Consider the following 109,659-nt stretch of genomic DNA (forward strand, 5'->3'; position numbering starts at 1 on the left):
GTGGGCATGGCCGGGCACTCGATCGGCGGCGCGAGCACGTCGTGGACCATGGTGAAGGACCGGCGGGTGCGGGCGGGGGTCAACATGGACGGCACGTCCTTCGTGCCCGTCCCTGAGCAGGGACTGAAGCGGCCGTTCATGCTGATGGGCGCGGGCGACGAGCACGAGCCGGGCGGCAAGGACACCACCTGGGGCCCGCGACTGGGCCCGCATGACCGGCTGGAAGCGCTGGATCACGCTGGAGGGCGGCGACCACGGCTCCTTCACCGACTACGCGATGATGACCAAGCAGTCGGCCAGGGAGCTGGAGGTCACCCGGGCCTACGTGGCCGCCTTCATGGACCGGCACCTACGCGGGGACGACGAGCAGTTGCTGGACGGCCCCTCCGAGACCTACCCCGAGGTGAAGTTCCGGAAGTGAGCCCGCACGCGTGCCGGCCGGGCAGACCGACCCCCACCTCGTCCATGAGCCGCTCGCAAGCCCCCTCGCCACAACACCACCACCCGCATCGCCGTGGACGCTGGAGGATTCCGGGCCGGCAGTGCCAGCGCCGGCCCTGCGAGGGCGAACCGTGACCCCCTGGTCCGCGCCACGGGGTCCCTGTGAGCTGCCAGGCGCACCCGATCCTCCCATCGCTTCTGCGATGCAGACGACCATTCAGTGGCCGCATATGCCAGGAATGCCGGAAGAAGAGCGAGGGCGCCACCGAGGCCGATCAACGGCCCCGGAGGCCAGAACGAGTCCATCAGGTCAGGAAACGAACGCCCCTTCGGAGGGCCGGGCCAGGCGGTGCAGCCAGGCGCAGGCCGATCACGGCCGCGAGCACGAGCTGTCCGCCGCCGGGTGGCCTGCGGCGAGCCTTCCCCAGCTTCCCCTCCGAAGAGCCGTGGATGATCTCCGCCGAGCGCTACCACGCGGTCCTGACACCGCTGATCATCCTCACCGGGGAGTGAACCGCCACAACGGCATCGTGGAAGGAGACACCGTCCACATCCTGAAGACGCTCATCCCCGAGATCGGCCCGTTCCACGCGGACGGCGGCTTCAAGGACGTGTGCCGTACCGACGGAGCTTGGCACTGACCGTCGCCCCGCAGGCGTGCGCCAGTCATGGCAGCCGTCGGCTCCAGCGCCCGCGACAGCGGCGCGGAGGCGTTCGACGCCACACCCCCTTGACGCGCCCGGAGCGGTCGGCCGCTGTGGCGGTGCGTCGCTCAGACCCAGGTGTAGTTCTGATCCGTGACGGCCGGCAGGTGGGGCCGGCCGGGATGGGCCTGAGGGGTGGCCAGGGCGCTGACGGCGGGCCCGATGAGAGGGAACAGCGGCAGGTCCTCGGCCTTCCTGTAGTCGACCCATTCGATGATCCCCGGTTCGCTGCTGCCGTCGGGCAGTTCGTCGTGCTCCACCGTGGCGAGCTGGGCGCGCACATCCGGCGTGATGTGGCAGCGGAAGATCAGGTGGATCTTCCGGGCCGGCGGGGTGGGGCCGGGCCGGGTGACCATCTGGTCCTGGATCCAGCAGAGTTCGGGTGGGGTCGCCTGGTCGAGGTCGAGCCGGAGTTCCTCGGCGAGTTCCCGGCGCAGGGCCTCCAGCAGGTCTTCCCCCGCGTTCACGTTGCCGCCCGGGGGCGTGTAGTGCGAGCCGGTGGGCCGGTCGCGGCGGATCAGCGCGATGTCGTCGCCGCAGAACACGAGGGCGCCGGTGCGGATTCTGACGCGGGAGAACGGCGTGGTCGGGTCGGTCATACGGGAAGTACTGCCCCGTGGGCGCGCCGGGACTGACCGCCCTCGACCACTTGTGGTCAGGCGGTCTCGGCGCGGCCGAGCCAGTCGTCCACGACGTCGATGGCGACACCGGCGAGCCCCGGACCGTAGGCGGCGGCGTCGGCGCGAACGCGGTTGGGGTCGATGCCGGCGGCGGCCAGCTCGTGGGCGTGGCCGATGAGCCAGGGTTCCAGCCGGGTGTGGTCGGCTTCGAGGTGGAACTGCAGCCCGAGCACCTCGTCGCCGAGGCTGAACGCCTGGTTCGGGAAGCCGGGCGTCTCAGCCAGCCGTGTCGCGCCCGGAGGGATCGCGAACTGATCGCCATGCCAGTGCAGCACGGGCACCCCGTCGAGGGGCGCGAGTGCCGAGTCGCGCCCTGCCGGGGTCAGGGTGAGGGGTCCGTAGCCGATCTCCTTGCGGCCGGTGGATCGCACCTCGGCTCCGAGTACGTCGGCGATGAGCTGCGCGCCGAGGCATACCCCGAGTGTCGGCCCACCCGCGCGCAGACGGGCGGCGATGGCCTCCTTCTCCGCTTCCAGGAACGGGTACGCCGCCGTCTCGTACACGCCGATCGGCCCGCCCAGCACGACGACGAGGTCGGCTCGCAGCAGGGCTTCCGGGGTGATCCGGTCGATTCCGGCGTCGAGATGGGAGGTGCGGTACCCGCGCGCGTTGAGCAGCGGGGCGAGCAGCCCGAGGTCCTCGAAGGGTACGTGCCGGATTGCCAGGGCGTTCCCGGTCATTCGCTGTATCTCCGTTCTTTCTTCTGCTCGGCCGGTGTCGTCGGGTTCCTCGCGCGGCTACGCGCGTGCGTGATGTCCGGTGCTCAGCCCGGGGTCGCGACGGAGCGGGCGCGTAGCGAGCGGCAGACCTCTTCCGCGGCCGCCGTGGTCGCGTCGATGATGGACGCGCCGTGGTGAAGTTCGCGGACGAGGGAAGCGGCGAACACGTCTCCGGTGCCTTTCGCCGCGGTGTCGACGCGCTCCTCGATCACGACGGTGTGGTCCTCCGGAGTGACGACCAGGTTGATGACCTGTTCGGTCACGTCGGCCCGCTCGGGTAGGTCCGCGCCGGTGACGACGACCCATTCGCCCCGGGGCCCGAGCAGGCCGCGGGCCAGCTCGGCGAGGGAGGACTCGTCGAGGTCTCGGAGGGGGTGGGCGGGCAGCAGCCGGTCGAGCTCGTACAGGTTGGGTGTGAGGCCGTTCGCCAGTGGAAGCAGCTGGTCGCGCAGAGCGTCGGCCACGTGATGGTCGGTGTACGCGCCGACGTCGTCGTCGCCCAGGGTGGGGTCGACGACGACTCGGAGGCCGGGTCGGTGAGCCAGGAGCTCGCGCAGCCATTCGGCCACGACGCGCACCTGTTCGGGCGCGGCGAAGTACCCGGTGCAGATCGTCCCGGCCGCCTCGGCGACGCCCAGCGCGGTGAGGTCGTCGAGGGCGGACGCGAGCCAGGACGACGGGACGGTGTGGGTGTGGACGCTGCGGTACGACGGCAGGTTGCTGAGCAGGGTGGTGGGCACGGTGGCGACCCGCAGCCTCGCGCCCGTCAGGACCGGTAGTGACGCGTTCGTGCCGACCGTGCCATAGGCGAGCTGGGAGCCGAACACGATCACGTCGACAGGGCGAAGATCGAGCTCCCACCGTTCGCTTGTCCCTTTCACGGGCTCCTCGGTGGAGCTCACGTTGTGCCTCGGGGAGGTGTCGTCCTGCACCGTGTCATCCGATCCCCGCCGCGCCGGGCCAGTAGTCGCCCGCGGGGGTGGCGCGGGCGCCGAAGATCGCTTGGCCGACGCGGACGACGGTGGCGCCTTCTTCGATCGCGACCTCGTAGTCGCCGGACATGCCCATCGAGAGCTCGCCGGGGCCGATGAGGTCGGGATCGGCTTCGCGGGCCCGGTCTCTGAGCACGCGCAGGAGCGTGAAGCACCGGCGCACCCGTTCCGTGTCCGGGGTGAAGATCGCCAGGGTCATGAGCCCCCGCACCCGCAGGCTCGTGTAGCGGGGCAGGGCCGCCAGGAAGCCTGGCAGTTCCTCGGGCTGGATGCCGTACTTCTGCGGCTCGGCGGAGGAGTTGACCTGTACGTACACGTTCAGGCCGCGCCCGAGTGCCTGGAGGCGCCGGTCCAGCGCCTCGGCGACGCGGATGCTGTCGAGGGCCTGGAACTCGGCGGCGTAGGCGGCCACCTCCCGTGCCTTGTTCGTCTGGAGGTGGCCGATGATCGACCAGGTCACGTCGAGGTCCGCAAGGGCCCGGTGCTTGCGGGTGGCCTCCTGGACCTTGTTCTCTCCGAGCTGTCGGCAACCGGCCCGCACCGCCAGGCGGATGCGTTCCTCCGGCACGGTCTTGCTCACCGGCAGCAGGCGAATCTCGGAGGCGGAGCGGCCGGACCGCTCGGCCGCGGCGGCGATGCGCGCCCGGACTGCGGCGATGTTCCGGGCGAAGTCGTCGACACTGTTCGCCGTGGCGTGGGGAACACCGGCGACCTCCTCATTTGGCATAGGTCAAACCTTAGCATAGGCTTATGCCGAATTCCGTGGGGCTCAGGAAGGAAGGGTGGCCCATGAGCGGCCAGATCTCAGGTCACACCGCGAGCGACATCGCGGCGAGCGTCCGTCGCCTGGTCGACAGCGGAGCCCTCGTCGCGGGTGACATGCTGCCGTCGGTGCGTGAGCTCGCCGGGCAGCTCGGGGTCAACCGCAACACCGTCGTGGCCGCCTACCGGCAGCTCGTCCAGGCCGGGGTGGCCGTCACCCGCGGACGGGGCGGGACGTCGATCGCACAGCCGGCCGTGATCGCCCAGGAGGGGTTCGCGTCGAACACGGTGCTGCGCGACCTGGGCAGCGGCAACCCTGACCCGCGGGCGCTTCCCGATGTCGCGTCGGCGCTCGCGTCCATCTCGGCGACCCCGGTGCTGTACGGGCAGGCCGTCGCCGACCCCGAGCTGGCACAGTGGGCGACGCGGTGGCTCGCCGCGGACCAGCCCAGGGAGTTCGGCCTGCAGGTGACCTCCGGCGCCGTGGACGCCGTGGAGCGCCTCCTGGCGCAGGCCCTCACGCAGGGCGACGCGGTGGCACTGGAGGACCCGTGCTTCCTGACCAGCGTGCACACCGCCCGACTGGCGGGCTACCGGACCGTGCCGGTGCCGGTGGACGACGAAGGAATGACCGCCGACGGCCTGCGCGCGGCTCTGGCGGCGGGCGTACGGGCCGTGGTGTGCACACCCCGCGCCCACAATCCCACCGGCACGGCTCTGACCGCCGCCCGTGCCGCCCAGCTCCGCGAAGCGCTGGCCGAGCACCCCTATGTCCTGGTGATCGAGGACGATCACTTCTCCCTGCTGTCCTCGTCGGCGTATCACACCGTCATCGGCCCAGCGCACCGGCGCTGGGCGCTGGTCCGTTCGGTCTCGAAGTTCCTCGGCCCCGACCTGCGTCTGGCTCTCGTGGCCGCCGACCCGGAGACCTCCACCCGGCTCTCGGCGCGGTTGACCCCCGGGACCATGTGGGTCAGCCACCTGCTCCAGCGGCTCGCCCACGGGCTCCTCACCGATCCGGAGGCACGGGAGCGGATCGCTCGCGCCCGAGAGCACTACAGGAGTCGTAACGCATCGTTCGTCGCCGTCCTCGCTCAGCGGGGCATCGCCGCCCAAGCCGCCGACGGGCTGAACGTGTGGGTCGACGTGAACGCGGACGCCCGATCAGTGGCCGAACAGCTCATGCGCCGCGGCTGGCTGGCCCGCACCGGCGACGAGTTCGCCCTGAACCGGGACGGGCCCAGCGCCCGGCACCTGCGGTTGACCGTGCACGACCTCGACGAGACCGCGACGCAGAACCTCGCCGACGACCTGGCCGCCGCGATCGCCGCTCTGCCCCGCCTGACGGGCGCGCACGCATGACCCAGGCGCTCACCGCGCTGTACGACCTGCGCGGATCCGTCCAGGAACGCCCGGTTGAGCGGGTCGCCGGATTCCGCGCCGGGCGCGTCCGTACCCGCTCAGCACGCCATCACCGCCGCGCCGCGCCAGGACGGCGCCTTGCCTGCCCCCCTCGTGCCGGGAGGACGGCTGCGTGAGCGGCGAGCCGCCGCGGCCGGGACCGACCCGATCACCTGCGCATCGCGACGCGATCGGCCGCCTGGGTCGGTTCCCGGCCCACCACACTCCGAAACCACACACCACACAGAACAGGCGTGACCGCCCACGCCACGCCGCCGCCGCCACGACAGGAGAACCCGCCATGTCCGTCCTCGACATCCCCGACACCGCCGTGGAGCCGGAACCGCTGCTGCGCACCGAGATCCCCGGCCCACGCAGCCGCGAACTGCACGCCCGCCGCGTCGCCGCGGTGTCCCGCGGCGCCGGCTGGGCGCTGCCCGTCTACATCGACTCCGCCGAGGGCCCGTGGCTCATCGACGTCGACGGCAACCGCTTCCTCGACCTCGGCTCAGGCATCGGCGTGACGACCATCGGCCATCGCAACCGCTCGGTCATCGCCGCAGCCGCCGAGCAACTGGAGAAGGTCACCCACACCCTGTTCACCGTGACCCCCTACGAAGGCTACGTCCGCCTCGCCGAGCTGCTGGCCCAGAAGACCCCCGGCACGCACGCGAAGAAGAGCCTGTTCGTCAACTCCGGTGCGGAGGCCGTCGAGAACGCGGTGAAGATCGCCCGCAGACACACCGGCCGCCGCGCCGTCGCCGCCCTCGACCACGCCTTCCACGGCCGTACGAACCTCGCCATGGCCATGAACCACAAGGCCGTGCCGTACGCGACGGGCTTCGGCCCCCTCGCCCCCGACGTCTACCGGGTGCCGAACTCCTACCCCTACCGCGACGGGCTGAGCGGTGAGCAGGCGGCCGCGCGGACCATCGCCTACCTCGAACAGCGGATCGGGGCAGCGGACCTCGCCGCCGTCATCGCGGAACCGATCCAGGGAGAGGGCGGCTTCATCGTCCCTGCCGAGGGCTACCTGGCAGCGCTGCAGGAGTGGGCGACCGCGAACGGGGTCGTGTTCATCGCGGACGAGATCCAGTCCGGGCTCGGCCGCACCGGCACCTGGTTCGCCGCCGAGCACTTCGGCCTCGTGCCCGACCTCGTGCTCACCGCGAAGGGCATCGCCGCGGGGCTGCCCCTGGCCGGGGTCACCGGCCGCGCCGAGATCATGGACGCGGCGCAGCCCGGCGGTCTCGGCGGCACCTTCGGCGGCAACCCCGTCTCCATCGCCGCGGCCCTCGCCGTCTTCGCCGAACTGGAACGCGGCGACCACTTCGCCGCTGCGCAGCGGATCGGCGCGACCCTCCGGAAGGGCCTGACCGCGCTCGCCGCCCGCCATCCCGTCATCGGGGACGTCCGTGGCCACGGCGCGATGATCGCCTTCGAGCTGAGCGTCCCCGGCACCAACGAGCCCCGCCAGGGGCTCGCGCCCGCGGTCGCGGAATCCGCCGCGCAGCGCGGAGTTCTGCTGCTCACCGCGGGCAGCGACGGCAACGTGATCCGCTTCCTGCCCACCCTCGCGACGACGGACGCACAGTTGGAGCACGCACTGACGATCATCGACGAAGCCCTCGCCGCCCACGCCTGACCGGAGCGGCAGGACCGGGTGCCCGCGGCGAAACCGCGGGCACTCTCCGGTGGAGTGACCGAGAGGCAAGGTAACGACTTGCAACGCCGTGCACGCGGGTTCGACTCCTGCCTCCACCTCAAACCCGGCCACTGAGCCGTTTCCCTCCTGACGGCGGCGAGCGTCGAGGCTTGCAGCGGGCGGGCGGGCGGGCGGGCGGTGCGGCCGGACGGCGGCGCCGCCCGCTCCCGCCCTAGCGGTCCTCATGCCGTCGGATGAGGCTCCCCTCCCCGTGGTGGGCGGGGGCGGGTGGCCTGCCGCCGCGGTCGGCGCGTCTGTTTCTGCGGGGCCAGGTCCTGATCCGACGTCTCGGGACGTTCGGTGCGGATCGGGTTGCCGCGTACCAGTTCGTCGTGGATGTGCCAGCGGGCGGTGGTGACGGCGCGCTCTGCCGCCTCGTCGCCGTGTTCGACGCGCTGTCGCAGCAGCCGCATCGCGATGCGGCGGTTGAGGCTGAACTGCCGCTCGGTGTCGACCACGATGACGATCCCCGTGGGCCGGTGCGTCGCCCGTACGGCCGTGCCGGCCTTGTTGCGATGTTGACCGCCGGGGCCGCCGGTGCGGCAGGCGACGACGTCGACGTCCGCTTCCGCGAACGTCGTGCGCGGGGCGTCGACCTGGCACGGCCGGGCGATGACGTACCAGTTCTTCCGGCCGGTGCCGGCCCGGTAGGGGCTGGGGGCCTGCCAGCACAGGGTTCCGGTCCACGAGGCGGCGAACGCCTCGGCGCCGTCTCCTGCGATTCGGATGAGGACCGATCGGTAGGTGCCGGCCCGGTCGCCGGGAACCGTGTGGGCCCGCTGGATCTCCAGGCCCTGCCGGGTGGCGTCGCCTTCCAGGCGGTGCAGCAGCCGAGCCAGCGCCCACGCGCACTCCTGCGGGCCGCGCCCGGCCGACAGGAGCAGGTGGACGGTCACGGCCGGCCTCGCTTGCGGCGCTGGTCGCGGTGGTCCCGCTGGGGGGCCGGTCCGAGGTCGGGCGTCTTGTAGGTGACCAGAGGGATCGTGGTGGCCACGGGTGTGGCGAGGTCGTGGTGGACGAGGTCGGCGATCACTTGCTCGATGCGCTTGTAGGCCGTCGGCGCCTCCTCGAAGAGGAGCTGGCGGTCGCCGCACACCACCAGCGACCCCATCGGCGTGCGGCGCAGCTCTTCGACCGTGTGCTTGGCCCGTCCGCGGCGCAGGGCGTCCGCGCGCGACATCTTGCGGCCCGCGCCGTGCGCCACGGAGTGGCCGGCGTCCGGCCCGGCGTGGGCGGCCACCAGGTAGGAAGGGGTGCCTCGCGTACCGGCGATGAGCACGTCGCGGCCGTCACCGGGCGCCGCCCCCTTGCGGTGCAGGTAGCTGCCGTCGCGGAGCTCGACCAGGTTGTGGCACTGGTCGAGGATCGGCTCGGTGGGCTCGGCCCCCAGCGCGTGGGCGACCCGGGCGGCCAGCAGCCGCCGGTTGAGCGACCCCCACCGTACGGCCTCGTCATGCATCGCCAGGTACGCGCCGGGATCAGGGGCGGGACCAGCGCCGTGGACCGCGGTGTGCTCGCGCAGGATCCGTTCGCCCAGCCCGCGGGAACCGCTGTGGACGATGAGAACCAGGTCGCCGGCGGCGAGGCCGAGACGGGCGGCGTGGCCCGGCTCGAAGACGGTCCCGACCCGCGCCAGCTCGACGAAGTGGTTGCCCCGGCCGACCGTCCCGAGGCCCTCGACGTGACCAGCGGGTATGCCGTCCTGCGCGACGGCCCAGGCGGGATCGTCGGCATCCCGTTCAGGGTCCAGCGCGCGGTCGAGGTCGGGGAACCGGGCGGCGAGCTTCTCGGGTACGGCGCGCTTGAGCTTGACGGGGAACACGGCGATGCCGCAACCGATGTCGGAGCCCACCAGGAACGGGTACAGGACGGTCGACGCCATGGCGGCGCCGATGGGGGCGCCCTTGCCTGGGTGCAGGTCCGGCATGGCGGCGACGTGCGTCATGCCGTCGAGCGCGGCCACCTGATGGCACTGCGCGACGGCATCGGACTCGATCCAGCTTGCGGGGGAGGCGAACACGGTGACGGTGGCCGACCCCGTGGCCGGAGGGGACGGCGGCAGGAGCTCCTGCCGGGAGTGTCGCTCAGACAAGGACGCTCTCTTCGCTGAAGAAGGGTATGGGCGGGCGGCATCACGGCACGAGTCGGCGCCGTGGCATCTCGAAGCAGCGGGGTGCTGTCCGTCAGAGCCTCATGGACACAACGTTCTCTGAGCTCCGCCATGCCAGGCAAGCCATTTTCCGCCGTACGGACCTGCACGGCCGCGCGGCCACCGGCACGGCTGCGCAGATCGGGTGTCTGGGGCACTCGCTTAGGAGTGCGGTGAGCCGGGGGAGTGGCGGGCGCCGGTTTCGGGGATTCCGATCGCCCGGAGGGGAGGGCGGTCGTCTGGTTGTGCGGGTCAGGGGTGGCGGAGGGCTGTCACCAGGCGGTCGAGGCCGGGCTCTCCGGACGCGTGGTCGAGGGCTGTGGAGAGGGCGTGTTCGTACGTCGAGGTCGCCTCGGACTTTCTGGCGCGGCCTTCGTCCGTGATCACGCTGTAGACGCCGCGCCGGTCGTCCGGGCACAGGTCCCTGCGGGTCAGCCCGGCCCGTTCCAGCCGTCCGACGAGCCGGGTCACCGAGCTCTGGTTGAGTCCGAGCAGGTCGGCGAGGTCCTGCATGCGCAGTTCGCCGCCGGGCGCGTCCGACAGGTGGCACAGGGCGCGGTACTCCGACAGGCCGAGCCCGTGCCGCTGGAGCGCTACGGCGAGTTCGTGCTCCACCCGGGCGTGCAGCCGCACCACGCCGACCCAGACCTCGTCGTCCCTGCTGCTCATGACTGCGTACCTCCCGCGTTGACAGCCACCCTACATGCATGTACAGAATATGCATGTACAAGCAAGTAAATGAAGGGAACCGGCATGGCCTGGATCCACCTGCTCGTGGCGGCCGTCTTCGAGGTCGTCTTCGCGCTCGCCACCAACGCGAGCGAAGGCTTCACCCGGCTCGGGCCGTCGCTGCTGACGGTGGCCGCCGCCGCGGGCGGCATCTTCTTCCTCAGCCTGGCGCTGAAGACCCTGGACGTCGGCGTCGGCTACACCGTCTGGACCGGCATCGGCTCGGTGGGCACGGTCGTGTTCGGCACGCTCGTCTTCGACGAGCCGCTCGGGCCCATGAAGATCGCCGCGTTCGTCCTGATCATCGGCGGTGTCATCGGGCTGAAGCTCGCCGACCGCCTGACCGCCGCGCCGGCACCCGCGTCGCCCCCGGCGTCCTCGTCCGCGGCGACATCCTCGTCCTCGTCCTCAGCGGCGTCCTGACCGGCGGTCTGACAACCGCCCCGCCCGAACCGGAGAATCCCCATGGCCTGGATCTACCTCGGCATCGCCACCGTCTTCGAGATCGCCTTCGCCCTCGGCACCAACGCCACCCACGGCTTCACCCGCCTGTGGCCCTCGGTCTTCACGCTGCTGGCCGCCGCCGGCGGCGTCTTCACCCTCAGCCTGGCGCTGAAGACGCTGGACGTCGGCGTCGGCTACACGATCTGGACCGGCATCGGCTCGGTCGGCACGGTCCTGCTCGGCGCGCTGCTGTACAAGGAGCGGATCACCCCGCCCAAGCTCGCGTCGTTCGCGGCGATCATCACCGGCGTCGTCCTGCTCAAGCTGGCCTCCGGCGCCTGAGCGGCACGGGCGCGCGGAGACGCGGAGACCCGGAGACCGCGGAGACGCGGAGAGGCCCCGCGGCGCGTGGCGCCGCGGGGCCGGGCCGGGCTCGCCGGTGCCCGTCTAGTAGATGCTCACCCCGTAGGCGCTCAGCGCCTCGGTGACCGGCTGGAAGAACGTCGTGCCGCCGCTCGAGCAGTTGCCGCTGCCGCCCGAGGTCAGGCCGAGCGCCGTGCCGCCGGAGAACAGCGGGCCGCCGCTGTCGCCGCCCTCGGCGCACACCGTCGTCTTGATCATCTCCCGTACGGTGCCCTCGGCGTAGTTGACCGTGGCGTTCAGCGCCGTCACGGTGCCGCTGTGCAGGCCGGTGGTGCTGCCGCTGCGCTGCACCGACTGGCCGACGTACGCGTTGCCGGCGCCGGTGATGTCGCGCGAGCCGCTGTAGAGGTTCACGCTGCCCGGCTTGGCGATGCTCGTGTTCGTGTAGCGGACCAGGGCGTAGTCGTTGCCGGGGAAGCTGCTGCCGGAGACGGTGCCGAGCACGGTGGTGCGGCTGGAGTTGGCGTACCAGGTCGAGGCGATGTTGCCGCAGTGCCCGGCCGTCAGGAAGTAGTACGTGGAGCCGCTCACCACGTTGAAGCCGAGGGAGCAGCGGTAGCCGCCGCCGTAGATGGCGTCGCCGCCCTGGATGAACAGCTGGAACCTGCCCGGCTCGTTCTCGACGCGCACCGCGGGCGAGGCCTCGCTCGCCGCCGCGCCGAGCTGGGCGGCCGACTGCTGGTTGGCCTGCTGGACGGCGCCTTCGACCTTGCCGCGCGCGCCGCCGCCGACCGTGCTGTCGACCCACACGACGACCTGGTTGGCGGCGGGGTCGACGGCCCACGCGGTGCCCGGCACCCGGGCGGTGCGGTCGAGCTGCGCCATGAGGCCGGCCAGGTGCTCACCGCTGCGCGGCACCACCTTCGGCACGGCGCCGGCGTCGGTGACCGCCTGCGCGTCGGCGGGGTCGGTGATGGTGACGACCATCTTGCCCTGGGCCTGGTCGAAGTACGACCCGGCGGTGCGGTCGCCGAGCCTGCTCTCGGCCGCCGCCGCGGCCGCCGCTGGGTCGGCGCCGGGCTGCGACGGGGGCGGCGACGCCTGGGCGGGTGAGCCCAGCAGCGCGCTCGCGAGGAGCCCGGCGGCGGCGATCAGACCTGCGCGCCGGGTGCCTAATCCACGGATGCTCACGGAAAGCCTCCTGGGGGGTGGGGGTGACCTTCCGCAAATATGAACACATTCGCCGACAGGAGCAAGACCTTTCCGACTGCTTTTTTGACTACAAGTCATGACCGATGTAGAGGTCGATTTCCTGGCGAATGGGATCTCCTATCGGATCGGCTCCCGCCCGTTCTACGCCGAACCGACCGCGCTCATCGCGGCGCGGCCGCCGGCCTGGCCGCGTCCAGCGGAACGCTCTCCGGGCGCAGCGTACAGGGCGAGCATCAGCAGCAGGAGCGGCTGGGAGGCGAGGTCGCGCCGCGCGTCGAGCGCCGCGCGCCGCCCCGCCTGGCGTCTTCCCCCACCCTGCCGATGTGCGTGACCGGCACGTCGTGACAGGGGCGGCGTGGTGGACCGGGCGGGGCAGGTTTCGGGGGCGCTGGGCGGGAACGGGGAGACGACTGCCCCCGACTGCCCCCGTATCGCGAAGGAGAGGATGTCACCGTGAACGCTCAGCAGGACGTCATCGACGTGCTGGTCACCGACCACCGCGAGGTGGAGGAGATGTTCACCCGGCTGGAGGCACTGACCGGCACCGGAGGTGAGGAGGCCAAGCACCTGGCCGAGAAGGTGGTGATCGAGCTGGTGCGCCACTCGGTGGCCGAGGAGGAGTACCTGTACCCGGCGGCGCGCGAGCACGTTCCGGGCGGCGACGAGGTCGCCGACCACGAGATCAAGGAGCACGCCGAGGCCGAGCGGACCATGAAGGACCTGGAGCGGCTGGAGCCGGGCGACGCGGAGTTCTGGCCGACGGTGCACCGGCTGATGGACGAGATCCGCCACCACATCCGCGAGGAGGAGGGCGACCTGTTCCCGAAGCTGCGGCAGGCGTGCACGCCGCAGCAGCTCGTCGAGCTGGGGGAGAAGGTGACCAGGGCGAAGAAGCTGGCCCCGACCAGGCCGCACCCGTCGGCGCCCGACACGCCGCCCGCCAACAAGCTGCTCGCGCCGGGCGCCGGCCTGGTGGACCGCCTGCGCGACGCCCTCACCGGCCGCGGCCGTTCCTGATCCCCGCTCCCTCCGCCGCCGGCGGCCGCCCGGGGGCCTGCCGCGGTCAGGGCGGGGGCAGGAGGTGGCGCGACAGCCAGGACACCACGGTCCCGACGTACGAGACCCGGTTGGACGTCCGCCGGATCTCGTGCCCCTCGTCCGGGAAGATCAGGTGGTCGCACGGCAGGCCGCGCGCCGCGGCCGCCGCGATCACCTGCTGGGCCTCGTGCAGCGGGACGTTCGTGTCGCGGGCGCCGTGCACCACGAGCAGCGGGGCGGTGATCCGGTCGAAGGCGCGCAGCGGCGACAGCGCGCGCAGCAGGTCGCGGTCGGCCTCCGGGTGGCCGTACTCGCTGACGGCCGCGGCGGCGATCCACGGCTCCGTCCTGGCGTAGAACGTCTCGAAGTCCGCGATGCCGCACACGTCCACGCCCGCCCGGAACATCCCCGGGTGGGCGGTGAGCGCGGCGAGCGTCAGGTAGCCGCCGTACGACCAGCCCATGCAGGCGATCCTGCCCGGGTCGGCGGCGCCCGTGCGGACGAGCGCGGCGACGCAGTCGGCGACGTCGTCGATCGCGCGGAAGCGCAGCGCCAGGTCGTCGGCCTCCCGGAAGGCGCGCCCGTAGCCGGCGGAGCCGCGCACGTTCGGCGCGAGCACGCCGATCCCGGCGGCCAGCAGGTTCTGGTAGAGGGGGTTGAAGGCGGGCCGCTCCTGGTCCTCGGGGCCGCCGTGCAGGTGCACCGCGAACGGCGCCGGGCCGCGCGCGCCGGGCGGCCGGTAGAGCCAGGCGGCCAGTTCCAGCCCGTCCCTGGCGCGGATCCGCACCGGTTCCGCCCCCGCCGCGCCGGGCAGCGGCCCCGCGCCCGCCACCCGCGCGCAGCCGCCGCCGTCCAGGTCGCACACGAGCACATGGGACGGCTCGGTCGGGCTCTCGGCCGCGAGGACGGCCAGGGAGCCGTCCAGGGACGTCCGCACCGAGGTGACGACGTCGGCGGGCGGCGGGGGAAGCGCCCTGGCCCGCCCGGTCTCCGTCTCGACGACGGCCAGCTCGGAGCGGCCGTCCACGTTCCACACGAGGACGGCCCTGCGCCCGTCGGGGCTGAGCGAGAACCGGTCCAGCTCGGCGTCGGGCCGCTCGGCCAGCACCGCGGCCTCGCCGCCCGCGGGCACGGCGACGAGCGCGGCCCTGTCCCGCCCCGCGTCCGACAGCAGGTACGCCACGTCGCCCAGGGGCGGCAGGGCTCCGTGGTCGGTCGTGCCCGGCAGTCCGGGCAGCAGCTCCCGCTCCTCGCCTGGCGGGTGCCCGGAGGGCAGCGCCGCCAGGGACATCCGCCTCCTGCCGCGCGGCCCGCGCCGCAGCAGCACGGCCGCGTGGTCGCGGCTGGCGGCGGCGGGCCACAGCAGCGGGCCCGCGGCGACGACCTGGCGCGCCCCGGTGGCGGCGTCGGCGAGCACCGCCTCGGTGCGTCCCTCCGCGGAGGTCTCGGCGAGGAGCAGCACGTCGCCGCGGTGGGTCCAGCGCACGAACGACGCGGACCCGCCCGGGGGCGCGGCGAGGGGGCGCAGGTCGCCGCCGTCGGGGCGTACCGTCCAGACCTGGGTGTGCTCGCCGCCGCCGGGGGCCACCAGCACCGCCAGCCGCTCGCCGGTCGGCGACCAGCTCACGTCCGCCACCGGCTGCGGGCCGGTGTCCACGGGGTGCGCGGGCGCGCCGCCGGCGAGCGGCGTGATCCAGACACGGGGCGAGCCGTCCTCGTCGCCGACGTAGACGACGGCGTCGTCGCCGGGCGCGAGCGCCGGTCTGCGGCAGCTCCACGCGGTCAGCGCCGCGTGGGCGGGCAGGCGGGCCCCGCCGGTCAGCAGCTCCGCCATCACACCCCGTGGGCCTGCAGCCACAGCTCCAGGAGCCCGATCTGCCACAGCGTGCTGACCCCGGTCGGCGTCCTGTGCCCGTCCGGTTCGGCGAGCAGCCGGTCCACGCACTCGCGGCGGAACAGCCCGCGCGCGGCGGGGCCGGTCAGGGCGTCGCGGACGAGCTCCAGCACCGGCCCGTCCACGTGGCGCACGGCGGGGACGGGGAAGTAGCCCTTGGGACGGTCCACGACCTGCCCGGGCAGCAGCCCGCGGGCGGCGTCCTTGAGCACGCCCTTGCCGCCACCCGCCAGCTTCAGCTCGGGCGGGCAGGCCGCGGCCAGCTCGACCAGCTCGTGGTCGAGGAACGGCGTGCGCGCCTCCAAGCCGTGCGCCATGGTCATGTTGTCCACCCGTTTGACCGGGTCGTCCACGAGCATGGCGGTCGTCTCCAGGCGCAGGACGGCGTCGAGCGCGGTGTCGGCGCCCGGCCGGTCCAGGTGGCCGCGGACGAACGCGCCGCTCGCGTCGTGACCGGCCAGGTGGGCGGGGGCGACGACGCCGGCCAGCTCGGCGTGCGGCCGGTCGAAGAACTCCCTGGCGTACACGTCGGCGGCCCGCTCGCGCGGCACCCCGGCGAGCGGCGGGAACCAGCGGTAGCCGGCGAACACCTCGTCGGCGCCCTGCCCCGACTGCACGACCTTCACGTGCCTCGCGACCTCCCGCGACAGCAGGTGGAAGGCGACGCAGTCGTGGCTGGCCATCGGCTCGCTCATCGCGTGCACCGCCTGCTCCACCGCGGACGCCACCCGGTCGGCGGGGACGCGGACGCGCTGGTGCTTCGTCCCGAACCGCTCGGCCACCAGGTCGGAGTAGGCGAACTCGTCGCCCTGCTCGCCGCCCGCCGCGTCGAACCCGATGCTGAACGTCAGCAGGTCGTGCTGCCCCTGCTCGGCCAGCAGCGCGACGATGACGCTGGAGTCGAGGCCGCCCGACAGCAGCACCCCCACGGGCACGTCGGCCACCATGCGCCTGCGCACGGCGGCGCGCAGCGCGTCGAGCACCGCCTCGCGCCACTCGCCCGCGCCCATCCCCGCCGCCCCCGGGACGGCGTCGCGGGTGTGGGACGGCTCCCAGTAGCGCACGTCCGCGGTCGTCCCGTCGGCCTCGACGGTCCGTACGGTGGCGGCGGGCAGCTTGCGCACGCCCGCGAGCACGGTCCGCTCGCCGGGCACCAGCGAGTGGAACGTCATGTAGTGGTGCAGCGCCACCGGGTCGACGGAGGTGTCGACGCCCCCGGCGGCGAGCAGCGCGGGCAGCGTGGAGGCGAAGCGCAGCCGCCGGGCGTCGCGGGTGACGTACAGCGGCTTGACGCCGAGGCGGTCGCGGGCCAGCGTCAGCCGCCCGGTGCCGCGCTCGTGGACGGCGAAGGCGAACATGCCCTGGAAGCGTTTGACGCAGCGCGGCCCCCACCGGTGGAACGCCTTGACCAGCACCTCCGTGTCGGACGTGGACGCGAACCGGTAGCCGGCGCGGCGCAGCTCGTCGCGCAGCTCACGGTAGTTGTACAGGCAGCCGTTGAAGACGGCCGCGAGGCCCAGCGCGGCGTCCACCATCGGCTGGGCCGCCTTGTCGGACAAGTCGATGATCTTCAACCTGCGGTGCCCGAAGGCGACGGGGCCGAGCGACCAGTGGCCGGACCCGTCGGGGCCGCGCTCGTGCATCGTCTCGGTCATCCGGGCGACCGCGCCGATGTCGGCCGCCTCGCCGTCGAACCGGATCTCGCCGCTCACGCCACACATACGTCTCCTCTGGAGTCGGTCGGTCAGCCGGATCGGCCCGGTCGGGCGCTCAGGCGGCGCGCGGGCAGGGGGAGGGGGAGTGCAGGGTCGGGCCTCCCGCGGGCCGGTCCCAGCGCGCGGAGCGGGTCTCCTCCAGCAGGACGTCCACGACGTCGGACAGCCGTCCGCGCCGGGCGAAGGCCAGCCGCTGCCGGTGCGCCGAGCTGCCGCGCGCCAGCGCCTCCGCCGTCAGGGCGCGGATCAGCTCCCAGTCGCCGGACGCCTCCAGGTGGGGCCGCAGGTCGTCCAGCAGCCGCCGGATGACGGCGGGGGCCGGGCGCGGCACCCCCTCGACGGGGTCCACCAGCTCGCCCTCCAGCCCCGACCTGGCCGCCTGCCAGGTGGCGGCCCGCACCGCCGCCAGGTGCACCTCCCTGTCCGGGTCGGCGCGCACCGCCTCCAGCTCCCTGGCCACCAGCGCCCGGTACAGCCCGGCGATCAGCACGATGTCCTCGACGCGTGGGCAGGAGTCGCAGATGCGCAGCTCCACGGTGGGCGCGTGGGACGAGGGGCGGATGTCGAAGTAGATCATCCCGGGGTCGGCGATCACGCCGGAGCGGATCAGCCCCTTGATCATCTCCTCGTACTCGGCGGCCGAGCGGAAGCGCGCCATCGGGCCGGCGGTGGGCCAGCGCTGCCACACCAGGGTGCGGTAGCTGGCGTAGCCGGTGTCGGAGCCGTCCCAGAACGGTGAGCTGGAGCTGAGCGCGAGCAGCGGGGGCAGCCACGGCCCCAGCCGGTGCGCGACGGCCACGGCCAGGTCGCGGTCGGCCACCTCGGCGTGGACGTGGGTGCCGCAGATGAGCTGCTCGCGGGTGAGGAGCTGGAAGTCGGTCAGCATCTGCTCGTAGCGGGGGACCGGGTACACCTTCAGCTCGTCCTTGTCGACGAGCTGGGGCGTCCCGGCCGCCATGATGCCCAGGCCCAGCGCCTCGGCCTGCCTGACGGCGGTGCCGCGCAGGTTGCACAGGTCGCGGGCCAGCTCGTCGAGGGTGAGCCAGGGGTCGCTGTTCGACTCCAGCATCGACCGCTGCAGCTCATGGGTGAAGCGGCCGCGCGGCAGCGTTTCGAGCAGGAGGTCCGACCGGGGCGCCAGCCGCCGCGTCGCGGCGTCGACGATGTGGAACTCCTCCTCCACGCCGACACGAATCGCTCCCATGGACCCCGGCACACCCACCACTCCCAACTTATGCGTATTTATCCAGATTTAGGGCTTATGCCCGAAAACGTATGTTCTGCACCTAATAACGGTTTTGCTCGGACCGTACGGGCGCATGACGACCCCGGCCCGCCGCCCTGTCCGGCGGGTCGCTCCTCACGTGGCGCTAGTCCTCCTCGCGGACCACCCGGACGGTCCTCAGCGAGCCGTCCATCGCGTCGGGGACCACCATCCCGGCGTCCACCCCGGTCCTCAGGTAACGCAGCACCGCCTCGTCCAGCCGCTCGCCGGGCAGCGCCGCGGGCACGCCCGGCGGGTACGGCGTCAGTAGCTCCGCCGTGACCCGGCCCGCCGCCTCCTCCCACGGCACCTGCTCCGCCGGGCCGAAGAAGGCGTCGCGCGGCGGCATCGCCTGCTCCAGGCGCAGCTCGGCGGGGCCGGGCACCTCGACGGCCGCCCGAGGCAGCTCGTGGGCGTGCTCGACCAGGTCGCCCAGCGCCTCCAGCAGCCGGCGCGCCGTCCCCTCGTCGTCGGCGTGACTGAGCTGGACGCTGATCCGCCGGTGGTCGGAGACGTGCAGGTTCACCCGGTGGCGCTCGCGCAGCCAGTCGGCCATCGCGTAGCCGGCCCTGTCCAGGGCGCTCACGTCGATGATCACCTGAAGCGGGTCCATGTCGAAGGCGCGGCCGGGGCCGCAGAAGTCCTCGCGCCCGTGCGCGCGCAGGCCGTCGAGGTCGCCGACGGCGGCCCTGACCTCGGCGGCGAGGGCCAGCGCCCGGTCGTACAGCTCCTGCCCGTGCTCCACCATCTGGCGGCGCCAGCCGTCCAGCGCCGCGTGGACCAGCACCGACGGGCTGGTCGTGTCGAGCAGGTCGGCGCGCGCCTTCAGCACTCCCGGATCGACGAAGTCGCTCTTCAGGTGGAACACCGACCCCTGCTCCAGCCCCGAGCCCATCTTGTGCACCGACGTCACGCAGAGGTCGGCGCCCGCGTCCATCGCCCAGCTCGGCAGGTCGGGGTGGAAGGGCAGGTGCGCGCCCCACGCCTCGTCCACGATCAGCGGCCTGCCGTGCTCGTGGCAGACGCGCGCGATCGCCGAGAGGTCCGCGCACGTCCCGTACGGCGACGGGCTCGTCACCAGCGCCCCCTTGGCGTCCGGGTGCTCGCCGAACGCCGCCTCGAACGCCGCCGCCGCGGGCGGGTGGGCCAGGTGCAGGCCGGGGTCCCAGCGCGGCTCCACCCAGACCGGGCGCACCCCCGACAGGATCAGGCCGGACGCCACCGACTTGTGCACGTCCCGGCCGATGAGCAGCTTCTCGTGCGGCCCCGCGACGGCGAGGATCGCCGCCTTGACCGACAGGGAGCTGCCGCACGTCGAGAAGAACGTGTGGTCGGCGTCCACCGCGTCGGCCATCAGCTCCTCGGCCCGCCGCAGGACGCCGCGCGAGCCCCTGCGGTCGTCGAGGCCGGCCGTGGCGAGCACGTCGTTGAGGAAGACGGACTCGCCGAGCACGGCGCTCACGCGCGGGTCCGTCCCGCGCCCCTGCTTGTGCCCGGGAGGGCCGAAGACGAGCTGGCCGGTGCGGTGGTAGTCCAGCAGCGCGTCGAGCACGGGCGCCTGAGAGTGATCCATGCCCTACGCTTCCCGCCCCGTTTGACGGGAAACGCCAGTGTTGCGGTAGGTTCTCCTGTCAACCAGCGAGACGGGAGCGCGCCCTGTGGAGAACGGCTACACGGCCGGCTGGCCGGGGATCATGCGCGGCGCCGGCGCCTACGACGACGAGGCCACGCACGCCAGGGAGGTGCTGCGCCGCGTGACCGAGGCGTTCGCCAGGGCGGGCAGGCCCATGGGGCACGACCACTACGGCGCCGAGCTGGAGAAGAGTTTCCCCCAGCTCAAGGCCGACGTCATCGACGCCTTCCACGCCCACATCGCCGACCTCGACCGTACGCGCGACGGGCTGCGCGTCACCGCGGCCGGCTACCGGGCGGCGGACGCGCCGGAAGCCTGACCGCCGCGGTGTGGCTGGACGGCGTGCCCATCCCGTCCTGGGCGCGCCCCTGGGTCGGCTGGGTGGTCGGCATGGACTGGCCGCAGGCGCGCGAGGCCGACCTGTTCGCGCTCGCCGACGAACTGGTCGCCGCCGCGCGTGACATGGCGCGGGGCGCGCACGGCGGGCGGCTCCCCGGGGAGCCCGACCCTGCCGTCTGGGACGGCGAGGCGCTGCGCGCGTTCGCCGCGTACGTGAACGACCGGATCGGCGGCGGGCGGGCCGACGTGGTCGCCCGCCTCGTGCGGCTGGCCGTCGCGCTGAACGACCTCGGCGTCCAGGTGCAGTACACCAAGCGGATGATCAAGCTCTCCGTGCTGCTGCTGGTCGTCCAGATCGGCTGGCTGCTGTGGGCGCTGCTCACGCCGGGCACCTCGGGAGTGGCGTTCAGCGCCATGGTGCTGCGGGCCCGCGCCGCCAGGATGACCGTCAGGCAGCTCGGCAAGCGGCTGCTGTTCAACATCGCCCTGTTCGGGGCGCTCATGGGCGGCATGGACCTGTACCTCCAGGCGAGCCAGCGCCGCAGGGACGGCATCGACGTCGGGCAGCTCCTCGGCTCCGTCGGCACCGGCATGCTGACCGGGGCGCTGCTCACCGGCGTGACCTGGCTGCGCCCGCCCCGGTCGCTCCTCGGGCTGATGGGGGAGTCCGCCCTGGCCGGGGGCGCCGCCACGCTCGTCACGCAGGTCGCCTCGGGGCAGCCGCTCGACTGGGAGGCGGTGCTGAAGGGCGCGACGGCGGGCGGCATCGGCATGGCCGACGCGCACTGGGCGAGCTGGGGCGGCGCCCCGGCCCACCACGCCTCCTCGGGCCCCGGCGGCGCGCCCGGCCACGGCGCCCCCTCCGGCCCCGACGGCGCGCCGTCCGGTGCGTCGTCCGGTGCCTCGCCCGGCCCTGACGCCACCAGGCTCGCGCGGGCGCTGCCCTCGCTCGACGACCTGCCGCCCGAACCGTCCGGGCACCTCGACGCCCTCCTCAACCGCGACGGCGGCGGCACCGGCGCCGTGGGGGAGCCGGTCAGGCTGCCGCTGCCCGCCGGACGCGAGACCGTCAGGGCCGAGCTGATCGACGGCCGGCACGGCGCCGAGGTGGAGAAGGAGTTCTCCGGCGCCGAGCGGCGCGACAGGGAGCACTTCGGCTCCAAGCTCGGCAGGGCGCTCGGCGCGGACGTCGCCCCCACAAGGATCACCGGCGACCGCACCGTACGGGTCGGCTGGGTCGGCGGCGAGGAGCCCGTGATCGTGCGCCGCCCCGGCGGCGCCTGGGAGGTCCCGGGCCACGACACCACCCGGCACGGCGTCCTCATGGGCGCGCTCGACACCGTCACCTCCAACCACGACCGGCTCGGGAACGGGCCGGGCGGCAGCGGCCTGCGGGTCGAGCACGGCGTGCTGCGCGGGTTCGACCACGACAAGGTCCTCGAACACGTCCTGCCCGACACGGCGAACCCGATGGTGCGGCACTTCTTCCGCGAGACCGAGCCCGGCGGCCTGCCCCGTTTCGTGGACAACCCGCTGCACCCGCGCGACATCGAGGTGCTGCGGCCCCGTGTGGAGACGGTCCTGCAGGAGATGCGGGCCGCCGGGCGGGGCGACTGGGCCGCCAACGCCGCCTACCTCTTCGGCAAGATCGCCGAGCACGCGAGCGGCCCGGTGCCGATCCTCGACGCGCCGCCCGGCGTCCCGCTGGCCTTCTCCGACGCGCCCACGGCCTTCACCGGCCTCGGCGACCGCGCCACCGTGCCCGCCGCCCCGTCACCCGACCCGGGGATCCCCGGCGGCGCCCCGCACGAACCCACCGGTACCCCCAGCGGGGTCCGGGCGCGCCCGCCCGACCCCGACCCCGACACGAGGACGCCGCACCGCCTCGTGTACCCGGAGCGGGAGCTGGCCGTGCTGCGCGACGGCCGCGCCTACGCGGTGGACCCCGGCTCGGCGCTCCAGGCCAGGCAGTGGGCCCACCTGCGCGCCGACGCCCCCGTACGCGTCCTCGACCGCCGCACCGGAGTCCCCGAGGTGGACGGCGCCGCGCACGTCGAGGTCCGCCGCTTCCGCCTCGACGCCGGGGACGTGACCGAGCTGAGCGTCCGCGTCCGCCACGTCACCGCCCCCGGCCTGGACGAGGGCGCGCTCGCCCTGCTGAAGCGCCGCGCCGCCGAGGCCGCCGACCTGTTCTTCAACCACCGGCACCGCCTCTCCGACGGCAGCCAGCTCCACGTCAGGCTCACCTTCGAGGAGGTGGCGAACGCCGCCCCCGGGGCCGACGGCGTGGTCACGTTCGCGCCGGGTCACGGCAGGTCGGACGCCCTGACCTGGCACGCGGCGGAGGCGCCGGACACGCTCGCCCACGAGATCTCCCACCTGCTGGCCCTGCCCGACGAGTACCGGCACCCGGGCGAGCCCGGCAGGAGGACCCCGACCTCCGCGGCCGTGCCCGGCGACCCCGGTCTCATGGGCGACGCGCTGCGGCACCAGTGGTGGGCGTCGGGGGAGCTCATGGCCGACCGCGCGGGCCGGCCGGTCGTCCAGCTCTCCGGGCTGCGCGACCGCCACCTCGCCGCCCTCGAACACCTGGTGCGGCTGGACGACCCCCTCCCGGCCGCGCGCGGCGAGGCCGCGCCCCGGGGCGGGTTCGCCGAACGCACCCGGGGCGCCGAGCGTCTCGTGCTGCCCGCCGAGCTGCGGGACCTCGACCGCCGCTTCCCCGCCGCGCCAGGGACCGACCCCGTCGGGCACGCCAGGCGGCTGGAGCGCGTCCACCACCTGTTCGGCGGCGAGGACGTCACCTCCGCGCACCTCGCCTACACCGACGCGCTCACCGACGCCGCCGCCCTGCTCTACGGCAAGGACGTCACCGTGCTCGGCCCCCGCGACTTCCTCCGCTTCCACCGCCTGGCCACCCTCCTGGGCGGCACGCCCGACCACGGGATGCCGTACGGGTTCCTGATCAGGGGCATGCTCGGCGACGCCCTGGGCGGGCGCGAGCACGTGACTGCGCGCACCGTCGAGGGCCTGGCCAGGCTGGCCGAGTGGTTCACCGCCGACGGCGGCAGGACGCTGCCCCGCGACAACGGCGCCGGGGTGCTGCGGCGGGCCGCGGGCGAGCTCCTCGGGGAGCCGCCCGGCGCGGAGACCGCCCGCAGGGCCGCCGTCTCCTTCGCGTACGCGGGCGAGCACTCCTACGCCCTCGCCGCCGGGACCGCCGACCTGCGGGCCCTCACCGACGGCCTGCGGAGGCTGCGGGCGTCGGGCGGCGAGGTGAGCGGACCCGACCTCGCCCACCTCGCGGACCTCGCCCATCCGCCCGGCCCCGCCGTCCCCCGCGCCTCCCCTGACGGCCCCGGCCGGGGCCCGCTGGCGCCCGACCCCGTCACCCGGGCCGCGCTGCGCGAGGGGCAGAACCACGCGTACGCGCTCGACCCGCGCCACGCCGTCCGCGCCGAGGCGTGGGAGCAGGCCAGGGCGGACACCGTCCCCGAGCAGGTCGAGGGCGGCCTGCCCGGGGCCGCCGACGTCGAGCTGCGCAGGATGTGGGCGCGCGGCCCCGACGGCACGCTGCGGCCGGTCAGCGAGTTCACGGTGACCGTCCGCTACCAGGCGCAGGCAGGGATGACGCCGGACGAGCTCGCCGCGCTCAGGTCCGACGTGCGCGACGCCGTCGACCTCCACTTCAACCACCAGCACACGCTGCCCCTGGACGGCTCCCAGCTGCACGTACGGGTCGAGTTCGAGCCCGCCCCGCCGGGGACGCGGCCCGAGCAGCGCATCGGCCTCAGACGCGCGGACCGGACGCAGCAGTCGGGCACCATGTCGTTCTCCTCCACGTCGCCGCTGGTCACCCACGCGCAGCGGGTGGGGCACATGCTGGGGCTCGACAACGAGTACCGCGTCCACGGCGACGGCAGCAGGCGGCCCGCCACCGACGACGCCCCCCGCGACGCCAGCCTCATGGGGGCCAACCGCCGCGACCTCGCCTACCCCCACGCCCACAGCCACGCGCTGCGCGGCGCGGACGGGCGCCCGCTGCCCGCCCTCGCGGGGCTGCGCGACCGGCACCTCGTCACGCTCGGCGGCCACCTGCTGCGCGGCTTCCCGTCGGCCGTCGAGGTGCCGCTGCACCGGCTCGGCCGCCCCGAGCCGCTCGAACCCTCCGCCTGGCAGGGCCCGGCGCCGGTGGAGCGCAAGGGCCTGCCCAAGCACGTGCGGACACTGCTCGACACCGGGCGCTTCCCGCAGGGGGACCGGCCGCTGGCCGACCACGTCCAGCGGCTCGACAGGGCGGCCACCCTCTTCCTGCTCAGCGGCCCCGGAGGCGGCCTGCGCCTGCCCGACCTGATGCCACGCCACCTCGACTACGTGGACGCCCTGACCGAGACCGGACGGCAGGCGTTCGGCGCGGGGCCCCAGCACCCGTACACGACGCCGGAGCTCACCCGGCTGCACGCGCTGGTGTGGCAGCTCGGCGGCGGGCCGGAGAGCCGCGCGCCCGACGCGGCGTGGCTGCACGGGAGCGTCAACGCCCTGCTCGGGCGCCCGCCCGAGCACGTCGTGACCGCGGCCGAGGTGCGTTACCTCGGCTGGGTCGCCGCGGGCGGGGAGCCCCCCGGGCAGCAGGCCAGGCGCGGCGTCCTGCCGGAGCTCCTCGTCAGGGCCCTCGACGGGTACGAGCACCGGCGGGCGAACCCCCTCCCGCCCGTCCACGGCAGCCGTGCCCGCTCGCAGACGCCCGACCCGCCGCTGACCGTCCGCGCCGCCGTGGGCGAGGCCACGCCCGCGGAGCGGGCCGCGGCGCCGTGGGGCGACCGGGCCGAGGCGGTCGCCGCGGCGTCACCCCGCGACGGGGAGTCGTCGCCGCTGGGCGCCCTCAGGGGCGAGGCGCGGGAGCCGGCGGTACGCGCCTGGCTGGAGCGCGTCACCGCCTTCACCGACCCGGTCACCGGGGTGCGCGGACGGCTCGACGACCTCCGCCTGACCTCCGGACGGGCCGAGTTCACCGTCGCGCTGACCCCCGCGTACGGCGGCCCGCCCGCGTACGTGCGGCACACGCTGGAGCTCGGCCCGGGCGGCCGCGCCGTCGCCACGCACGGCGCGCCGGAGTTCTCCGCCCCGGAACGGCTCGCTCCCATCGAACGCCAGGCCGTGGAGCTGGCCTGGCGGCTGCGCCTGGAGCAGGTGGAGAACCTGCTCGTCGCCGCGGGCGCCACGGAACTGAACGCCCGCCCCCTGACCCCGCCCCGCGCCGCCGCGCCGGGCGCGCGGGCCGGGGAGGGCGGGTGAGGCGTGCTCGCGCGGGTCGCCGGGCGGGGAGGGCGGGTGAGGCGTGCTCGCGCGGGTCGTCAGCCGGGGAGGGTGGCGAGCCCCTGGAGGCCGGCGGCGTAGCCGTCAGGGGAGAGCGCCAGGGGCGTCCAGCCGACGCGTGACGCCGTCAGCGGCTCGCCGCCGGGCAGCCGCCACCGGCGCACCACGCCGTCGTGGCGGCCCGCCAGGAGCACGTCACCGGCGAACCGGAGCGAGACGACCATCGCCGGGCCGCACTCCAGGACGCCCGCCGCCTCCCCGGACCGCGCGTCCCACAGCAGGACCGCCCCGTCGAGCCCGCCCGAGGCGATCAGCGGACGCCCGCCGGACGAGCCGACGGCGAGCGCGTACACCGGGCCGGGGTGCGCGTCGGGCAGCGCGAGCAGCAGTTCGCCGGTAAGAGGGTCCCAGACGCGCACCTCCCGCCCGTACCCGGCCGACACCAGCACCTCCCGCCCCTCCACCCGCCCGGCGGCCAGCGCCGCCACCCCGCCGTCCCGCCCGGACAGGCGGCGCAGCGGGACGCCCGTGCCGGGGTCCCAGAGCCGCACGGAGCCGTCCACGCCGCCGGAGGCCAGCATGCCGCCGCAGAACGCCAGCGCGAGCACCTGCCCGGCGTGCGGCGTGAGCACGGCGGCCGCACGCAGCACCCCGTCGTGAACCCGTACGGCGCCGCCGGCCGTTCCGCACACCAGCCGCGGACCGCCGGGACCGCCGCCGCCCTCCGCGGGCCCGGCGGACGCGGTACCGTCCGGCTCCACCCCGGCCCCGGCCCGCCCCACGCCGTCGAAGGCGAGCGCGGTGACCGCGCCGTCGTCCGAGGACGCCTCGGCCAGCAGCGTGCCGGTCTCCAGGTCCCACACGCGAACGGCGCCGTCCGGCGACCCCGCCGCCAGCCTGCCGCCGCCCGCCGTCACCGACGTGCAGGGCACCGCCAGCTCCCGCACGGGCGTGCCGTCAGGCCGCCACACGCGCAGGGCCTCCCCGGACGTCACCAGAGCCGCGCGCCCCCCGACCAGGGCCGCCGCCAGCCCGGTGGGCCAGGCTCCGCCCACCCGCCAGGCCGCGGCCCGCTCGCCGCCGCCCAGGTCCCGGACCGTCACGGAGCCGTCGAGCGCGCAGGACGCCAGCGCGGGCCGCCCGTCCAGGACGGTGAAGGCCAGCCCCACGACGCTCGCCCCGTCACCTCGCAGGTCGTGGACGAGCGCGCCGGTGGCGGCGTCCCACACCCGCACGACGCCGCCGCGCCCGCCTCCGGCCAGCGCCCCGGAGGGTCCCGCGGCCAGGACGGCTCCCGGGCCGAGGGCGCCGTCGAGGGCGCGCAGCGTCCGGCCGGTGGCGGGGTCCACGAGGCGTACCGCGCCCTCCGCGCCGGCGACGGCCACCGCGCGCCCGCCTGCCGCCTCCACCACGCACACCGCGCCGCCGTCCCGGTCGAGCGGGCCGTACGCGTGCCCGCTCGCCGTGTCCCAGGCGTGGACGCCCCCACCGGCGGAGAAGACGGCGCCGTCGTGGCAGGCCAGCGCGCGCACCGGGCCCGCGTGCCCCGTCCGGGCCGCCTCCAGGCGTCCCGAGCCCAGGTTCCACAGCCTGACGACGCCGTCGTCGCCCGCGCACGCCGCCAGTCCGCGCCGCAGCGCGACCGCCCGCACCGCCGTGCCGGCCGGGATCGGCACGGTCAGCGGCTCGCCCCCGGGCACGGCGTACACGCGCAGCGTCCCGTCCTCGCCGCCCACCACGCACGCCGGACGGCCCCGGAACTCGCCGAACGCCGCCGCCCCAGGCTCGCCCCTGCCGCTCCCGGTCCGCGCCACGTGCCCGTACGCCACCGCGGGAGGCAGCGAACCGGCGCCGCCGCGTACCGCCGCGGCCAGCTCGTCCAGCAGCTCCAGCACGGGCGCGAGCCGGCCGCCTCTGGCGCTCCGCTCGTCGGTGACCACCCGGCCGCCCGGCTCGCGCTCCAGCGACACCGGGACGAACCCGGGCCGGGCCTCGCGGACGGCCACGAACGGGAACCCCGACCCGGCGAGCGCGGACTCGAGGCGCGGCCAGACGACGGGGTCCAGCGTGGCCGTCCAGGTGCCGGGCGGAGCCTGCGCGTGCAGGACGGCCCGCCCGTCGTCGGCGACGGCGAGTTCGACGGTGTTGCCCAGCCGGTAGACGATGCGCGCCACGCCGCACGACTGTAGGCCACCGGCGCCCGCCCCCGGGCAGCGGGAGCGGCGAGCACACAGGCCGGGGGTTTCGAAGCGGCGGCGGCGGGCACCTGCCGACGACGGTGGACGGGCGGGACGGCGCCGAGGCGGAGGTGGTCGCATGCGGAAGCTCGTGGCGCTGGGGAACCCGGCGGCCGGCGGCGTGGACGGCGACGCCCGCCGGGCGGTGCTGGAGGTCCTGCGGGGCGGCGCGGACGTCGAGGACGTCGTCTTACGGAGCCCCGGCGACCTGGACGCCGCCCTGGACGCGCACGCGGACCGGGTCCCGGTGGTGCTGGGCGGCGACGGGACGTTGCACGCCGTCGTCGCGGCCCTCCTGCGGCGCGGCGAGCCGGCCGCCAGGCCGGTCGGCCTGGTCCCGCTGGGTACGGGCAACGACCTGGCCCGCGCCCTGGGCGTCCCGCTGGAGCCGAGGGCGGCGGCCCGGATCGTCCTCGACGGCCGCGAACGGCCGCTCGACCTGCTGGTGGACGAGCGCGGCGGCGTCGTGGTGAACGCCGTCCACATCGGCGTGGGCGCCCTGGCCTCGGAGCGGGCGGCGCCGCTCAAGCCGGTGCTGCGCCGCGCCGCCTACCCCGCCGGCGCCCTGATCGCCGGGGTCAGGGGGCGCGGGTGGCGGCTGCGCGTGACGGTGGACGGGCAGGTGGTGGGCGACGGCCGGCGCAGGGTCCTCATGGTCGGCGTCGGCAACGGGACGTCGATCGGCGGCGGCACCCCGCTCATGCCTGGCGCGCGGCCCGACGACGGCCTGGCCGACGTCGTGGTCTCGTACACGGTGCCGCCGTGGTCGCGCCTGGCGTTCGCGCTGCTGCTCCGGCTGGGACGGCACCAGCGGCGCGACGACGTCCTGACCTTCCGCGCCCGCGAGGTGCGGGTGGAGGGCGAGCCGGCGCCCGCGAACGCCGACGGCGAGCCGCACCCGCCCGCGCCCCGCCGCTCCTGGACCGTCCACCCGGCCGCCTGGCGCCTCATCGCCCCGGTCGAGTAGAGGGCGCGTCGTGCCGGCGGCGGCGGTGGTAGCAGACGGCGGCAGTGGCGAGCGCGGCGCCCCAGAGCGGCCAGAAGCACTCAGGCAGCCAGGCGCCCCACTCCGCCAGGGAGAACCGGCCGGCGACGGTCCAGCGGACGTAGGTGAGCCCGGCCACGGTGATGATGATGGAGACGAACCCGGCGGGGACGACCGCGAGCAGCGGCGGCACCCGCCTGCCCCGCAGGCCGGGGATCCAGCGCGGGAAGACCTCGCCCCACCGCTGGACCAGCCCCAGGGTGAGCACGCCGCCGAGCGCGCCGAACGTCGCCAGGTAGGCGCCCGCCAGCCACAGGCCGTCCTCGCCTTCGGCCAGGAACTCCTCGCTCACGCCGAGGGGGACGCCGAGGGCCCACGCCCACCGGGTGGCGCAGTACAGCAGAGGCACCGCGACCGCCACGGCCACCGCGACGCGCCCGCGCTCCGGGGTGAACCAGCTCCCGCGCTCCTGACCCCGGGCGCGGGCCAGCGCCGCGGCGGCCAGCAGCAGGCCGCCCAGCACGCACACGAGCTGGTTGAGCACCGGCCACGGCCAGGCGTCGGCGAAGGTCGCGCCGCCGAGGCTCCAGCCGAAGGCGGGAGCCGCCAGCAGCAGCGGCGTGTACGCGACGCCCATCATCAGCCGGGAGTCGGGGATCACCAGGACGAGGAGCGCGGCGATCGGCCAGGCCAGGAACAGCGGGGCGCGGCGGCTGCTCCGGCGGGTGAGGGCCAGCGCCGTGCCGGCGGTCAGCAGGCCGAGAGCGGCGACCGCCCAGCCGAAGCCCGGCGCCGTCCAGGCCAGGATCGACAGCGCCCCGTCCGGGTCGGGGTCGGAGGCGCCCCACGGGTATCCGGGCGCGCCGAGCGCCCACGCGGCCCCGAGCGCGCCGTAGGCGAGCGCCCACAGCGCCGCCGCGTACGCCGGCCGGTGAGAAGGGGAGATCGTCATGCCATCAGCCTTCCGGCGCGGCGGGAGGGCGGGCCAGATGCCGTTCGGCACCCTTGGCGGCCGGAGCAGGTGCCGTCCGGCACCCCTCGGCGCGGCACCCGATGCGCGTATCGTCGCCTGGGTGAGCGTGATGGGGGTTCTCGCCCAGATGTCGGCGGTGGCCGCCGCCTGGCTGGCCGCGGCAGGGATGTCCTGGCCTCGGTCCCGGCCACGGCTGTCCCGGTGGGCTCTGCCGGCGGCGGGCGTGTCGGTGGCGGTCACGCTGGCCCAGGTGGCCGGCTGGGTGCCACCGGTGCCCGGGTCCGACCTGCTGGGCATGACCGAGAGCGTGGCGCTGATGGCGCTGACCGGCCTGGTCGCCCGCCACACGCCGGTCCGGATGGCCCTCGTGTCCGCTCCGGTGGCGGGCCTGGCGGCGGCCACCTGGCCGCTGCGCGTGTTCACGCCCGCCTCGGCGCTGGAGGGGGTGGGCGTGTGCGCGTTCTGGGGGCTGGGCGCGCTGCTGGCCGCCGCCGTCGGCGCCTACCTGCGGCTGCTCGCCGTACGGCAGGAGCGCGCGGTGGCCGAGACCCGTCTGGTGCTGCGGCTGCGGCTCGCCAGGGACCTGCACGACTATCTGGCGCACGACATCAGCGAGATGGTGGCGCACGCCCAGGCGGGCGGGGTCGCGGGCGATCCCCGGCAGGCGCTGGAGCGCGTCGAGGCCGCGGGCCGGCGAGCCCTGTCGATGCTGGACCGGACGCTGGACATGCTGCACCACGACCGGCCGCTCGGGCCCACCGGCGACCTGGACGGCATCCGGGAGGCGGCCGCACGGTTCTCCGCCGCCGGCCCGGCCCAGGTGGACCTGCGCATGGACGCGGCGGTGGCGGTCCCGCCCGAGACGGCGTCCCTGGCGCACCGGATCGTGATCGAGGGACTGACCAACGTCCGGCGGCACGCCCCGCATGCCGGACGCGTGACCCTGAGCGTCAGCGCGTCGCCCGGCGGCTTGCGGGTCACGATGACCAACGACGGCGTGGCCCGCGCCCCGGCCACCCGAAGGGGCGGCACCGGCCTGGCGGCCCTGGCCTCGCTCGTCCAGGCCCAGGGCGGTGAGCTGATCGCGGGAGCCGCGCCGCAGGGGTGGTCGCTGACCGCCCGGCTGCCGCTGGCACAATCGCCGGAGTGGTCACCCGCATCCTCATCGCCGACGACCAGGCGGGCATCCGCGGCGCCTTCCGGCTGATCCTCGACGCCCAGCCCGACATGACCGTGGTGGCCGAGGCCGCCGACGGGCGCACCGCGATCGACACCGCCAAGGCGGTACGGCCCGACGTGGTGCTCGCCGACATCCGCATGCCCGGGGCCGACGGGATCGAGGTGACCCGCGCTCTGGCCGGCAGCGGCATCCACGTCGTGGTCGTCACCACGTTCGGGCTGGACGAGTACGTGCACGCCGCGCTGCGGCACGGCGCCGCCGGGTTCGTGCTCAAACGCTCCGGCCCCACGCTGATCGTCGAGGCCGTCAGGGCCGCGATGAACGGCGACGTACTCATCAGCCCGCAGCTCACCGTCCGGCTGCTGCGCCGGGCGGGCCCGCCGCGCGAGACCTCCGACGTCGTCCTCACCGAGAGGGAGGACGAGATCGTCGCCCTGGTCGCCCAGGGCATGACCAACGCCGAGATCGCGGCCGAGCTCTTCCTGTCCCCGGGCACCGTGAAGAACCACATCGCCTCCGTCCAGCGCAAGACCGGCGCGAGGAACCGGGTCTCGATCGCCGCGTGGGCCTGGGCGACCGGCAGGGCCAGGCCCTGATCCCGCCGCGGGCCGGCCTGGGGCTCCTGGCGACCTGAAGACACGCGTGGGCGCGTCCCTGCCCGGCTGAGGGCGGGGACGCGCCGCTTCAGGCCCGGGTCAGGACTCCGGAGGGGTGTAGCAGGAGGGGCCGTTCGGCCCGCCGACGCGTACGGACTCGAAGAAGTCGCGGTAGCTGACGTAGAAGTTGCCCTTGCCCCCGGGCGAGGTCGCGGCGGAGCAGCCGCCGTAGTTCGCGTCGGAGTAGAGGTGGACGTACACGCCGGTACGGTTCCAGTCGGACTTGCCGCGGTTGCTCATGTTGAGGGCGGCCAGATCGGGAGTGTCGGCCTTGATGGTGATCATGTCGCCCGAGCCGTCCAGGCCGGAGAACATGCAGTAGTAGGTGTCGGGGCAGCGGTCGTAGCCTTCGGCGGCGTGAGCGGGTGCGGTCGGCAGGAGGGTCAGCGCGGCGGCCGCGGTCGTTAGCACGAGCATGTGAAGCTTTTTGCCCATAACCCCTCTTTGGTGAAGGTTTCCTTCGGCGACGCGATGAACGTACATGACCTTCAGGACTGACGGAAGAGGGGTGAAAGGCGCAAACCCGCATTGCGTCGTGACCCAAATGTGGGGCGGAATGTCATGCTTTCCCGCTTTGAGCCCTTTTAGGAGGTCGGAGAGCATGAATCGACCGTCCGGAAAGGACGCCCCACGCTGATTCCGGTCATGCGGTTCCCGGCCCGAGTCCGGGCCTTGCCGGCAGCGAGAGCCGGGCCGGGTTCCGCACGGAACGGTCGGCGACCGGTGGATCAGGTCTGGCGCCGGGCCGCGGCGGCCTCCCACGTCCGCAGGTACGACTCGGCGCCCGCCGCCAGGTCGCGCACGATCTGGTCGCCGGCGAGGAGACGCATGTCCTCGACCCAGTCGGGCACCAGGCCGTAGTTGGCGACGCCGTCCGCGTTGACGTCCCAGACCCGCTCACCGGTACGCAGCCGGTCCAGCGTGACGCCCTCGAACGAGGTGAACGGGTAACGCACCGGGTTCGCGGCGCTGCCCGCTCGGGGCCCGGGGAGCCGGCCCATGCCGTTGACGTCCAGGCCGTAGCCGTACCCGGACACCCCGTGCTGCTGCCGCTCCGCGGCTCCGCGGCGCCACTCGGCGACGAAGTGCTCGGCGTCGTGCCCGTACTGCGTGATCATGCCGCCGAGCGCGTAGATCCTGGCGAAGAAGCCCGGGTCGGCCCAGCTGTGCGAGGAGACCACGCCGGGGTAGCGGGCGGCCTCCAGGAGCTCCAGCGTCCTGGACGCGGCCTTGACGCTCATGTGGTCGATCTCGACGAGCATGCCGCGTTTGACCAGCCCCTGGACCATGTACTCGCCGAGCGAGGTCAGCCCGCGCGTGTTGCAGTGCGGCGCCGGCGGGTACGCGGGCAGCGAGACGCCCGGGGGCAGCCACCCGGCGATCTGGTCGGGCAGGACGCCGCCCGGCTCGATCGGGTTGTCGTGCTGCGGCCCGGTGCAGGTGCGGGCCTTCCAGAACGTGCCCGTCGACAGGAAGTTGCCCAGGTTGACGATGGCGCCCTGGGTGCCGGAGTCGAAGCGCACCCCGCACAGCGCGTTGTCGTACTTGTGGCAGACGAACATGCTGCGCACGCCCAGCGCGTGCATCTCGTCCAGGCCGCGGTCGATCTGGGCCTTCGTGCACTGCGGGACGCCGAGGATCTGCCGGCAGCCGAACGGCTCCGACGTCTCCACGCCGAGGATGACGGCGAGCTTGCCCGCCTTGACCGTGCGCCTGGCCTGCGCCGGGTCGTCCACGATGCGGAACCAGCCGCGGCCGGGTCCGCCGTTCTCGGCGTCGATGTGGTCCTGCAGCTCGCGGGCCCGCTGCGCCTGGAGCCTGAGCGTGCTCATCTCGTCGCAGGAGTTGCGCCTCAGCGGGTAGATCGCGCAGAGCTGGCGGTTGGCGACCAGGTGGTTGACCAGCACCCGCAGGCCGCCCTTCCACGCGCGCTCCACCCAGGTGTAGTACGCCTGCTGGTGGGTGAGCGAGTCGTGGGCCGGCCAGTCGCGGAACGTGGGCCAGCCGGCCGGGTCGTGGGTGCCGGTGGGGGAGCCGGTCCTGGTGAAGTTCTCGAACCAGGCCAGCTCGCCGTTGGGGTGGTGGTCGGGGCAGTCGGCCAGCGCTTCGGAGATGCCGTCGGGGTCGAACGGCTTGCCGCACATCAGCATGCCGCCGAAGGCCTCGTACGAGAACAGGTGGCTGTGCCCGTCGACGAACCCGCGCACCTCGGCGGCGGAGGCGGCGGACTCTGCAGTGGACTGTGCGGCGGACTGTGCGGCGGACTCTGCGGTGGCGGGCCGGTGGGGGGCGGCGGCGGCCGGGCCGGCGGGGGAGATCAGCGAGCCGGACAGCAGGAGCACGAGGGCGATCAGCCAGCCGGCGGAGCGGCGGGCGGCGGATCGGCGGCGCATCGCGGTCACCTCGCAGGGGACGGGGTCGAGGGGGATGCCGTCAGCATCCGCCGCCCGCGCCGCCCCCGCAAGACCCAAACATGAGTGGCACTCGGGTTGCCGGGTCGGCGCCGGAGCCGTCAGCCCCCGGTCCTGGGCGAACCCGCGGTCAGGCTGCTCCACAGCGCGGCACGGCCCTTGTACGGCACGAGGCTGCCGTCCTCCTTCCGGCGCAGGGCGTACTCGCCGTCGGCCGAGCGCACCGAGTCGCCCGCCTTGAGCGTCTGGCCGGGCTCCACCCAGGTCGTACGGACGGCCGCGGCGGCAGGAGGCGAGGTTGTCCGGAGGCCGTCCGCGTCCATGGTCATTTCAAAACTTGTGGAACCGTCGCCCAAAACATTGACGATGCGTAGCCGAGCGATTACTAATCGGAGGCGTCACTCGTCGTCCAGTGAAAGGAGAACCCGTGCGCATCCTTGGCACGGGGGCCGCGCTCGGCGCGGCCGCCCTCACGGTCTCGCTCGGCCTTCTCTCCTCGCCCGCGCAGGCGGCGCCCGCACTCCCCGCGGGCAACGCTCCCACCTGCGTCACCGTCTGGGAGAAGGTCGGCACCATCACCAAGACCGGCTACGCGAGGAACGACTGCGGAAGGACGCTCAACCTGAAGATCATCTGGGCGCACGGCACCGACGGCTCCTGCCAGACCGTCCGTGCGGGCGGGACGATCAGCAGCAAGGTGCCGCGCGGCATCCGCAGCTTCGACGGCGCCGACCTCTGCTGACCCTCCGGCGGCCGGCCCTTCCGTGAGGGCCGGCCGAGGAGGGCCGGACGGGGGACGGCCGGCGGACGGCGCCGCCGAGAAGGGGCGCCAGGAAGCCGCCGCCCCCCGACCGGCCCGGTCGCGGGCCACACCCACGTCGCCCGCCAGCCGGCGGTGCGGGCATGCGTCAGCGGGGCCGGGGCCGGCTGTCCTGCCGGTCCGCGCCCCGATCCGTACCTTCCGTGCTATTCGAAGTCGTCCGGGTTGAGCTCCTTGAGGCGGTTGAACTCCTCGTCCAGTTCGTCCACCTCGTCCACCTCGTCCACCTCGTCGTGGTCGCTCTCGTCGCCGCCGTCGCCCGGATGGCCGTCCGGTGTGACGCCGGGCGTGATGGTGGGCGGGCTGCCCGGAGGGCGCCGGGACGCCTCCTCCTCGCCCTGCGTCAGCGGCGCGCCGCTCGCCTCCTCGCTGCCCCCTCGGCTGACCGGCCGTTCGCCGCCGCTGTCGGTGCTCATGCTGGTCTCCTCGTCGTGCGGGTCCCCCGTCCCCGCCCCTCTCCCCTCGGGGCCGGGGCACAAACCGGGCAGGTCACAGGTGTGGACGGCCCCCCGCAGGGGCACCCGTACCCAGATGACGATGGTCACGGTGTCGTCCTGGCGCGAGCTGGACGACGCGATCAGCGAGGCCGGCCGCGGAGAGGGGAAGAGCCACGCGCACTCCACCCTGGTCTTCCGCGGCCTGGCCAGGAGCTCCTACTCCCACGTGTCCGGCCTGGCCAGGCTCGACGGGGAGTACGCCTCCCTGGAGTCCCATCTCATCCGCAACTTCCGCAAGTACGCCCACCGGCAGGCCCCCGGCCCGACCGTCTGGGACTGGCTGGCGCTCGGCCAGCACCACGGACTGCCCACCCGGCTGCTCGACTGGTCGTTCTCGCCGCTGGTCGCGCTGCACTTCGCCACCGCGTCCTGGCCGGCCGACGACGCGGTGCTGCTGGCCGTGGACTGCGCGGGCACGCACCGGCTGCTGCCGGACCCGCTGCGGTCGGTGCTCGACCGGGAGGGCGCGCTCGTCTTCTCCACGGAGATGCTCGCCGAGAGCGCGCCCGACCTGGCCTGCTTCGACGAGCTGGGCCACGGGCGGCCGTTCCTCGCGTTCTTCGAGCCGCCGTCGCTGGACGAGCGGGTGATCAACCAGTCGTCCGTGCTGTCGGCGATCTCCGACCCGACGTTCCAGCTGGAGCAGTGGATGGAGGAGCATCCGGGGCTGTGGCACGGGTGGTCGATCCCGGCGAAGGTCAAGGCCGAGATCAGGGCGCGGCTCGACCAGGCGAACATCACCGAGCGGGTGCTGCTGCCCGGCCTGGACGGGCTGGCCGAGTGGCTGCGCCGCTACTACTCGCCCGGCGGGGTGGCCGAGCGCGGCGACGCCGACGGCGGCGCGGTGATGAGCGGCAGGGAGCGCCACACCCAGCGCGAGGGCTGGATGAGCGGCTGACGCCGGGCCGCCCGGCGAACCCCGCGCGCACCTCCGTACAAGACCGCGTGCCGGTGTGGCGCTACAACGGTGCGCGGGCGGCGCGGCGCCGCCCGGACGGCCGGAGGTGGTAGGCGTGGAAACGGGTTTCATCGGTCTGGGACTCATGGGCCTTCCCATGGCGCTCAACCTGGCCCGCGCGGGCACCCCGCTGGTCGTCTGGAACCGTACGGCGAGCAGGTGCGAGGAGCCTCGGGCGGCGGGCGCGGACGTCGCGGCCGGCCCCGGCGAGGTGTTCCGCAGGGCGCGGACGGTGATCCTCATGCTGGCCGACGGCCCTGCCATGGACGACGTGCTCGGCCGCGGCACCCCCGCCTTCGCCGAGCGGGTCGCCGGCCGGATCGTCGTGCACATGGGCACCACCTCACCCGGCTACTCTGCGGAACTGGCCAAGGACGTCGCGGCGGCGGGCGGCGCGTACGTCGAGGCGCCCGTGTCGGGCTCGCGCGTCCCGGCCGAGTCGGGGCAGCTCGTGGCGATGCTGGCGGGCGAGCCGGAGGCGGTCGAGGAGGTACGGCCGCTGCTCGCCCCGATGTGCCACGAGACGATCGTGTGCGGCGCGGCGCCGTCGGCGCTGCGGATGAAGCTCGCGGTCAACCTCTTCCTCATCACGATGGTCGGCGGCCTGGCCGAGTCCGTGCACTTCGCGCAGCAGCAGGGGCTCGACCTGGACCTGTTCCTGCAGGTGCTCGGCTCGGGCCCGATGTCCAGCGCCGTCTCCCGGGTGAAGGCGGGCAAACTCGCCGCCCGCGACTTCTCGCCGCAGGCCTCGGCCGCCGACGTGCTGAAGAACAACCGGCTCGTCGCGGAGGCCGCGCGGGAGGCCGGCACGGCCTCGCCCCTGCTGGACGTCTGCCACGACCTGTTCAAGGAGACGGTCGCGCTCGGCCACGGCGCGGAGGACATGGCGGCGGTCGTCCGCGCCATCGAGGCGCGGACGGCGCACGCCCACCGCTGAAGGCCGTACAGCGGCGGCGGTCAGCGGCGGAACAGGTCCAGCAGCTCGTCGGCCCGCGCCGTCCTGGAGATCCACACCTCGCGGCCGCGCCGCTCCCTGGCGACGAGCCGGGCGGCGCGCAGCCGGTCGCAGTGGTAGGTGAGGCCGCCTGGCGCGAGGTTCAGGCGCGTGGCCAGCGCGCTCATCGTCATCGGCCGGTCGAGCGCGAGGAGCAGCCGGGCGCGTACCGGCCCGACCAGCGCCGACAGCTCGCCGGCGACGCGGGCCGCAGGGGCGGGCGCGGGAGCGGGGGCCGCGGGCCGGCGCCACAGGGCCGCCGAGCCGGGCAGCGGGTAGGCGATCCACACCGCGTCGGGGCCGTCCAGGCTGACGATGACGGAGTCCTCGCCCGCCAGCATCGGCACCAGCACGACGGGCCGGTCGCCCAGGTCGTACGCGCTGGGCTCGATGTCGGCGACGAACAGCGAGCCGCCGGTGCAGACGACGCGCCGGTTGAGGGAGCCGAGCAGCAGCTCGGGCGCGCCCCGCATGCTCGCGACGCCGACCCGCGCGATCTCGCGGTCGAGCAGCGGCCGCGCCCGCCGCCACATCGGCTCGACCGCGCTCCAGACGTCGGCGAGCGCGTTCGCGTAGCCGCGCAGCCAGCGCTCGGGGCGGGCGGCGGCCGGCCGCCAGTGCGCGGGTACGGCCGCAGGGCCGAACGCCTGCTCCAGGTCCCTGATCAGCCTGTCGGGCGGGGCGTCGCGCAGCGCGTCGAGCTGCTCCCGCATCGGGACGTCGCCCAGGGGCGGCGCCAGCGGGACGACGCTGTCAGGGACGACGGAGTGACCCGGCGCGCCGATCGGGCGGGCCGCCTGATGGCCGGTGGCCCGCACCCTCGCCGCGATCGCCTTCCTCCAGGCGTCAGGCAACCCCCGCCGCCGCCCGGCGAGCGCGTCGGCCACGACGGCCAGAGCGGTGAGGTTCGGAGAGATCGAGACGGACACGCGCGGCACGGAGGAGAGCCTCAGCTCGCTCCGCACGGTGGTCCTGCTGACGTTTGCCCCCATGGTCCTGCTGGTGGTCGGTGCTCGGCTGGTCGCTGGTCGGGACGGTAGGTCCTGACGCTTGCCCCCGACTTACAGCCGACTTGAACGCTCTTGACTCCCGGGAGTCCATCCTGGAGCGCCTTGCCCCGCCGCAGGGGCGGTGCGGACGCGCGACGGCGGCCTCGCAGGGCCGACCGGCCGAATCCAGGCGGGCGGGGTCAAGGCGGGCGAGGGTCAGGCGGGCCGGGGTCCAGGGGGGCAGGGGCTCGGCGGGCGGGGGTCAGGTGGCCGGGTCCAAGCGGGCGAGTCCAAGCGGGCGAGTCCAAGCGGGCGGGGTCAGGCGGGCGGGGTCAGGCGGGGGCGAGGCCGTGGCGGTGGGCGTAGGCGGTGGCCTCCGCGCGGTTGCGGGCGCCGATCTTGGCGAAGACGTTGTTGACGTGCGTCTTCACCGTCGTCTCGGCGATGAACAGCGCCGCCGCGATCTCGCCGTTGGGCAGGCCCCGAGCGACCAGCCGCAGCACCTCCACCTCCCGGGCGGTCAGCCCGTCGGGCGGCGGCACGGCGGCTCCCGACCGTACGAGGGCGTCGACCAGACGGCGCGACACGGACGCGTCGAACGTGGACTGCCCGGCGGCGGCCGACCGCAGCGCCGCCGCGATCTCGGCGCGCCCCGCGTCCTTGGTGAGGTAGCCGCGCGCGCCCGCCGCCAGCGCGGCGTGCACCGACTCGTCGTCGGAGTAGGTGGTCAGCACGAGGACCGCCACACCCGGATGGTCGCGGGTGATGCGCCGGGTCGCGGTCACGCCGTCCATGACGGGCATGCGCAGGTCCATCAGCACCACGTCGGGACGCAGTTCGGCGGCCAGCCTGAGCGCCTGCTCGCCGTCGCCGGCGTCGCCGACGACCTCCACCCCTTCGACCAGGCCGAGCAGCGCGACCAGGCCCTCACGCATGATCTGCTGATCGTCGGCCACCAGCACTCGCACTCCCCGGCCCCCCACCTCACCGGCCCCCCGAAGGCCACCGGCCTCCGCCGCGCCGCTCCAGACCCGGCCCTCCGCCGCGCCGTCCCGCTCCTGGGCCCGGCCCTCCGCCTGGCCGGGCCGGTCGTTGCGCGGGAGTCCCGTCACGCGGGTACCTCCGCCGTGACGGTCCAGCCCCGCCCGGGGCCGTCCGTGCCCGCCCGGAGCGTGCCGCCCACCAGCGCGATCCGCTCACGCATCCCGGCCAGCCCGAACCCCGCCACCCCGGCAGGACCGGCGCAGGTCACCGGGTCGGCCGAGCCGGCCGAGTCGGCCGAGTCGCCCGTGCGGGCGGTGGTCGCGGGGACGGACGGCGGAGCGGGGTTGGTGACGGCGAGGCGTACGCACCGCTCCTCGAAGGACAGCGCGAGCTCCACCGGCGCGCCCGGCGCGTGCTTGGCGGCGTTCGTCAGGGCCTCGCGCGCCGTCCGCAGCAGCGAGACCTCGGCGGGCGGCGGCAGCCGTCGCGGCGTTCCCTCCACCCGGACGCCGACCGGTGTCCCGTGGTGCTCGCGGTGCTCCCCGGCCAGCGCGGCGAGCGCCGGGCCCAGCTCGGGGACGTCGGCGCGCAGCGCCGCGACGGCGGCCCGCGCCTCGCGCAGCCCCTCGGCGGCCAGCCGCCGGGACCGGCGCAGCCGCTCCACCGCCCCCGCCCTGTCGTCCCTCTCGGTGAGGAGCGCCTCGGCCAGTTCCAGCTGCACGCCGAGCGCGCCCAGCGAGTGCGCGAGCACATCGTGCAGCTCACGGGCGATCCTGGCGCGTTCGTCCATGGCGGCCGCGCGGGCGCTCTCGTGCTGCGCCCGCCGCGTCTGCTCCAGCAGCAGCCGGGTCTGCCTGGCCTGCGCCCGGTGCTGCCTGCGGTGCAGCGCCAGCAGCAGGCAGATCGCCAGCACCGCCAGGTAGAGGGCGATCGCGCCCGGCGCGACCCCGTACAGGACCATGCCGGCCAGCGCGACCGCGCCGCCCAGGAGGCCGAGCGGGAGCACCGCGCGCAGCGGCGGCCGCAGGTCCGAGGCGAACATGAGCTGGAACACCACCAGGAACGCCAACCCGGTGCCGCCGCCAGGACCGGCCGCCGCGGCGGCGGGCACCGAACCGGCGGCGAGGGCCGCGAAGGCGAGGCGCGGCGCCCGCCGGTCGAGCGCGAGGAACACCAGCCAGCAGGCGAAGGAGACGGCCAGCGCGCCGGTCGTCCACGCCGCGCCGGGCCCGGGACGCGCGGTGGCCAGCGACCAGGCGAGGAAGCCCGTGGTCAGCAGCCGGATCAGCCACCCGGTCTCCGGGTCGTCGGCCGCGAGCAGCCGCACGACCCACCGCCAGACGTCGGCCATCTCCCCCCGCCCCGTCGTCGTCCGCCTACCGCCTACCGTCGCACCGCCTGCATGATGACGTCCAGCATGACCAGCCGGAACACCACGAAGCCGGCGACCACCACGATCGCCACCACGGCCACGGCCAGCAGGAACTTCCCGTTCATCTTCCCCCCTGAGGACTTCAGCAGGAGCTCCAGCAGGACGATCGCCAGTCCGGCCCGTGGCCGTCCGCCGCCGTCCCGCAGCCTGCGCATCCGCTCGTTCATGGACGTGACGGTACGGAGCGGCGGGGGAGGAGCGGCACCTCCGTACGGCGGACTTCCGGGTGGACGCGCTCTCCACCCGGGGCCGTCCGTGAGCAGGCCCGTGAGCAGGCCCGCGAGCAGACGGGCGGCCTGGATCCGGTTCCGACGTTCCTCAGGCCCGTCTGATGCCGACGCGGTGAAGCCGATGCGGGGCCCGCCTGTAACCGGTTGCGCGCCGGCTGGTGCGCGCACGCCCGACCCCCGGCTGGCTAGCCTGATCAGTAGAGGGTGAGGAGGGGCCTCGATGACTGTCTCGACGGCCGTGGCAGCCCTGATGCTGCTCGCAGTTGTGGCGATCGCTGTCCGTTCGGCGTGGTCGCTGCTGTTCCGCAAGGCTCCTGTGCCCAGGCGCCGGGCCCGGGGCCGCCGCCTGCCGTACCAGGGTCCGACGGACAACGCCGGCCAGTACCCCATGCCCGGCGCGGACGGCATCGGCTGTGACTCGGACAGCTCGGGCGGCGCCGGCGGGTGAGACCGTGCCCGGCGAGCCGCCGCCAGGTCCGCTCCGAGGGCGGCCGCCGGTGTCCGGGCCCCGGGCCTGCCGACGCCGCGGGCGTCATGGCGAGGTGGGATCCGGAGGCCGAGGAGCGTCTGAAGCGGGCGGCCCTGGAGCTGTGCCTGGAGCGCGGCCACGACAACGTGACTCCACCTCGCGGGACGGCCCTCCGGCCGCGGGGATCACGGCGTCAGCAGTCCGGCGGGCGTGTAGTCGGGCGCGGCGGCGATCGGCGCGAACACGTCGATCACGGTGCCTCCTTCTGCTGGACGGCGCGGTCACGGGCCGGGACGGCCGCTGCCCGGACGGCGGCTGCGGGCCGGTCACGGCGCCTCCGGCAGGCCGTAGAAACGGGTGGCGGTGCCGCCCAGGACGGCCGCGCGCTCGGTCTCGGACAGGTGCGACAGCACCGCCCCCGTCTCCCGCCACACCTGCGCGTAGTCGCCGGCGAGCAGGGCGACCGGCCAGTCGCTGCCGAACATCAGCCGGTCGGGGCCGAACAGCTCCAGCGCGTGCTCCACGTACGGACGCAGGTCGGCGGCGCTCCACGTCGCGGGGTCGGCTGCCGTGTTCAGCCCCGACACCTTGGCGTGCACCTGCGGGTACTCGGCGGCCCTCGCCATGAGCGACGCCCACGGCTCCCAGCCCTTGTCCTTGATCGGCGGCTTGGCCAGGTGGTCGATCACCATGCGCAGGCCGGGCACCCGCTCGGCCAGCACCGGAATGTGCTCCAGGTGCCGTGGCAGCACCGCGACCACGTCGAACGGCAGGCCCGCGTCGGCCAGCAGCCCGAGGCCCTCGATCACGGAGTCCTGGAGCAGCCAGTCGGGGTCGGGCTCGTCGTGGATCAGGTGCCTGATCCCGGCGAACTTCGGATGCTCGCGGTAGCGCGCGAGCGCCTCGGCCGCCTCACCGGGACGGTTCAGCGGCACCCAGCCGACGACCGCGCCGATGACGTCGTACGCGTCGGCCTGCGCGAGCATCGCGTCGGTGTCGGCGTAGGAATCCATCGACTGCACCAGCACCGTGCGGTCGACCCCGGCCGCCGCGAGCTGCGGGATCAGCTCCTCCGGCTCGAAGGTGCGGCAGATGGGGGCGAGGCCGGGAGTCAGCCAGGGGTAGTGGCCCGTCTCCAGGTTCCAGAAGTGCTGGTGGGCGTCGACCACGGACATCCCGGCCTCCTCACAAGATCAAGCGATTGAGCGTGCACAACGTAGAGCCGTCCGGCGAAGGGTGTCAAAGCCGTTGCGCGGGCGGCTGCACCAGTTCCAGGGTGATGTCGTCGGGGTCGAGGAAGCAGCAGGCGTACCCGCCCCGGTTCACGCCCGCCGTGATCTCGCCCGGCGGGGTCGCGCGGCCGTACAGGCGGCGGCGACGGCGGTGTGGCGCAGCACCGCCCACGTCACCGCGGCGATCACGACGAGGTAGTACGTCGGCTTGCTGAGCCGCAGCTCGAACCCGAGCACCGGGCTGAGCGCGATCGCGGCGAGACCGGCCGCCGCCACCGCGTACGGCCGCCCGCGGAGAAGGCGGCCGCCGACGCCACCGACAGGTCGAAGTTCCCGCTGGTCAGCACCACGGTGGTGAACACGGCGAGTATCGCGCGGTGGGTACTCGGGTGGGTGGCTCCGGTGGGGTGGGTCAGGGCGCGGTGGCCGGGGGCGGCCAGCCGAGTTCGGCGGAGAAGGCGGCGAGGGCCTCCGCGAAGGCGGCGCGGTCCAGGACGGCGCCCGCGTGCGGTCCCGCCGTCACCGGCTCGTCGTGGAAGCGGGCGGGCAGCTCGTCCGGCCCGCCGCCCTCGCGCTCGGCGTACGCCCGCAGCTCGTCGAGCCGCCGCTGCCCCGCCTCCAGCAGGTCGTCCTGCGTGAACTCCTCGCCCAGCACGGCGGTCACCAGCGCGGTCAGGTGGTCGATCGTCAACGGCCGGGTCGGCGAGGACGCGAAGACGCAGAGGTTGAGCGCGTCCAGGCCGCTCCACAGGCGCAGCAGGCGGGCGGTGCGGCGGCCCCGCTCGGCGTCGAGCACGCCCACCGGGGCGGGCTCCGCCCCGACGCGCTTGGCCTCGGCGAAGCTGTAACCGAGGCCGAGTTCGGGGTCGAAGTCGAGGTCGTGCTCCAGGGCGTCGTAGCGCGGACCGGCAGGAGCGGCGGCGTACCCGAGGCCGAGGCCCGGCTGGACGCGCGGGTCGAAGCAGGGCAGCTCGGCCCCCTTGACCGTCATCGCGTACGGCACCGTCCGGGGGCCGAGCCAGCGGGCGGCCCGCGCCGCGCCCTCGGCCAGCAGGTCGCCCAGCGGGCCGCCGCGCCGGGCGACGTCCCTGACCAGGCGCGGCAGCGCGGCGGCGTCGCCGAACGCGGGGCCGCCGGGCAGCAGGCCGCGCTCCGCGCACTCCATGGCGAACGCCAGCGCCCCGCCGAGGGAGACGGGGTCGAGCCCGAGGTCGTTGCACAGGGCGTTGGCCGTGAGGACGGCGTCGAGGTCGTCGATGCCGAGGTTCCAGCCGAGCGACAGGAAGGCCTCCTGTCCGAGCCCGCCGGTCCTGCGCTCCGGCAGGTCCCGCGGCGCGTACACCTTGAGGCAGTCGTTGGGGCAGCCGGGGCAGGCGCCGGAGGTGGCGACGGCCAGGCCGTCGTAGCCGGCGGCGGCGGGCACGCGCAGGCCGTGCTCGCCCGGCACCGAGGAGTTGCGGACGGCGGCGTAGCCGGGGGCGGGCCGCTCGCCGGTCCAGCCCGCGAAGCCGGGCTCGCCGTGCTGGAGCGCGGCGAGCGGGTTCGAGCGGAGGGAGGCGCGGTAGTGGGCGGCCACCGCTGCGACGGCTGCGGGGTCGGCGACCGCGGCCGGGGCGTCGCCGACGCAGACGACGGCCTTGAGGTTCTTCGACCCGAGGACGGCGCCGAGGCCGTAGCGCGCGGCGGGGTAGGCGAGGTCGGTCACCACGGAGGCGTACCTGACCAGGTTCTCGCCGGCGGGGCCGATGACGGCGACGTGCGCGCCGTCGCCGTGGCGGGCGCGCAGCGCGTCGGTGGCGGCGGCCACGCCGTGCCCGCGCAGGTCCTCGGCGTCGTGGACGGTCACGTCGCCGTCCTGGACGAGCAGGTACGACAGCCGTTCGGCGCGCCCGACGACGGCGAGGGCCATGGCCCCGGCCCCGCGCATGCCGGCGGCGAAGGGCCCGAGCGCGTGCGCCTCCCCGGCCACGCCGGTCAGCGGCGACTTGGCGAGGAAGACGGCTTTGGCCAGGCCGGGCGCCGCCGTGCCGCCGAGCATCCCGGCCGCGACGTAGAGGAGCGCCCGCGGGTCGTACGGGTCGAGCCCGGCGGGGGTGCGTTCGGCCAGAAGGCGCAGGCCGAGGATCGACCCGCCGTAGTGCCCCCTCTCGGCTGAGCGGTACTCGCGTTCCACGGTCCCGCTGGTCAGATCGACGATGAACGGCACGGAAACTCTCCTCGGGCATGGTGGTGCGGGGGTCGGGACGGCTCGCGGCGTCCCGCCGCTCGGCGCGGGGCGCGGGGAACGGTCCCGGGAGCGGCACGACATCACATAACCCTCAAACGGCGCAACTCACCTCACGCCGCGCATCTCACCCGAGCAATTCAGGAAAGGCAGGGGAAGGTCAGGCGGGGGGAGACGGGGACCCCGGGTCGTCGGGCCCGGTCCGCGACAGCAGTTCGGCCAGCGGCGGCCGCGTCCCCTGGAGAAGGAGCCGCCCCCCGGCCGCCGCGAGGGCCCCCGCGACGAGGCGCGCCGCCCCCAGGTCGGCGGAGACCAGCTCGGACACGTCGAGGACGAGCGGCCCGCCCGTGCTGACCGCCTCGGCGGCGAGCGGCTCGACCACGGCGGCCAGGGCGTCGCGGTTGGTGTGGTCGGCGGTGCCGCGGAGGGCCAGACCGGTCGGCGTGCGCCGCACCCGCAGCAGCGGCGCCCAGCCGGCGAGCGTGCCCGCCCCCGCCCTGGCCGTGCCCGGGTGGGCGGCGCTGACGAGGTCCAGCTCGGCATGCGTGAACAGGCGGCGGTCGTAGCAGCACAGCGCCAGCGCGTAGCCGTCGGCGAGCACCGTGTTCACCCGCGCCTCGTAGCGGGCGAGGCGGTCGGTGCCGGGGGCAGGCCTGGTGGTCCAGCCCATGTCGGCCGCCACCCGCAGCCCGGGGTAGCCCTGCCCGCGCGCCTGCTCGATGGCGTTGGCCCAGCCCTTCAGCGCCTGCTCGGGCTCGAAGGGCCCGCTCGCCAGGTACGAGTCCTCGGCGTTCATGACCTGGAGCTGACCGGTGCGGCGGGGCTCGGTCACGTCCACCCCGTACGCCTGGACGGCCGCGAGGAACGCCTCGGGCAGGAAGGTGTCGGTGAGGTACAGCACCTGGTCGCCGCGCTCCAGCCCCTGGCGAAGGAACCGGGACAGGGCGCGCAGGTGCCGCTCGTGGTCGTCGAAGGTCCAGCAGACGTGGTCTCCGGGCAGGAGGTTGTCCACTGTGGTGGGATCTGCCATGCACCGCTTCTCGTCGTCAGGGGGCTCGGCAGGACGCCCGGCGCGCCGCGCCCCGAGGGTCTCGTCGCACCCCGCCAGTCTCCTCACCTTACAGGCCGCCCCCCACCCGCTCTCCTCGCCGGGACGGGCCACCCCGCCCGCGACGACCCGGCTCAGTGATATCGTCCGGAACCGTGAAGTGATACAGGCCGTCCCGCCACCCGACGCCGCCGCAGCGGCGCCGGCGTCCGCCGTTGCCCGTGCCCGCACTTCACCGTCAAGGGGAACCCATCCATGACCGCCGACGACCGGCTCTTCCTCGACCACGTCTCCGACCGGCTCGCCGCGCTGCCCGGTGTGCGCGCCGTCACCCTGGGCGGTTCCCGAGCCCAGGGCACCCACGGTCCCGGCAGCGACTGGGACCTCGCCGTCTACTACCGCGGCGCCTTCGACCCCGCCGACCTGCGCGCCGTCGGCTGGCCCGGCGAGGTCTCCGAGCTCGGCGCCTGGGGCGGCGGCGTCTTCAACGGCGGCGCCTGGCTCACCGTCGAGGGCCGCCGCGTGGACGTCCACTACCGCGACCTCGACGCCGTCGAGCACGAGCTGGCGGAGGCCGGGCAGGGGCGCTTCCACTGGGAGCCGCTCATGTTCCACCTGGCCGGCATCCCCAGCTACCTGGTCGTCGCCGAGCTCGCGCTGTGCCGGGTCCTGCGTGGCGAGCTGCCCCGTCCCCGCTATCCGGAGGCGCTGCGCCGTACCGCCCCCGCCTTCTGGCGGGGCCGCGCCGGCCTGACCCTGCTGTACGCGAAGGACGGCCTCGCGCCGCGCGGCGCCATGACCGAGGTGGCGGGCGCGCTCGCCACGGCCGCGGCCGAGACGGCGCACGCCGTCCTGGCCGCCAGGGGCGAGTGGGTGACCAACGAGAAGACCCTGCTGGGCCGGGCGGGCCTGCGCGGCGTGGACGAGATCGTCGCCCGCCTCACGCCCGACCCGGGCACGCTCGCGCGCGCCGTCACCGAGGCCGCCCGGCTCCTCGACCCCGCCGCCTGACGTCGGCACGAGGACGAGCCGGCGGGCCGCCCCTGCGGGGTCAGCCCGTCGCGGGGCCTGTCGCCGACTCCGGGTCGCCCGTCAGGTACGGCAGGGTGCCGCTGATCGACAGCAGCCGGTCGAGCGCGGGGCCGCGCCGGTCGAGCCGGATCCTGACGCCCTTCTCGGCGGCCCTGCGGCGCAGCACCAGCAGCGCCGACAGGCCGCTGGAGTCGCACAGGCCCAGCTCCGCGCAGTCGATGCGCAGGTCCCGCAGGCCCTCGTGCTCGGACAGCGCGGCGGTGGCCGTGTCGGCGAACTCGCCGGCGGACGCGTAGTCGAGGTCGCCCTCCAGGACGATGCTGAGCTCGTGGGGAGCGGTGCGGACGAGGGTCAAGGTGAGCGGGTACTGCGGGTATGCGGTCATTCTGGCTTTCCAGGGCCGGGAACGGGGGCAGGGACGAGGCCGCCGCACAGGACCTCCCGCGCGTGCGCGAGGACGCCCGCGGCGCGGGGGAGCCCCGTGAGCCGCCGGGCGAGGAGGTCGAGCGCGGAGAGCAGGAAGCCCGTGGGGACGTCCCGAGCGGTGAGGATACTCGCCGTCCAGGTCAGGAATCCGCTGAACAGCTCGGGATCGTCGACGTACAGCGAGGCGGCGAGGAACTCGACGACGTGCGCGAGGTCCTCGGCGGTGGCCTGCCGCTGCCGCGGCGTGTAGCGGGCCACCGCGGGGTGGCGCCGCTCCAGCTCGTCCATGAGCTCGCGGACGAGGTCCGCCGAGGACCGGGTGAGCAGCGTGTACTCCTGGTCGTCGAGGTGCGGCAGGCGGCCGGCGGCCTGCGGGGGCGCAGGCGGGCGGCGCGGCAGGCCCCGGGCCAGCAGGTCCGCGGCCGCACGCGCGTCCGGCGCCCAGGCGTCCGCGCCCAGCAGGCGGGCGTAGCGCCCGCCCGGCCCGTACGCCGCCCCGCCGACGAGCACGGGCGTGCCGGTCGCCCGGCAGGCGGCGATCGCCGCGTGCGCGGCCGGCAGACGGGTCGCGATCGAGCTGGACAGGGCGATGGCGTCAGGGCCGGTCCGGTGCAGGTACGACACCAGGTGCTGGGTGGGCACCTGGGCCCCGAGGTAGTCGACCGTCCAGCCGCGCAGCCGCAGCACCTCGGCCAGCAGCCGGGCGGGCAGGGCGTGCCACTCGCCGTCGACGCAGGCCACCGCGAGGCGGCCCCGCGCGGAGCCCTCGCGCCGCCGCGCCCCCGGATGGTCGGCCAGCGCCGCGATCACCCGCTCGTTGACGGCGGTGACGACGTGCTCCTGCGTCACCGAGATCCGGTTGGCCGCCCACTCGGCGCCGACGCGCGCCTGCACCGCGCCCACGACGTCGAGCAGCAGCGCCTCCATGTCCACGCCGGCGTCGAGCGCGTCGCGCGCGACGCCGACGGCGGCCTGCTCGTCGCCGGCCGTGGCCGCCGCCCACAGCCGGTCCGCCCACCGCCCGAGGTCCCGCCCCCCGCTCACGCGGGCCCCCTACCCGGGGACGGCGGCCGGACACTCCGAGGGGCGGGCGCGGTCCCGCCCCCGGCGGTGGCGCGCGGGGCGGTGATGGCGATCACCGCCATGTCGTCGTGGTCGCCGCCGCCCACCCACTCGGAGGCCAGCATCTGGACGCGTTCCGTGAGCGCCTCGGGCGGCATGCCGGAGCATCCCTCCAGCTCCTCGACGAGCCGCTGCTCGCCGAACATCTCGTCGCCGAGCGGCCCGCCGAACGCCTCGGTGATGCCGTCGGTGTACATCAGGCAGGTGTCGCCCGGCTCCAGGTACACGGTGGCGGTCGTGCTGGTGATGTCGTCGAGCATGCCGACGAGCGTGCCCTGCGTCGGGGCGCTCTCCACCCCGCCGCCGGAGCGCAGGATGAGCGGCGGCGGGTGCCCGGCGCTGGTCAGCCGCAGCCGCACCCGGTCGTCCTCGCCACGCACCGACGCCAGCACCATCGTCACGAACCGGTCCCTGTCGCCGGTCAGCAGCACCTCGTTGAGCACGCCGAGCATCCGCTGGTGGTCGGCGGCCAGCGGCAGCAGCGCGTGCAGCGTGTTGCGGATCTTGCCGGTGAGCACGGCGGCCTCCAGGCCCTTGCCGCACACGTCGCCCAGCACGACCAGCGACTCGCCGCCGGGGTCGGCCGCCGGGTGCAGGTCGTAGAAGTCGCCGCCCACCAGGTCGGTCGCGGTGGCGGGACGGTACCTGGCCGCCAGCTCGGCGCCACCCAGGTGCTGGGTGCGCGGCGGCATGAGCTCGCGCGTCAGGGTCTCGGTGACGGCGGCCTGCTCGGCGTACAGGCGGGCGGCCGAGATGGCGGCCCCGGCCCGCGCCGCGAACAGCCGCGCCGCCAGCTCGTCGCCCTCCGAGATCGGGGCCCTGCCGGGCCGCCGCAGCAGCACCAGCGCGCCCGCGGGCACGCCCTGCCCGGGGAGCGCCGTCACCATGGCCGAGCCCGGCTCGCCCAGGTCGCGCGCCATCCACGCGGGTACGGCGGCGGGGTCGATCCGGCGTGACGGCGCCGACGGCAGCCCCTGCAGCGCCTCGGCCAGCCCCGGCACCAGGCGGACGTCCACCGCCAGCTTCTCGCGGGTCACCGTGCCGCCGGGCCCGCAGTACGCGACCGGATACCGGTGGCCCTCCTTCGGCAGGATCACCATGGCGGCGTCCGACAGGTGCCGCGCCGCCAGCGCCGCCACCACCTCCACGCAGCGGTCCGGGTTCAGCGACGACAGCAGCTCGTTGGACGCCTCCGACAGGAACGCCGTCCTGCCGCGCTCGGCCTCCAGCTCCCCTGACAGCTGGACGAACTCGGTGCTGTCGGCCAGCCACCACACCACGACGCCCGGGTCAGGGCCGGCGACGGGACGGGCCTCGAACACCCGCCCGCCGATCACGCCGCAGGCGGGCTGGGGGCCTGCGGGCGGGTGACGGTGCGGCCCGCGGTCCGGCGCGGCGGGCGGCGGGACGGTGACGACGCCCGCCGTGTGCGCCCGCGCCAGCCAGACGGGGACGGCGTCCTGCAGGGCCGCGCCCGGCACCGCCCGCGGCAGCAGCCGGCGCAGCGCGTCGTTGGCCCGGACGATCCGGCCGCGGACGTCGGCGACCAGCGCGGCGTACGGCGCGCTCTGCCACGCCCATCCGGCCGCGTCGTGCTCCAGGCCCCTCATCAGACTCGTCACAGCTGCGAGCCCGGTGCGGGCTCCGCCCCCTCAGTGCAAGTCGCCCATCTGACACTTTTCCTTACTGTATCCGACAGGCTAGGCCAACCCTTTCGCCGCGCGGCCGGGCAGGCGGGCCAAGACGGGGCGATGCATGGGTAATTTCCGCGTTCGCCCCGGTGCGGGGGTGGCGGCCGGCGCGGTTCCGTCCCGGAGCATGGCACGGGACGCATCCGAAGGCGGGACGGTTCGTGGACGATACGCGCAGCGCGTGCGGGCGCGCCCCGGGCGGGTCCGAAGCCGTGTTCCGGCAGGGCTCCGCGTCCGCGCTCGGGCCGTCGCTGGGGGCGGCCGCGGTGTGCGCCATGGTGGCGCTCCAGGTGGCCTCCGGGGTGAGCGCCGACCCCGTGCCGTTCACGACGCCCGTCGTGGGCCTGCTGGCCCTGGCCGCCGTCTGCCTCACCGCCGCCTCGTACGGCTGGGCCCGCTCGTCGGCGGCGTTCGCCGCGGCGGCGCTGACCGGCTACGCCGCCGAGTTCGCCGGGGTGCGGACCGGCCTGCCGTTCGGCGAGTACCGCTACACCGGGGTGCTGCGGCCCGAGCTCGCCGGGGTCCCGACGGCGGTGGCGGCCGCCTGGGGCGGGATGGGGCTCGCCGCGTACGCGGTGGGCCGGGCCGCCTTCGGGCAGGGGGCCGCTTCCCCGCCGCGCGCCGCCTCCCGGCGGGGCCGGTTCCTCCGGTCAGGGTGGCCGGCGCTGGCCGGCGGGGCGTGCGCGCTCACCGCCTGGGACCTGTTCCTCGACCCCCAGATGATCCGCCTCGGGCTGTGGGAGTGGTCCGGCGCGGGCGCCTACCGGGGCGTGCCGGTGAGCAACTTCGCCGGCTGGCTGGCCGTGTCCCTGCTGGTCATGGCGGTGATCCGGGGCGTGCTCGGCGAGCCGCGCCGCAACGCGGGACCGGTGGTCCCGTACGGGGTGATGGCGGCGATGGAGACGGTGGGGTTCGCGGCGGTGTTCTCGCCGCCCGACCCGCTCGTCGCCGCCGCCGGGGGAACGGCGATGGGGGCCTTCACGGTGGCCGCGGCGAGCCGCCTGCGACGCGGCGGGCGCGAGCGCGGCGCACGGGGCGAGGCGGCAGCCGCGCGCCGGACCGGACCTGAGCGGGTGAGGGGGAGACGGCGTGGGTGAGGTGACGGTCGTCGGCGGAGGGGTCGGCGGGATGGCGGCGGCGCTGCTGCTGGCACGCCAGGGACGCCGGGTGCGCCTGTACGAGCGGCTGCCCCGGCTCGGCGGCAAGCTGGCCGAGCACCGGCGCGACGGCTTCACGTTCTCGCTCGGCCCGTCGCTGCTCACCATGCCGGACGTCTTCCGCGGCCTGGGCCTGCGCAGGGACCTGGCGGAGCCCGCCGAGCTCTGCCGCTACCGGTTCGCCGACGGCCGCGTCCTGACCGCCCGCCGCGACCCCGCCCTCATGGCCGTGGAGGTGGATCGGCTGGCGCCGGGCGAGGGCGCGTCGTGGCGGGCCTTCCACGCCTGGGCGGCGGGCTGCCTGGACGCGGCGGGCCGCACCGTCTTCGCCGGGCCGCTGCCGCGTTCCCCGCGCGGGGGCCGGCTCGCGGACCTGCGCGCGGTGGCGCCGGGGCGGACGCTGCACGGGCAGGCCAGGCGCTTCTTCCGCGATCCCCGCCTGGTCCAGTACGTCGACCGCTACGCCACCTACGCCGGCTCCGACCCGTTCCGGGCGCCCGCCGCGCTCGGCTGCATCCCGGCGCTGGAGCACGGCCAGGGCGGCTGGTACGTCCCCGGCGGCCTGGCGCGCCTGGCCGAGGATCTCGCGGCGCTGCTCGACGAGGCCGGGGTGGAGGTCCACCTGTCGGCGCCGGTGGCGGCCGTGGAGGAGCGCGGCGGCCGGGTGACCGGGCTGCGGCTGGCCGGGGGCGAGCGGGTGCCGGCCGACGTGGTCGTGGTCAACGCCGACGCCGCCCAGCTGTACGGCCACCTGCTGCCCGACCGGCGGCGGCTGCGCCGGGTGGCCGCGCTGGGGACCTCGTCGTCCGTGCTGCTGCTGCTCGCGGGCGTGGAAGGCCGCACGCCGGGGCTGACGCACCACACGGTCGTCTTCTCCCGTGACTACGCGCGCGAGTTCGCCGACCTCTTCGGCGCGCGGCTCCCGCCGCGCGACCCGACCGTCTACATCGGCTGCTCCGCCGTGGACGACCCGTCGCAGGCGCCGACGGGCGCGGAGAACTGGGTGATGCTGGTGAACGTCCCCGCGCGCGACCCGGAACGGTGGCCGCAGAGCGTGGAGTCGTACCGCGACATGGTGCTGGAACGGCTGGCCGAGCGCGGCCACGACCTGGCGGGCAGGCTCCGCTTCGTGGACGTGTTCACCCCGGCCGACGTGCGCGACCGCTACGGCTGCTGGGGCGGAGCGGTCTACGGCGGCGCGAGCAACAGGGTGCTGGCGCCGTTCCTGCGGCCGGGGAACCGCGGCCCCCGGCGCGGGCTGTACCTGGTGGGAGGCTCGGTCCACCCGGGCGGCGGGCTGCCGCTGGTGGTGCTGGGCGCCCGCATCGTCGCTGACCTGGTGGCCCAGGACGTCCCTCCCGGGGGTGGCGGACGGTGAGGCCGCTGACGCTCGCGCAGGCCGTCGCCGCCGCGGCCGTCGCGGCACGGCTGGCCAGGGGGCGGCGCAGGCTGCCGCCGCTGCGCCCCCGGCACGCGCCGGGCCTCGCGCTGTCGGTCGTCGTCCCCGCCCGCGACGAGGAACGCCGCATCGGCCCCTGCCTGCGGGCCGCGCTCGCCGACCCGGCCGCCGCCGAGGTCGTCGTGGTGGACGACGCCTCCGCCGACGGCACCGCGGCGCTGGCGGCCGAGCTGGGCGCCAGGGTCGTCGCCGCCGGGCCGCTGCCCGGCGGGTGGGTCGGCAAGCAGTGGGCGCTCCACCAGGGGGTCGCCGCCGCCCGCGGCGAGATCGTCGTCACCCTGGACGCCGACGCCCGGCCCGCGCCCGGCCTGTTCGGCGCCCTGGCCGCCGCCCTCGACCGGCACGACCTGGTCACCGCGGGGCCGAGGTTCGTCTGCGACGGGACGCTGGAGCAGGCGCTGCACGCGGCGTTCCTGGCCACGCTCGTCTACCGGTTCGGGCCGATCGGCCCGGCCACGCCGCCACCGCCGCACCGCACCGTCGCCAACGGCCAGTGCATGGCGTTCCGCCGGGACGACATGCTGGCCGCCGACGGGTTCGCCCGGGTCAGGGACCGCATGACCGACGACGTCGCCCTCGCCAGGCACCTCGCCGCGCGCGGCTGGCGGGTGGCGTTCCTCGACACGGACGGGCTGCTGGAGGTGGACATGCACGAGTCGGCCGCCGAGGTGTGGCGGGAGTGGGGCCGCTCGCTGCCGCTGCCCGACGTGACCGGTCCCGGCTGGCGGGCCGCCGACCTGGCGGCGGTCTGGCTGACCGCCGCCCTGCCCGTGCTGCGGCTGGCGGCCGGCCGGCCGTCCGCGCTGGACCTGTCGCTGCTCGGCATGCGATGGCTGCTCGCCGCCGCCCTGCGCCGCAGCTACACCGCCCCGGGGCCGGGGCTGTGGCTGTCGCCGCTGCTCGACCCCGCCGCCGCGCTCCGCCTCACCACGGCCACCCTGCGCCCGGTACGGACCTGGCGGGGCCGCTCCTACCCGCCCGCGGGGAGCGCGTCCCCGGACGCGTCCGCCCGCACGAAACCCGCTCGCCGTGACGTCAGCGGCGGCGCGCCGCCAGTGCGGCCTGGCCGAAGCGCAGCGCGATGAGGCACATGAGGGCGCCCGTCGCCGCCACCTGCTCCACCGGGGTGAACGGCAACTGCGCCACGGGCAGGCCGAACACCGCCACCCGCGCCCCCACCGCGAACGACCGCGTCACCGCCGCCACCAGGGCCAGCGCCAGGAGCGCCAGCAGGAAGGCGGGCAGGCACACCACCGCGAACCCCCCGGCGAAGGTCAGGACCGACCGCCCGCCCCTGAACCCGGCGAACACCGGCCACGCGTGGCCCGCCATCGCCGCCGCCACCGCCGCGTACACGGGCCCCGTGCTCGGCGGGACGACCACGCCGAGGGCCTCGGTGTGCCAGCCGCTCACGAGCAGGCCGAGCAGCCCGGCGGCCGTGCCCTTCGCCAGGTCACCGGCGAACACGGGGGCCGCCGCGCGCCACCCCAGCCGCCGGCGCATGTTCCAGAAGCCGGGGTTGCGGTCGCCGACGTCGCGCGGGTCGAAGCCGCGCGACCGCGCCAGCAGCACCGCCACCGGCACAGAACCAGCGAGGTAGCCCCCGATGAGCGACACCGCGACAGCCATCATCGCGTCATTCCACCTCGTTCGCTACGAAACCCTCGGCGCCATGCGCCACATGGCCTTCGACCGGCCGCTGCTGCGGGCCACGCCAGGGCTGCGGTTCTGGCGGCTGCTCGGCACCGGGAAGGGGATGTCCATGTCGCTGGGGGCGGACCTGCGCCGCTGGGCGCTGTTCGCCGTGTGGCGGGAGGAACGGGACCTGGACGCCTTCCTGCGCCGCTCGCCCGTCCCGGCCCGCTGGCGGGACGAGGCCGTGGAGCTGTGGCAGGTCCGCCTGCGGCCGCTCGCCTCCAGGGGCGCCTGGGGCGGCGTCGATCCCTTCGCCCCCGACGGCCTTCCCGACGGCGGCCCCCTCGACCCCGCGCGCGGCGCCGGCGGGGCCCGCTCGCGCCGCACGGGCGGGCCCGTGGCGGTGCTGACGAGGGCGTCCATCAGGCCGGGCAGGCTGGTGGCGTTCTACCGGTCGGTCCCGGCCGTGGACCGGGCGCTGCGGGACCAGGACGGGCGGCTCGCCTCCGTCGGCGTCGGAGAGTGGCCGCCGGCCCGCCAGGCCACCTTCTCCCTCTGGCGGGACGCCGAGGCGGTGGACCGTTTCGCGTACGGCGCCGCCGAGCACCGCCGGGTGATCGGGCTGGTACGGGCCCAGGGCTGGTACGGGGAGGAGCTGTTCGCCCGCTTCGCGCCGTACGGCGGCGAAGGCCACTGGGACGGCCGCGACCCCCTCGCCCGCCGGCCGCATCCCGACCCGCGCGACCCCCTCGCCCGTCGGCCGCATCCCGACCCGCGCGCCCCGTTCTCCACCGGGTCGTAGGCCACCTCGCACGCGCGGGCGACCGCGGCCGCCCCCGACGGGCCGCGCGCCACCGCCACCGCCCCGCCGTGACGGCCGCGCGGCGCCGGTCACGACAGCTCCACGGCGGCGTGCCGCTCCGCCCTGGACCTCGCGGTCGCGGCCAGCAGGTGACGGGCGAACGTGGCGAGCCTCCTTCGCCTCGGCACCCGCGCCCGCCGCTCCAGCACGGCGAACCCGCTGCGCTCGATCTCGTCCAAGATGCCGCCGTACAGCTCCGTCGCGGCCCGCACGCAGGGGCGTGACGAAGGGACGAGCAGGTCCACGCCGCCCTCCGCGGCGCGGTAGTGCTCCCTCGCCCGCTCCGCCTCGAACGCCAGCAGCTCCCGCAACCGGCCTCCCGTGTACGGCCGCCCGAGGTCCGACAGGTCGACGCCGAACGCCGCGAGGTCGTCGGCGGGCAGGTAGACGCGGCCCCTGGCCAGATCCTCGGCGACGTCGCGCAGGAAGTTCGTGAGCTGGAACGCCAGCCCGAGCTGCCTGGCCGGCTCCCTCGCCAGGGCGGCGGCTCCGGGCAGGGGTTCGAGCACGGGCAGCATCATGGTGCCGATGGCGGCGGCCGACCCCTCCATGTAGCCGAGCAGGTCGTCGTACGTGCGGTACCGGGTGACCGACAGGTCCGCCCTCATGGAGCGCAGGAACGCCGCGACGTCCCCGTGCTCGATGCCGAACGACCGCACGGTGTGCAGGAACGCCGGCAGCACCGGGTCGCCGACAGGTCGCCCGGCCAGCCCCGCGCTCACCTCGGCCGCCAGGGCGTCGAGCGCCGCCGCCCGGTCGCCCGTCATCGTGAAGGAGTCCGTGATCTCGTCGGCGTGGCGGGCGAAGCCGTACAGGGCGTGGACGTGCCGGCGTTTCCACGCCGGCAGCAGCCGGGTGGCCAGGTAGTAGGAGCGGCCGTGCCGGGCGTGCAGGCGGCGGCAGCGCTCGTAGCTGGCGGTGAGCGTCACGGCGCCGGCCCCAGGACGCGGCGGGCGGCCAGCCGCCCGGAGATCAGCACAGGCGGCACCCCCACGCCGGGGGCCGTGTGCATGCCCGCGACGTGCAGCCCGGGGACGCGCCGTACGACGCCCGAGGGGCGGAACCAGGCGGTCTGGGTGAAGCGGTGGTCGAGCGCGAACGGGGTGCCGGCCGTGTGGCCGAGCCGCTGCCAGGCGGGCGGGTCGAGCACGAGCCTGGGCGCGCTGGACAGGTCGCCGTAGCCGAGCGCCTCCAGCCTGCCGAGCAGCCGGTGCTCCAGCTCGGGGCGGAGCCGCCGCCAGTCGGCGCCGAGCAGGTTGGGCGCGGGTTCGAGGACGCTCAGCGTGGCGTGCCCGTCGGGCGCGGCGTCCGCGTCGGCGGCCGGGCAGGTCACGAGCAGGCTCGGATCGGGCTGCGGCAGCCCCGACTCCAGCGCCGCGAACGTCTCCCTCCAGGCGCGTCCGAAGTGCAGCGTGTGGTGCGCCTGGCCGGGCAGGGTGCGCGGGAGCCCCGCGTGCACCACCAGGCAGGACGGCGAGAACCGCGGCCTGCGCAGCCGCCAGTCGGCCGAGCCGGGCGGCAGCAGCCCGCCGGCGTGCGCGGCGGGCAGGTCGCAGGCCAGCACGACATGCCCGGCGGGCAGGAACTCGCCGCCGTCCAGCCGCACCCCGGTCACGCCGTCGCCGTCCGTCTCGACGCGGCTCGCCCGCACGCCGTACCGCGGCACCGCGCCGAGTTTCCCGGCCAGGGCGGCGAGCGCCTCGGGGACGGCGTGCATGCCGCCGCGCTCGGGGAAGTAGACGCCGCCGACGGTGTCCATGTGCGCGATCACGGCGTACACGCCGAGCGCCCGCTGCGGAGCCAGCCCCACGTACAGGGACTGGAAGGTGTGGGCCCTGATCAGCCGCTCGTCGGTGAGGTGGGAGGCGACCAGGCGGTCGAGGCGGCGGAAGCCGCCGAGCGCGGCGACCCTGAGCAGCCGCAGCGGCCGGGCCAGCGCGGCCGGCCTCGTCATGTCGGCGTCGACGAACGTCCCCCACTCGGCGTCGAACAACTCCCCGAGCCGGCGGCGGTAGGCGAGATAGCGGGCCGCCTCGGCCGCCCCGCACAGGTCGCGCACCCGCTCCGCCATGGCCTCGCGCCCCGCGACGACGTCCAGGTGCGAGCCGTCGGGGAAGGCCAGCCGGTAGGCGGGGTCGAGGCGGCGCAGCGGCAGCCAGGCGTCCAGTTCCTCGCCCGCCGCGCCGAACGTCTCCTCCAGCACCTCCGGCATGGTCAGCACCGACGGCCCCGTGTCGAACCGGTACGGTCCGAGCCTGGCGGTGCCGCAACAGCCGCCCGGCACGTCACGCGCCTCCACGACGGTCACCTCGCGGCCCGCCGCCGCCAGGTGCACCGCCGCCGACAGCCCGGCCAGGCCCGCGCCCACCACCACGACGGGCCCGTGCCGCCGCATCACGCCCCCGCACCCGGCCGCAGCGCTCCGCCTGCGGCGCGACTGGGCGCCGCGCCCGGCGCGGCCCTCCACTTCAGCATGGTCACGTACGGATTTCCTTGATCGGTGCGGCCGCCTCGCGGCGGGCGACGTCGGGCACGCGCTCCTGCGACGTGACGCCCCTTGGTCCCACCTGTGCCCGATCAGCGGTATGCGGGCGGCCCGCCGGACGTAAAGATCACCTCATCAGCGGGCGGCCCGGTGGAGGTGAAGACCACCTCATCAGCGGGCGGCGCGCCGGACGTGAAGACCACCTCATCAGCGCGCGGCGCGCCTGGCGTGAAGATCACCTCGGCGGCCGTCCTGCCGCGGCGCCAGGCGTCACGTCCGCTCCGCCGCCTCCTCACGGGCGGCCGCGGCGGCGACGTTCACCGGCATCCGGCCGAAGATCAGCCCGTGGAACGGCGAGATCGACCACCAGTACAGCTGGCCGAGCAGCCCGCGCGGATGGAAGACCGCCCGCTGCGTGTAGACGGTGCGTCCCCCGTCGTCGCCGACGCCCAGCTCCAGCCAGGCCAGCCCCGGCAGCCGCATCTCGGCCCGCAGCCGCAGCAGCCGGCCGGGCAGCAGCTCCTCCACCCGCCAGAAGTCGATCGAGTCCCCGACCCGCAGCCGCCGCGGGTCGCGCCGCCCGCGCCGCAGCCCCACCCCGCCGACCAGCCGGTCCACCAGGCCGCGCAGCCACCAGGCGCCCGGCAGCGAGTACCAGCCGTTCTCGCCGCCGATGCCCTCGATCACCCGCCACAGCGCCGCCGGGCTCGCCGCCACCACCCTGTTCCTGCTGTCGACGTAGAGGCTGCCGCCCGCCCACCCCGGGTCGGTGGGCAGCGGGTCGCTCGGCGCGCCCGGCGTGGACGCCGACGACCACCGGGTGGCCACGTCCGCCTCCTTGATCTTCTTCAGCGCCAGCGTCAGCGCGTCGAGGAAGCCGGTCAGGCCGCCGGGAGGGTCGGGCACGTACCGGGCGACGTCGTGCTCCCGGCAGACGGCCTCGGCGCGCAGCGACTCCACGAGGGGCCGCGCGATGCCCGGCGGCACCGGCGTGACCAGCCCCACCCAGAGGCTGGACAGGCGGGGCGTCAGCATCGGCACCGGGATGATCACCCGGTGGGGCAGCCCCGCCACGGCCGCGTAGCCGTGCATCATGTCGGCGTACGTGAGCACGTCGGGCCCGCCGACGTCGAACGCCCTGTTCACCGTCCCCGGCACGTCCGCCCAGGCCACCAGGTACCGCAGCACGTCACGTACCGCGATCGGCTGGGTGCGGGTGCGCACCCAGCGCGGCGTCGTCATGACCGGCAGCCGCTCCGTCAGGTACCGCAGCATCTCGAACGACGCCGAGCCGGAACCGATGATCACGGCCGCGCGCAGCACCACGGCCGGCACCCCGCAGCTCAGGAAGATCTCGCCCACCTCGGCGCGCGAGCGCATGTGCGGCGACAGCTCCCCACCGGCGGTGAGCCCGCCGAGGTAGACGATCCGCCGCACGCCCGCCCGCTCCGCCGCCCGCGCGAACGTCCGGGCCGCCAGCCGGTCCCGCTCCGCGAACCGGCCCGTCGCGCCCATCGCGTGGATCAGGTAGTACGCCACCTCGACGCCGTCCAGGGCGCGCAGCGTCGCCTCCGCGTCCGTGGCGTCGGCCTCGGCCACCTCCACCCGTCCCGCCCACGGCAGGTCCCGCAGCCTGGCGGGGGAGCGGGCCATGCACCGCACCTCGTGACCGGCGGCGAGCAGCTCGGGGACCAGCCGTCCCCCGATGTAGCCGGTCGCCCCCGTGACCAGGCAGCGCGCCATGACGTCCCCCCTCGCCGCGCCTCCGCACCGCTGCCCGGCCCCCTTCCCGCCGCCCGGCGCGCCATGCCTGACCTGCCCGTACGCCTCCGTCGCGCGTCGTAGGCTCGTCCAGGTCACGTTCTTGTCGGTGGAGGGCGTGACGGAGACCGCGTTCTTGTCGGTGGGGGGTTGGCGCGTGACGGAGACCGCGATCCTGGCGGCGGGGGCGGGTGTGTGACGGAGACCGCGATCTTGTGGGTGGGGGCGGGCGTGTGACGGAGACCGCGATCGTGCTGTTCACCAGGGACCTGCGCGTGCACGACCACCCGGCGCTGGCCGCCGCCTGCGCGCGGGCGCGCACGGTGGTGCCGCTGTTCGTGCTCGACCCCGCCGTGCCCGCGGGCCGCAGGACCGGCTTCCTCCTCGAATGCCTGGCCGACCTGCGCCGCTCGCTGCGCTCGCTCGGCGGCGACCTCGTCGTCAGGCGCGGCGACACGGTGGCCGAGACCGCGCGGCTGGCCCGCGAGACCGGGGCGACCACGGTCTGCGCGAGCGCCGACGTCAGCGCCCTGGCCAGGCGCAGGGAGGACCGCCTCGCCGCCGAGCGGATCGAGCTCCTGCTCTTCCCCGGCGTCACCGTGGTACCACCCGGCGCGCTCCTCCCGTCCGGGGGCGGCGACCACTACCGCGTCTTCACGCCGTACTGGCGCGCGTGGACGCGCCACCCCCGCCGCCCCGTCGAACCGCCGCCCGCCGCGCTGCGGCTGCCCGACGAGCTCGACCCCGGCCCGCTGCCGGACCCGGGACGCGCGGCTTCCCCGTTCCCCGGCGGGGAGAGCGCGGCCAGACGGCGCGCCGACGCGTGGCTGCGCGACGGCCTCGACGGGTACGCCGCCGGCCACGACGACCTGGCCGGCGACCGTACCTCGCGGCTCAGCCCGTACCTGCGGTTCGGCTGCCTGTCGCCGCTGGAGCTGGCCGAGCGGGCCGCCCGCGCCGAGGACTTCGTCAGGCAGCTGTGCTGGCGCGACTTCCACCACCAGGTGGCGTACGCCTTCCCCGACCTCAACCGCCGCGACTACCGTCCGCGCGGCCGGACCTGGCGGCGGGACGACGACGCGCTGCAGGCGTGGCGCGAGGGCCTGACCGGCCTGCCCATCGTGGACGCCGGCCTGCGCCAGCTCCTCGCCGAAGGCTGGATGCACAACCGGGCGCGGCTCATCACCGCGGCGTACCTGGTGCGGACCCTCGGCATCGACTGGCGGGCCGGGGCTCGGCACTTCTTCGAGCACCTGCTCGACGGCGACGTGGCCGACAACTCGGGCAACTGGCAGTGGGTCGCCGGCACCGGCAACGACAGCCGGCCCAACCGCGCCTTCAACCCGCTCCGCCAGGCGGCCCGCTTCGACCCGTCCGGTGATTACGTGCGACGCTACGTCCCGGAACTGGCGGGCCTGCCCGCCTCCGCCATCCACGAACCCTGGCGCCTCCCCACACCCCCGCCCGGCTACCCATCCCCGCTCGCCTCCTGAACGCCGCCCCCACCGCCCCCGCGTCCGCCGCCGCTTCCGGGGCGTCCGCTTCCGCTTCTGCTTCCGCGGCGTCCGCCTCCGCCGCCTCGGGCGCCGCGTCGGCCTCCGCCGCCTCCGGCGCCGCGTCCTCTTCCGGCGGGAAGCGGTGTGGTGGTCAGGACACGGTGATCAGCCGGATCAGCTCCTGGCGGAATCGGTCGTAGTCCTCCACGGCGCCGAGCAGGTCGCCGGAGTCGCGCTCCTTCTCCCGCGCGTGCGCCAGCACCCCCGCCCCCGCCGGCGTCATCTCGACGAGGACCCGGCGCCGGTCGCGCGCGTCCGCGCGCTTGCTGATGTAACCGGCCTTGCGCAGGTGCTCGATGGTACGGCTCATCGTCTGGTCGGTGACGCGGCACGCGGCGGCCAGCTCGCGCTGCGTCAGGCGGCCGCCGGTCAGGTGGTGGAGCGCGATCAGCCCGGCATGGGTCAGGCCGTGGGCGGCCAGGAAGTCGTGGAACCGGCCCTCCACCAGGCGCGCCGCCACCGACAGCAGCCGCCCGGTGGGCCAGGAGCCGATGTCGGCCCTGATGTCGTCGGCCCTGATGTCATCCGCGTTGATCCCGTCGCCGCCGACGTCGCTCGTGCCGACGCCGCTCGTGCCGAGGTCGCCCGTGCCGACGTCGCCTGTGCTGATCCCGCCTGTGTTGATCCCGCCCGTGCTGATCGTGTCGGCCCGCGTCTGCCCGGCCGAGGTTCCGTCATGGAGCGGGTGGGGCGGGTCCGGCTCGGCCATCGGCCCATTGTCCCACGCCCCGCGTGACGCGCAGGCCGAGCCACAGCAGCAGCGCGAGGACGCCGACCAGGACGTACTCGATGGCAGGGATCCGCGCCACGGCCGAGACGCCCGCGAGTTCGCCGCGCGCCGCGTACACGGCTGCCGCGGCGGCCCCGTACCCGAGGCCGATCGCCCAGCGCGCCGCGCGGGACAGTCCGAGCCCGTGCATCTGCGTGACCACGAACACCCCGAGGAACCCGAACAGGAACATCGGCCACTGGCCGCCGGGGCCGCTGTTCATGACGGCGACGAGCGTGCCGTGCGCGGCGACGGCCAGTTCGAGGGTGAGCGTCCACCAGCGGCCGGTGTGGGCCCTGGTCAGGAACAGGCTGCCCTGGAACAGCAGCAGGAACATGTAGAAGAAGCCGACCAGGTGCCCGCCCGTCGCCTCCATGGGGTGGTACCAGAAGGTGTAGACGGCCGCCCAGCTGAACAGGTAGCCGTGGTAGCGGCGGGCGAAGTCCACGATCTCGCGGCGGATCGGCGCGGGCCGCCCGAGGAACAGCCCCCTCCGCCTGTTCTCCATGAGCAGCACGGCCACGAGCAGCAGGATCACGGAGCCCTGCGAGCTGAAGATGGAGACGTCCTGGGCGAGCCCGTCGTAGAAGAGCTGGGTCTGCGCCAGGTGGAGGGCCACGAACCCGCCGTTGACGGCGAGCGCGACCACGTTCACGCGATGCAGGCCGGAGGTGTAGCGGCCGACCCTGGTCCGCGCGTGGTGGACCAGCCACCAGAACGCGACCTGGTGGGCGGCGTAGCAGAGCCAGGCCGACAGCCTGGTCCAGACGGTGGGGTCGGGGAGCTTCCAGTAGTACCAGGCCACACCCTGGTCGGGCGGCAGGACGATGCCGTCCAGCCGCAGGCCCAGCAGCCACACCAGGCCGGTGAGCGTCGCGCTGGCCGCCACACCGGTGAGGAGCACGCGCCCGGGCGCGGCGTTCTTCAGCATGCTGAGCATTATTCGGAGATTCAGCCCGCTGAACAATGCCCGGGTTTCCTTCCCCCGTTCTCGGATAGGGGAGAGGTCTATCCAGTTCCGTCCACTTTCTGATGGAGGGGAGCGAGCATGAGCGGCGAGGACGAGCTGTCCAACAAGGCCGAGGAGCTCAAGGGACAGGCGAAGGAGGGGCTGGGCCGCGTCACCGACAACGAGAGCCTGCAGGCCGAAGGCCAGGCCGAACAGTCGAAGGGCAGGCTCAAGCAGGCCGGCGAGAAGATCAAGGATGCCGCCGCCCACGTCAAGGACGCCTTCAAGCACTGATGACACCTGACCGGCGGGCCACGGCCGCACCGTCACCCGCCCCTCGCGCCGCCGGACCGCAGTGGCGATCCGGCCCCACCGCGAAGGGGTGGGCGGCGGGAACGCCGGCGCGAGCCGGAGAATTCGCAAAGTAAGGTCACCGGCACTCTCCGTGGTGAATCATGATGGCGGGGCAGGCAACCGGCCTCCCCTCGGCACCTCATCACCGCGGAGACCGCATGCGAGCAGCCGCCATCCTCACCGGCGCCCGACCCCTGACCAGGATCACCACAGCGGCCGTGGGCTGCGCCCTGGTGACGGCGATCACGTCCGCGCCGGCCCACGCCGCGACCACGCAGGCCTACACCACCCCTGGCACCTACACCTTCGCCGTGCCGAACGGCGTCTCCCAGATCAAAGTGGTCCTGACCGGGGCCGGAGGAGGCGGCGACGGCAGCTTCTCCAGCCAGCAGGGCGTCCCCGCGGCGGGGGGCGGCGGTGGGGGCGGCGGCGCCACGTCGACCTGTGCCCTGCCCGTACGCCCCGGTGACACGCTCACCGTCACCGTCGGCGCGGGAGGCGCCGCCGGCTCGCGTGGCGTCCCGGGCGGTCGCGACTCCCGGGACGGCGGGAACTCCACTATCAGCTACACCGGCGCCGGCGGCGCCAGCGCCGAGGGGGGCCACCGAACGCTCCCCCATGATTCCTACAGCGAGGGCGGCGCCGGCGGCTTCGCCCAGACCTGGTGCGCCGGCACCGATGCCGCCCTCAACTTCGGGCAGAAGGGCGCCGACGGCGAGAACATCGGGGCCCGTGCAGGGGGCAGGCCGGGCATGCCCGGAGCCGGGGTCCACAGCGCCTGCCCCCGGGGCACCGGTGTAGGCGGCTACGGCGGCAGCGGCCCCGAGCGCAATCCCGGCCTCCCGGGCCAGAACGGCTGCGTCGTCCTCACTTACTAGCCCGCTCCCGGGCGCGGGCGCGGTGGACGCGTCCTCCACGGGCGCGTTCGGAGTTCGGCGCGATACCACCCGTGATCGTTTCCCTGCGGCCGTGCCTGCCGTTCGGTCGCCGGCAGGCACGGCCACAGCGGGGCGACGGGATCGCGGACGCTGACGGTCACTTCGCTGCGTCCGCGCACGCGTGTCAACGCCTGTCGGCGCCATCGAGAGACGCCACCACCCAGGAGGGATGATGCCGCTCACGGCCACTCCGTTCGGTGGCCGGGGTGGCGCCGGGCTTGAGCGTCGCTCATGTGTGCTCGCCCGCCTTGCGCAGCGCCACCAGATGCGCTTCCTGCCGAGCGTTCAGCTTGCCAACTCGCGCGCATAGGCGGGTGTCATGGCCGGCATCCGGGGCGTGTGTCCCAGCGGTGGGCGGCCCAGGCTCGGCGGATCGGGCTACGGACGGTGATGAGCGTGCGGCGAGATCGAAGAAGGCTCCGATGACGTTGACGCGCCGTTCGCGGCAGCGGGCGAGCCGGTTGAAGGCGTTCTGTCAGGCGTGGGCGCGCTCGACGTACCGCCGCTGGGTGGCTTGGACGGGCGCCTGGATGCCCTCACGGGCGATCCAGCCCGCGGGCCCCGCCGACCGAGGGACACCGTTGGCGAAATAGATCAAACAGAAGCGGCCCCATGATCGAAAGGAAGCCTGGCGATCCGCATTCGAGATGCGCTGGGTGTCCTGTTCCAGGACGAGGACTTCGCCATGGCCTTCTCCACTCGTGGCCGTCCGGCGTTGTCACCTGCCCGGCTGGCGTTGGTGTCGATCCTGTAGTTCGGTGAGGGGCTGTCCGGCCGGCAGGCGGCCGAGGCCGTGCGAGCACGGATCGGTTGGAAGTACGCGCTCGGGCTGGAGCTGACCGACGCGGGCTTTGGCTACTCGGTGCTCAGCGAGTTCCGGGATCGCCTGGTTATAGGGTCGCTTGAACAAAGCCTGCTCGACACCATCCTGGAGCGCGCGGTAACTGCCGGGCTGCTTCGCGCCGGCGGTCGGCAGCGGACCGACTCCACCCACGTGCTCATGGCCATGCGCACGATGAATCGGCTGGAGCAGGTGCATGAAACGGTGCGCGCCGCGCTCAGCGCGCTGGCCGCCGCATCCCCGACTGGCAGCTGGCCCAGGCCGAACCCGGATGGTTCGAGCGCTACGAGGCCCGCGTTGAGGACTATCGACTGCCCAAGAACAAAGCTGAGCGCATCCAGCTCGGCCACGAGATCGGCGCCGACGGGAACGGCGTCCTGCGTGCGGTGTACTCGCAGAGCGCTCCTGGATGGTTGCGCGACATCCCCGCGGTGCAGGTCCTGCGCCACGTATGGATCCAGCAGTACGTCACCATCGACGATCAACTGCGCTGGCGAACCCCTGACGAGCAGCCGCCAGGCACTCTCCGCCAAATCTCGCCCTGCGACACCGACGCCCCGCACCTGATCACCAACGTGATCACCGCCCCGTCGCCCGGCAGCGACTACGAGGCCACCGGCCAGGTTCAGGAGCCTCTGGCTTCACGGGAGCTGACGCCGACGGTGCATCTGGCCGACAAGGGTTACATGAGCGCGCACAACCTCGCACGCGCCGATCGCCGCGGCATCGAACTGCTGGGACCGATGATGCCCGACAACGCCTGGCAAAGCGCCGAAGGCAACGGCTTCGGCGTCAGCGACTTCGCCATCGATTGGGACAACCGTGTCATGACCTGTCCGACCGGAGCCACCAGCTTGCCCTGGGCCAGCGAGATCGATCAAGGCGGAACTCCGGTCATTCGTGTGCGGTTTTCGATGCGTGACTGCAGGGACTGTCTCAGCCGGGACCTTTGCACCCGTGGGACCAAGGCCGACGTATCACCCTGCGCCCGCGAGAGGAGCATGAAGCTCTGCAACGTGCCCGGCAGAGACAAAGCACCGACGAATGGCAGCAACGCTACGCTCACCGAGCAGGCATCGAGGGCACCATCGCACAAGGTGTCACAAAGGCTTCGGCCTGCGGCGGTCGCGCTACCGCGGGAACGCCAAGACCCATCTCCAGCACCTACTCATCGCCGCGGCGATGAACCTCACCAGGCTCGACGCCTGGCTGACCGGAACGCCTCTGGCCCCGACCCGCACCTCTCACTTCGCCACTCTGCGTCCAGCAGCATGAATAGGCGTTTCGTCTTGTCTGCTCCCGGGGAGTGAAGGCCGCACGGCAAGCGCAGTGAGGACGGCCTCACTCTGCAGGCTGGCTTGTGGATAGCGGTGGCGTCTGCGGAGCAGGAACCTGTTCGAAGGCGTTCGAGACCCCGGGCATGCTCTTCGCCCTTCTGATCACTGGGCTGTAGTCCGCGCCGGGCTCCATGGTGAGGAGAAACGACTCGTTCATGGCTTCGATCCCTACGTCCGTCATCTGAGGAGCGAATTTGCGGAATCTGGCGAGTGCGGCGGCCTGATCCTCGAAGGTGACCCTCAAGACCCCTGGTAGTTCGCCCAGCCTTCGCTCGACGTCCGCCTTTTGCTGTTCGGTGATTGCCGTACCCCTGCCCGGCGGGTCGGCCATGATGCCTCCGCACGCGGGCCATGGGGAGTCCTGCTTGCACAGAAAGACCCTGATCCCCGGCTCTTTCGAGCTCATCAGAACGAACTGGTGCAGGCTCGCCGCCCTGACGTCCTGGTCCGTTGCGGCACTGTGATCCGGTGACAGGGTTCCGCTGGGTGCCAGTGCGACCGCGGCCACGATGCCGGCGAGGGCGACAGGTGCGGCCACGGCCACAAGCCGCAACCGGAGGGAGAAGCCGCGACGGCGACGGGTGGCGAAGGCGCGCGCGAGGTCGGCTTCGCGGCGGCGCTGGTAGGCGTCCTCGGTGTTGGGGCGCAAGGAGGTGATCAGGCCGTTGAGGTCCTTCATGACTGCTCCAGGAACGTGGGCTGGGTGAGGTTGAGCGCGTCGGTGAGACGGCGACGGGCGCGGTGAAGCCGTACGTTGAAGGTGCGAGCCGAGCAACCGGTGATCTTCGCGGCCTCGGCCGGGGTGAGCCCGTACCAGCTGGCCAGCAGCACGGCCTCGGCATCGAGCTCGGATAGCTCCGCGAGCGCTGTCAGCGCCGCCTGCCGCTCGGCCACCTGCTCGGCCACGTCGTCAGCAGGGGCAAGTTCGGCGAGCCGTGCGACCAGATTGTGCCTGCGCGCGGTGGTACGGCGTTGCGTTCGTACCAAGTTGCGAGCCACGCCGAGCAGCCACGGCAGCGGCGGTTCCGGTAGGCGGCCGAGTTTTCGCCACGCGATCACAAAGGTCTCGCTGGCGATGTCCTCGGCCGTCTCCTGATCGGCTCGCAGCAGCACGTAGCTGAGCACGCTGCGGTAGTGCTGCTCATACAGCGCGGTGAGTCGCGCTTTTGAATCGTCCACGCTTGGTAATGACCTCTACAGCCCCTTGATTACCTGTCCGGGGAGAAATGATCTCTAGGTTCCCCTCCCGACGTTCTTGGTATGTGTGATCTCAGCGGTGGGCCGGGCCAGGCCCACGTCCCCCGACACGTAATACACCCCCGTCATCACAGTGATGATCACGGGGGCGCTTCCGTCTCATCTACTTCGCCAACGGTGTCCCGAGGAGGGCGCGGGCCCTGTCACGGCCACGACGCTCCGCCGTGGAGCGCCCGGAAGTGCAGCAGTGTCCGATGGTCCGATTCGGATTCCGTGAGCGTGTAGTCCTCTTCGAGGACGCCGTTCTCATCCCACTGCTTCGCCCACAACGTGATGCCGTACTCGTACTCGCCGTCCTCTGCGAGCTGCCCGTTCCTGTGCCACTCCCGAGCCCGTCCGTGCAGCGCCCCCGCGCGAAGGCCGAGTCCACCATGGGCTGCCCCGACGGATAACACTCCTTCGTCGGCCCCCACTGCGGACCCGCCCGGTAGGTCGCCTCGGACCTGAGGACGCCGTCGTTCTCCGTGAACGCGATCCCGGTGAAGGGCACGCCATCCAGGTAGTGAAGGCCGTCGTCTTCGTGGACGACTCGGTCTGCTGGGACTCGGTCCATGGAGGCTTCCTAGCTGTCTGGTCGTCCGGTTCGACGGGCGCGTCCTGCCTGCTGCCGGCCCGGGCCACGGCAAGACCCGATCGATCCCCCCAACCCGCGCCTATTCGACCAGCTCAGCGTCACAAGGATTTTTCTCGCCGCCGATGCCTGTGCCGGTGTTTCTCCACCCGGCGTTCCGCCCTGCACGTCTACATGCCATCAATGAAACGTCCAACTGCCCTCTTTACTTTCGTTGTCATGAGAACCACAGCCAAGGCCGCGTTCACCGCGGCCCTGATCATCGCCACCATGTGGCCGGTAGGCGCGGCCACGGCCGCGGCCTCCCCACCCGAAGCCAAGCACTGCGTGGTGACCGGCACGGCCGGCCAGGTCGCGGAGGCGTCGGCGCGCAGATGCTTCGCCACTTTCAGGGAATCCATCGCGTTCGCCACGAACGGCAAGATCACAGACGCCCCGGTCAGCCCGGCGCAGGCGATGAACGACCGGGACTTCGTCGAGCGGCTGCGCCTGCCCGCCGCCCCCACGCCCGGCATCAGCGCCGAATACCGCAGCCTGGGCATCGCCTACGAACATGTCAACTTCGGCGGTGGCAGCCTCACCTTCCGCGGCTCCGTGGGCTGCGGATGGCGGTATCCGGAGTTCGGCCAGCTGGGTGACTGGAACGACAAGATCAGCTCGGTGATGCCGTTGGCCTGCAACCGCATGGTCCTCTACGTCGACTCCGACTTCGGCGGCGCCTCCCAGCCGTACGGCGCTTCGCCCCAGCTCGACATGAACGACCAGGCCAGTTCCGTCTCTTTCGAGTGAGGACGACCCCATGGCGAAGATCGCACGTGCCCTCAGCTTCGCGACGGCAGCTGTCGCCGTCCTGACCTTGTCCGCCCCCTCGGCCGCGTGGGCCGGCGCCGACGAGCTCATCGCGGCCACCGACTGCGACGCCCGCAACGGCCGCTATCAGGCGAACGGCGGCACCTACATGGAGGACCGGAGCTACTACCTGTACGACACCGTCAGCTGGTCCTCCAACGGCGAGACCCTCGTGAAGAACCGCTACAGCTTCCAGGGAACGGTCTCCACGTGGACGACGGGGCAATGGGTGGACAGCCCGATCGCCGGACGCGCCCTGTGTGTCAAGAACACCTCCACCGGCCAGATCCTCGACTCCTGGGAGGAGATGTGGGAGGACTGGTGACCTCCCCTTACCTGGCGGGCTGAGGTCCGCATTCTCCGTCCATGAACCGTACTGCGGACCGGTTCATGGACAGGGAGCCTCATCAGCAGTTTGCTGCACGTCTTCGCCCCGTTCCGCGGGGCGGAGTCCGTTTCCCTGAGCCTGAGCCAGACGCTCCCTGGCATCGCCCCATCCGCATCGCCCCATCCGCCTCGCCGCCTCCGTCGCAGCCAGCCTGCGTGATCGGCCACTCCTCGTCCTTCCGCGGGCAATGGCCTTCTCTCACGTTCGGCGGCGACTCCGGAGAGGATTGCGCATCTCGCCGGAGAATGGCGGTTGAGCAGGAGAAATACCCAGCAGAACCCAATCTCCAGGCTCTCTGGTCCACGACGGGTTCACGGCCGAGAACCACACGGCTTCTTGCGGGCTCGGCCGCGTCCGAGCGGCGCTCAGGGGTTCTGCTCCGCCTTACGGGGAGCGAGGCTTGGGGGCATGTCCCGTGGCGGCTCGGCGTGGAAGGCATGGGCACGCTCCACCTCACGCTGCCACGCCTTTCCCTCCGCTGACGTCACGAGGGCGGACAATGTCGGTCCTGATGTGGCGCCGGTCCTGTCGGCACTGACGAGCGCGTTCGCGCATGACGCACCGTCGGCATGAACCTGCTCCGCGAGCTGCTTCAAACTCATGGTGGCTTGAGCGCGGGCCGTCCTCTGCAGCACGGCCGTCATGCGATCCGCCGACTCATGCGGGCGGGGGCGGGCACTCCTTTCCGATAGGGGGATGGAGGCTCCGCTCGTGTTCTCGCCGCTCGCCGGACGGGTCGCCAGCCACTGCGCAGTCACGTCGAGCAGGAATTTGGCAGAAGGCACGAGAACCGCGAGGCCGCGCGCATATCGCTTACAGCGGGGAGAACCTACGAGGTGTGCGATGAACGGGGGCCATGCGAGAAAGGCACCTGGGTGGTGCCCAGTGGCATCAGCACGCCCGCCATCGCGGTTCCCGCCTTCACGGTCCCTCTGCCGGGAACGGCCGAAGACTATTCGCGCGTAAGAGTCAAAGCCGTCGTCCGAGACCAGGACGGGCGGGAAATCGGGCAAGGGCAGGCAACTTTTCCCGAATATCGGCCTATTGAGCGAAAAGAAGTCTGCCAATGTTATGACGCGTTCGTCGAACTTCATATGAAGGCGACAACCACCCGATCCTGATCACGCAGGTCGATCGGGGGCAGGACCCGCTCTCACCCACTGCCCAGGCCAGTGTCCACCCGTTGTTGTCCCGATCGGCGGGTGCGTCTTACGGTTCGTGCTGGTCGACGGGCGGCAGGACCTCGACGACACGGACCACGCCGAAGAGCGCCGGCAGCGGGACGTCCTCGGGCATGGCCAGTCGCCTGGCCTGTCGGCCGCTCGCGGTCGGCGGCCTCAGGCACGTACGGCGCGGCAGAACGCGGCCGCCAGATCCGCCGCGAGGCGGGCCCGTGCGGCCGGGGTCAGGCGTTCACCCGTGGCCAGCGCGGCGACGCTCCGTGCCAGCACCGGCCCGGCGAACAGGCTGAGCAGCGTTTTCTCCGGCAACTCACGCACCACCCCGGACTCGACGTACACCGCCAGCCGGCCCGTCATCAAGCTGACGAACCGGGGTGCGTAGTTCTCCCGCACATGAACGGCCAGCGCGCCTGAGGGCCGGGAAGCGAGTTCGGCGAACATCGCGGCCATCACCCGCCCCTCGCCCATCAACGCGTCGAGCACACGCTCATAGAGCAGGCGCACGTCCGACTCGAGATCTACCGGCGGCTCAGCCAGCACCTCCTCCACGCGCGGCATCGGGCTGTAGCGGTCGAAGACCGCCGCGAGCAGGCCGTCGCGGCCGCCCAACTGTCCTTGGATCGCCTGCACCGTGCATCCCGCGTCAGCGGCGATCATCTCCAGGGTCACCTCGCCGACCCCGAACTCGCCGTAGAGCCGGGCCGCGGCCTCCACCGCCCGATCCCCGGCGGACCGGCGGGGCGCGCCCGCGCCCTGCCTGGTCAGGATCTCGTCGAGATGGCGCCGGTGGCCGATGCGGCGGATGAGAGTGCTCCGCGAGACCCCCACCACGGCGGCGATGTCCTCCAGGCTCAGCTCGCCCGGCTCCGCCCCGGTCTCGGCCAGATGGCTCCGCAGGGCACTCGCCACTTCCTCAAGGTGCGTGCTGCTTTCCATGCCTGAAACTTACACTTGTCTTTAGTTAAAGACAAGTATTAGTCTCATCGTGGGCTCACCGAAGGGAACGATCATGTACGCATTCATCCGGCGGTATCGCATGGGGGCCGGCTCCGTCGACGACCTGATGCGCAAGGTCAACCAGCAGTTCGCACATCAGATCTCGGCCGGCGGCGAAGTCCGGTCCGACGTCTCTGCCAGGGTGCCCGCCGGCATCGTCGGTTACCAGGCAATCGACACAGGTGACGGCACGATCGTCACCGTGACGCTGTTCGAGACCGAACAGGCCTGCCGCCGGGCGGCGCAGGGAGCGGAGAACATCCGCCTCAGCCTGGCCGAGTTCCAGGTGGAGGAGATCGGCACCTTCACCGGCGAGGTGATGTTGTCCCGAGTCAGTGACACGCTCCTCGCGCCTATTGCGTGCTGACCCTCCAGCCTGCCGGAGAGTGCGGCGCCGCCGAGAGCGCGGCGGGCCGCCAAGCCGGGCGGCCCCTCCCGCGAGACGAGCGGGGCCGCCCGGCTTGGCGTATCAGGGGGCCGTGCGACGCAGGTGATCCAGTCGTGAGCGTGAACCGGTCACGCGGCCGACTCCGGACGCCGCAGGCCCCGGCCGGCGGAGGCAGGGTCCGTCACCCACCGCGTGGCGGGGGTCTTCTCCCGCCCTGCTCACAGCAGGGTGAGTTGCTCCGGGTCTGATCGGGCGGCTGGCGGGCGGCGGGGGAGGCGGCGGGCCGCCGCCGGGGTGGCGCGGCCGACGCCGTGGCGCTCGGCCAGCTCCCTGACCTGCGCGACCACGCGCTCCTGGTACGCGCGCGGCGCGTAGGCGCCCCTTCCGTACAGCTCCAGGTAGCGGGGCACCAGGCGCGGGTGCTCGCGGCCCAGCCAGGCCAGCCACCACTCGCGCGCCCCCGGCCGCAGGTGCAGCACGATGGGCGCGATGTGCGTGGCGCCCGCCTCGGCGATCTCCTTCACCGTGCGGTCGAGCTGGGCGGGGGAGTCGGTGAGGTACGGCAGGATCGGAGCCATGAGGACGCCGCACGGGATGCCGTGGTCGTTGAGCGTGGCGCAGGTCTCCAGCCGCCGCGCCGGGGCGGGGGTGCCCGGCTCCACCGAGCGCCAGGCGGCGGGGTCGACGAAGCCGACCGAGACGTTCGCGCTGACGTCGGTGACCTGCGCCGCCTCGGTGAGCAGGTCGAGATCGCGCAGGATCAGGGTGCCCTTGGTGAGGATGGAGAACGGGTTCGCCGCGTCGCGCAGGGCGGACAGGATGCCGCGCATCAGCCCGTAGCGGCCCTCGGCGCGCTGGTAACAGTCGACGTTGGTGCCCATGGCGACGTGGTGGCCGCCCCAGCGTGGCGCGGCCAGCTCCTGCCGGGTCAGCTCGGGCGCGTTGACCTTGACGACCACCTTCGAGTCGAAGTCGGCCCCCGCGTCGAGGTCGAGGTACTCGTGGGACTTCCTGGCGAAGCAGTAGACGCAGCGGTGGCCGCAGCCGCGATAAGGGTTGATCGTGTACTGGAACGGCACCCGGCTGGCCCCCGGCACCTTGTTGATGACGGAACGCGCCCGGATCTCGTAGAAGGTCATCCCCTTGAACTCGGGCGTGTCGAACGTGCGGGTCACCGCGCCGCGCGCGAACAGCGGCACGGCGGGCTCGTCGTCGCCGGTGCCGGCCAGACGGAGGTTGTCCCAGCGCATGCCTTGATTAGAACAGAGGTTCGATAAAGATCGCAAATTCAAAAGACGTGGCAATTCCCTGGTCTCCCCGGGGGCTAATGATCTTCATGCTTGGGCAGAAAGACGCCACAGAGCTTGCGTTCCGGAGGTATATCCATGGCCTGGTCGCAGGACGAGGAGCGGATGCTGGCCCAGATCGAGCAGCACCTCGTCGACGACGATCCGCGACTCGTCGCGCGCCTCGAGTCGTTCAACGAGCGGGCACTCCGCCGCGAGGAGAAGGCGAAGGCCAGAGCGGCAGGACAAGGCGGGGGCGGGCGCAGGCCCCGCCGCTCCACGATCATCATCCTGATCAGCTGGCTGCTCATCGCCACCCTGGTCGCGACCCTCCTGGTCATGGTCCTCCGGCACGAGGCCGCCGCCCTCGCGCTGGCCGCCTCCTTCTGACCCCTACCCCCGTCACGCCGTCCTTCCCACCGGCGGCCGCGACCCCCGTCAGTCCTCCCCGCCCTCCACCCGGCCCTCGACGTCGCCCTCGACTCGTACGACGGGTTCGTGCCGCACGGGGAAGTTCACGGAGGCGGCGACGAAGCACGCCTCGTGGGCGTCGTGATGGAGGCGCAGCGCGTCCTCGGCCATCTCGGCGGCCGCCACCGTCACCTCCGGGCGCAGGACGGTCTCGGTGAAGTGGCCGCCTCCCGCCGTCTCGGCCATGGTGCCCACCGCGTGGTCGGTGTAGGAGGTGACGACGACGCCGGCCTCGGCGCACTTGTGCAGGTACGACAGCATGTGGCACTGCGACAGCGCCCCGACCAGCAGCTGCTCGGGGTTCCAGCGGCCGCGGTCGCCGCGGAAGGCCGGGTCGGAGCTGGCCGCGATGGGCGCCGGGCCGTCCGCGGCGACCTCGTGGTCGCGCGCGTAGTCGCGGTAGCCGCTGGTGCCGGTGCCGCGATTGCCCGTCCAGGTGACGGTGACGGGGTAGGAGTGCGTGCGGGTCATGACGTTCCTCGCTGTGGGTCGTGGCGGTGTGCCGGTGCTGGGGGGCGTACGGGTGGCTGGTCAGGCTTCGCCGGACGTGGCGGCGCGCGTGTCGAGGACGTGGGCGCGGGCGATGCGGGCCGCGTCCTCAGGACGGGCCTCGGTGATCGCGGCGAGCAGCTGCTCGTGCTGCGCGGAGACGTGCCCAGGACGCGACGGCGGCGCGAGCGACCGCAGCGTGGACACCTGGATCTGGTCCCAGAGGCGGTCGAGGGTGCGCAGCGCGATCATGTTCCCTGACAGCTCGGCGACCCGCCGGTGGAAGCGGCGGTTCAGCGCCACCGCCTCCGCGAACCGTCCGCGCGCCGTCGCCTCGGCCGTGGCCTCGTTCACCTCGTGCAGGGACCGCAGGTCGGCGGGGGCGATGCGGCCGTCGCGCTGGCGTTCGGCCGCGGTCTCCGCCGTCAGCGCCTCCAGCGCGGCCCGCACCCGGTAGGCGTCGTCGAGGTCGTCGCGCTCCAGCGCCACGACCACCACGCCGCGGCCGGTGGGGCGCACGAGCCCGTCGGCCGTCAGCGCCCGCAGCGCCTCCCGCACCGGAGTACGGCTCATCTCCAGCGCGGCGGCCGCCTCCAGCTCGGTCAGGCGGGCGCCCGGCGGGTACGTGCCGTCGAGGATGAGCTCCCGCAGCCGCTCCCGCGCCACATCGTTCTGCACACGGGCACCCTAACCTTCGCATGCATTGCATGCAATGCATGCGGTACGGGTATCTCCGGTCCATGGACAACACCTGGACCTCCGCCTCAGGCGCCCGTCCCGCCGCCGCGTACGCCCGGCACACCGGAACGCTGCGCGGCGTCGTCCGGCACGAGCTCGTGGCCCGTGCCCTGCGTACGCACCTGCCCGCCGGGCCCGCCCGCGTCCTGGATGTCGGCGGCGGCGACGCCTGGCAGGCGGTGCGGATGGCGCGGGACGGGCGGGAGGTGACCGTCCTCGACCCCGACCCCGAGATGCTGGAACGGGCACGGCGGCGGCTGCTGGGGGAGCCGGACGCCGTCAGGGCGCGCGTCCGCCTGGTGGAGGGCGACGGCGAGGACGCGCCGAGGCTCGCGGGCGGCGGGTACGACGCGGTGACCTGCCACGGCGTGCTCATGTACCTGCGGGACCCGGGGCCGCTGGTGGACGCGCTGGTCGCGGCGGCGCGTCCGGGCGGGCTGCTGTCCGTCATGACCAAGAACGCCGCCGCCCTCGCCCTGCGTCCCGGCCTGGAACGCCGCTGGCCCGACGCCCTCGCCGCACTGACGGCGGAGGACGGGGACGCGAGCGGCAGCAGGACGCAGCCGGTCGGGACGCAGCCGGTCGGGACGGAGCCGGTCGGGACGGAGCCGGTCGGGACCGAGCCGGGAGGGACGGAGCCGGGCAGGACGCTGCCGGGCGGCGCCGAAGTGGGCACGGCGCGGGAGGGAGCGGCGCGGGAGAGGCCGGTCGGGGCGGGGCCGGTGGAGATGGGCAACGTCGGCGTGCCGACGCGCGCCGACACCGTCGAGGGGCTGGCGGCGCTGCTCGCGCGGTCCGGTGCGGAGACCGTCACCTGGTACGGCGTGCGGATCTTCACCGACCACCTGGGCGACGAGCCGGTGCCGCCCGACGTCGACCGGGTGGTGGACGCCGAATGGGAGGCGGGACGGCGCGACCCCTACCGCAGGGTCGCCCGCCAGATCCACCTGATCGCCCGCGCCCGCCCCCGCCCGACCGGGTAGCGCCCGCCTCCGCCCGACCGGTTGGCATCCGCCCGCGACCCACCAGGTGGCGCCCGCCCACGAACCGCCCAGGCCCTCCCGAGCCGGGCTTCAAGCGGCCCGGCCTCCGGAGCCCGGTCGGCTCTCCGGGGACGGGCTTCGAATGGGCCGGTCCATCCGAGGTGAGCTTCAAGCGGGCGGCCCGGGTGTCACAGGAGGTCGGGTTCAGGCGGCTGGCGCTGTCTGTAGGCACCCGGGGTGGGCTTCGAGTGGGCGGCCCGGGGTTCGGGAAGGCGGGGGCGAGGTGTTCATTCGGTGTCAGGGGGTGGCTGTGGTGCCGATGGCCACGAGGGTGTTGCCGTCCTGGTCCTGGAAGGTGAACATGGGTGGCACGCCCGGCCACCGCAGCAGTTCGCCCACCTCCACCCCGCGCGCCAGCAGGTCGGCGTGCAGCAGTTCGGCGTCGGCGGTCGTGAGCCTGATGCCGGTGTCGACCCTGCCGGAAGCCGCACCGGGGCCCTGGGCCTGCCCCGCGTCCACGCCGGAGGCCGCGCCGAGTTCCCGAGCCTGCCCCGCGGCCCCGGCGGAGGCGGTGCCGGGTGCCGGGGTCTGCGCAGGCGTGTCCCGGGCGGACGGCCGCGGGGGCGTGGCGACCAGTGCGATCGTGGTGTCCGCGCCCGGCGGCGCCACCTCGATCCAGCGCCCGCCGACCTGGCCGAGCGGCGCGTCCAGCCGCTTCTCCATGCCCAGCGCGCCGACGTAGAAGGCGAGCGCGCGGTCCTGGTCGGTGACGGGCACGGCGACGGTCCTGACGCCCGTGATGGGGCTCTTCGCGGTCATGACGACCTCCCGGTGGGGTGCTTTCCCTTACAGACCTGCCCGCCAGGTGGAAATCATCGGCCGCGACGGACAGTCCGCCCGCCGGATCACAGGTGGCGCAGGAACGTGGCGGCGGCCGGCGCCGCGACCTTGCCGCCCGCTCCTCCGCCCTCCACCACCACGGCGAACGCCACGTCGCCCTTGAAGCCCATGAACCAGGCGTGGGTGTCGAGCTTGTCGCCGGTGCCGAACTCGGCCGTGCCGGTCTTGCCGCGCGTACCGGACGGCAGCCCCGCCGACTTGGCGGTGCCCTTGGTGACGACGGCCGCCATCATGGCGTGCAGGCCGTCCTTCACGCCGGCGGGCAGCTTCTGCTCGCGCGCCTTCTGCTTGAGCTCGGGCACGAGGGTGGGCGGGCGCCAGGTGCCGTCGGCGATGGCGGCGGCCACCGAGGCGATCGACAGCGGGCTCGAGGTGATGCGGCCCTGCCCGAACGACTCGGCGGCCAGCTCGGCGTCGGACTGGGCGCGCGGGAAGCTGGCCTTCGTGGCGGGCACGCCGATGGACAGCGGCTGGTTGAACCCGACGCTCTCGGCCGTCTTCAGCAGCTTGTCCGCCCCGAGCCGCTGTTCGGCCAGCGGCGCGAACGTGGTGTTGCACGAGTGCGCGAACGAGTCGAGGAACGACAGCGGCCCGAACGCCTCCTCCTCGGAGTTGCGGATCCGCAGGCCGCCCACGCTGACGTACTTGGGGCAGGTGACGGTGTCGCGGGGCGACAGGCCGTCGGCGAGCAGCCCGATCGCGGTGACGGCCTTGAACGTCGAGCCGGGCGGGTAGCGGCCGTCGAGCGCCCGGTTGAACCCGCCCCGGTTGTTGACGACGGCCAGGATCTCCCCGGTGCTGGGCCGGACCGCGACCAGCGAGGCGGGGTCGTCGAGGTCCTTGACGGCGGCCACGGCGGCGGCCTGGGCGCGCGGGTCGAGCGAGGTGCGCAGGCGCTTGCCGGGGGCGCCCTCGACGGTGTGGAGGGTCTTGCCGCCGAGCTGGATCTCGGTGGTGGGCGTGCCGGCGAGCTGCTTCTGGAACGTCTCCTGCAGGCCGCCGCGCCCGATCGCCTGCCCCACACGGTAGGAGGGGCCGAGCCGGGCGACGTCCTTCTTGGTGGCCTTGTCGAGGAAGCCGACGAGCTGCGCCACCGAGCCGCCCCTGTCGCCGGTGTCGATGCGGTCGCCCTTGGCGTCGGTGATGGACGCCCGCTCGGGCCAGTTCGTCTTCACCGAGAACGTCGAGCCCGCCGCCATGGAGGGGTGCAGCGTGCGGGGCGACCAGTCCACCTTCCAGGCGCGGTCGGCGACGACCAGGTCGATCTGGCCCTGGTACGTCCACGCCCCGATGTTCTCCAGGGTCAGCGTGGCGGTGTAGGGGACGCGGGCGCGGCCGTCGCCCTCGGCGGGTGCGCCCAGCTCGACCGCCGTGGCCTGCACGCCGAGCGCCTCGCGCTGCTGGGCGTACGCCGACAGCGGTTGGGATTTGGCCAGTTCGGCCGCCATGCGGGCGGTGTCTCCCGCCTCCCACGCGGCGGCGAAGCGCTGGGCCGTCTCCGCGGGCGTGCCGCGGGTGTGCAGTAAGTAGTACGCCCCTCCGCCGGCGGCGGCGACCGCCAGGACTCCGGCGACGGACACGATCACAACGGTACGGCCACGCGCCACGGATCAGCCCCCAGTGTTCGACATCGCGGTCATGACATCCCGATGGCCGCCTTGTAGCTGGCGGCGTAGGTCGGTACGTACTCCTGGCCCGACAGCTTCTGGATGGCCGCCATGATCTCGTCGGTGACGCGGCGGCGGTCGCGCGCCTTGGCGTGGTCGCCCTCGAACCGCATGGGCGCGCCGATGGTGATGCCGATCTTGGCGGGCCTCGGCACCTTCGCCCCGAGGGGCAGCACCTTCTCGGTGCCGCGGAGCGCCACGGGCAGCACGGGCGCGCCGGTCTTGAGCGCGAGCCAGGCGACGCCGATCTTCCCGCGGTACAGCCGCCCGTCGGGGGAGCGGGTGCCCTCGGGGTGGATGCCGAACAGCTCGCCGCGCTCCAGCAGCTCGGCCGCGGCGTCGAGCATGGCCTGAGCGGCGTGCGCGTCGTCGCGGTGGGTGGGGAGGCTGCCGCCGAGCTTCATGAACCAGCCGGAGACGGGGTTGCCGGAGAAGTACTCGTTCTTGGCGGCGAACGTCACGTGGCGGGGCAGCAGTGCGGGGAGCAGGAAGGAGTCGAGCACCGAGAGGTGGTTGGCGGCCAGGATCGCCGGGCCCGTCCTCGGCACGTTCGCCGCCCCGGAGATGTGCGGGCGGCACATCGCGTGGGCGACCGGCGCGGCGGCGAACTTCACCACTTGGTACAGCAACGGGCTCTCCTGGATCTTCGGCTGTCAGCGACCCCACCATAGAACAGGCGCCCCGCCCGGTGGGCGGGGCGCCTGGGAAAGCAGTAAGGCCGATGTGGCGGTCGCCTCCTCGGCGAGATGCACAACACGGCTCCAGCCGAACGGTATTCCGTGAAGGCGGTAATTTGCGGCCCGGGGGACACAGACCACATCGGCCTTTCGATGCTAACGGACATCTGGCAGCCGGTATTCCATCCGCCCCAAAGATTCGGTCATGTTCTCCTTCGGCGGCGTGCCGACCCGCCGGGGAGCTGCAGCTCAGGGGCGCCTGCCAGGGCCGGCGGCCCGCCACGAAATCCGCGCGGGACATCCGCGCGGGACATCCGCGCCGGACATCGGGGCTTGAACAGGCGCGCGGGACATCGGGGCGTGAACGGGCGTGTGAACAGGCGCGCGACAACGGCGTGCGGCATCGCCGTAGGAGAGGCGGGCCGCGCTGACGCGGCCCGTCCCCGGGTCCCGGCCCCGCCCGGTCTCCGGCTCTGCCCCTGCCCGGTCTCGGGCCTGGCCGCGCCGGGTCTCGGGCCTGGTCGCGGCCGCTGCTTCCCCAGGGCCCGGCCGTCGCGCGTCAGGTGCGCATCAGGCCGAGGACGACGGCGCCGAGCACCATGCCGAGGACCATGCAGATGCCGGAGGCGATGGCCGCCCACTTGCCGAGCGACTCGCCGCGGGTGTGGCCGACGATGCCGAGCACGATGCCGGCCAGGCCGAACAGGATCGGGATGAACAGCACGCTGACGGCCGCGCAGACGAACCCGATGATCGACAGCACCTGGGCGCCCGACCGGCCGGCCTGGACCGGGTAGGGCGGCGGGTAGGAGGGCGGCGGCCCGCCGTAGGGCTGCTGGAAGGACTGGTGTCCGGGCTGCCCCGGCTGCCCGGGGTGTCCGACGGGGCCCGGCTGGTCGAAGGCCGACCGGCCCGCGCCCGGCTGCTCGAAGCCCGGCCCTGGCTGCTCGTGGCGGGCGGGTTGGTCGAAGGCGGACCGGCCGGGTTGCCCTGGCTGCTCCCAGGGCGGTGGCTCCGGTGTGGCCCACCGGCCGCCTCCGTCGCCCGGCGGGACGTCGCGGGCCCTGGGCTCTTCCCGGGGGTCTGGACGTGGCTGGGGGTCGTCGCCGCGCGGCGGCTCCTGCGAAGAGGTCACGGGTCGCTCCTCTCGTGAGGTGAACCACATCACACACCGGCCCCGCGGTCCTGTCGAGCCGATGTAACCAGGACATCTGCCCATTTCGCCGCTCTTATCCCGGGCGGCTCACGCCGCAGACCCCGCGGAACGGCTCTTCGAACGTCCCCGCCGGCACCGCTCCCGGGGCCCCGCCGTACGGCCCTGCCGGACGGCCCTCCGAACTGCCCCGCCGTACGGCCCTGCCGGACGGCTCCCATACGGCTCCCGTGCGGCACTACCGTGCGGTCATCCCGAGCGGGGCGGGGAGCGGGTCGGCGTGGACGACGTCGAGCCGGGAGACCGCGCGGGTCAGCGCCACGTACAGGCGGTTCGGCCCGCGCCGCTCGGCCGCCACGATGGCAGCGGGCTCGGCCACCACGACGTGGTCGTACTCCAGGCCCTTGACCATCGACGCGGGCTGCACGGTCAGCCGCCCGCCGAGGTCGAACCCCTCGTCCCACAGCGCGGACGCCAGCGGCTCGACCTGGTGGTCCGCGGCGACGACGCCGATGGAGCCCTCGTGCGCCAGCGCCTCGCGCGCCGCCTCCACCACCCCTTTCGCCAGGTCCGCGACGCGGGTGACCCGGAGCCTCCCGTCCCGCCGGTACGAGCGCGTGGGCGGGACGTCCGCCCCGAGCGCGGCCAGCAGCCGGTTGGCGAGCTCCACGACGGCGGCGGGCACCCGGAAGCCCGTCGTCAGCGCGACCACGCGGCCCTCCGGCTTGCCCAGCAGCTCCAGCCGCTCGGGCCAGGAGGAGGCGGCCCACGGCGTCGTCCCCTGCGCCAGGTCGCCGAGGACGGTGAGCGAGCCGTGCGCGCTGCGCCTGGCCACCGCGCGGCACTCCATCGGCGACAGGTCCTGGGCCTCGTCCACGATGACGTGGCCGTAGCCGCGCGGGCGCTCCAGCAGCCCGCCGACCTCGTCCAGCAGCACCAGGTCGGCGCGGGTCCACCGGGCGCTCCTGGGGCTGCGCGGCGGCCTGGCCCAGGCGACGGCGGCCCGCTCGGCGTCGGCCAGCACGCCCGCGGGCGGGTCGCGCAGCACGTCGTACAGCACCTCCTCGGGGCGTACGGACGGCCAGACGGCGTCGAGGAACGGCGTGACGGCCCGGCCGATCCGCTTGGACCAGGCCGCGCCGCAGGTCTGGCCGCGTGCCTCGGCCTGCCTGCGCACCGACTCGACGATCCTCGCGCGCACCCGCTCCCTGCCCACCGCGTACGGCAGGGACTCGCGGCGGGTGTCGTCCACGATGCGGCGCAGTTCCTCCGCGGGCACGCGCCGCCGGGCCGGGCCGTCGGCCACGGTCAGCGGCTCGGCGGGCTTGCCGACGCGTCCGTACAGGGCCCGGTGCAGCACCTCCGCCATGCGGGCGTCGTGCTTGACGGCGGCGGCGGCCTCGGTGTCCTCGCCGGTCACCGGCACGACGCCGAGCAGCCGCTCCAGCGTGGTCTGCTCCACGTCCACCTCGCCGAGGGCGGGGAGCACGGCGGAGACGTAGCCGAGGAACGCGGGGTTCGGCCCGAGCACCAGCACGCCCGAGCGCTCCAGCCGCTGCCGGTGCGTGTAGAGCAGGTAGGCGGCGCGGTGCAGGCCGACGGCGGTCTTGCCGGTGCCCGGCGCGCCCTGGACGCAGATCGTGACGTCCAGGTCGGCGCGGACGAGCTCGTCCTGCTCCGGCTGGATCGTGGCGACGATGTCGCGCATCGGCCCGACGCGGGGGCGCTCGATCTCGGCGGCCAGGATGCGGCTCTCGCCCTGCCCGGCGGGTCCGCCGAGGTCGAGGCGTTCGTCCTCGAAGCTCGTCAGCGTGCCGCCGGACCAGCCGAAGCGGCGCCGCGCCGCCACCCCCTGCGGGTCGGAGGCGCTGGCCCGGTAGAAGGCGCGCGCCACCGGCGCGCGCCAGTCGATCACGAGCGGCGGCCCGCCCCGCTCGCCGATGTGCCGCCTGCCGATGTGGTACGAGCGCCCGCGGTGCTCGGCCGACGCCTCCCCGAAGTCGAGCCGCCCGAAGAAGGGCGGCCCGTCGGGCTCCTCGGAGAGCTCCTTGGCCAGGCTCTTCAGGTGGCGGCCGAGCCGTTCGGCGCTGTAGCGGTCGGCGGCCACGGACTCGCCGACGATCACGTTGTCCCTGGCCGCGTCGAGCATCCCGCGCAGGCCCGCCCTGCACCGTTCGACGTGCCGTCGCTCCTCGTCGAGCGTCGCCATCGCACCCCCTCAAAGTGTTAACTCGGTTAAGAGATTAACCAGGTTAACACTTTGCTAGGGTGTCACCATGACGGGACTGAGGGAGCTCCAGCGGCAGCGCCTCCACGAGGCGATCTCCGCGGCGGCCATCGCGCTCTTCCTGGAGCGCGGCTTCGACGAGGTGCCGGTGACCGAGGTCTGCGCCGCGGCGGGCGTCTCCAAGCCGACCCTGTTCAAGTACTTCCCGACCAAGGAGGACCTCGTCCTGCACCGCATCGCCGACCACCAGGGCGAGGCGGCCCGCGTGGTGCGCGGGCGCGCGCCCGGCCGCAGCCCCGTGGACGCCCTGCGCCGCCACTTTCTCGACGGCCTCGCCCGCCACGACCCCGTCACCGGGCTCAACGACCGTCCGGAGGTCGTCGCCTACCACCGCCTGGTGTTCTCCACGCCGAGCCTCGTCGCCCGGCTCTTCCATCACATGGCCGAGGACGAACGCGAGCTGGCCGCGGCGCTCGCCGAGACCCTGGACGGCCTGACCGCCGGCCTGCTCGCCGGGCAGGTGCTGGCCGCTCAGCGGGTGCTGGCCCGCCGGACCTGGCAGCTGCTGGCCGACGGCGCGCCGCTGCGCGAGGTGGAGCCCGAGGCGGTCCGCGCCGCCGAACACGCCTTCGCCCTCCTGGCGGCCCAGCTCGACGTCCCGCCGCCCGCCCCCTAACGGGGGAGCCAGGTCTCCTGCAGGTGGAGCCAGCGCAGGGCGGGCTCCCGCAGGAGCACGGCGGTGGCGCGCCGCCCCCGGCCCGCCCCGCCGCCCGGCCGGTGGTGCCATTCCTCGTACGCCGCCACGAGCAGCCCGTCCGCGTGGGCGACGAGCCGTACGTCCCTGATCGTGACGCGCAGGCCCGGCGCGGTGCCGCGGGCGGCGCGCACCTGGTCCAGCACCTCCTCCAGCCGCAGCACGGTCCCGTCGGGGCCGGCCAGCGTGAACGCCGGCGCGTGCGCCGCCCCGAACGCCGCCAGATCGCCCGGCCCGCCGCCCAGCCAGTCCTGGAGCACCCGGTGGTGCCGCTCGACCTCGGCCCGCACGGCCTCCTCCAGGCCGCCGCTCACGCCGCCGCTCATGCCGCCTCCCCGCGCCAGGCGGCCAGGCGGGCGCGCAGCGGCGCGGGACGGACCCCGAGCAGGTCCCAGGCGGCGGGGTCGGCCAGGTAGAAGCCGGCGGGCGCGTGGTCGCGCACCCACCGGTACGTCCCGGCGACGCCCGCCGCCGTCCCGGCCCCGAGCGCCGGGGCCAGCGCCCGTTCGAAGTCGCCGGGGTCCTGCTCGGCGTAGCGCGTGCCGGGCCCGAACGCCGCCGCCAGCTCCGGGCCGGTGACCGCGTCGGCCCCGCCCAGGTCCAGCGTCACGCCGTCCAGCCCGTCCCGTACGAGCGCGGCGGCCGCCGCCTCCGCCAGGTCGGCGTGGCTCAGCCAGGCGACGGGCAGCCCGGCGGGCAGCGGGTAGCGCAGCACCCCCTCGGCCGCCGTCCCGGCGTGGACGCCGGGGGCCCGCAGGTTCTCCAGGTACACGGGCGGGCGCAGCACCACCAGCGGCAGCCCGGCCGCGGCCATGGCCCGCTCCGCCCACCGCCGGGTCTCGAACGCGGGCACGTCCGTGACCTGGCCGGGGATCCGGTTGCCGGTGACGAGCACGACGCGCCGCACCCCGGCCGCGAGCGCCGCGCGGGTCACGTTGCCGACGTACGCCTCGACGCGCGCCCGGTCGTACACGAGGGGGAGCGGCAGCACCGCGTGCGTGACGTCCTCGAACGCCTCGGCGACGCGCACCGCGTCGCCGAGGTCGCCCTGCACGCCACGGACGCCGCCGGGAAGGCCGCCGGGGAGGCGGCCCGGGTGGCGGCTCAGGCCGCGCACGTCGTGCCCCTGCGCGGCGAGGCGGCGGGCGATCGCGCCGCCCTGGGCGCCCGAGGCGCCGATGACCAGGAATCTCATGCGGCCAGTCTCGGGCCGCCCCACGATACGCTCCATAAACCGACATCTCCGGAAACATAAGGATCGTCCGTGGACGGTGACCTGCTGAGCGACCTGCTCGCCCCGCTGCGGCTGCGCGGCGTCTTCCACAGCCGCTGGCAGGCCCGCGCCCCCTGGGGCGTGCGCGGCGAGCGCGAGAGCTGCGCGATCGTCCACTACGTCCAGGACGGCGGCTGCGTGGTGCGCCTGCCCGGCTCCGACCCCGTGCGCCTCGGCCCCGGCGACCTCGCCGTGTTCCCGCACGGCAGCGCCCACCTCCTCGCCGACGCGCCGGGCAGCCCAGCCGTGCCCCTGGAGACCGTCCTGCCGGGGAGGGAGCCGGGGGAGATGCGGACGGTCCACATCGACGGGCCAGGGCCGGGGACCACGATGCTGTGCGGCGGCCTGCACTACGAGGCCGACGCCGCGGCGCCGCTGTACCGGGCGCTGCCGCCGCTGCTCGTGCTCGACCGCCCGGCCGTCGCCGCCGAGCCGCTGCTCGGCGACATGCTCGCCCGGCTCGCCGGCGAGTGGGAGTCCGGCGCCCCGGGACTGCGGCTCGTCGCGGTGCGCGCCTTCGAGCTGGCGTACGTCCTCGCGCTGCGCGCCGCGCTCGCCCGGCCGGGGCGGGACGCGCCGGTGCTGCGGGCGATGGGGCATCCGGGGGTCGCCGCGGCGCTGCTGGCCGTGCAGCGCAGGTACGCCGAACCATGGACGGTCGGGACGCTGGCCGCCGAGGCCGGGATGTCGCGCTCGGCGTTCGCCGCCGCCTTCCGCGAGCTGGTGGGCGAGGCCCCGATGCGCCACCTGACCGCGCGGCGGATGCAGGAGGCGGCCCGGCTGCTGGCCGAGACGCCGCTGCCGCACAGCGGCGTCGCCCGTCGCGTCGGCTACCACTCGACCGTCGGCTTCCACCTGGCCTTCAAGCAGTGGCACGGGACGACCCCCGGCGACTACCGCAGACGGCGCCGCGCCGCCTGAGAACGGCGGGTGACCGGGGCGGCCCGGTTGACGCCACGGCCGCCCGGCGCCGTGTCGTCGCCCCTACCGGGGGTTCCCCGGCTCGTCCCGGCCAGGGGCCGTGCCGAGGTGTTCCGCGTGGGCGAGTGCCACGTCCGTCGCGCGCCGCAGGTAGTCGGAGATGATCCCCAGTTCCTCGTCCGAGTAGGCGCCGAGCACCTGACCGTAGGCCGTGCCCGGCCGCGACCAGGCCGCCGCGATCCTCTCGCGCATGCCGGGCGCGAGCGCCACGAGGGCGCGCCTGCGGTCGCCGGGATCGCTCTGCCGCACCGCGAGCCCGGCCTTCTCCAGCCGGTCGACCAGCCGTGACGCCGACCCCGGCGTGAGCCCCGTGAACTTCGCGATCTGCCCGGTGGTGACGGGCCCGCCCTCCAGGTCGAGCATCGACACGCACTGCAGGTCGGTCGGGTGCAGGCCGAGCTCGTCGGCCATCGCCTGGTTGAACAGCACGTACGCGGCGTAGTGCCGCTGGCTCTCGGCGATGATCCGGCGCATCAGCTCCTGCCTGTTTGACATGAGCCCTCCTTGTCGGCCACATTTGTGTGCGCCACGCAAATTGTGTGTGACGCAGTATATCTCTGAGGAAACATGACCATTCTCGTCACCGGCGCGCGAGGCGCCGTCGCCCGCCGCCTCGTCGCCCTCCTGCGCGAGCGCGGCCTCGACGTCCGCGCCGGCTCCTCCGCCCCCGGGGCGGACGTCGTCTGCGACCTGTCCGACCCCGCCACCTTCCCCGCCGCGCTCGACGGCGCGACCTCCGTCTTCCTGTACGCCAGCCCCGCCCACGCCGGCGCCTTCGCCCGCGAGGCCGCGCGGGCCGGGGTGGGGCACGTCGTGCTCCTCTCGTCGTCCTCGGTCCTCGGGCCGGACGCGGAGTCCGACCCGCTCGCCAGGTCGCACCTGGAGGCGGAGCGCGCGCTCCTGGCGTCGCCGACGACCGCGACGATCCTCCGGCCGGGGTCGTTCGCCTCGAACGCCCTCGCCTGGTCCCGCGCCATCGCCTCGGGCGCGCCGGTCAGCCTGCCGTTCCCCGGCGCGTACGCCGACCCGATCCACGAGGCCGACATCGCCGAAGCCGCCCTCGCCGTGCTGACGGACCCGGGGTTCCAGGCCGGCGGGCCGTACACGCTGACCGGGCCCGAGTCGCTCACCTTCGCCGAGCAGATCGAGATCCTGGGCCGCGTGCTCGGGCGGGAGATCCCGATCAGGCGGATCGGCCGCGAGGAGTGGAAGGCGGAGAACGCCGCCCACATCCCCGAGCGGTACGCCGAGCCGCTGCTCGACTGGTGGGAGTCGTGCGACGGCAGGCCCGCCGCGCTCACGCGCTCCGTGGAGGAGCTGACAGGACACCCGGCCCGCACGTTCGCGACCTGGGCCGCCGACCACGCCGCCGCCTTCGCCGTCCGCCCCGCCTGACCCTGCCGACCCTCGCGCCCCTCCCACTCCTCCCGATCGCGAACGTTCGCGCGGGCCGCGAACGGGAACATCGTCTGGCGGTGATCCCGTGATCCACGCGCGTCCCACAGGGCGGGCCCCGTCCCGGAATGTGACGGGGGCCACGCACAGCCGGGCGTTGGGTAGCGTGGAAAACGAGGACGTACGCGAGCGAGGAGAAGGTCTTGTCCCAAGCAGCAGAGGTTCTCGAGCTTGACGAAGAGCTGGCCGACGGTGGCGCGGCCGTCGGCGCCGACTCCGTCAAGACGTACCTGAAAGAGATCGGGCGGGTGCCGCTGCTCAGCGCCGAGCAGGAGATCGAACTGGCCAAGCGCATCGAGGCGGGCCTGTTCGCGCGGGAGCGGCTCGACACCGAGCCAGGCCTGTCCGACGAGCTGCGTGCCGACCTCGAGTGGGTCGCCGACGACGGTCTCCGCGCCAAGCGCCTCATGCTGGAGGCCAACCTGCGGCTCGTGGTCTCCATCGCCAAGCGCTACACCGGGCGCGGCATGCTGCTGCTCGACCTCATCCAGGAGGGCAACCTCGGCCTGATCCGCACGATCGAGAAGTTCGACTACCGGCTCGGCTACAAGTTCTCGACGTACGCCACCTGGTGGATCAAGCAGGCCATCACCAGGGCCATGGCCGACCAGGCGCGGACGATCCGCATCCCCGTCCACATGGTGGAGCTGATCAACAAGGTGGCCCGCGTGCAGCGCCGCCTGCAGAGCGACCTGGGCCGCGAGCCCACCCCCGAGGAGATCGCGGCCGAGGCCGAGATCGACCCCGAGCGCGTGGCCGAGATCCAGGGCTACGGCCGCGAGCCGATCTCCCTGCACACGCCGCTGGGCGAGGAGGGCGACAGCGAGTTCGGCGACCTCATCGAGGACACCGAGGCCATCTCCCCGGCCGACGCGGTCTCCTTCACCCTGCTCCAGCAGCAGTTGCGCGCCCTGCTCGACCAGCTCTCCGAGCGCGAGGCGGGCGTCATCACGATGCGCTACGGCCTCACCGACGGCAAGCCGATGACCCTCGACGAGATCGGCAGGGTCTACGGCGTCACCCGCGAGCGCATCAGGCAGATCGAGGCCAAGACCATGTCGAAGCTGCGTCACCCGTCGCGGGCGCTCGCCCTGCGCGACTACCTGGCCTAGCGGCGCCCGTCCCGCCACCCCGGCCCGGGGGCCGCCCCCGGGCCAAGGCCCGCAGAAAGGCTGCGCAAACGGAGCGCCAACAGTGCCTCCGGCGTCCCGTGCGGGGCGCCGCCGGTGACCTACATTCCGACTCGTGACACGCACCCGCTCCAGCCTCGCCCACCAGATCACGTACGCGCTCAAGCACCCCGCCAGGATCGCCCCCCACCTGCGGCGGCTGGCCCGCGACACGTGGCTGCGGCTGCGCACCGACGACCACGTCTCGTACTACCGCGCCGTGATGAGGCACGACACCGCGCGCGACCCCGGGGGCGCGGTCGGCTCGCACAACCAGCGGCGGTGGCTCGCGATGGGCCGCATGCAGTTCGACTACCTGGTGGAGCACGGTCTCAAGCCGGAGTGCCGGATGCTGGAGATCGGCTGCGGCAACCTGCGGGCGGGGCACCTGTTCATCGGCTACCTGCACACCGGCAACTACTACGGCGTGGACATCTCGCCCGACATCCTGCTCGCGGCCCAGGACACCCTGGCCGAGCACGGCCTGCAGGACAGGCTGCCGCACCTCACGCCGGTGCGCGACCTGAAGTTCGCGTTCCTGCCGGACGAGCACTTCGACGTCGTCCACGCCCACAGCGTCTTCTCGCACTCGCCGCTGGAGGTGATCGAGGAGTGCTTCGCCCACGTCGGGCGGGTGATGAAGCCGAGCGGCTGGTTCGACTTCACCTTCGACCGCACCGAGGGCAAGGAGCACCACGTCCTGCGGGAGGACTTCTACTACCGCACCGAGACCCTCGTCGCCCTGGCCGCCCGTTACGGGCTCAAGGCGACGTTCATGGAGGACTGGGAGCGGTCTCCGCACAAGCAGTCGAAAATCCGTGTGACCAGATGACGGCCGCCCGCTAGGGTGGCGCGGGTGAGAGACGTCCGTTCGCTGCCGAAGGCTCACCTGCACGTTCATCTGGAGAGCACCGTCCGGCCCGAGACGGTGCGCGAGCTGGGCGGTGTCCCGGAGCCGGAGGAGGGGTTCACCGGCTTCCGCGCGTTCGCCGACGCCCGCGCCCGCGTGCGCGGCCTGCTGCGCACCGCCGACGACTTCCGCCGCGTCGCCCTGGAGTTCTGCGAGGACGAGGCTGCCCAGGGCACCCGCTACGCCGAGGTGACGTTCACCGCCGCCTCCCACGGCGAGCGGGTCGGCGCGCCCGAGCTGCCGCTGGAGGCCGTGCTCGACGGCCTGGCGGAAGGGGCCGCGTACGGCATCGAGTGCCGGGTGCTGCTCGACCACTCCAGGCGGCGTCCTGTGGAGCGGTTCCGGCGGACGTACGAGCTGGCCGCCCGCTACGACGCGGTGATCGGGCTGGGCCTGGCGGGCGACGAGGCGTACCCGCTGGAGCCGTTCGCCGGGGTGTGCGACGCCGCCAGGGACGCCGGGCTGCGCCTGGTGCACCACGCGGGGGAGTCCGCGGGTCCCGAGAGCATCCGTGAGGCGCTCGTCCTCGGCCACGCCGAGCGGCTGGGCCACGGCATCCGGGTGCTGGACGACCCGGCGCTGGTGGAGGAGGTGCGCGAGCGCGGCGTGCCGCTGGAGGTCTGCCCGTCGTCGAACGTGCTGCTGGGGCTGGTCCCGTCGCTGGAGAAGCATCCGCTGCCGCTCCTTCGCGCCGCCGGGCTGGCGGTGACGGTCAACACGGACGGGGAGACGGCGCTCGCCGACGAGTACGCCCGCCTGCGCGACGTCTTCGGCTGCACCGACGCGGACCTCGCTGAGCTGGCCCTGGCCGGGGTCGAGGCGTCGTTCGCGCCGCCGGAGCTGAAGGCGGAGCTCCGGGCGGGCGTGGCCGCCTGGCTCGGATCTACTTTGTAAAGGCGTCCGGCCGGGCAGGCGCGTCACCGGCCCGAACCCGCGCACGATCACGTCCCCGCCCAGCCTGGTGGCCACCATGAACGCGGCGAACACCGTGTAACAGGCCGCGCCCGCGCCCTCGCTCGCCCCCGTCACCTTGACGGTGGAGATCGCCGCCCACTGTGCCCCCGGCAGTTCGGTCACCGTGGCGCAGAGCCCGACGAGGCCGATCGCGAGCACCGCGCGACGGCACGGCGAAGCGCGGCGGCGCCTGCTCGCCCGGCTCGGGCCGCGCCTCGGGCGTGCGCGACGAGGGTCCGCCGGGCGCGCTTCAGGTCACGGCGACGATCTCGGCGCTGACCAGCCTGCCCGCCTCGATGGTGAGCAGGCCCAGCGTGCCGTGCGGCTGGCGGCGGCGGTCGGTGGGGGAGCCGGGGTTGAAGATCCGCAGGCCGCCGCCAGACTCGTCCAGGGGGATGTGGGAATGCCCGAAGACGACCAGGTCGGCGTCGGGGAAGCGGCGGCGCAGGCGCTCCAGCCGGCCCTTCGCCGGGCCGCTGTCATGGATCATGCCGACGCGCAGGCCGTCCAGGGTCAGCTCCAGGGTCTCCGGCGCCGCCACGTCCGGGCCGTCGTTGTTGCCCTTCACCGCGTGGACGGGCGCGTAGGCGGCCAGCTCGTCCAGGACCTGGGCGACGCAGACGTCCCCGGCGTGCAGGATCACGTCCGCGCCGCGCAGGTGCTCCGCCACTCTCGGCGGGCAGGAGCGCCAGCGGCGCGGCGCGTGCGTGTCGGACAGCGCGACGACCCTCATACGGTCGTCATGCCCTCCCGGCGAGCAGTTTCTCCAGCCACGCCGCCCACTCGGCCTCGACGCCGGACGGAGGGGCGGTGAACAGGTGGTGCGCGGCCACCACGCGGCCGTCGAAGCCCCGCATGAACCGGTAGATCGCGTCGCCGGTGCGGACGCCGAGCGTCTGTGAGTCGTGCCGGTAGACCACGCCCTCCGCCGGGGGCAGGCCGGGCGGCTCGACGCGGGCCGTGTCGCCGTTCAGGCCCAGCTCGGCGCGCAGGATCTCCCAGGCGCGCGGCCAGTCGCGCACCTGCGGCCCGAACGCCGTGACCGGCGTGGCGGCACGCCCCCGGAAGTGGGTGAGGTACTGCACCAGCGTGGCGAAGAACAGGCCGAGGCCGAGGCCCATCGCCTCGAACTCGTCCTCCCAGTCGTCGCCCGGCAGGAAACCGCTGGTGACCATACGGAGGACCGTGCTGTCGCGCGCGCGGCCCTCGACGAGGAACTCGTAGGCGACGAACCGGCCGTCGGGGGCGGGCTCGGCGGCGTGCGCGAAGCGGTGCGGCGGCTCGGACGCGGTCACCGCGGTCTCGGGCGCGTACCCGCCGAAGGCGGTGCGGACGACGCCCCCGGCCACCTCGGTGCGTCCCATGAACCAGGAGTCGATGCCGGGGCCGGTGGCGATGGCCTCCCACACCTCCTCGGGCGTGGCCCCGACCTCGGCCTCCTGCGGGAGCTCGAAGGAGTGGCCCATCAGCCCTCGCTCGGCACGGACGGGTGGACGGCGACGACGATCCTGTGCGGCCGCCCGCCTTCCGCGGACTCGTCGTGATATTTGCTGACGAGCGAGGTGACGCAGTGCGTCAGCTCCTCGGCGAACGCCGCCCGGTCGGCGGCCGAGGCGAAGCGCACCTCGCCGTCGATCGCGAACGTCGCCACCCGCTTGTCGGCCTTGGCCGCCCCGGTGATCAGCGTGCCCACGTCGCGGACGAGCTGCGCGGCCAGCGCCAGCAGCCAGCGCGCCGACAGCCGGTCGGGCGACCGCGCCGGGTCGGGCTGCACCGCCGCCAGCGCCGTGGGCGAGATCACGAAGGACGCCGCGGTGGCCCGCATCACGCGTTCGGTGACGTTGCCCTTCCTGCGCTCCTCGACCAGCTCGACCAGGCCGTGCTTCTCCAGCGTGCGCAGATGGTAGTTGACCTTCTGCCGGGCCAGGCCCACCTTGGCGGCCAGGGACGTGGCAGAGCCGGGTTCGGCCAGCTCGGCCAGCAAGCGCGACCGCATCGGGTCGAGCGACGCCTCTGCCGCGGCAGGGTCCTCGATCACTGCCACTTCATGCATGAACTCACCCTCGCACCGAAAAAAAACCTTGTCAAGAAGGGGTGGAGAGCGGGGCGGACACGCGAAGCGGGTCCACGGGCTCGTCCTGCTGCTTCGGCGGCCGGCGCCGGCCCGCACCGCGACGCCGTAGGGCCACGCGGGACGCGTCGGCAGCGACGGTCCAGGCGCTCTCCCCTCCGGTCCCGAACCTGCACCGCCGTCAGCCGGCCCTCGCCCGGGGGCGGGCGCGCTCGGCGGGTTCGCCGAAAGGGCGGCGCGGGAGGCGGGGGTCGGCTAGCATCCGTAGCGGCAGTGTCACGCTGGGCGACGGCGGCCGGCGGGCTCCGTCCGATCCGCCGGGCCGCGCGAGCGGCCCCGGCGCACTGGGTCACATCGGACGAACCCCCGGCCGCCCTCCGCTCAGACCCTCACGCGGCGCCCCTCACGTCCCGGCTCCGTCTCGCGGCGGGCGCACCATGAAGACGTCCACCGGGTCCTCGCTCTCCACCACGAAGCCGTGGCGCTCGTAGAGCCTGCGCGCGGCGCTGCCTTGCAGGACCTGGAGCCGTACCGCGGCGCGCTGCTCGTCCGCCCGCTCCATCAGCGTCCGCAGCACGGCGGAGCCGAGCCCCCGGCCCTGGTGGCGCGGCGCGAGGTAGAAGTGCTCCAGCAGCCGCCCGCCCTCCGCGGGCCTGACCGTCACGCAGCCCGCGAGCTCGCCGCCGGTCATGATGACCGACGTGTGCAGCGGCGAGAACGAGTCGCGCAGGCGCTGCCGCACCCGGTGGGCGTCGTAGCGGCCGACCCGCTCCAGGTCCGCGCGCAGCACGGTGGCCCGCAGCTCCGCGAGCGTCTCGACGTCCGCCGCCGTGGCGGCGCGCAGCGCCCAGGCCGGGTCCCTCGAATCCATGGCCCGCAGTATCCCGTACGCCGCCACGACGCCCGCCACCGGCCACCCGGCGTCAGCCGAGCGACCGGCCCCGGGGCTCACCGGCCGGAACCGGCGGCGGCTACGGGCGTCGGCGGAGCGGGCAGGGGTGGGGGACGTGCCGGTTGGGGCAGCAGACCACGCCGAGGGTGACGAACCTGCCGCCCTGCAGCCATTCGCCCCACTGCACGTCCACGCCGCGGGCGAGCAGGTCGCGGGCGGTGTCGAGGCGTTCGGCGAGCGGGACCCGATCCGGCGTGAGCAGCGCCGGAACGGCCTTGGCGTACTCGGCGGCCAGCCAGCGCGCCGCCGCCTCGACGTCCTCGAAGGTGGCGGCGACGTGGGAGGCGGGCTTGGCCAGCCAGTCGCCGGTGCGCATCGGGGGCAGCGGCGAGGTGGCGAAGCCGGGGGAGGAGGTGCGCCGCCCGGCCTCGTCGGCGCGGTCCGCGCCCGCGCCCGTCCACTGGTAGGCGTGCCAGTGCATGCGTGCTCCCTCCCCCGTCGCCGCTTCGACGCCGCGCCCGCCTCGATGGTGGCGCGTGGCGGGGCTCGGAGCCCGGCACCGGTGAACCGGCGCGTCCCGGCAGGTGCGAACGGATCAGGACGCAGGCCGAACGCGGCACCTTTCCTTCCGCATTCCTCCCTAGCCTGCCCGTGGCGGACGGCGAGGAGGCTGTCCCGGTGAGGAAGAAGGCGGAGCCGGTGGAGCTTTCGTGGGAGCAGGTCAGCGCGCGGCGGCTGGAACGGGCCGGGCTCGGCGCGCGGTGGCGGGCGTCCGCCCCTGCGGCGGCCGCGGCGGCGATGTGCGGGGTGCACGCCCAGGTCATGTCCGCCGCGGAGCTGTCACTCGGGCTGAGGGTGCCGGGGCTGACCCGGTCGGGGGTGCGGGCGGCGCTGTGGGAGGAGCGCGAGCTGGTCAGGACGTACGGGCCGCGCGGCACCGTCCACCTGCTGCCCGCCGCGGACCTGCCCCTGTGGCTGGACGCGATGTCGTCGCTGCCGTCGGCGCGCGGAGCCGGCCCGGAGGGGCTTCGGCTGACGCCCGAGCAGACCGAGCTGGTCGTCCGGGCCGTCGCGGACGCGGTGGCGGGCGCGGAGCTGACCATCGACGAGCTGGACGAGGCCGTGGTGGCGGGCGCCGGGCCGTGGGCGGGCGACCTGGTGATGCCGGCGTTCCAGACGATGTGGCCGCGCTGGCGGCAGGTGATGGCGGTGGCGGCGCACCGGGGCGCGTTCGTGTTCGGGCGGGGCAGGGGCCGCAAGGTCACCTACACCGCGGCCCCGGCGGGGCGCGCGGCCGCGGGCGGGCGCGACCACCTGGTGCGGAGCTACCTGTGGGCGTACGGGCCCGCCACCCCGGAGGACTTCGCGCGCTGGACGGCCGCCCCGGTGCGCTGGGCGGCCGAGGCGTTCGCGGCGGCCGGCGCGGAGGAGGTGCGGTTCGAGGGGCGCAGGGCGTGGGTCGCGGCCGGCGACACGGACGCGCCGGCGGAGCCGCCCTCAGGGGTGCGGCTGCTGCCGCACTTCGACGCCTACGTGGTCGCGGGCAGGCCGCGCGAGCTGCTGTACGCGGGGCCGGCGGCGGCACGGGCGCTGAATCGCGGGCAGGCGGGCAACCACCCGGTGCTGCTGGTGGACGGCGTGGTGGCGGGGGTGTGGCACGGGCGCAGGTCGGGGCGGACCCTCCACGTCACGGTGGAGCCGCTGGACGAGCTGGGAAGCGGGCGGACGCGGGCGCTCGGCGAGGAGGCGGAGCGGGTGGCGGCCGTGCTGGAGTGCGAGGCCCGGCTGACGATCGGGACGGTGACGGTCGGCCCGCACGCCTGAATCATTCCCTATCACTCCCTATCTTGTGCCATGATGGGGAGTGATATGGAGTACTACACCGTTGATCAGGTCGCCGCGCTGCTCGGGCTGCACGTCAAGACCGTGCGCGGCTACGTGCGCGAGGGCAGGCTGCCCGCCGTCCGCATCGGCAAGCAGTACCGCATCGGCAAGGACGACCTGGCCGCCTTCACAGGGCTGCCCGCCGAGTCCATGGCCCCCGCCGCGCGGCGCGAGGTGGACGTGTCGTCCGTCGTGCGGATCGACGGCATCGGCCGGGCCGACGCCGACCGCGTCACCACCACGGTCACGTCGTCGCTCAAGGGTGCCCCGCGCGGGGCGTTCGTCGAGTGCGCCTACGACGAGGAGCGCGGCCAGCTCAAGGTCGTCGTTCTGGCCGGCCTGGAGACGAGCGCGACGGTGTTCACGATCATCGACACCTTGCTGAATGGGAGACCGTGAGCGACGTTCGCGGAGGGATCTACCGCTCGGAGGCGGGCGCGCTCGCCGTGCTGCGGCGCTACGAGGAACTCCTCGCCGCCTGGCCCGTGCCCGCCGAGCACACGCGCGTGCCGACGCGCGAGGGGGAGACGTTCGTGGTGACCTGCGGGCCCGCCGGCGCACCGCCGCTGGTGCTCCTGCACGGCTCCGGCGCGTACGCCGCCTGGTTCGACGACGTCCTGGACGGACTCGGCGTCGGGCGGTTCTCGGCCGTGGGCGTCTCGCTGGGCGGCTGGCTCGCGCTCGACCACGCGATCCGGCGTCCCGGCCGGGCCGAACGGCTCGCCCTGCTCTGCCCGAGCGGCGTCGGCCGGCAGCGTGTGCTCCCGCTGCTCGCCGCGCTGCCCCTGCTCGCGCTCGGCGAGCGCGGCCGCAGGCGGGCCATGCGCATGGCCGTCGGGCCCGCGCCGGACGCCGACCCCGCCATCGGGGCGTACACGCTGCTCATCCACCGCAGCTTCCGCCCGCGCGGCGGCCGGGTGCCGTTCTTCGCCGACGAGGCGTTGCGCGGGCTGACCGCGCGGCTGCTGCCCGAGGCCGGGTACGTCCTGCCCGGCCAGACCACTGAGATCATGGAGTTCCTGGAGGCCCGCCGTGGGTGACGACCGCGTGTTCGTGTACGAGCAGGACAAGCCCCGGCTGCGCGGCGGCGACGACGTGCTCGACCTCATCGGGGAGGCCGGTTACCGGGGCGCCACCTGGGTGGCGGTGCCCGTCGGCCGCCTGCCCGAGGACTTCTTCTCGCTGCGTACGGGCGTGGCGGGGGAGATCGTGCAGAAGTTCGCGAACTACCGGCTGGGGCTGGCCGTGGTGGGCGACGTGGCGGACCGGGCCGCGGCGAGCGAGTCGTTCGCGGCCTGGGTGAGGGAGGCCGACCGGGGACGGCAGGTCTGGTTCGTCGCCGACCTGGACGAACTGCGGACACGTCTCGGCCGGGACACCTGACCGGGACGCCCCTCCTGGCCGTGGCTCGCGAGCCGCCCCGGGCGCGGGCGGGCTCAGGGGCGGGCGGCGGTGGCCTCGATGCCGTCGAGCAGCACCCGCAGACCCACGGCGAACGTCCCCGACACCTTCTGCTCCAGGAAGGTCCCTTCGGCCGCCGGAGGCGCGGGAGCGCGATTCGGCGGCTCGGGGGCCGGGTCCGACGGCTGGAGGGCGCCCTGGAGCCAGGCGACCTGCGGGTAGCGTTCCGGGAAGCCGGGCGCCACCTCCTCCAGCAGCGCCGCCCGTGCCTGCCACCACTCCTCGTCGGAGACGCCCGTCGCCGACGGCGCCTGCCGCGACTCCGCGACCGTCGCCGCCGCGCCCCGGACGAAGTCGTACAGCAGCGCCACCACCGCCCGCAGCTCACCTGGAGCGAGGCCGGTCTCGCGCAGCACCCGCACCAGCGACTCCAGCGCGGCGAACTCGTTCGGCCCCAGCACCGGCCGGGCCTGCGACACCTGGAGCACCCAGGGATGCCGCAGGTAGAAGGCGAGGGTCCGCTCCGCCCACGCGGTGAGGGCCGCGCGCCAGCCGCCGCCCAGGTCGTACTCGGCCGGCAGCTCGCCCATCGCGCGGTCGTACATGAGATCGACCAGCTCGCCCTTGCTCGGCACGTACGTGTAGAGCGCCATGCCGGTGCGGCCCAGCCGCTCGCCGACCTTGCGCATGGACAGCGCCGCCATGCCCTCCGCGTCGGCCAGGGCGATGCCGGCGTCGACGATCGCGTCGACGCTGAGGCCGGGCTTCGGGCCGGGCCGCGCCTCGGCGGGCTCGCCGCCGCTCCACAGCAGCGCCATCGACCGGCGCGGATCGCCCTGCCCGGCGTAGACGACCAACCCCGTGCCTCCCGCCACAAGATCTCTTTACGTCATAAGCCTATCAGCGGGACGTGACCAGGACGGGGCGGCCGAGCGGTGCGGCGGCAGCGGCAGCGGCTCCCCCAGCAGGAACGACGTGACCGCCCGGTCGTGGAGAGCGGGACGGTCGCCCACGAGGTCGTGGCCGGCGCCGCGCACCGCCGGCATGACGGCGCCCGGCAGCACGTCAGTCCCGGTCGGCGGCGGGCCCGGCCGCTGTCACGACCCTCGCGTGGGTGACGTGGTCGAGGAGCCGGCGCCGTTCCCCGGAGAGGAAGGGCAGCCAGTCCAGCCAGGCGGCCGGGCCGAGCAGGAACGACAGGCGGCGTACCAGGGCCTGGCCCGGTCGTAACAGCAGCCCCGCCTCGGTGACGACGCGCAGCCCCGCCAGCCGCTTGCCCGGCGTCGCCCCGGACCGGCTCTCCAGCAGCGCCAGGCCCACGATCGACCAGGCGAGCGCGAGCGGCAGGCCGATCGCGTGCAGCAGCCCGCCGTCGTCCTGCGAGCAGGCGGTGGGCAGCAGCGAGACGCAGAAGTCGCGGCTGCGCACGTACACGAACGGCGGGAACGCGCCCGCGATCGTCCCGCCCCGGCTCGCGCTCTGGACCAGCAGTCCCACGGCGACGGCGACGAGCGGCAGGTTGTCGACCAGCGCCGCCCCGATCCGGCGGCCGAACGACGCCTCGGCGGCGGACCCTCCACGGGTGAAGGCCTCCGCCGCGTGTTCGGGGTCGCCCAGCCGGGCGAGGGCGTCGTCGAGGTCGCCCGCCTCCGCCGCGTCGGTCAGGTGCTCGACCAGTTCGGCCCGCCGCCGGGCGCGTTCGGCGGCGGAGCAGGCCAGCCGCCGTTCGAACGCGTCGGCGTAGTGGTCGATGCGGCGCTGGTCGTCGTTCATGTCGCCTCCTCCTCCAGTGCGTCGAGCAGGTCCCGCATGCCGTTGACCAGCCCGCTCCACTCGGTGCGGAGCAGCCTCAGGTGGTCGCGGCCGGATGGTGTGATGGCGTAGTACTTGCGCGGCCTGGCCCGGCCGTCGGCCTCCCAGACGGCCGTGATGTGACCGGCGTCCTCCAGGCGGTGCAGCAGGGGGTAGAGCGTGCCTTCCTTGATCTCCAGCACGCCCTCGCCCGCCTGCTGGAGGGTCTTCATCAGGTCGTAGCCGTAGCGGCGCCCGGTGCCGAGTATCGACAGGACGGCCAGTTCGGCGGTGCCCCGGGCGAGCTCCCGCCGCAGCCGGGCGAGCGTCGCGGATCCGGAGTCGGCGGTGTCGGGCACGTCATCATCGTACGACCCGATACCTTGCGCGACAAGGCATCGGGTCGTACCTGGTCAGGACAGGGTGAGGAGGGCTTCGGCGCCCATCGGCTGGTATCCGGCGGCGAGGAAGGCGCGGACGCTGGCCGCGTTCGCGGGCGCGACCTGCGCCCACAGCGGGCCGGGCGCGAGGTGCCGCGCGGCCCGCGCCAGCAGGCGGCCCGCCCCGCGGCCCCGGTGCTCGGGCGCGACCTCGACGGCCGCCTCCCACCGCCCGGCGACGCCGCGTCCCACCGTGACGACGCCCTCCTCGGACGTCCACACCCGTACGGAAGTACGGTGGCGGCGGGCCCGTACGACGCGGGGGTGGGCGCTGTCGGTGACCTCGGTCAGGGGGAGCGGGGGAGGGCCGGTCAGCGGACCGGCCAGGGCGAGCAGGTCGACGCCCTCGGCGCGGCGGCCCGTCAGCTCCTCCAGCGCCCGAAGGAACGGCGGGGCGAGCGGCGCGGCGACGTCGTCGCCGGGCAGCCGGTCGCGGATCCAGGCGTGATCGACGTCGGCGAACACCACGTTGTGCCCGGTGAAGGCGATGACGCCCAGGTCGCGGGGCGACGGCTGGGGCAGGACCGTGAGGGAGCCGTCGGGCGCGGGGGGACGCCCGTCCGCGGCGGCGGTGAGCAGATCGGCAAGCGTACGCATCCGGCCATTCCAGCACCCGACGCCTCTCCAGGGTGAACACCCGCCCAAGGACAAGCGATCTGGCGCTCACCGGCTGCGGGCTGCGGCGACGACCGCCGGCACGATGGCCAGCGCCAGGACGCCGCCGCCGATGGCGAGGACAGGGTAGCCCGCCACGGCGACGACGAGGCCCGACGCCAGGCCGCCGGTGGCGCCGGCGATGGAGACGGAGACGTCCACCAGGCCCTGGGTTCTGGCGCGGGTGGCCAGCGGGACGGCGTCGGTGATGATCGCGGTGCCGCTGACGAGGCCGAGGTTCCAGCCCAGCCCCAGCAGCGCGAGGGCCACCGCGAACGAGGCGACGGAGTCGTCGGGGGCGCGGGCGGCGACGACTCCGGCGGCCAGGAGAGCCGATCCGGAGGCGGCGGCGATCGTGAGGCTGCCGTAGCGGTCGGCGAGCCAGCCGGTCAGGGGCGAGGGCAGGTACATCGCGCCGATGTGGACGGCGATCATGAGGCCGGAGGCGGCGGCGCCGTGCCCGTGGTCGTGCATGTGGACGGGTGTCATGGTCATGATCGCGACCATGATCAGCTGGGTGACCACCATGATCAGCGCACCGACCAGCACAGCTGGGCGGCGCCTCTCGACAGCCGGACGTGGCCGGCCGTCGGCGTCGCCCGGTTGCCGGTACGGCGCGGCGGCGGCTTCGGCCTCCAGAGCGCGGGCCAGCCGCAGCGGGTCGGGGCGTAGCCAGATGGCCAGGACTGAAGCGGCCAGGGCGTAGGCGGCGCCGGCGAGGAGGAACGGCCCGGCCAGGTCGGGGATGCCGAGGGCGTGAGCGAGGTGGCCGGTGGGCGCCGCGAGGCTGGGCCCGGCCACGCCGCCCAGGGTGGTGGCGACCAGCACGGTGGAGGCAGCGCGGGCTCGGTGCGCGGGGGCGGCCAGATCCGCTCCGGCGTAACGGGCCAGGAGGTTGGTGGCCGTGCCGGCGCCGTAGACGAACAGGGCGAGGAACAGCAGGACGGGGCTGCCGGCGACGGCGGCGGCGATGACGCCGACGCTGCCGACGGCGCCGGCCAGGTACCCGGCGGCAAGGCCAGGGCGGCGGCCGTGGGCTTGGGACACGCGTCCGACGGCGACTGCCGCGAGCGCGGAGCCGGCGGTGCCCACGGCGCTGGGCAGGCCGGCGAGGCCGGTGGAGCCGAGCATGTCCTGCGCGAGCAGGGCGCCGACGGTCACGCCGGCCGCCAGCCCGGCGCCGCTGAGGACCTGGGCGGCGACCAGGACGATCAGGGAGCGGCGCTGCGCCTGACGGCGCGGGAGGTCCTCGATCCGGGCAGGCACGTCAGTCGTCACGGGAGAGTGTTCTTTCGAGAGGGGCGACCGGACCGGACGCCGAGGGAGGCGCGGTTCCGGCACGTCGGGCCGGCGGGGAAGCGACATTGGGCGTGGCCTGGTGGGAAGCGGCAGTGCACCGCGCTCGACGTCCGCACCGTGGTGGACGACGTGGGGCACACCGGGCGGGCAGCCGAGCCGGAGATCGACCGGTCCCGCAGGGGGCCGGTCGGCGGCGCGCCCGCCCGGTCGCGGGGTCAGCCCCGGTGGCCCAGGTCCAGCCGGTCGAGCAACCCGGCGTCGGCGAAGGCGGCCACCAGTTCGTCGCGGCCCTCGGTGAAGTGGGCCCAGCTGTCGTAGTGGACGGGAACCACCCGGCGGGCGCCGAGGATCTCGGCGGCCTCGGCGGCCTGTGCGCTGTCGATGACGATCAGCTCGCCGTCGAAGAGGACGGGGAACCGGGGGCCTCCGGCGAAGAGGACGGCGGTGTCCACCGGGCCGAATCGGTCGGCGATCTGCCTGACCAGGTCGAGCGAGGCGTTGTCGCCGCTGACGTAGATCGTGGGCAGCCCCTCCCCGGTCAGGACGAATCCGACGACCTGGCCGGTGATCGGTTCGACCTCCTCGCGTGGACCGGGTCCGTGGACGGCGGGTACGCCCGTGACGGTGACCGTGCCGCCGCCGGGACGGTTCAGCTCGATCGGCTCCCAGTCGGCCAGCCCCTTGGCCCCGTTCCCCAGGCGCTGCCCGCCCCCGGGCGTGGTGAGCGTGAGCGGGACGCCGGCGAGCAGCGCGCGCCCGGAGTCGTCGAGGTTGTCGGGGTGCTCGTCGTGGGAGAGCAGGACCACGTCGATACGGCCGAGGTCGGCCGGTACGGCGGCGGGGGGAGCCGTCTTGGTCAGCCGGCCGCCCGGTACGTCGTAACAGCCGGGAGCGTCGAAGGTCGGGTCGGTCAGGAACCGCAGGCCGCCGTACTCGAAAAGGGCGGTCGGGCCGCCGAGGACGCGCACGGGGATCTGCTCGGTGGTCGTGCTGAAACTCGCCATCCAGGCACCTCACGGATTAGCAATGATTTATCCGTGATGACAGTAGTGGCGTCTCACGGACGAATGCAAGCCGTACCATGAGAGCCATGAGCCGCACCCCGACCGCCGAACCTGTTCTGCCGCCCGCGCCAGGGGCGGAGGACTACCTCGCCCTCGACTTCGTCAACAGCGCCATCGCGCTGCCGGGAGGGCAGTTCATCGATCTCCTCGGCACCCCGGAGACGACGAACCACTGGCTCGCCGAACGCGGTCTCGCTCCGGCCGACGCCGGGGTGCAGGAGATGTGCGCCACGCAGTTGCGCTCGCTGCGCGAGCACGTCAGGGCGTTGTTCGCGGCCCGCGTCGCCGGGCTGCCCGCCCTGCCCGCGGCTCTGTCCGCCGTCAACGACGCGCTGAGCAAGGCCCCCACCGCCGCCCTGCTGCACTGGGACGAGAAGAACGGCCCCTACCGCGCGACGCCGTGCCCCACCAACGAGATCCTCGACCGCGCTCTCGCGACCCTCGCGGCCAACACGGCGGACCTGCTCACCGGCCCCGACGCCGAACGCCTCACCGACTGCGGATCCACCCCCTGCAACCGCTACCTGCTGCGCCACGGCCGCCGCCACTGGTGCTCCGTCCGCTGCGGCGACCGCGCCCGCGCTGCCCGTGCCTACGCCCGCCGCACCCAGCCGAAGCCAGGCTGACGGACCCTCATCCCCGATTCGACCGCCGCGGCGGTGCCTCATGCGGCATCGGGACGAGCATGCTCCTCCACGCCTGGATCGGCTCGTCGGGGCCCAGGCGGGATGCATGCGCCTGCCGTCTACCGCTGTCCGGGTGGCTCTCCTCGGCGGCGTCGATCTCCACCCGGCGCATCCAGTGTCCGCCGCGCCTCTCGGCGGCTTGCGGGAACCGCGGCTTCCCGTAAACGGCCTTGCGCACTTGTGAACGCCCTTGGATGCCTGGAACCGGTGCGCCGACCAAGGCCCCACCGGTGCGACAGCGCCCCCACGCCGGTGGCGAGCGGGCGGGGTGGGCGCGGCTCTGACAAGCCTGGCCCGCACCGCCACGACAGACGCCCGCAGGGCTAACCGTTCTGCACGGCAGGCTGTGCGCACGGGCAGGTGTTCGTCATGACCTGCCACAGCGTGCACCAGCACGTGGTGGGGGCGGGCGTCGGGTCGGTAGGGGCGACCGCGAGCAGCGACGCACCCATGAGAGCGGTGACGGCAAGACGCCGGATCATCTGTAGCCTCTGTTCTCCTTGTAGTGGATCACTCTGCGATCGAGTGATCGGTCGATCGCAGAGTGTAATCGACTGTTGCGTGATCAGCGCGAAGTGTGCAGCGCGCATGGGGGCGCGGCCCTCCTCGGTGCGGGAACCGCCACATCCTCCAGCCGGCGAAGCTCCGAGCCGCGTCCAATCGGGCAGGGCTTTCGGCACCTAGGCTGCGCGACGAGACAGCGGCGAGGCCTGCCGGTTGGAGCATCGGATCTCCCCGCGCCCATCACCACGCTGCCGGGATGGTCCTGGACGGCGAGTTGGCCGCAGCGTTGCGAGAGGCGGCCGACCAGGAGAAGGGGCTGCGTCGAAGGGGCAGAACGCCCGCGATGGTGACCCCGGCCGGGACAGGGCCGGGAGCGGGGACGGGCGAATGGCGTGGGCCGGCCTTCCGGTTCGACAAGACACCCGACAGCTACCTGGCCGGCCTGCACCTACGCGGAGCCGTCATGTGGATTCGAAGCCGGCACGTTGCAGGCTCTGGATGCCCGTTCGGGCGAGTGGCCTCTTCAGGTGATGGTGAGTGTCGTCAGCCCGGTCGCCTTGGTGAGCCCGGTGGTGAAGCATCGCAGGAGTTGCGTCTGCGCGAGCGTGATCGTCTGCACGGCCGGCTCGCCCTGGAAGCGGCCCTGGACGACCGTGCCGGTGAACGTGGTGGCGACCTGGCCGGCCACGGCGGTGCTGCTGCCGGTGCCCTCGATGACGCTGCTGTCGCCGGCGTTCCACTCGACGACCCGCTGCCCCTCGAAGTCGTCGAACAGGTCGTTGCAGCCGACCGAGATCGTGAACTGCTCCCCGTACGTCCCGCTCTTCGCCTGCCCCGTGCCGTCGACGCAGGAGCTGAACTCGCCGCTCACCGTGAGCTGGACGTCGTGCGGCGTGAAGGTGACCCCCGGGTCGTACGTCACCGTCTCGGTCCCTTGGCACTGCACGAGGGTGACCGCGTAGGCGGGACCCGCGGCAGGTACGAGCACGCCGAGGGCGGCGACGGCCGTGACGACGGCGATCAGGACACGCGTGCCTCGGCTCTGCCGAGAGGAACGAGAGGTCACCGGAGCGCTCCCTGTCGGGGTATGGGGGGTTACCAAGACATGACAGCTTCATCGGCGGTTACTTGCTATGCCCGCGAAGGTTGCAGATTCATGCCTTGCCGACACTCTCGGTCATCTCTCCTGTCCCGCTCTGGCTCTTGGTGAGAGGGGTGCCGTACGGCTCGCCGGGGTCAGCCATGTCGGGATCGCGGTCCGCCGCGCTGCAGTCTCTTGCCGGCCGCATGGTCAGGGTTCGGTCATCCGGGAGGTCAGGCGGGCCAGCAGGGGAACGCAGTCCCGGAGCAGCTGCTGCTCCTCGGGGCGGAGCGTGTCGGTGATCGCGGCGTTGAGCCGGGCGGCGCGCTGGGCGCGTTCCCGCTGAAGGTGGGCGCGGCCGACGTCGGTGATGTGCAGGAGGAGCTTGCGGCCGTCGCGGGGGTCGGGTTCGGCGCGCACCAAGCCGTCGCAGAGAAGTTCCTTCACGGACTTGGCGGCTGCCTGGTGGGTCACGCGGCGCAGGCGGGCGAGGTCGGCCGTGGTGCGGGGGCCGTCGCGGTCGAGGTGGCCCAGGATGGCGGACTCCCCGGAGGGCATGGTGTCCGAGACCCGCACGGCGCGGACCAGTTCCCCGATCACCTGTCGCAGGTCTTCGGCAAGCGCGTCGTCGTCCATGGTCTCATCCTATCCCAATCTATGTAACCTAGTTGTACAGTCTGGTTGTATAGTTTGAAGGGTCGTCATGAATCTCACCAAGTTCGGCCACGCCTGCGTCCGCGTTGAGAAGGACGGCCGCCGCCTGGTCGTCGACCCGGGCGGTCTCACCGAACCGGCGGCGCTCGACGGCGCCGACGCGATCCTGGTCACCCACGAGCACTTCGACCACTTCTCGGAGGAGAGGCTCCGGCGAGCGGCTGAGAGCAACCCGGCCCTGCGGATCTGGACGAACGCCTCCGTCGCCAGGCAGATGGACGGCCTCGGGACTCGGGTCACGTCCGTCGGCGAGGGCGACGCCTTCACCGCGGCCGGCTTCGACGTGAAGGTCCACGGGACCTGGCACGCGCTCATCCACCCCGACATCCCGCGCATCGGCAACATCGGCTTCCTGATCGACGATGCCCTGTTCCACCCCGGGGACGCGCTCACCGTCCCCGACGCCGCCATCGACACGCTGCTGCTGCCCGTGCACGGCCCCTGGTCCACCACCGGGCAGCTCATCGACTACGTACGCGCGGTGGCCCCCCGACGGACCTGCGCCATCCACGACGGCGCCCTCAACGAGGTCGGCGCCACGATGATCGCCGGCCTGCTGGGCGACAAGGGGCCCGGCACCGGGGGCCGCTTCCACCGCCTGGTCGCGGGCGCATCCATCCAGATCGGCTGAGTCCGCCGGGGCGGCCGGTGGTGGCGGTGTTCGCCCCGGAGAGGAAGGCCGGGACCAGCGACGCCATCCACATGAATCGCTCGGCGGGACGAGCGCTCCAGCGAAGGAGAGCGGCCGCGATGACGATGCCCACGACCGAGAAGACGAACGCCTCCCCGACGATCTCCTCCAGATCGTCGGCCGGCGGCGGCCGGCTCCGGCGTCGGCGAGCTGGGGGCGTGCTGATGCGGCGTCCGGCGGGAGTCCGCCGTCCGCGTCGAAACAGGCCTGTACGAGATCCAGCCGGCCGCAGGCGGCGTACGTCCGCAGGGCCTGCGGGACGATCCCGTGCTCGGCGAGCAGGATCGACGATCTCCGTGCTGCGGGAGAGAATGGCGTTCTCCAGCGGGGTGCTGCCCAGAGGCGGGCGCCAGGGTCGGCGCCGGCTTCGAGCAGCAGGCGCACATAGTCGGCCGGAGGCCGGAGGGTCGGCGCGCCGGCTCACCGTGGGTATGGCTCGGGTCTCCAGCTGACGGTGGGCACAGCCTGGCGGTGCGTTCGTCGCCCATGAGGACGTCGGCGCCCCTGCCGGGAGGACGCGGTTGCCGAGGAAATCGTGCACCGGCGACGAAGGTCCACTTCACCCTCCTTGATCACGACTTGACCGGGCGCCGGCGGGCGTGCGAGCTCGGCCTGCGGCAGGCACTCCAAGGAGTCGCTGCCACAACCCACCTCGTGAGGGGCACCGGATGGCGAACTCGGACCCGAAGACGGCCGCATGCTCGCTTCTCCGCACCAGCGGCGACTCAGATGGCGATCGGGATCTCTTCGACCCAGGAGTCTGCGACCACTGGCTTGAGTCGCGCCTGGAAGTCCTCGGCCTCGCTGCGAGTCAGGAAGGCGCCGGCGCCGGCGATCTCGATCTCGGGTGCGCCGCTCCTGGTCTGGTGCTCGACGCGCGTCACCACCGTGTAGATGGTTCGGTACTTGCCTCTGGGCTTGGAACTGGTGTCGTCCGTGGTGAGTTCGTGAACGAGTTCTTCGGCCGACGCGATGTCGAGGCCGGCGTCGTAGCCCGGGCCGAGGGGATGCCGGGGCCATGCCGGCTGGTCGGGGAGGATGCCGGCGAAGAAGCTCAGTCGGGTTGGGCTCAGGACGCCCTCGTGCCAGCAGATCCCGCCGGTCACGACGTGATCGCGGATGCCTCGGCTTTCGAGGATGAGGACGTGTCCGCCACCGTCGAGACGTGCTGCGGCCTTGATGCCGTCGGCTTCTTCGAGTGTCGCGCGTCTGATCGTCAGCCCGTCATAGACGGAGTTGACCTTGATGGCGTCCACGGGCGCGAAGAGGATCTCCACGGTTGTCTCGTGCAGGTCCGGCAACTGCGGGTCGGGGTCGGCCGAGCTGCGCAGCAGCAACCGGCTGTGCGAGGGCGAATACGCCCAGAGCTTGAACGCGCGGTGGCTGCTGAAGAGCTCCGTGCCGGGTTCTGGCCCTTCGGAGAGATTCAGCCGGGCGCCGTTCGTCATGGCCGTGAGCATGTCGATCACAGCGAGTCGGCGTCAACTGGCGCGGCGAGGTGGGGCGTGAGACCGCGTCGATGATCGAGTGGACCGAGGTTCTCTCCCCGAAGTCCTGGGCGCGGTGGTGCGGGGATTCCGAGGTCGGCGAGGGTTGTTCCCGTCAGACCATCCGCTTGGACGGTTGACGCTCAGCATCGGCAGTGGATGCGGGCTTCTCTGAACTCTCGATGTCAGGGCGCCGAACGAGTGGCCTCGCACCTGGTGTCATCGCAGTGCCGCTGCGAAGTCGGGGCGGTTGGTGCTGGTGTAAGCGTATTCGCGTTCGGACCACGCGATGATCTCTCCGGGACTGGCTGGACCGGGGCCGGGGTCGGTCAGGCGCTCTGTCCACCAGCGGATGTTGCGGGACTGGCGGTCGAGGATCGCGTCGACAACGGCAGTGCGGCGCGCGGCGGTGAGTCCGTAGGCATCGACGAGGACCCGCACCTGGGCGGCTTGCGCGGCGGCCGGCGGCGCGGTGGTCTTGGAGGAGACGCACCACGTCCAGGCCATGTATCCGATGTCTTCGAGCGGATCGCCGGGGGCGGCGGTGTCGAAGTCGATGAAGGCGACCGGAAGCCCGGCCCGGAACACCGTGTTGTTCGGTCCGGGGTCGTGATGGCAGACGACCGGGTGCTCGCCGGTGAGGCCGCTGTCGCGGGTGGCGTCGTGAAACGAGCGGAGAAGCACGCCGGCTGAAGCGATCTGGGTGTCGCTCCAGTGCCGGAACTTGGCTGGAACCCAGCCGGGCAGGTAGCTGAGAACGTCACGGTCGGCTTCGTCCCGTCCGAGATAGCGCGGTGCGCCGGGGAACTGGTGTTGCTGAAGGTGTGCGAGCAGTTGAGCGACGAAGGCGGAGGAGTCGGTGGCGGGGCGTCGAACGGTATCGGCGACGCGGACGACACCTGAGGTGATGCGCCCTCCGGTCAGGGGAAGTTCAGCCGGGACGTCTCGCATGGCGGGAGTTCTCCTCTTCGGCGCCTGAGCGGGGACGGTGTTGATCCCGATGATCCCCCACGCCATCGAACCTGGCCGAACCCAGCCCATCGTTCTTGATCAACTGACGGGTGCAGCAGCATGCGTGGTCGGCCACGCACGGGCGGCTGCTCGGCACAGGGCTGCTCCGGCGGCGGGTCCAGCGCCACCGCGGTGGGCTGCGAGGCCCGGGACGCTGCGGGCGACGGGTTCGAGATCCTCGCCCCGAACCGCACCGGCCCGCAGCGGGACACGTCGTTCCAGCGCCTGATCAGTGGCACGGTGGGCGCTCACTCGTCGGTCTCCGCCATCGGCTGACAGGAACTCGTGCCCGCCGATCGGGAACCGAGAGCCACGGTTCCCACCCCGAACCGGTGGCCCGCTAACGCCGTCCTGGCGGCTCGCGTGGCGTGGCGGCATGGCCGCCACGCCTGAGTACTTGCAGACGATGGTCGGCCGCCTGCCCGAGGGGTCGATCTGGCGGGTCATCGCCATCGGACGGGCCAACCTGCGACTCGCCGCCATCGGTCTCGCCCTCGGCGGCGACGCCCGCGCCCGGTTGGAGGACGTCCTGTACCTGGGCGAGCTCAGACTGGGGAACCTGCCGCAGGTCGAGCGCGCCGTACGGCTGGCCCGGGACCTCGACCTGGAGATCGCCACCGTCGAGCAGACCGAACGCCTCCTCGCCCTCCCCGCACCCCGGCCCACCTGCGCCCGCCGGGCGCGGACGGACCGGACCTCCGTCGTCGGGCCTCCCCGCCCCTGTGGCTCGCCGTGATCGCGCCACATCGTGATGTTCCGTCAGAGGCCGCGGAGGTCCAGCTCCGGCGGCCCCGTCAGGAGGGTGAGGCCTCGTCGTACGCGGCCCGCGCCGCCACGACCGCGGTGATGTGCCGTTCGGCCCAGGCGCGGACGGCGGCGAGCGGTCCGTCGAGCGAGCGCCCGAGAGGGGTCAGCGAGTAGTGGACGGCGGGCGGCACGGTGGGCTCGACCCGCCGTCGCACCAGGCCGTCGCGCTCCAGCGACCGCAGCGTCTGCGACAGCATCTTCTGCGAGATGCCCGTGACGCGCCGGCGCAGTTCGGCGAAGCGGACCTCGCCGGGCTCCGCGTCCGCGAGCACCTTGATGAGCATCGACTCCCATTTCCCGCCGATGCGGTCGAGCACCTGCCGGGTGGGGCAGGCCGGGTCGAAGAGGTCTCCGGGGGAGGGGTGCGCCGCCGGGGTGGTCACCTGTAGCTCACCTCGTATCAGAAAGTGCCGTCTTCCTAGGATATCGGCAGTCTCCTACGGTTACCAGGTGTCCAATCGATATCAGCAAAGGGGTAACAGGTGACCAGATCCACCGCGCTCACACAGGTGCGCGTCGTACAGGGACGGCTGGAGGGCGCGCTGGGTGCCGGCCGCGACGTCCGCGTCTTCAAGGGCGTGCCGTACGCCGCACCGCCCGTCGGGCCGCTGCGCTGGAAGGCGCCTCGGCCTCCCGCGTTCTGGGAGGGCGTGCGCCCCGCCACCGCGTACGGGCCCGTCGCCCCCAGCAGCCCGTCCCGCCCTCCTCGCTGTACTTCCCCGGCGAGCGCCCGCAGAGCGAGGACTGCCTCTACCTCAACGTGTGGAGCCCGGCCGAGCCGGAGGAGCCGCGTCCCGTCATCGTCTGGTTCCACATCGGCGCATTCCTGTACGGCTCCGGTTCCGCGGGCGCCGGTCCCTCGTCCGACTACGACGGCGAGGCGCCGGCCCGCGCCGGCGTCGTCGCCGTCACGGTCAACCACCGGCTCGGCCGCCTCGGATTCCTCGCCCATCCGTGGCTGACGGCGGAGTCGCCCGAGGGCGCGTCGGGCAACTACGGCCTGCTCGACCAGATCGCCGCGCTGCGCTGGGTGCAGGAGAACATCGCGGCCTTCGGCGGCGACCCCTCCCGCGTCACCGTCGCCGGCGTCTCGGCGGGAGCGGCCGCCGTGAGCGCGCTGATGAGCTCGCCCCTGGCGCGCGGACTGTTCCACCGGGCCATCGTGGGCAGCGGCGGGCTGTTCGGACCGGTCGCGGAGAGCGTCGGCATCAACGACCTCCTGCAGGACCTGCCCGCGGCGGAGCGCAGCGGCACGCGCCTGACCGGCCTGCT

The 109,659-nt window shown here is 74.1% G+C and carries 109 protein-coding genes, 1 tRNA gene and 3 pseudogenes (1 of these 113 only partly in view); 46 read left to right on the forward strand and 67 right to left on the reverse strand.

Annotated elements, in window-relative coordinates:
- Positions 1-211: 211 nt before the first annotated feature.
- Complete coding sequence (locus BMX74_RS22590) at positions 212-421, forward strand: hypothetical protein (protein ID WP_091102579.1); 210 nt, start codon at positions 212-214, stop codon at positions 419-421.
- A 792-nt stretch (positions 422-1,213) separates the two neighbouring features.
- Here the strand turns inward: BMX74_RS22590 and BMX74_RS22595 are convergent.
- From BMX74_RS22595 to BMX74_RS22610, 4 genes are all read right to left on the reverse strand, one after another.
- Positions 1,214-1,744 carry an NUDIX domain-containing protein gene (locus tag BMX74_RS22595; RefSeq protein ID WP_055501236.1) on the reverse strand — a complete coding sequence of 177 codons (531 nt, stop codon included), beginning with the start codon at positions 1,742-1,744 and terminating at the stop codon, positions 1,214-1,216.
- A gap of 56 nt (positions 1,745-1,800) precedes the next feature.
- Positions 1,801-2,505, reverse strand: coding sequence for a glutamine amidotransferase (locus tag BMX74_RS22600; RefSeq protein WP_055501237.1), 705 nt, complete (start codon positions 2,503-2,505; stop codon positions 1,801-1,803).
- 83 nt (positions 2,506-2,588) lie between these two features.
- Entirely contained in the window at positions 2,589-3,425 is an 837-nt protein-coding gene (locus tag BMX74_RS22605; protein ID WP_176573259.1) for a bifunctional hydroxymethylpyrimidine kinase/phosphomethylpyrimidine kinase, read from the reverse strand.
- A 55-nt stretch (positions 3,426-3,480) separates the two neighbouring features.
- Positions 3,481-4,263, reverse strand: coding sequence for a YggS family pyridoxal phosphate-dependent enzyme (locus tag BMX74_RS22610; RefSeq protein WP_091102584.1), 783 nt, complete (start codon positions 4,261-4,263; stop codon positions 3,481-3,483).
- Between the two features lie 62 nt (positions 4,264-4,325).
- Here BMX74_RS22610 and BMX74_RS22615 point away from each other — a divergent pair, with 62 nt between their 5' ends.
- The 3 genes from BMX74_RS22615 (at position 4,326) to BMX74_RS22625 (ending at position 7,463) form a co-directional block, all read left to right on the forward strand.
- Entirely contained in the window at positions 4,326-5,660 is a 1,335-nt protein-coding gene (locus BMX74_RS22615; protein WP_091102587.1) for an aminotransferase class I/II-fold pyridoxal phosphate-dependent enzyme, read from the forward strand.
- 340 nt (positions 5,661-6,000) lie between these two features.
- Positions 6,001-7,344: a 4-aminobutyrate--2-oxoglutarate transaminase gene (gene gabT, locus BMX74_RS22620; protein WP_091102589.1), complete on the forward strand. Its 1,344-nt coding sequence runs from the start codon at positions 6,001-6,003 to the stop codon at positions 7,342-7,344.
- 48 nt (positions 7,345-7,392) lie between these two features.
- Positions 7,393-7,463 (forward strand) — tRNA-Cys (locus BMX74_RS22625).
- A 123-nt stretch (positions 7,464-7,586) separates the two neighbouring features.
- On the opposite strand, the gene prfH is transcribed toward BMX74_RS22625, so the two are convergent.
- The 3 genes from prfH to BMX74_RS22640 form a co-directional block, all read right to left on the reverse strand.
- The gene (gene prfH / locus BMX74_RS22630) at positions 7,587-8,300 is read right to left on the reverse strand and encodes a peptide chain release factor H (RefSeq protein ID WP_091102590.1); all 714 of its coding nucleotides are present in this window, start codon (positions 8,298-8,300) and stop codon (positions 7,587-7,589) included.
- Positions 8,297-9,496, reverse strand: a complete 1,200-nt coding sequence (locus tag BMX74_RS22635; protein WP_082534592.1) for an RNA ligase RtcB family protein — start codon at positions 9,494-9,496, stop codon at positions 8,297-8,299. The genes prfH and BMX74_RS22635 overlap by 4 nt, the downstream gene beginning before the upstream one ends.
- Positions 9,497-9,805: 309 nt before the next feature.
- Positions 9,806-10,222, reverse strand: a complete 417-nt coding sequence (locus BMX74_RS22640; protein ID WP_091102593.1) for a MarR family winged helix-turn-helix transcriptional regulator — start codon at positions 10,220-10,222, stop codon at positions 9,806-9,808.
- Positions 10,223-10,291: 69 nt separating this feature from the next.
- On the opposite strand from BMX74_RS22640, the gene BMX74_RS22645 reads away from it, so the two are divergent.
- Positions 10,292-10,705 carry a DMT family transporter gene (locus tag BMX74_RS22645; RefSeq protein WP_256257141.1) on the forward strand — a complete coding sequence of 138 codons (414 nt, stop codon included), beginning with the start codon at positions 10,292-10,294 and terminating at the stop codon, positions 10,703-10,705.
- 42 nt (positions 10,706-10,747) lie between these two features.
- Complete coding sequence (locus BMX74_RS22650; RefSeq protein ID WP_055501244.1) at positions 10,748-11,068, forward strand: DMT family transporter; 321 nt, start codon at positions 10,748-10,750, stop codon at positions 11,066-11,068.
- 105 nt (positions 11,069-11,173) lie between these two features.
- On the opposite strand, the gene BMX74_RS22655 is transcribed toward BMX74_RS22650, so the two are convergent.
- Positions 11,174-12,280 (reverse strand): S1 family peptidase, encoded by a 1,107-nt coding sequence (locus tag BMX74_RS22655; protein ID WP_256257142.1) that lies wholly within the window; start codon positions 12,278-12,280, stop codon positions 11,174-11,176.
- Positions 12,281-12,754: 474 nt separating this feature from the next.
- Here BMX74_RS22655 and BMX74_RS22660 point away from each other — a divergent pair, with 474 nt between their 5' ends.
- Positions 12,755-13,318 carry a hemerythrin domain-containing protein gene (locus BMX74_RS22660; protein ID WP_091102600.1) on the forward strand — a complete coding sequence of 188 codons (564 nt, stop codon included), beginning with the start codon at positions 12,755-12,757 and terminating at the stop codon, positions 13,316-13,318.
- A 46-nt stretch (positions 13,319-13,364) separates the two neighbouring features.
- Here BMX74_RS22660 and BMX74_RS22665 read toward each other — a convergent pair whose 3' ends face one another.
- From BMX74_RS22665 to BMX74_RS22680, 4 genes are all read right to left on the reverse strand, one after another.
- Positions 13,365-15,173: a prolyl oligopeptidase family serine peptidase gene (locus BMX74_RS22665; RefSeq protein ID WP_091102602.1), complete on the reverse strand. Its 1,809-nt coding sequence runs from the start codon at positions 15,171-15,173 to the stop codon at positions 13,365-13,367.
- Positions 15,173-16,954, reverse strand: a complete 1,782-nt coding sequence (locus tag BMX74_RS22670; RefSeq protein WP_091102604.1) for an N-acetylglutaminylglutamine amidotransferase — start codon at positions 16,952-16,954, stop codon at positions 15,173-15,175. Before BMX74_RS22670 ends, BMX74_RS22665 begins: the two co-directional genes overlap by 1 nt.
- Positions 16,955-17,003: 49 nt before the next feature.
- Positions 17,004-18,152: a carboxylate-amine ligase gene (locus BMX74_RS22675; RefSeq protein WP_055501248.1), complete on the reverse strand. Its 1,149-nt coding sequence runs from the start codon at positions 18,150-18,152 to the stop codon at positions 17,004-17,006.
- Positions 18,153-18,318: 166 nt separating this feature from the next.
- The gene (locus tag BMX74_RS22680; protein ID WP_055501249.1) at positions 18,319-19,785 is read right to left on the reverse strand and encodes an aminotransferase class I/II-fold pyridoxal phosphate-dependent enzyme; all 1,467 of its coding nucleotides are present in this window, start codon (positions 19,783-19,785) and stop codon (positions 18,319-18,321) included.
- An 85-nt stretch (positions 19,786-19,870) separates the two neighbouring features.
- On the opposite strand from BMX74_RS22680, the gene BMX74_RS22685 reads away from it, so the two are divergent.
- Both BMX74_RS22685 and BMX74_RS22690 read left to right on the forward strand, forming a co-directional pair.
- Positions 19,871-20,164, forward strand: a complete 294-nt coding sequence (locus BMX74_RS22685; protein WP_091102606.1) for a hypothetical protein — start codon at positions 19,871-19,873, stop codon at positions 20,162-20,164.
- Between the two features lie 8 nt (positions 20,165-20,172).
- On the forward strand, positions 20,173-25,479 hold the full coding sequence (locus tag BMX74_RS22690) for a WXG100-like domain-containing protein (protein WP_091102608.1): 5,307 nt from the start codon (positions 20,173-20,175) through the stop codon (positions 25,477-25,479).
- 59 nt (positions 25,480-25,538) lie between these two features.
- On the opposite strand, the gene BMX74_RS22695 is transcribed toward BMX74_RS22690, so the two are convergent.
- The gene (locus BMX74_RS22695) at positions 25,539-27,674 is read right to left on the reverse strand and encodes a WD40 repeat domain-containing protein (protein WP_091102610.1); all 2,136 of its coding nucleotides are present in this window, start codon (positions 27,672-27,674) and stop codon (positions 25,539-25,541) included.
- 142 nt (positions 27,675-27,816) lie between these two features.
- Here BMX74_RS22695 and BMX74_RS22700 point away from each other — a divergent pair, with 142 nt between their 5' ends.
- Positions 27,817-28,704, forward strand: a complete 888-nt coding sequence (locus tag BMX74_RS22700; RefSeq protein WP_055501253.1) for a diacylglycerol/lipid kinase family protein — start codon at positions 27,817-27,819, stop codon at positions 28,702-28,704.
- Here BMX74_RS22700 and BMX74_RS22705 read toward each other — a convergent pair.
- Positions 28,685-29,674 (reverse strand): hypothetical protein, encoded by a 990-nt coding sequence (locus tag BMX74_RS22705; protein ID WP_091102613.1) that lies wholly within the window; start codon positions 29,672-29,674, stop codon positions 28,685-28,687. The genes BMX74_RS22700 and BMX74_RS22705 overlap by 20 nt on opposite strands.
- 130 nt (positions 29,675-29,804) lie before the next feature.
- On the opposite strand from BMX74_RS22705, the gene BMX74_RS22710 reads away from it, so the two are divergent.
- Positions 29,805-30,902, forward strand: coding sequence for a sensor histidine kinase (locus BMX74_RS22710; RefSeq protein ID WP_055501255.1), 1,098 nt, complete (start codon positions 29,805-29,807; stop codon positions 30,900-30,902).
- Positions 30,842-31,471 (forward strand): response regulator, encoded by a 630-nt coding sequence (locus tag BMX74_RS22715; protein WP_055501256.1) that lies wholly within the window; start codon positions 30,842-30,844, stop codon positions 31,469-31,471. Before BMX74_RS22710 ends, BMX74_RS22715 begins: the two co-directional genes overlap by 61 nt.
- A gap of 99 nt (positions 31,472-31,570) precedes the next feature.
- Here the strand turns inward: BMX74_RS22715 and BMX74_RS22720 are convergent, their stop codons facing one another.
- The 3 genes from BMX74_RS22720 to BMX74_RS22730 form a co-directional block, all read right to left on the reverse strand.
- Positions 31,571-31,948, reverse strand: coding sequence for a peptidase inhibitor family I36 protein (locus tag BMX74_RS22720; RefSeq protein ID WP_236714545.1), 378 nt, complete (start codon positions 31,946-31,948; stop codon positions 31,571-31,573).
- Positions 31,949-32,259: 311 nt separating this feature from the next.
- Entirely contained in the window at positions 32,260-33,924 is a 1,665-nt protein-coding gene (locus BMX74_RS22725) for an amidohydrolase family protein (RefSeq protein ID WP_091102617.1), read from the reverse strand.
- Between the two features lie 119 nt (positions 33,925-34,043).
- A complete protein-coding gene (locus BMX74_RS22730; protein ID WP_143078728.1) occupies positions 34,044-34,271 on the reverse strand; it encodes a hypothetical protein in 228 nt (75 codons plus the stop codon).
- A gap of 98 nt (positions 34,272-34,369) precedes the next feature.
- Between BMX74_RS22730 and BMX74_RS22735 the strand changes: the two genes are divergently transcribed.
- A complete protein-coding gene (locus BMX74_RS22735; protein ID WP_055501259.1) occupies positions 34,370-34,684 on the forward strand; it encodes a hypothetical protein in 315 nt (104 codons plus the stop codon).
- Positions 34,685-34,908: 224 nt separating this feature from the next.
- Here the strand turns inward: BMX74_RS22735 and BMX74_RS22740 are convergent, their stop codons facing one another.
- Positions 34,909-35,307 carry a hypothetical protein gene (locus BMX74_RS22740; RefSeq protein WP_143078729.1) on the reverse strand — a complete coding sequence of 133 codons (399 nt, stop codon included), beginning with the start codon at positions 35,305-35,307 and terminating at the stop codon, positions 34,909-34,911.
- On the opposite strand from BMX74_RS22740, the gene BMX74_RS22745 reads away from it, so the two are divergent.
- Together BMX74_RS22745 and BMX74_RS22750 are read left to right on the forward strand one after the other, a co-directional pair.
- Positions 35,294-36,157, forward strand: a complete 864-nt coding sequence (locus BMX74_RS22745) for an FRG domain-containing protein (RefSeq protein WP_055501261.1) — start codon at positions 35,294-35,296, stop codon at positions 36,155-36,157. The two genes, BMX74_RS22740 and BMX74_RS22745, sit on opposite strands and share 14 nt — an antisense overlap.
- A 115-nt stretch (positions 36,158-36,272) precedes the next feature.
- Entirely contained in the window at positions 36,273-37,154 is an 882-nt protein-coding gene (locus tag BMX74_RS22750) for an NAD(P)-dependent oxidoreductase (RefSeq protein ID WP_055501262.1), read from the forward strand.
- A 20-nt stretch (positions 37,155-37,174) separates the two neighbouring features.
- On the opposite strand, the gene BMX74_RS22755 is transcribed toward BMX74_RS22750, so the two are convergent.
- The 4 genes from BMX74_RS22755 to BMX74_RS22770 all read right to left on the reverse strand — a co-directional run bounded on the left by BMX74_RS22755 (position 37,175) and on the right by BMX74_RS22770 (position 40,783).
- A complete protein-coding gene (locus BMX74_RS22755) occupies positions 37,175-38,203 on the reverse strand; it encodes an ArsR/SmtB family transcription factor (RefSeq protein WP_091102624.1) in 1,029 nt (342 codons plus the stop codon).
- A gap of 329 nt (positions 38,204-38,532) precedes the next feature.
- Positions 38,533-39,183, reverse strand: coding sequence for a response regulator transcription factor (locus BMX74_RS22760; protein WP_082534952.1), 651 nt, complete (start codon positions 39,181-39,183; stop codon positions 38,533-38,535).
- A gap of 125 nt (positions 39,184-39,308) precedes the next feature.
- Entirely contained in the window at positions 39,309-40,535 is a 1,227-nt protein-coding gene (locus tag BMX74_RS22765; protein ID WP_091102627.1) for a sensor histidine kinase, read from the reverse strand.
- 32 nt (positions 40,536-40,567) lie between these two features.
- Entirely contained in the window at positions 40,568-40,783 is a 216-nt protein-coding gene (locus BMX74_RS22770; RefSeq protein ID WP_143078731.1) for a hypothetical protein, read from the reverse strand.
- 283 nt (positions 40,784-41,066) lie between these two features.
- On the opposite strand from BMX74_RS22770, the gene BMX74_RS22775 reads away from it, so the two are divergent.
- Positions 41,067-41,294 (forward strand): hypothetical protein, encoded by a 228-nt coding sequence (locus BMX74_RS22775; protein WP_055501266.1) that lies wholly within the window; start codon positions 41,067-41,069, stop codon positions 41,292-41,294.
- A gap of 347 nt (positions 41,295-41,641) precedes the next feature.
- Here the strand turns inward: BMX74_RS22775 and BMX74_RS22780 are convergent, their stop codons facing one another.
- From BMX74_RS22780 to BMX74_RS22795, 4 genes are all read right to left on the reverse strand, one after another.
- Positions 41,642-42,490, reverse strand: coding sequence for an amidohydrolase family protein (locus BMX74_RS22780; protein WP_055501267.1), 849 nt, complete (start codon positions 42,488-42,490; stop codon positions 41,642-41,644).
- Positions 42,491-42,637: 147 nt separating this feature from the next.
- Positions 42,638-42,823 carry a hypothetical protein gene (locus BMX74_RS22785; protein WP_091102632.1) on the reverse strand — a complete coding sequence of 62 codons (186 nt, stop codon included), beginning with the start codon at positions 42,821-42,823 and terminating at the stop codon, positions 42,638-42,640.
- Positions 42,824-42,959: 136 nt separating this feature from the next.
- The gene (locus tag BMX74_RS22790) at positions 42,960-44,753 is read right to left on the reverse strand and encodes an aldehyde ferredoxin oxidoreductase C-terminal domain-containing protein (RefSeq protein WP_177227472.1); all 1,794 of its coding nucleotides are present in this window, start codon (positions 44,751-44,753) and stop codon (positions 42,960-42,962) included.
- A 178-nt stretch (positions 44,754-44,931) separates the two neighbouring features.
- Positions 44,932-45,801: an MEDS domain-containing protein gene (locus tag BMX74_RS22795; protein ID WP_091102636.1), complete on the reverse strand. Its 870-nt coding sequence runs from the start codon at positions 45,799-45,801 to the stop codon at positions 44,932-44,934.
- Positions 45,802-46,074: 273 nt separating this feature from the next.
- On the opposite strand from BMX74_RS22795, the gene BMX74_RS22800 reads away from it, so the two are divergent.
- Positions 46,075-46,830: a nucleotidyltransferase domain-containing protein gene (locus BMX74_RS22800; protein ID WP_091102638.1), complete on the forward strand. Its 756-nt coding sequence runs from the start codon at positions 46,075-46,077 to the stop codon at positions 46,828-46,830.
- 40 nt (positions 46,831-46,870) lie between these two features.
- Here BMX74_RS22800 and BMX74_RS22805 read toward each other — a convergent pair whose 3' ends face one another.
- From BMX74_RS22805 to BMX74_RS22815, 3 genes are read right to left on the reverse strand one after another with little or no spacing between them, the layout of a single operon-like run.
- Positions 46,871-47,236, reverse strand: a complete 366-nt coding sequence (locus BMX74_RS22805) for an STAS domain-containing protein (RefSeq protein ID WP_091102639.1) — start codon at positions 47,234-47,236, stop codon at positions 46,871-46,873.
- Complete coding sequence (locus BMX74_RS22810; protein ID WP_091102642.1) at positions 47,233-48,321, reverse strand: cobalamin B12-binding domain-containing protein; 1,089 nt, start codon at positions 48,319-48,321, stop codon at positions 47,233-47,235. Before BMX74_RS22810 ends, BMX74_RS22805 begins: the two co-directional genes overlap by 4 nt.
- A complete protein-coding gene (locus tag BMX74_RS22815; protein WP_256257162.1) occupies positions 48,318-50,021 on the reverse strand; it encodes a PP2C family protein-serine/threonine phosphatase in 1,704 nt (567 codons plus the stop codon). Before BMX74_RS22815 ends, BMX74_RS22810 begins: the two co-directional genes overlap by 4 nt.
- A 230-nt stretch (positions 50,022-50,251) precedes the next feature.
- On the opposite strand from BMX74_RS22815, the gene BMX74_RS22820 reads away from it, so the two are divergent.
- The 3 genes from BMX74_RS22820 to BMX74_RS22830 are packed head-to-tail and all read left to right on the forward strand — an operon-like array spanning position 50,252 to position 53,791.
- Complete coding sequence (locus BMX74_RS22820; RefSeq protein ID WP_256257163.1) at positions 50,252-51,187, forward strand: carotenoid biosynthesis protein; 936 nt, start codon at positions 50,252-50,254, stop codon at positions 51,185-51,187.
- Positions 51,180-52,625 carry a phytoene desaturase family protein gene (locus BMX74_RS22825; RefSeq protein ID WP_256257165.1) on the forward strand — a complete coding sequence of 482 codons (1,446 nt, stop codon included), beginning with the start codon at positions 51,180-51,182 and terminating at the stop codon, positions 52,623-52,625. The genes BMX74_RS22820 and BMX74_RS22825 overlap by 8 nt, the downstream gene beginning before the upstream one ends.
- Positions 52,622-53,791, forward strand: coding sequence for a glycosyltransferase family 2 protein (locus BMX74_RS22830; protein ID WP_256257168.1), 1,170 nt, complete (start codon positions 52,622-52,624; stop codon positions 53,789-53,791). Before BMX74_RS22825 ends, BMX74_RS22830 begins: the two co-directional genes overlap by 4 nt.
- On the opposite strand, the gene BMX74_RS22835 is transcribed toward BMX74_RS22830, so the two are convergent.
- Complete coding sequence (locus BMX74_RS22835) at positions 53,742-54,338, reverse strand: glycerol-3-phosphate acyltransferase (RefSeq protein ID WP_091102647.1); 597 nt, start codon at positions 54,336-54,338, stop codon at positions 53,742-53,744. The two genes, BMX74_RS22830 and BMX74_RS22835, sit on opposite strands and share 50 nt — an antisense overlap.
- On the opposite strand from BMX74_RS22835, the gene BMX74_RS22840 reads away from it, so the two are divergent.
- Positions 54,313-55,143: a spheroidene monooxygenase gene (locus BMX74_RS22840; RefSeq protein WP_256257172.1), complete on the forward strand. Its 831-nt coding sequence runs from the start codon at positions 54,313-54,315 to the stop codon at positions 55,141-55,143. The genes BMX74_RS22835 and BMX74_RS22840 overlap by 26 nt on opposite strands.
- An 89-nt stretch (positions 55,144-55,232) precedes the next feature.
- On the opposite strand, the gene BMX74_RS22845 is transcribed toward BMX74_RS22840, so the two are convergent.
- The 3 genes from BMX74_RS22845 to BMX74_RS22855 form a co-directional block, all read right to left on the reverse strand.
- Positions 55,233-56,132, reverse strand: a complete 900-nt coding sequence (locus tag BMX74_RS22845) for a phytoene/squalene synthase family protein (RefSeq protein WP_091102650.1) — start codon at positions 56,130-56,132, stop codon at positions 55,233-55,235.
- Positions 56,129-57,670 (reverse strand): phytoene desaturase family protein, encoded by a 1,542-nt coding sequence (locus BMX74_RS22850; protein ID WP_420538137.1) that lies wholly within the window; start codon positions 57,668-57,670, stop codon positions 56,129-56,131. The genes BMX74_RS22845 and BMX74_RS22850 overlap by 4 nt, the downstream gene beginning before the upstream one ends.
- Before the next feature lie 288 nt (positions 57,671-57,958).
- Positions 57,959-59,431 (reverse strand): SDR family oxidoreductase, encoded by a 1,473-nt coding sequence (locus tag BMX74_RS22855; RefSeq protein WP_055501277.1) that lies wholly within the window; start codon positions 59,429-59,431, stop codon positions 57,959-57,961.
- Between the two features lie 251 nt (positions 59,432-59,682).
- Here BMX74_RS22855 and BMX74_RS22865 point away from each other — a divergent pair, with 251 nt between their 5' ends.
- A complete protein-coding gene (locus tag BMX74_RS22865) occupies positions 59,683-60,942 on the forward strand; it encodes a cryptochrome/photolyase family protein (protein ID WP_091102655.1) in 1,260 nt (419 codons plus the stop codon).
- Between the two features lie 154 nt (positions 60,943-61,096).
- Here BMX74_RS22865 and BMX74_RS22870 read toward each other — a convergent pair whose 3' ends face one another.
- Complete coding sequence (locus tag BMX74_RS22870) at positions 61,097-61,714, reverse strand: MarR family winged helix-turn-helix transcriptional regulator (protein ID WP_256257173.1); 618 nt, start codon at positions 61,712-61,714, stop codon at positions 61,097-61,099.
- Positions 61,680-62,705: a hypothetical protein gene (locus BMX74_RS22875; RefSeq protein WP_256257174.1), complete on the reverse strand. Its 1,026-nt coding sequence runs from the start codon at positions 62,703-62,705 to the stop codon at positions 61,680-61,682. The genes BMX74_RS22870 and BMX74_RS22875 overlap by 35 nt, the downstream gene beginning before the upstream one ends.
- A gap of 117 nt (positions 62,706-62,822) precedes the next feature.
- On the opposite strand from BMX74_RS22875, the gene BMX74_RS22880 reads away from it, so the two are divergent.
- Both BMX74_RS22880 and BMX74_RS22885 read left to right on the forward strand, forming a co-directional pair.
- Complete coding sequence (locus tag BMX74_RS22880; protein WP_055501281.1) at positions 62,823-63,017, forward strand: CsbD family protein; 195 nt, start codon at positions 62,823-62,825, stop codon at positions 63,015-63,017.
- Positions 63,018-63,235: 218 nt separating this feature from the next.
- The gene (locus tag BMX74_RS22885) at positions 63,236-63,955 is read left to right on the forward strand and encodes a glycine-rich domain-containing protein (RefSeq protein ID WP_091102657.1); all 720 of its coding nucleotides are present in this window, start codon (positions 63,236-63,238) and stop codon (positions 63,953-63,955) included.
- 377 nt (positions 63,956-64,332) lie between these two features.
- Here BMX74_RS22885 and BMX74_RS45745 read toward each other — a convergent pair.
- Positions 64,333-64,577: pseudogene (locus BMX74_RS45745) on the reverse strand (IS5/IS1182 family transposase); the annotation flags it as partial.
- A gap of 692 nt (positions 64,578-65,269) precedes the next feature.
- Here BMX74_RS45745 and BMX74_RS46840 point away from each other — a divergent pair.
- Complete coding sequence (locus BMX74_RS46840) at positions 65,270-66,166, forward strand: hypothetical protein (RefSeq protein ID WP_256257176.1); 897 nt, start codon at positions 65,270-65,272, stop codon at positions 66,164-66,166.
- 31 nt (positions 66,167-66,197) lie between these two features.
- On the opposite strand, the gene BMX74_RS22895 is transcribed toward BMX74_RS46840, so the two are convergent.
- Together BMX74_RS22895 and BMX74_RS22900 are read right to left on the reverse strand one after the other, a co-directional pair.
- Positions 66,198-66,872 carry a permease-like cell division protein FtsX gene (locus BMX74_RS22895; protein WP_091102659.1) on the reverse strand — a complete coding sequence of 225 codons (675 nt, stop codon included), beginning with the start codon at positions 66,870-66,872 and terminating at the stop codon, positions 66,198-66,200.
- Complete coding sequence (locus BMX74_RS22900; protein ID WP_091102661.1) at positions 66,869-67,372, reverse strand: RNA polymerase sigma factor; 504 nt, start codon at positions 67,370-67,372, stop codon at positions 66,869-66,871. The genes BMX74_RS22895 and BMX74_RS22900 overlap by 4 nt, the downstream gene beginning before the upstream one ends.
- A gap of 868 nt (positions 67,373-68,240) precedes the next feature.
- Between BMX74_RS22900 and BMX74_RS22910 the strand changes: the two genes are divergently transcribed.
- Positions 68,241-68,810 (forward strand): peptidase inhibitor family I36 protein, encoded by a 570-nt coding sequence (locus tag BMX74_RS22910; protein ID WP_055501287.1) that lies wholly within the window; start codon positions 68,241-68,243, stop codon positions 68,808-68,810.
- 10 nt (positions 68,811-68,820) lie between these two features.
- On the forward strand, positions 68,821-69,195 hold the full coding sequence (locus tag BMX74_RS22915; protein WP_055501288.1) for a hypothetical protein: 375 nt from the start codon (positions 68,821-68,823) through the stop codon (positions 69,193-69,195).
- A 1,400-nt stretch (positions 69,196-70,595) separates the two neighbouring features.
- Here the strand turns inward: BMX74_RS22915 and BMX74_RS22925 are convergent.
- Positions 70,596-71,375 (reverse strand): TetR/AcrR family transcriptional regulator, encoded by a 780-nt coding sequence (locus BMX74_RS22925; RefSeq protein ID WP_091102667.1) that lies wholly within the window; start codon positions 71,373-71,375, stop codon positions 70,596-70,598.
- 73 nt (positions 71,376-71,448) lie between these two features.
- On the opposite strand from BMX74_RS22925, the gene BMX74_RS22930 reads away from it, so the two are divergent.
- A complete protein-coding gene (locus BMX74_RS22930) occupies positions 71,449-71,802 on the forward strand; it encodes a hypothetical protein (RefSeq protein WP_091102669.1) in 354 nt (117 codons plus the stop codon).
- Positions 71,803-72,041: 239 nt separating this feature from the next.
- Here BMX74_RS22930 and BMX74_RS22935 read toward each other — a convergent pair whose 3' ends face one another.
- Complete coding sequence (locus BMX74_RS22935) at positions 72,042-73,073, reverse strand: Rv2578c family radical SAM protein (RefSeq protein ID WP_091102671.1); 1,032 nt, start codon at positions 73,071-73,073, stop codon at positions 72,042-72,044.
- A gap of 135 nt (positions 73,074-73,208) precedes the next feature.
- Between BMX74_RS22935 and BMX74_RS22940 the strand changes: the two genes are divergently transcribed.
- The gene (locus BMX74_RS22940; RefSeq protein ID WP_055501292.1) at positions 73,209-73,499 is read left to right on the forward strand and encodes a DUF3040 domain-containing protein; all 291 of its coding nucleotides are present in this window, start codon (positions 73,209-73,211) and stop codon (positions 73,497-73,499) included.
- Positions 73,500-73,547: 48 nt separating this feature from the next.
- Here the strand turns inward: BMX74_RS22940 and BMX74_RS22945 are convergent, their stop codons facing one another.
- Positions 73,548-74,051 carry an OsmC family protein gene (locus tag BMX74_RS22945; RefSeq protein WP_091102674.1) on the reverse strand — a complete coding sequence of 168 codons (504 nt, stop codon included), beginning with the start codon at positions 74,049-74,051 and terminating at the stop codon, positions 73,548-73,550.
- A 60-nt stretch (positions 74,052-74,111) separates the two neighbouring features.
- A complete protein-coding gene (locus tag BMX74_RS22950) occupies positions 74,112-74,747 on the reverse strand; it encodes a GntR family transcriptional regulator (protein WP_091102676.1) in 636 nt (211 codons plus the stop codon).
- Positions 74,748-74,809: 62 nt separating this feature from the next.
- Between BMX74_RS22950 and BMX74_RS22955 the strand changes: the two genes are divergently transcribed.
- The gene (locus BMX74_RS22955) at positions 74,810-75,790 is read left to right on the forward strand and encodes a class I SAM-dependent methyltransferase (RefSeq protein ID WP_091102678.1); all 981 of its coding nucleotides are present in this window, start codon (positions 74,810-74,812) and stop codon (positions 75,788-75,790) included.
- A gap of 297 nt (positions 75,791-76,087) precedes the next feature.
- Here the strand turns inward: BMX74_RS22955 and BMX74_RS43230 are convergent, their stop codons facing one another.
- From BMX74_RS43230 to BMX74_RS22980, 5 genes are all read right to left on the reverse strand, one after another.
- A complete protein-coding gene (locus BMX74_RS43230) occupies positions 76,088-76,609 on the reverse strand; it encodes a VOC family protein (RefSeq protein ID WP_055501296.1) in 522 nt (173 codons plus the stop codon).
- An 86-nt stretch (positions 76,610-76,695) separates the two neighbouring features.
- Positions 76,696-78,270 carry a penicillin-binding transpeptidase domain-containing protein gene (locus tag BMX74_RS22965; protein ID WP_236714552.1) on the reverse strand — a complete coding sequence of 525 codons (1,575 nt, stop codon included), beginning with the start codon at positions 78,268-78,270 and terminating at the stop codon, positions 76,696-76,698.
- A gap of 56 nt (positions 78,271-78,326) precedes the next feature.
- Entirely contained in the window at positions 78,327-78,986 is a 660-nt protein-coding gene (locus tag BMX74_RS22970) for a lysophospholipid acyltransferase family protein (RefSeq protein ID WP_236714553.1), read from the reverse strand.
- A gap of 607 nt (positions 78,987-79,593) precedes the next feature.
- A complete protein-coding gene (locus BMX74_RS22975) occupies positions 79,594-80,169 on the reverse strand; it encodes a DUF308 domain-containing protein (RefSeq protein ID WP_055501298.1) in 576 nt (191 codons plus the stop codon).
- A 256-nt stretch (positions 80,170-80,425) separates the two neighbouring features.
- Positions 80,426-82,396 (reverse strand): HelD family protein, encoded by a 1,971-nt coding sequence (locus BMX74_RS22980; protein ID WP_091102681.1) that lies wholly within the window; start codon positions 82,394-82,396, stop codon positions 80,426-80,428.
- Positions 82,397-82,463: 67 nt separating this feature from the next.
- Here BMX74_RS22980 and BMX74_RS22985 point away from each other — a divergent pair, with 67 nt between their 5' ends.
- Positions 82,464-83,090, forward strand: a complete 627-nt coding sequence (locus BMX74_RS22985; protein ID WP_055501300.1) for a TetR family transcriptional regulator — start codon at positions 82,464-82,466, stop codon at positions 83,088-83,090.
- Here BMX74_RS22985 and BMX74_RS22990 read toward each other — a convergent pair.
- Entirely contained in the window at positions 83,087-83,494 is a 408-nt protein-coding gene (locus tag BMX74_RS22990; protein ID WP_091102683.1) for a DUF4440 domain-containing protein, read from the reverse strand. The two genes, BMX74_RS22985 and BMX74_RS22990, sit on opposite strands and share 4 nt — an antisense overlap.
- Positions 83,491-84,363, reverse strand: coding sequence for an SDR family oxidoreductase (locus BMX74_RS22995; protein ID WP_256257192.1), 873 nt, complete (start codon positions 84,361-84,363; stop codon positions 83,491-83,493). The genes BMX74_RS22990 and BMX74_RS22995 overlap by 4 nt, the downstream gene beginning before the upstream one ends.
- 69 nt (positions 84,364-84,432) lie before the next feature.
- Between BMX74_RS22995 and BMX74_RS23000 the strand changes: the two genes are divergently transcribed.
- Positions 84,433-85,362 (forward strand): AraC family transcriptional regulator, encoded by a 930-nt coding sequence (locus tag BMX74_RS23000; RefSeq protein WP_055501303.1) that lies wholly within the window; start codon positions 84,433-84,435, stop codon positions 85,360-85,362.
- Positions 85,363-85,425: 63 nt separating this feature from the next.
- On the opposite strand, the gene BMX74_RS23005 is transcribed toward BMX74_RS23000, so the two are convergent.
- On the reverse strand, positions 85,426-85,917 hold the full coding sequence (locus BMX74_RS23005) for a MarR family winged helix-turn-helix transcriptional regulator (RefSeq protein ID WP_055501304.1): 492 nt from the start codon (positions 85,915-85,917) through the stop codon (positions 85,426-85,428).
- Positions 85,918-85,989: 72 nt separating this feature from the next.
- On the opposite strand from BMX74_RS23005, the gene BMX74_RS23010 reads away from it, so the two are divergent.
- From BMX74_RS23010 to add, 4 genes and pseudogenes are all read left to right on the forward strand, one after another.
- Complete coding sequence (locus BMX74_RS23010; protein WP_091102687.1) at positions 85,990-86,817, forward strand: SDR family oxidoreductase; 828 nt, start codon at positions 85,990-85,992, stop codon at positions 86,815-86,817.
- Positions 86,818-87,074: 257 nt separating this feature from the next.
- Positions 87,075-87,989, forward strand: a pseudogene (locus BMX74_RS23015) (RNA polymerase sigma factor); the annotation flags it as partial.
- 133 nt (positions 87,990-88,122) lie between these two features.
- On the forward strand, positions 88,123-88,878 hold the full coding sequence (locus BMX74_RS23020) for a class I SAM-dependent methyltransferase (protein WP_256257194.1): 756 nt from the start codon (positions 88,123-88,125) through the stop codon (positions 88,876-88,878).
- A 24-nt stretch (positions 88,879-88,902) separates the two neighbouring features.
- A complete protein-coding gene (gene add, locus BMX74_RS23025) occupies positions 88,903-89,850 on the forward strand; it encodes an adenosine deaminase (protein ID WP_091102690.1) in 948 nt (315 codons plus the stop codon).
- A 310-nt stretch (positions 89,851-90,160) separates the two neighbouring features.
- On the opposite strand, the gene BMX74_RS23030 is transcribed toward add, so the two are convergent.
- The 5 genes from BMX74_RS23030 to BMX74_RS23050 all read right to left on the reverse strand — a co-directional run bounded on the left by BMX74_RS23030 (position 90,161) and on the right by BMX74_RS23050 (position 93,354).
- On the reverse strand, positions 90,161-90,643 hold the full coding sequence (locus BMX74_RS23030) for a metallophosphoesterase family protein (RefSeq protein WP_055501309.1): 483 nt from the start codon (positions 90,641-90,643) through the stop codon (positions 90,161-90,163).
- 7 nt (positions 90,644-90,650) lie between these two features.
- Complete coding sequence (locus BMX74_RS23035) at positions 90,651-91,376, reverse strand: SRPBCC family protein (RefSeq protein WP_091102693.1); 726 nt, start codon at positions 91,374-91,376, stop codon at positions 90,651-90,653.
- Positions 91,376-91,963 carry an ArsR/SmtB family transcription factor gene (locus BMX74_RS23040; RefSeq protein WP_176573262.1) on the reverse strand — a complete coding sequence of 196 codons (588 nt, stop codon included), beginning with the start codon at positions 91,961-91,963 and terminating at the stop codon, positions 91,376-91,378. Before BMX74_RS23040 ends, BMX74_RS23035 begins: the two co-directional genes overlap by 1 nt.
- A gap of 421 nt (positions 91,964-92,384) precedes the next feature.
- Positions 92,385-92,852, reverse strand: a complete 468-nt coding sequence (locus tag BMX74_RS23045) for a GNAT family N-acetyltransferase (RefSeq protein WP_091102913.1) — start codon at positions 92,850-92,852, stop codon at positions 92,385-92,387.
- Positions 92,853-92,952: 100 nt separating this feature from the next.
- Complete coding sequence (locus tag BMX74_RS23050) at positions 92,953-93,354, reverse strand: hypothetical protein (protein WP_091102694.1); 402 nt, start codon at positions 93,352-93,354, stop codon at positions 92,953-92,955.
- A 197-nt stretch (positions 93,355-93,551) separates the two neighbouring features.
- Here BMX74_RS23050 and BMX74_RS23055 point away from each other — a divergent pair, with 197 nt between their 5' ends.
- The 4 genes from BMX74_RS23055 to BMX74_RS23070 are packed head-to-tail and all read left to right on the forward strand — an operon-like array spanning position 93,552 to position 96,140.
- Positions 93,552-94,697, forward strand: a complete 1,146-nt coding sequence (locus BMX74_RS23055) for a winged helix DNA-binding domain-containing protein (RefSeq protein WP_218154015.1) — start codon at positions 93,552-93,554, stop codon at positions 94,695-94,697.
- Between the two features lie 30 nt (positions 94,698-94,727).
- Positions 94,728-95,156, forward strand: coding sequence for a helix-turn-helix domain-containing protein (locus BMX74_RS23060; RefSeq protein ID WP_236714554.1), 429 nt, complete (start codon positions 94,728-94,730; stop codon positions 95,154-95,156).
- Positions 95,153-95,797, forward strand: coding sequence for an alpha/beta fold hydrolase (locus BMX74_RS23065; RefSeq protein ID WP_091102697.1), 645 nt, complete (start codon positions 95,153-95,155; stop codon positions 95,795-95,797). Before BMX74_RS23060 ends, BMX74_RS23065 begins: the two co-directional genes overlap by 4 nt.
- Positions 95,790-96,140: a DUF4180 domain-containing protein gene (locus BMX74_RS23070; protein ID WP_091102699.1), complete on the forward strand. Its 351-nt coding sequence runs from the start codon at positions 95,790-95,792 to the stop codon at positions 96,138-96,140. The genes BMX74_RS23065 and BMX74_RS23070 overlap by 8 nt, the downstream gene beginning before the upstream one ends.
- Before the next feature lie 53 nt (positions 96,141-96,193).
- Here the strand turns inward: BMX74_RS23070 and BMX74_RS23075 are convergent, their stop codons facing one another.
- The 6 genes from BMX74_RS23075 to BMX74_RS23105 form a co-directional block, all read right to left on the reverse strand.
- Positions 96,194-97,015: a TetR/AcrR family transcriptional regulator gene (locus BMX74_RS23075; RefSeq protein WP_091102701.1), complete on the reverse strand. Its 822-nt coding sequence runs from the start codon at positions 97,013-97,015 to the stop codon at positions 96,194-96,196.
- A 208-nt stretch (positions 97,016-97,223) separates the two neighbouring features.
- On the reverse strand, positions 97,224-97,931 hold the full coding sequence (locus tag BMX74_RS23085) for an RDD family protein (RefSeq protein ID WP_091102706.1): 708 nt from the start codon (positions 97,929-97,931) through the stop codon (positions 97,224-97,226).
- Positions 97,928-98,308: a PadR family transcriptional regulator gene (locus BMX74_RS23090; protein WP_091102707.1), complete on the reverse strand. Its 381-nt coding sequence runs from the start codon at positions 98,306-98,308 to the stop codon at positions 97,928-97,930. Before BMX74_RS23090 ends, BMX74_RS23085 begins: the two co-directional genes overlap by 4 nt.
- Before the next feature lie 54 nt (positions 98,309-98,362).
- Positions 98,363-98,986, reverse strand: coding sequence for a GNAT family N-acetyltransferase (locus tag BMX74_RS23095; protein WP_091102710.1), 624 nt, complete (start codon positions 98,984-98,986; stop codon positions 98,363-98,365).
- A 66-nt stretch (positions 98,987-99,052) separates the two neighbouring features.
- On the reverse strand, positions 99,053-100,321 hold the full coding sequence (locus tag BMX74_RS23100; RefSeq protein ID WP_256257208.1) for an MFS transporter: 1,269 nt from the start codon (positions 100,319-100,321) through the stop codon (positions 99,053-99,055).
- Positions 100,322-100,557: 236 nt separating this feature from the next.
- The gene (locus tag BMX74_RS23105; RefSeq protein WP_055501320.1) at positions 100,558-101,346 is read right to left on the reverse strand and encodes an MBL fold metallo-hydrolase; all 789 of its coding nucleotides are present in this window, start codon (positions 101,344-101,346) and stop codon (positions 100,558-100,560) included.
- Positions 101,347-101,432: 86 nt separating this feature from the next.
- Between BMX74_RS23105 and BMX74_RS23110 the strand changes: the two genes are divergently transcribed.
- Positions 101,433-102,032 (forward strand): CGNR zinc finger domain-containing protein, encoded by a 600-nt coding sequence (locus BMX74_RS23110; protein ID WP_091102714.1) that lies wholly within the window; start codon positions 101,433-101,435, stop codon positions 102,030-102,032.
- Between the two features lie 1,087 nt (positions 102,033-103,119).
- Here BMX74_RS23110 and BMX74_RS44285 read toward each other — a convergent pair.
- Both BMX74_RS44285 and BMX74_RS23120 read right to left on the reverse strand, forming a co-directional pair.
- The gene (locus BMX74_RS44285; RefSeq protein ID WP_091102715.1) at positions 103,120-103,662 is read right to left on the reverse strand and encodes a hypothetical protein; all 543 of its coding nucleotides are present in this window, start codon (positions 103,660-103,662) and stop codon (positions 103,120-103,122) included.
- A 225-nt stretch (positions 103,663-103,887) separates the two neighbouring features.
- The gene (locus BMX74_RS23120; protein ID WP_091102718.1) at positions 103,888-104,313 is read right to left on the reverse strand and encodes a MarR family winged helix-turn-helix transcriptional regulator; all 426 of its coding nucleotides are present in this window, start codon (positions 104,311-104,313) and stop codon (positions 103,888-103,890) included.
- Positions 104,314-104,380: 67 nt separating this feature from the next.
- On the opposite strand from BMX74_RS23120, the gene BMX74_RS23125 reads away from it, so the two are divergent.
- Positions 104,381-105,022, forward strand: coding sequence for an MBL fold metallo-hydrolase (locus BMX74_RS23125; RefSeq protein WP_055501324.1), 642 nt, complete (start codon positions 104,381-104,383; stop codon positions 105,020-105,022).
- On the opposite strand, the gene BMX74_RS46680 is transcribed toward BMX74_RS23125, so the two are convergent.
- From BMX74_RS46680 to BMX74_RS23140, 3 genes are all read right to left on the reverse strand, one after another.
- On the reverse strand, positions 104,913-105,623 hold the full coding sequence (locus BMX74_RS46680; protein ID WP_143078733.1) for a DUF6069 family protein: 711 nt from the start codon (positions 105,621-105,623) through the stop codon (positions 104,913-104,915). The two genes, BMX74_RS23125 and BMX74_RS46680, sit on opposite strands and share 110 nt — an antisense overlap.
- A gap of 184 nt (positions 105,624-105,807) precedes the next feature.
- A complete protein-coding gene (locus BMX74_RS23135) occupies positions 105,808-106,530 on the reverse strand; it encodes a hypothetical protein (protein ID WP_143078734.1) in 723 nt (240 codons plus the stop codon).
- A gap of 258 nt (positions 106,531-106,788) precedes the next feature.
- Positions 106,789-107,520, reverse strand: a complete 732-nt coding sequence (locus BMX74_RS23140) for an aminoglycoside phosphotransferase family protein (RefSeq protein ID WP_091102724.1) — start codon at positions 107,518-107,520, stop codon at positions 106,789-106,791.
- 120 nt (positions 107,521-107,640) lie between these two features.
- Between BMX74_RS23140 and BMX74_RS43240 the strand changes: the two genes are divergently transcribed.
- Positions 107,641-107,856 carry a hypothetical protein gene (locus BMX74_RS43240; protein ID WP_143078735.1) on the forward strand — a complete coding sequence of 72 codons (216 nt, stop codon included), beginning with the start codon at positions 107,641-107,643 and terminating at the stop codon, positions 107,854-107,856.
- Entirely contained in the window at positions 107,813-108,316 is a 504-nt protein-coding gene (locus BMX74_RS23145) for a 3-keto-5-aminohexanoate cleavage protein (RefSeq protein WP_256257219.1), read from the forward strand. The genes BMX74_RS43240 and BMX74_RS23145 overlap by 44 nt, the downstream gene beginning before the upstream one ends.
- A 58-nt stretch (positions 108,317-108,374) precedes the next feature.
- Here BMX74_RS23145 and BMX74_RS23150 read toward each other — a convergent pair whose 3' ends face one another.
- The gene (locus BMX74_RS23150) at positions 108,375-108,770 is read right to left on the reverse strand and encodes a winged helix-turn-helix transcriptional regulator (protein ID WP_256257220.1); all 396 of its coding nucleotides are present in this window, start codon (positions 108,768-108,770) and stop codon (positions 108,375-108,377) included.
- A 126-nt stretch (positions 108,771-108,896) separates the two neighbouring features.
- On the opposite strand from BMX74_RS23150, the pseudogene BMX74_RS46685 reads away from it, so the two are divergent.
- Positions 108,897-109,076, forward strand: a pseudogene (locus tag BMX74_RS46685) (carboxylesterase family protein); the annotation flags it as partial.
- A gap of 20 nt (positions 109,077-109,096) precedes the next feature.
- Positions 109,097-109,659, forward strand: partial view of a carboxylesterase family protein gene (locus BMX74_RS23160; RefSeq protein WP_256257244.1) — the 5' portion only. It continues 553 nt past the right edge of the window; the window shows 563 of its 1,116 coding nt (coding positions 1-563); the start codon lies at positions 109,097-109,099; its stop codon lies beyond the right edge, outside the window.

It is taken from the genome of Nonomuraea pusilla, assembly GCF_900109355.1.
Classification (GTDB): domain Bacteria; phylum Actinomycetota; class Actinomycetes; order Streptosporangiales; family Streptosporangiaceae; genus Nonomuraea; species Nonomuraea pusilla.

What these genes read in the sequence shown, in the direction of transcription:
- BMX74_RS22590 (WP_091102579.1), top strand. Translation starts at nt 212, where the DNA reads ATGACCGGCTGGAAGCGCTGGATCACGCTGGAGGGCGGCGACCACGGC.
- BMX74_RS22595 (WP_055501236.1), bottom strand. Translation starts at nt 1,744, where the DNA reads ATGACCGACCCGACCACGCCGTTCTCCCGCGTCAGAATCCGCACCGGC.
- BMX74_RS22600 (WP_055501237.1), bottom strand. Translation starts at nt 2,505, where the DNA reads ATGACCGGGAACGCCCTGGCAATCCGGCACGTACCCTTCGAGGACCTC.
- BMX74_RS22610 (WP_091102584.1), bottom strand. Translation starts at nt 4,263, where the DNA reads ATGCCAAATGAGGAGGTCGCCGGTGTTCCCCACGCCACGGCGAACAGT.
- BMX74_RS22615 (WP_091102587.1), top strand. Translation starts at nt 4,326, where the DNA reads ATGAGCGGCCAGATCTCAGGTCACACCGCGAGCGACATCGCGGCGAGC.
- gabT (WP_091102589.1), top strand. Translation starts at nt 6,001, where the DNA reads ATGTCCGTCCTCGACATCCCCGACACCGCCGTGGAGCCGGAACCGCTG.
- BMX74_RS22640 (WP_091102593.1), bottom strand. Translation starts at nt 10,222, where the DNA reads ATGAGCAGCAGGGACGACGAGGTCTGGGTCGGCGTGGTGCGGCTGCAC.
- BMX74_RS22645 (WP_256257141.1), top strand. Translation starts at nt 10,292, where the DNA reads ATGAAGGGAACCGGCATGGCCTGGATCCACCTGCTCGTGGCGGCCGTC.
- BMX74_RS22650 (WP_055501244.1), top strand. Translation starts at nt 10,748, where the DNA reads ATGGCCTGGATCTACCTCGGCATCGCCACCGTCTTCGAGATCGCCTTC.
- BMX74_RS22665 (WP_091102602.1), bottom strand. Translation starts at nt 15,173, where the DNA reads ATGGCGGAGCTGCTGACCGGCGGGGCCCGCCTGCCCGCCCACGCGGCG.
- BMX74_RS22670 (WP_091102604.1), bottom strand. Translation starts at nt 16,954, where the DNA reads ATGTGTGGCGTGAGCGGCGAGATCCGGTTCGACGGCGAGGCGGCCGAC.
- BMX74_RS22675 (WP_055501248.1), bottom strand. Translation starts at nt 18,152, where the DNA reads ATGGGAGCGATTCGTGTCGGCGTGGAGGAGGAGTTCCACATCGTCGAC.
- BMX74_RS22680 (WP_055501249.1), bottom strand. Translation starts at nt 19,785, where the DNA reads ATGGATCACTCTCAGGCGCCCGTGCTCGACGCGCTGCTGGACTACCAC.
- BMX74_RS22700 (WP_055501253.1), top strand. Translation starts at nt 27,817, where the DNA reads ATGCGGAAGCTCGTGGCGCTGGGGAACCCGGCGGCCGGCGGCGTGGAC.
- BMX74_RS22705 (WP_091102613.1), bottom strand. Translation starts at nt 29,674, where the DNA reads ATGACGATCTCCCCTTCTCACCGGCCGGCGTACGCGGCGGCGCTGTGG.
- BMX74_RS22710 (WP_055501255.1), top strand. Translation starts at nt 29,805, where the DNA reads ATGGGGGTTCTCGCCCAGATGTCGGCGGTGGCCGCCGCCTGGCTGGCC.
- BMX74_RS22720 (WP_236714545.1), bottom strand. Translation starts at nt 31,948, where the DNA reads ATGCTCGTGCTAACGACCGCGGCCGCCGCGCTGACCCTCCTGCCGACC.
- BMX74_RS22725 (WP_091102617.1), bottom strand. Translation starts at nt 33,924, where the DNA reads ATGCGCCGCCGATCCGCCGCCCGCCGCTCCGCCGGCTGGCTGATCGCC.
- BMX74_RS22730 (WP_143078728.1), bottom strand. Translation starts at nt 34,271, where the DNA reads ATGACCATGGACGCGGACGGCCTCCGGACAACCTCGCCTCCTGCCGCC.
- BMX74_RS22745 (WP_055501261.1), top strand. Translation starts at nt 35,294, where the DNA reads ATGACGATGGTCACGGTGTCGTCCTGGCGCGAGCTGGACGACGCGATC.
- BMX74_RS22755 (WP_091102624.1), bottom strand. Translation starts at nt 38,203, where the DNA reads ATGGGGGCAAACGTCAGCAGGACCACCGTGCGGAGCGAGCTGAGGCTC.
- BMX74_RS22765 (WP_091102627.1), bottom strand. Translation starts at nt 40,535, where the DNA reads ATGGCCGACGTCTGGCGGTGGGTCGTGCGGCTGCTCGCGGCCGACGAC.
- BMX74_RS22770 (WP_143078731.1), bottom strand. Translation starts at nt 40,783, where the DNA reads ATGAACGAGCGGATGCGCAGGCTGCGGGACGGCGGCGGACGGCCACGG.
- BMX74_RS22775 (WP_055501266.1), top strand. Translation starts at nt 41,067, where the DNA reads ATGACTGTCTCGACGGCCGTGGCAGCCCTGATGCTGCTCGCAGTTGTG.
- BMX74_RS22780 (WP_055501267.1), bottom strand. Translation starts at nt 42,490, where the DNA reads ATGTCCGTGGTCGACGCCCACCAGCACTTCTGGAACCTGGAGACGGGC.
- BMX74_RS22795 (WP_091102636.1), bottom strand. Translation starts at nt 45,801, where the DNA reads ATGGCAGATCCCACCACAGTGGACAACCTCCTGCCCGGAGACCACGTC.
- BMX74_RS22800 (WP_091102638.1), top strand. Translation starts at nt 46,075, where the DNA reads ATGACCGCCGACGACCGGCTCTTCCTCGACCACGTCTCCGACCGGCTC.
- BMX74_RS22805 (WP_091102639.1), bottom strand. Translation starts at nt 47,236, where the DNA reads ATGACCGCATACCCGCAGTACCCGCTCACCTTGACCCTCGTCCGCACC.
- BMX74_RS22840 (WP_256257172.1), top strand. Translation starts at nt 54,313, where the DNA reads ATGAGCGACACCGCGACAGCCATCATCGCGTCATTCCACCTCGTTCGC.
- BMX74_RS22835 (WP_091102647.1), bottom strand. Translation starts at nt 54,338, where the DNA reads ATGATGGCTGTCGCGGTGTCGCTCATCGGGGGCTACCTCGCTGGTTCT.
- BMX74_RS22855 (WP_055501277.1), bottom strand. Translation starts at nt 59,431, where the DNA reads ATGGCGCGCTGCCTGGTCACGGGGGCGACCGGCTACATCGGGGGACGG.
- BMX74_RS22870 (WP_256257173.1), bottom strand. Translation starts at nt 61,714, where the DNA reads ATGGCCGAGCCGGACCCGCCCCACCCGCTCCATGACGGAACCTCGGCC.
- BMX74_RS22875 (WP_256257174.1), bottom strand. Translation starts at nt 62,705, where the DNA reads ATGCTGAAGAACGCCGCGCCCGGGCGCGTGCTCCTCACCGGTGTGGCG.
- BMX74_RS22880 (WP_055501281.1), top strand. Translation starts at nt 62,823, where the DNA reads ATGAGCGGCGAGGACGAGCTGTCCAACAAGGCCGAGGAGCTCAAGGGA.
- BMX74_RS22885 (WP_091102657.1), top strand. Translation starts at nt 63,236, where the DNA reads ATGCGAGCAGCCGCCATCCTCACCGGCGCCCGACCCCTGACCAGGATC.
- BMX74_RS22895 (WP_091102659.1), bottom strand. Translation starts at nt 66,872, where the DNA reads ATGAAGGACCTCAACGGCCTGATCACCTCCTTGCGCCCCAACACCGAG.
- BMX74_RS22910 (WP_055501287.1), top strand. Translation starts at nt 68,241, where the DNA reads ATGAGAACCACAGCCAAGGCCGCGTTCACCGCGGCCCTGATCATCGCC.
- BMX74_RS22915 (WP_055501288.1), top strand. Translation starts at nt 68,821, where the DNA reads ATGGCGAAGATCGCACGTGCCCTCAGCTTCGCGACGGCAGCTGTCGCC.
- BMX74_RS22925 (WP_091102667.1), bottom strand. Translation starts at nt 71,375, where the DNA reads ATGGAAAGCAGCACGCACCTTGAGGAAGTGGCGAGTGCCCTGCGGAGC.
- BMX74_RS22930 (WP_091102669.1), top strand. Translation starts at nt 71,449, where the DNA reads ATGTACGCATTCATCCGGCGGTATCGCATGGGGGCCGGCTCCGTCGAC.
- BMX74_RS22935 (WP_091102671.1), bottom strand. Translation starts at nt 73,073, where the DNA reads ATGCGCTGGGACAACCTCCGTCTGGCCGGCACCGGCGACGACGAGCCC.
- BMX74_RS22940 (WP_055501292.1), top strand. Translation starts at nt 73,209, where the DNA reads ATGGCCTGGTCGCAGGACGAGGAGCGGATGCTGGCCCAGATCGAGCAG.
- BMX74_RS22945 (WP_091102674.1), bottom strand. Translation starts at nt 74,051, where the DNA reads ATGACCCGCACGCACTCCTACCCCGTCACCGTCACCTGGACGGGCAAT.
- BMX74_RS22955 (WP_091102678.1), top strand. Translation starts at nt 74,810, where the DNA reads ATGGACAACACCTGGACCTCCGCCTCAGGCGCCCGTCCCGCCGCCGCG.
- BMX74_RS43230 (WP_055501296.1), bottom strand. Translation starts at nt 76,609, where the DNA reads ATGACCGCGAAGAGCCCCATCACGGGCGTCAGGACCGTCGCCGTGCCC.
- BMX74_RS22980 (WP_091102681.1), bottom strand. Translation starts at nt 82,396, where the DNA reads ATGGCGACGCTCGACGAGGAGCGACGGCACGTCGAACGGTGCAGGGCG.
- BMX74_RS22985 (WP_055501300.1), top strand. Translation starts at nt 82,464, where the DNA reads ATGACGGGACTGAGGGAGCTCCAGCGGCAGCGCCTCCACGAGGCGATC.
- BMX74_RS22990 (WP_091102683.1), bottom strand. Translation starts at nt 83,494, where the DNA reads ATGAGCGGCGGCGTGAGCGGCGGCCTGGAGGAGGCCGTGCGGGCCGAG.
- BMX74_RS22995 (WP_256257192.1), bottom strand. Translation starts at nt 84,363, where the DNA reads ATGAGATTCCTGGTCATCGGCGCCTCGGGCGCCCAGGGCGGCGCGATC.
- BMX74_RS23005 (WP_055501304.1), bottom strand. Translation starts at nt 85,917, where the DNA reads ATGTCAAACAGGCAGGAGCTGATGCGCCGGATCATCGCCGAGAGCCAG.
- BMX74_RS23010 (WP_091102687.1), top strand. Translation starts at nt 85,990, where the DNA reads ATGACCATTCTCGTCACCGGCGCGCGAGGCGCCGTCGCCCGCCGCCTC.
- BMX74_RS23030 (WP_055501309.1), bottom strand. Translation starts at nt 90,643, where the DNA reads ATGAGGGTCGTCGCGCTGTCCGACACGCACGCGCCGCGCCGCTGGCGC.
- BMX74_RS23035 (WP_091102693.1), bottom strand. Translation starts at nt 91,376, where the DNA reads ATGGGCCACTCCTTCGAGCTCCCGCAGGAGGCCGAGGTCGGGGCCACG.
- BMX74_RS23040 (WP_176573262.1), bottom strand. Translation starts at nt 91,963, where the DNA reads ATGCATGAAGTGGCAGTGATCGAGGACCCTGCCGCGGCAGAGGCGTCG.
- BMX74_RS23045 (WP_091102913.1), bottom strand. Translation starts at nt 92,852, where the DNA reads ATGGATTCGAGGGACCCGGCCTGGGCGCTGCGCGCCGCCACGGCGGCG.
- BMX74_RS23050 (WP_091102694.1), bottom strand. Translation starts at nt 93,354, where the DNA reads ATGCACTGGCACGCCTACCAGTGGACGGGCGCGGGCGCGGACCGCGCC.
- BMX74_RS23060 (WP_236714554.1), top strand. Translation starts at nt 94,728, where the DNA reads ATGATGGGGAGTGATATGGAGTACTACACCGTTGATCAGGTCGCCGCG.
- BMX74_RS23085 (WP_091102706.1), bottom strand. Translation starts at nt 97,931, where the DNA reads ATGAACGACGACCAGCGCCGCATCGACCACTACGCCGACGCGTTCGAA.
- BMX74_RS23095 (WP_091102710.1), bottom strand. Translation starts at nt 98,986, where the DNA reads ATGCGTACGCTTGCCGATCTGCTCACCGCCGCCGCGGACGGGCGTCCC.
- BMX74_RS23105 (WP_055501320.1), bottom strand. Translation starts at nt 101,346, where the DNA reads ATGGCGAGTTTCAGCACGACCACCGAGCAGATCCCCGTGCGCGTCCTC.
- BMX74_RS23110 (WP_091102714.1), top strand. Translation starts at nt 101,433, where the DNA reads ATGAGCCGCACCCCGACCGCCGAACCTGTTCTGCCGCCCGCGCCAGGG.
- BMX74_RS23120 (WP_091102718.1), bottom strand. Translation starts at nt 104,313, where the DNA reads ATGGACGACGACGCGCTTGCCGAAGACCTGCGACAGGTGATCGGGGAA.
- BMX74_RS23125 (WP_055501324.1), top strand. Translation starts at nt 104,381, where the DNA reads ATGAATCTCACCAAGTTCGGCCACGCCTGCGTCCGCGTTGAGAAGGAC.
- BMX74_RS23135 (WP_143078734.1), bottom strand. Translation starts at nt 106,530, where the DNA reads ATGACGAACGGCGCCCGGCTGAATCTCTCCGAAGGGCCAGAACCCGGC.
- BMX74_RS23140 (WP_091102724.1), bottom strand. Translation starts at nt 107,520, where the DNA reads ATGCGAGACGTCCCGGCTGAACTTCCCCTGACCGGAGGGCGCATCACC.
- BMX74_RS43240 (WP_143078735.1), top strand. Translation starts at nt 107,641, where the DNA reads ATGCGTGGTCGGCCACGCACGGGCGGCTGCTCGGCACAGGGCTGCTCC.